This is a genomic window from Streptomyces marokkonensis, from assembly GCF_008312835.1.
Lineage (GTDB): Bacteria > Actinomycetota > Actinomycetes > Streptomycetales > Streptomycetaceae > Streptomyces > Streptomyces marokkonensis_A.
Window position 1 is genome coordinate 228,460 of the sequence record NZ_VSKS01000003.1, and the last position, 111,708, is coordinate 340,167.

The window sequence follows — 111,708 nt, forward strand, 5'->3', positions numbered from 1 at the left end:
CGCGCCGGTACGCAGAAGCTCAAGGGTGAGGCGATCACGGTCACCCTGAACGACGCCCCGCCGGACGCCACCGCCAAGCTCCCCGGCTATCCCGAGCCGCAGCCCGACTACCTGGTCATCCACCAGCAGGACCTGCAGGCCGTGGTGAACGCGATGTGGCAGGGCGGCGCCGAGGGCATCAAGGTCATGGACCAGCGGCTCATCTCCACCAGCGCGGTGCGTTGCGTCGGCAACACCCTGATCCTCCAGGGCCGCGTCTACTCACCGCCGTACAGGATCACGGCGGTCGGGGACCCGGAGAAGCTGAAGAAGGCGCTCGCGGCCTCGCCGGCCATCCAGAACTACATGGTGTACGTCAACGTCTACGGGCTCGGCTGGAAGGTCGAGGACGAGGGGACCGTGACACTGCCCGGCTACTCCGGCACGGTGGACCTGCACTACGCGAAGCCCGTCGAGTAGAGGCGGTACGCCCCACGGCGCCGTTGTTTCACGTGGAACATGCGCCGGCATCGAGGCGATCGGCCCCGCGCCCCGTACATGTGGGTACACGCGGCCGGGCTCGTACGGACGTCGCACACCCTGTGGAGGCCGGGAAACCGGAGGGTCGCGCCGTTAGTCTGTTGGCGTACGGCGTGGGTCTGGTGCCGTGGTACGACGGAAGGGACGGCATGTACAGCTGGATCTGGCGGCATCTGCCGGGCAATGGATGGGTGCGGACACTCATCTCACTGGTACTGATCGTCGCCGTGGTCTACGTCCTCTTCCAGTACGTCTTTCCGTGGGCCGAGCCGCTGCTGCCCTTCAACGATGTGACGGTGGACAACCAGTGAGCGCGCGCATTCTCGTCGTCGACAACTACGACAGCTTCGTCTTCAACCTGGTCCAGTACCTGTACCAGCTGGGCGCCGAGTGCGAGGTCCTGCGCAACGACGAGGTGTCGACGGAGCACGCGCAGGACGGATTCGACGGGGTTCTGCTCTCCCCGGGGCCCGGCACCCCTGAGGAGGCCGGCGTCTGCGTGGACATGGTGCGGCACTGCGCGTCGACCGGGGTGCCGGTCTTCGGCGTCTGTCTCGGCATGCAGTCGATGCAGGTGGCGTACGGCGGCGTGGTGGACCGCGCGCCCGAACTGCTGCACGGCAAGACCTCGCCGGTGACGCACGGGGGCAAGGGCGTCTTCGCCGGCCTGCCCTCCCCGTTCACGGCGACCCGCTACCACTCACTGGCCGCCGAGCCGGCCACGGTGCCGGCGGAGCTGGAGGTCACCGCCCGGACGCCCGACGGCACGGTGATGGGGTTGAGGCACCGTGAACTGCCCGTCGAGGGGGTGCAGTTCCACCCCGAGTCGGTGCTGACCGAACACGGGCACCGGATGCTGGCCAACTGGCTGGTGGAGTGCGGGGACCAGGGCGCGGTGGCGAGGTCGGCGGGGCTCGCCCCGGTGGTGGGCAGGTCCACGGCGTGACCGCGCTGCGCCCCGAGCGCGAGTCCGGCGCCTACGGGGCCGGCGACCAGGGGACCCCGTACGGCGGGCAGCCGTACGGGGCGCCGGGCGCGTACGGGGACGGCTGGTACGACAGCGCGCCGCCCGACTCCTACGGCGGTGCGTCCGCCAGCACCGCGTATCTGCCGCCGGTCGACGAGGAGACCGTGGCGCTGCGCGTCCCGGAGCCGCCGGAGCCGCCGGAGCCGCCGGAGCGGACGGTGCGGGAGGAATCCGCGTCGGCACGGGCTGAGGGCGGCCGGGCGGCCCGCAGGAAGGCCGCCAGGAAGCGCCATGGACGCCGTGGAGGCTCCCGCAGGGCGGTGGAGGCCTCCGGGGCCGTTGAGGGCCGGGAGGGGGCGTCACGGGCCTCTGAGGGGGCCTCCCGGGCACCGCTTTCCCGTGTGGAGGCGCGTCGGCAGGCGCGGGCGCGCAAGGCGAGTCCGGCGGTCGTCGCCAGCCGGGCCATCGGCGAGGTGTTCATCACCTGCGGCGTGCTGATGCTGCTGTTCGTCACCTACCAGTTGTGGTGGACGAACGTGCGGGCGCAGGCGCAGGCCGGCAAGGAGGTCAGCGACCTCCAGAACGACTGGGCGAACGGCGAGCGGAAGCCGGGGGCGTTCGAGCCGGGGCAGGGCTTCGCACTGCTGCACATCCCCACGCTGGACGTGGTGGTGCCGATCGCGGAGGGCATCAACAGCAAGAAGGTGCTCGACCGGGGCATGGTGGGCCACTACGCGGAGGGCGCGCTGAAGACGGCGATGCCGGACGCGAGGACCGGCAACTTCGGGCTCGCGGGCCACCGCAACACGCACGGGGAGCCGTTCCGGTACATCAACCGGCTGGAGCCGGGCGACCCGATCGTCGTGGAGACGCAGAACGAGTACTTCGTCTACAAGATGGCGTCCATGCTGCCGGTGACCTCCCCGAGCAACGTGAGCGTCCTCGACCCGGTGCCGAAGGGGTCGGGCTTCACCGGGCCGGGCCGCTACATCACGCTGACCACGTGCACCCCGGAGTTCACCAGCAAGTACCGCTTGATCGTCTGGGGCAAGATGGTCGAGGAACGGCCGCGCAGCAAGGGCAAGCCGGATGCGCTCGTCAGTTAAGGGCAGAGGAAACGTGGCAGCGACCGCCGACGACACCGAACAGCACACCGACCCGCCCGCGTCCTCGCCGCCGCGGGCGCGCCGCCGTATGGGGCCGGTGGCCGTGGTGGTCAGCTTCTTCGGGGAACTCCTCATCACCGCGGGCCTGGTGCTCGGCCTGTTCGTCGTCTACTCGCTGTGGTGGACGAACGTCGTGGCGGACCGCGCGGCGGACAAGCAGGCGGACAAGGTGCGGGACTCCTGGGCCCGGGAGTCCGGCGACGGCGGCGGCAGCGGCGCGCCCGCGTCCTACGACAGCAGGAACGGCATCGGTTTCCTGTACGTGCCCGCGATGACCGGCGACCAGATCCTCGTCGAGAAGGGCACGTCGATGAAGGTCCTCAACGACGGCGTCGCCGGCTATTACACCGACCCCGTGAAGGCGACCCTGCCGACCTCCGGCAAGGAGGGCAACTTCTCCCTGGCGGCCCACCGGGACGGCCACGGCGCGAAGTTCCACGGCATCCACAGGATCGAGAAGGGCGACCCGATCGTCTTCGAGACGAAGGACACGTGGTACGTCTACAAGACCTACGCGATCCTCCCCGAGACCTCGAAGTACAACGTGGACGTCCTCTCGAAGATCCCGAAGGAGTCCGGCAGGAAGAAGGCCGGCCACTACATCACGCTGACCACCTGCACGCCCGTGTACACCAGCAAGTACCGCTACGTCGTCTGGGGCGAACTGGTCCGCACGGAGAAGGTCGACGAGAACCGGACACCGCCGAGGGAACTGCGCTGACGCCCCGCGGGGCGATCCGCGACGCACGGGAGCCCCGGCCCTCCGAGAAGAGGGCCGGGGCTCCCGTGCGTGCGGGGTGGTGCGGGTCAGTCGTCCTCGTTGCCGCCGGTCAGGCCGCCGAAGATGCCGCCGTTGTTGCCCCCGTTGTCACCGCCCTGGTCCGCGGTGAACAGGGTGACCGCCGAGCCCTTCTCCACCTGCGTGCCCTGGGGCGGGTTGGAGCCGAAGACGCGGGAGTTGGGGTCCTGGGAGCCGGCGACGTTGCCGACCGCCAGTCCGGCCTGCTGGAGCATCTTCTGGGCGTCCTTGAGGGTCTGGCCGTTCACGTTCGGCACGGCGACCTGCTGGTTCTGCTTGGCCTTGCCGACCACGATCTGGACCTGGGAGTTCTTGTCGACCTGGGTGTTCGCGGCCGGGGTGGTGCGGAGGACCTTGCCGACCTGGTTCGGGTCGTCGGTCTCCTCCTCGGTGCAGTTGCCGGTGAGGCTGTTGGCCGTCATCTGCGCCTTGGCCTCGTCACAGGTCTTGCCGATGACGTCCGGGACCGTGGACTTGGCCTCTTCCTTGGCGACGGTGAGGGTGACGGTGGTGCCCTTCTCCACCTCCTCGCCGAGACCCGGGTCCTGCTTGAGGACGGTGCCCGGCTCCTCGGCGTTCACCTCCTCCTTGACCTCGACGACGAACTCGTACTTCTCGCCCTCGAGTTCGGCCTTGGCCTCTTCGAGGCTGTCGCCGACGACGCTCGGCACCGCCACCTTCGGCGCGCCGGTGGAGACCACCAGGCTGACCGTGGACTCCTTCTGGACCTTCGTGCCGGCCGCCGGGTTCTGCGAGCAGATCTTGCCCTTGCTCTGGTTCTCGCAGGGCTTCTCCTCGAAGCTGAGCTTCACGTCCCCGTTGACGGCCAGTTTCTCGGCGTTGGCCTTGGTCTCACCGACGAAGTTCGGGGCCGCGACGGTGTCGTTGCCCACGCCTCCGCTGCCGCTGATGGCCCAGCGGCCGATCAGGATCGCACCGATGAGGACCAGGACACCCGCCACGACCAGCAATATCGTCGAGGTGTTGTTCTTCTTCGGCGGGCGCCGCCGGCTCTGGCGGTCGTCGTAGCCGAAGCCGCCGTCGTCCGGGTTCATGGGCGGCAGCATCGAGGTCGCGGCACCGGCGCCCGCGTCCGAGCGCAGCGCCGTCGTCGGCTGGTCGTCGCCGTAGCCGCCGTAGCCGACCGCACCCAGCGCGGCGGTCGCCGCGACGGGCTGGCCGTCGAGGCAGGCCTCGATGTCGGCGCGCATCTCGTCGGCCGACTGGTACCGGTAGTCGGGGTCCTTGACCAGCGCCTTCAGCACGATCGCGTCCATCTCGGGCGTGATCTCGGGGTCGAAGACGCTCGGCGGCTGCGGCTCCTCCCGTACGTGCTGGTAGGCGACCGCGACCGGGGAGTCGCCCACGAAGGGCGGGCGGACGGTCAGCAGCTCGTACAGCAGGCAGCCGGTGGAGTAGAGGTCGGAACGCGCGTCGACCTGCTCGCCCTTGGCCTGCTCCGGCGAGAGGTACTGCGCGGTTCCGATGACGGCGGCGGTCTGGGTCATCGTCATGCCGGAGTCGCCCATCGCGCGGGCGATGCCGAAGTCCATGACCTTGACCTGGCCGTTGCGCGTCAGCATGACGTTGGCCGGCTTGATGTCACGGTGGACGATGCCGGCCCGGTGGGAGTACTCCAGCGCCTGGAGGATGCCGATGGTCATCTCCAGCGTCCGCTCCGGCAGCAGCTTGCGGCCGCTGTGCAGGAGCTCACGGAGCGTGGAGCCGTCGACGTACTCCATGACGATGTACGGGATGGAGACCCCGTCGATGTAGTCCTCGCCCGTGTCGTAGACCGCGACGATCGCGGGATGGTTGAGCGAGGCGGCCGACTGGGCCTCCCGGCGGAACCGGGCCTGGAAGGACGGGTCGCGCGCGAGATCGGCGCGCAGCGTCTTCACTGCCACGGTGCGGCCGAGGCGGGTGTCGTGCGCGAGGTAGACCTCCGCCATGCCACCGCGACCGAGCACCTGGCCCAGTTCGTACCGGCCGCCGAGGCGACGCGGCTCTTCCATAGCTACCTACCAGCCCTCTCCGTCGGTCCCGGGCGGCACGCTCGTGCCGCCGGAGGCTGCCGTCCGGGCCTACCGTACCCGGCTCGCTTTGTGTGACCTGGCCAAGTACGTCAGCCGATACAGGACCGGTACCGCAACGTGCACCGATGTGAAGCAGACGTGATCGGGGTCACTGCTTGCCCTTGACGACCGCCTCCATGACGCTCTTGGCGATCGGTGCCGCGAGGCCACCGCCGGAGATGTCGCCGCGCACGGCGTTCTCGTCCTCGATGACGACCGCCACGGCCACGGGCGAGCTGCCGTCGTCGCCCTTGGCGTAGGAGATGAACCACGCGTAGGGGTTCTTGCTGTTGTTCTCGCCGTGCTGGGCCGTACCCGTCTTGCCGCCCACCGTGACGCCGGGGATCTGCGCGTTGCGGCCGGTGCCGTCGTTGACGACCGTCTCCATCATCGACTGGAGGATCTGGGCGTTCTTCGCCGACATCGGCTCGCTCAGCGTCTCCGGGTCCGTCTTCTCGATGGTGTCGAGGTTCGGGGCCTGGAGTTCGTCGACCATGTACGGCTTCATCAGGGTGCCGTTGTTGGCGACGGCGGAGGCGACCATGGCCATCTGCAGCGGGGTCGCCGCGGTGTTGAACTGGCCGATGGAGGAGAGCGCGACCTGCGAGGGCTCCATGTTGTCGGAGAACACGGAGGCGCTGGCGCGGACCGGGGTGAACTGCTCCTCGGTGAAGCCGAACTTCTTGGCCGTCTCCAGCATCTTGTCGTTGCCGAGGTCGGCGCCGACCTTGCCGAACACGGTGTTGCAGGACACCCGCAGCGCCTCGCGCAGGGTGGCGTCCTTGCAGGGCAGGTCGCCGTCGTTCTCCAGCTCGGTCCTGGTGCCCGTCATGATCCACGGCAGCGGGGTGTCGGTCTTCTGGTCCGCGTCGTCGACCAGTCCGTGCTCCAGGGCGGCGGCCGCGGTGAGGACCTTGAAGGTGGAGCCGGGCGGGTAGACCTCGCGCAGCGCCCGGTTGAGCATCGGGTCGTCCGGGTTGTTCTTCTTCTGCAGCTTCTTCCACGCCTCGGCGTCCGTGTCGAGGCTGTCGCCGGCGATCGTGGACGGGTCGTACGACGGGAAGGAGGCCAGCGCGAGGATCTTGCCGGTGGATGGCTCGAGCGCGACGACGGAACCCTTGCCGCCCTGCTTCTTCAGCCCCTCGTAGGCGGCCTTCTGCGCGGCGGCGTTGAGGGTCGTGACGACGTTGCCGCCCTCCTTCTTCTTGCCCGTCAGCATGTCGAGCGTGTTGCGGAAGAAGAGGCGGTCGTCGTTGCCGGTGAGGATGCCGTCCTCGATGGACTCCAGCTGGTTGGCGCCGAAGGCCTGGGAGACGAAGCCGGTGACCGGCGCCCACATGGCGCCGTCCTTGTAGGTCCGCTTGTACTTGAAGTCGCCCTTGGTGGTGGTGTGCCCGGTGATGGGCTCGCCGCCGACGATGATGTCGCCGCGCGGCGAGGCGTACCGCTCGATGGCCACGCGGCGGTTGTTCTCGTCGGTCCTCAGCTCGTCGGCCTGGACGTACTGCAGCCAGTTGTCCCGGATGAGCAGGGTGAGGATGAGCAGGCCACAGAAGATCGCGATCCGGCGCAGGGGCTTGTTCACGGGCGGACCACCTGGGTCATCTCGGCGTCGGGGTTGGCGGCGGGTGCGGGGGCCGGTCGGCGCGCGGTGTCGCTGATTCTGAGCAGGATGCCGATCAGCGCCCAGTTGGCGATGACGGAGGAACCGCCGTACGCCAGGAAGGGCATCGTCATACCGGTCAGCGGGATCAGGCCCATGACGCCGCCGGCGACGACGAAGACCTGGAGCGCGAAGGCGCCGGACAGGCCGATGGCGAGGAGCTTGCCGAACGGGTCGCGGGCGGCGAGGGCGGTGCGCACGCCGCGCTCGACGATCAGTGCGTACAGCAGCAGCAGCGCCATCAGGCCGGCCAGGCCCAGTTCCTCGCCGAAGGTGGCGAGGATGAAGTCGGAGTTGGCGGCGAACCGGATGAGCTCGGAGTGGCCCTGGCCCCAGCCGGTGCCGAGGGTGCCGCCGGAGCCGAAGGCCCACAGGGCCTGCATGGCCTGCTCGGAGTGGCCGGCGACGCCCGCGCGGGAGAGCGTGTACTCCTTCATCGGGTCGAGCCAGGCGTCGACGCGCTGCTGGATGTGCGGCTCGAAGCTGGCGACGCCGACGGCGCCGACGGCGGACATCAGCAGACCGAAGACGATCCAGCTGGTCCGCTCGGTGGCGACGTACAGCATGATCACGAACATGCCGAAGAACAGCAGCGAGGTACCGAGGTCGGTCTCGAAGACCAGGATGAGGATCGAGACCATCCAGACGACCAGGATGGGGCCGAGGTCGCGGCCGCGCGGCAGGTACAGCCCCATGAAGCGGCGGCTGGCGAGCGCGAGCGCGTCCCGCTTCACCATCAGGTAGCCGGCGAAGAAGATCGCCAGGACGATCTTGGCGAACTCACCGGGCTGGATGGAGAAGCTGCCGACCTGGATCCAGATCTTGGCGCCGTAGATGTTCCGGCCGAGGCCCGGCACCAGCGGCAGCAGCAGCAGGAACAGCGCCCCGACCATGGAGATGTAGGTGTAGCGCTGCAGGACGCGGTGGTCCTTGAGGAAGATCAGTACGCCGACGAACAGGGCGATGCCCATCGCGGTGTACATCAGCTGCCGGGGCGCGGCCGTGCCGGCCTGGCCGATCTTCTGCAGCAGCTCGGACTGGTCGAGACGCCAGATGGCGACGAGTCCGAGCCCGTTGAGCAGGGTGGCCAGCGGCAGCATCAGCGGGTCCGCGTACGGGGCGAACTTCCGTACGGCGAGATGGCCGACGCCCGCCAGCAGGCCGAGGCCGAGACCGTAGCTCAGCAGTCCGGCGGGCACCTCGTCGTTGAGGGCCAGTCCCACGTTGGCGTAGGCGAAGACCGGGATGACGACGGCGAACACCAGGAGCGCGAGCTCGGTGTTGCGGCGGCTGGGTGCGCCGATCGCACCGATCGTGGACGTGTGCTGCGTCGACGGGTTCGTAGTACTGCTCATCGTGTGACAGGGCCTCTCACGGCTTGCCTACTGCTTACCGCACAGCGAGACGACCTTCTGCTCTTCCTCCGAGAGGCTGGGGCCGGGGCTGGGAGTGGGTGCGGTCGTGGACGGGGGCGTGGACTGCTCCGGGGCCTTCGTCGAGCCCGAGGGGGTCGGCGTCGGCGAGGCCTTGGACGTGAAGGAGACGGGTGTGGTTCCCGTGGTGCCTCCGGCCTCGCCCTCACCGGTCGTCGCGTTCTTCTCGCTCTCGGCGGCGCGCCGCTCGGCCTGCTTCCTGCACGCCGAGGCCTGCACCGACAGTTCCTCGATCTTCTCCCGCGCGCCGTAGAGGTCGCCCTCGACGATCGTCGCCTCGACCAGCTTCCGCTGGTACGGCGGCAGGTACTTGAGTTCGATCTCGGGGTGGTCCTTCTCGACCTCCGAGAGCGAGACCCAGGCGAGGTCCTGGTTGATGCCCCGGTACAGCGCGACGTGCTCGTCCTTGGTGCCGACGTAGTACTGCGTCTGGGTCCAGCGCCAGCCGCCGTACAGGCCGCCGCCGAGGACGGCGAGCGCGAGCAGGCCGTACACGGACCGCTTGAGCCACCTGCGGTTCCTGGCGGGCTTGACGAAGTCGTCGTCGCCGTAGTCGAAGCCGTCGGTGGGGATGAAGCCGGTGACGTCGCCGCTGCCGGGCGGGCCGAACTCGCCGCCGCCCTGGGAGCGCCGGCGGCCGAGTCCGGAGGCGCGGCCGGCCGGGGTCTGCATGATGCCGTTGTCGTGGAGCTGGTTCTGGTTCTCGGCGACCGCGCCCACCACCACCGGGGTGTCGGACAGCTGCCCGGCGAGGGTGTCACCGGTGTCGAGGTCCAGGACGTCGGCGACGATCACGGTGATGTTGTCGGGGCCGCCGCCGCGCAGCGCCAGTTCGATCAGGTTCTGGACGGTCTCCTCGGGGCCCTGGTAGCTGGCCAGGGCGTCCTCGAGGGTCTGGTGGGAGACCACGCCGGACAGACCGTCGGAGCAGATCAGGTACCGGTCACCGGCCCGCACCTCGCGGATCGACAGGTCGGGCTCGACGTGCTCGCCGCTGCCGAGGGCCCGCATCAGCAGGGAGCGCTGCGGGTGGGTGGTCGCCTCCTCCTCGGTGATCCGGCCCTCGTCGACCAGACGCTGCACCCAGGTGTGGTCCTGGGTGATCTGGGTGAGGACACCGTCGCGCAGGAGGTAGGCGCGGGAGTCGCCGACGTGCACCATGCCGAGGCGCTGACCGGTCCACAGCAGGGCGGTGAGGGTGGTGCCCATGCCCTCGAGCTGGGGGTCCTCCTCGACCATCATGCGCAGCTGGTCGTTGGCCCGCTGGACGGCGGTGCCGAGGGAGGTGAGCAGGTCGGAGCCGGGGACGTCGTCGTCGAGCGCGACGATGGTGGAGATCGCCTCGGAGGAGGCGACCTCGCCGGCCGCGGCACCGCCCATGCCGTCGGCGATGGCGAGCAGGCGGGGACCGGCGTAACCGGAGTCCTCGTTGCCCTCCCGGATCATGCCCTTGTGCGATCCGGCGGCGAAGCGCAGGGACAGACTCATGCGCACCTCGCCCGTCGGCTCCGGGTACAGCCGGTCGTGTCGAGCCACACTGCCCACCCTCCGGTCGGGAGCGCGCCGGGGCCCTGGATGGGGGCCCCTACCGCGTGCTCGCTCCGCTCGCGCTCATTCATTGGTGTAGCACTACTTCCGCAGCTCGATGACGGTCTTGCCGATGCGGATCGGTGCGCCCAGCGAGATCGGTGTGGGGGTCGTCAGCCGGGTCCGGTCCAGGTAGGTGCCGTTGGTGGAGCCCAGGTCCTCGACGATCCACTGGCCGTCGCGGTCCGGGTAGATCCTGGCATGGCGGCTGGAGGCGTAGTCGTCGTCCAGCACGATCGTGCTGTCGTGCGCCCGGCCCAGGGTGATGGTCTGGCCCTGGAGGGCGACGGTGGTGCCGGTGAGGGTGCCCTCGGTCACGACCAGCTTGGTGGGGGTGTTGCGGCCGCGGCGCCCGCCGCCGGACTGCTGGCGCTGCTGCGGCGGTGCCTGGCGCGCGGCCTGCTGCGCCCGGCCGGAGTCCCGCCGGGATCCGCGCTGGGTGACGCGGGTGCCGAACAGGTCACTACGGATGACCTGCACGGCCACGATCACGAACAGCCACAGTACGGCCAGGAACCCCAGCCGCATGACCGTGAGGGTCAGCTCTGACATTGCCCCCGCTTCACCCTTCGGCTTGCCTATAGATAACGGTGGTGCTGCCCACGACGATCCGCGAGCCGTCGCGGAGCGTAGCGCGGGTGGTGTGCTGTCCGTCCACCACGATGCCGTTGGTGGATCCGAGATCCTGGATCGTCGAGGGCGTTCCGGTCCGGATCTCGCAGTGCCGGCGGGAGACGCCGGGGTCGTCGATCCGCACGTCGGCGTCGGTGCTGCGGCCCATCACCAGGGTGGCCCGGGAGATCTGGTGGCGGGTGCCGTTGATCTCGATCCAGTAGCGGGTGCGTCCGCCGGGCGCGGGTGCGGCGGGGGGCCGCTGACCGCCCGCGGGCTGCGGGTAGCCGTAACCACCGGGCCTGCCGCCGGGGGGCGGCGCCGCGGGCATCGGCGGGGCGCCCGCGGGGCCGGCGGGCGGGTAGCCGTAGCCACCGGGACGGCCGGCCGGCGGGGCGCCGGCGGGACCCGCGGCTCCGGGCGCCTGGCTGGCGGAGGAGGCGAGCGTACGGCTGCGCACCCGGTACAGGCCGGTGTCGAGGTCCTCGGCCTTCTCCAGGTGCACCTTGATGGGGCCCATGAAGGTGTAGCGCTGCTGCTTGGCGTAGTCGCGCACCATGCCGGCGAGCTCGTCGCCGAGCTGTCCGGAGTACGGGCTGAGCCGCTCGAAGTCCGGGGTGCTCAGTTCGACGATGAAGTCGTTGGGTACGACGGTGCGGTCGCGGTTCCAGATGGTGGCGTTGTTGTCGCACTCCCGCTGGAGCGCTCCCGCGATCTCCACGGGCTGCACCTCGGACTTGAACACCTTGGCGAAGGTGCCGTTGACCAGACCTTCGAGACGCTGCTCGAACTTCTTCAGGACTCCCATGGGGCACCTCCTCCGTCGCCGCTGTCCTGTGTACTGCCCCGTGCACCGTTTTGTGCACCGCTTACCTGGTACTGCTTACTGATCGTATCCACGCGCCGCTCGATCGGCTGGTTCCCCCTGTCCGCCCGGTCGACGGGTGTCGACGCCCTGACGAAGTTCCCTCCGGGACTCCCCTTCGAACTCCTTGGGCCGTGCTCGTGCGCGTCGTGCTGCCATGGATCGTAGAGGGGGCCGAAGACCAGTGTCCCGCACCCGGCTGTGGACGCCGTCCGGCTCCTGGGGAGACGGGGGCTACCGGTACGAGGTTGATACGTGAAGCGGGCGCCGTCGTTGCACGGCGCGCCCCGGACGGGGCCGGCGGGCGGCGGCCTCCGGCCGGTCGCGGGAGGTCGCGGGAGGCCGGCCGGTGGTGGAGGAAAGGGATGTGAATCCACCCCGACCAGCGTGCTAATGTTCTGGGTGTCGGAAGGCGCAAGGCCCCACGGGGCAAGGGCTCGAAGACACACCCAATGCGCGGGTGGCGGAATAGGCAGACGCGCTGGATTCAGGTTCCAGTGCCCGCAAGGGCGTGGGGGTTCAACTCCCCCCTCGCGCACCACGAGAACCGATGAAACGGGTCTCGGCCGGAGACGAAAGTACCGGCCGGGGCCCGTTTCTGGTTGTCGGACGTTGTGACGTATCGGACAGCTCCCGGACGCACACCGCCGGAAGCCCCGCCGTGATCTTTTTCACGGCGGGGCTTCTGGGGTCAGCGGTGCTTCTCCGCGGCGTCGTCCGTGCGTGCGTGTGGTGGCGGCGGGTGCTGTTCCTCCTTCCTCACGGGCCCGGTCCGCAGCAGGACGGCGAGGGCGGCGGCGGCCGCGGCCACCGCCAGGCCGAGCAGCAGGAAGCGGTCGGGGATCGCGCCCGCCCACCGGGAAAGCCGCTCCTCCCAGGCGAATTCGGCGTCCACCCCCATCAGGGACGGCAGTGCGGAGGTGCCGTCGAAGGCCAGGAACAGGACGCCGAGCAGGACGAACATCATGCCGCCGGCCAGGGAGGTGGTGTGCAGCGGCACGGTCCCGACGTGGATCACCCGGCCGCGCAGCCACTGCCGCCGCCCGAGGTCGTACCGGTCCCACAGAGCGGCCAGGACGAACATCGGCACCGCCATGCCCAGGGCGTAGACGGCCAGCAGCACACCGCCCCGCCAGGGGTCGCCGCCCATGGCGGCGACGGTCAGGACGGCGCCGAGGATCGGCCCCGCGCAGAAGCCCGCCAGGCCGTAGACCGAGCCCAGCGCCAGCACGGAGACCGCGGATCCCGAGCGGCGCCTGCCGGCCGCCCGCTGCAGGCGGCGCGAGCCGAATCCCCGGCTGAGCACCTGGGCCACGCCCAGCGCGATGACCAGCCAGCCGCCGGCTGTGACCAGGGTGTCCCGGTGTCCGTGGAAGAGCCGCCCGGCGAAGGAGCCGGCCACTCCCAGCGGTACCAGGGTGAGGCAGAGCCCGGCGTAGAAGAGTGCCGTGCGGCCCAGGAGCCGGGTGCGGCCGGTGAAGGAGTACGCGAAGAAGGCCGGCAGCAGCAGGGCCGAGCAGGGGCTGAGGAGGGCCAGCAGGCCGCCGAGGAAGGCGACCAGCACACCGGGGTCACTCATCGCCGTCTTCCCGCTGCCGTGCCTGCTCGGCGGCCTCGTCGACGATGTCGGTGAAGACGTCCGTGGGCTGGGCGCCGAGCACCGGCCGGCCGTTGACCAGGAACGCGGGGGTGCTGGTGACCCCGATGGCGTAGCCCTCCTCGCTGTCCCGGGTGACCGCCTGGTGGGCGGCGTCGGAGGCCATGTCCTTCTCGAACCGCGCGAGGTCCCCGACGCCGGCCTTCCGGGCCATGGCGATCAGGTTGTCCTCGCTGAAGTCGCCCGCGTTGCGGCGGCGCGGTTCGGCGTAGGCCTCGTCGTGGAACTGCCAGAAGCGGCTCTGCTGTCCGGCCGCCCAGCCGGCTCGTGCGGCACGGTCCGACTCGGCACCGAAGACGGGGAAGTTGCGCCACTCGATGCGCAGGATGCCCTTGTCGACGTAATCGCGGACCAGGTCCGGCTTGGTCTCGCGGGCGAACCGGCCGCAGAAGGGGCACTGGAAGTCGGAGTACTCGATCAGCACGACGGGGGCGTCCGGACTGCCGAGGGCGAGCGGGTCGGCGGCGTCCCGGCGGGCCAGGGCGAGCAGTTCGGGGTTGGCCGGCTCCTGTTGCCCGGGGGTCGACACGGTGGCGGGGGCCGCCGTGCCGCCTCCGGTGGTGTCGTGGCGGAGGGTGAGGGCGAGGACGGCGGTCACGACGGCGGCGGCCAGCACGATCACGGCGACGACGCGCCGGGTGCGGCCGGGGCGTGACCGCCCGGCTCCCGAGGACGCGGAGTGTGCGGATGTTCCGGGCATGGTGGTGCTCCGAGAGGTGAGAAAGGGCGAAGGGACGTGTGCGCGGAGCGGTGGGAGGCTCAGCGGCGGGCCGGTACGGGGCACGCGTCGGCTGTGGAGAGCCTGCGCAGGGCCGCCTCGGCCAGCAGGACGAGGGAGACGACGGCCACCAGCGGTTGCAGCGGGGCCCAGTAGGTGAGCGCCCCGGAGGTGCCCAGCAGGACCAGGACGAGCTTGTTGCAGACGGGGCAGCCCACCGCCAGCAGCGACAGCAGTCCGCCGGCCGACCCGAGCCGTCCGGCGGTCCTGGTGGACGGATCGCCGCGGTCCTCCGGGGCAACGGAGCCGCGCCGCGGTTCGACGAAGGTGGCGAGCACGAGGCCGGCGAGCACCGCGGTGGCGGCGAGCACGGGGTAGTTCCACCACTGGACGGGGACGGAACGGGAGAACAGGGGCGAGGGGACCACCGCGGTGGGCACGCCCACCAGCACTGTGGTCAGTGCGGCACCGGCCGTGGCGGCGACCCACTGCGGGGACTGCCACGCGGCCAGCGTCGCTCCCGCCCGGCGCGGTGACCGGGAGGAGGGCATGAGAGGGACTCCGTTTCGCTGAGGATGTGAAGGGACACGGCGCGCGGGCCGGTCTAGATCCTCAGGACGGAGAGCCGTACCGGGTCGGGGGCGGGCGGCGCGGACTCCGGCCCCCCGCACGCGGGGTCCGGGCCGGCCGGCGCGGCCGGTGTCCGGTGCTCCTCGCGTTCCGGCGTAGGCAGCGACGCGGACGGGCGGGAGCCGTCGCGGGCGGCGGCGTTGTCGGGGGCGGCCTGTCCGCCGCAGTGCCCGGTGTCCGACGGTGCGGAGTCCGCCGCCTCGTGGCGGGGAAGGGCCCGGCGGGCACCGGTGCCGTCCTGTTCCGCGGCGACCCCGCTCACGAGGGGACCCGCCGCGGGCACCGCGGGTCGTGCGGCGACCGTGGCGGAGGCCGGCTCGGCGGGGGCGGACTGCGTCACGGCCTGCCCGGTCATGCACAGGGACGAGACGACGACGGCGACCAGCAGCAGAACGCGGCGCAGCACGGAACCCGCTCCGTCGTGCGAGGAAGACGCTGTCATCGTGAGGGCTCCGTGGGGCGATGCCGCATGCGGGAGTCACGATAGGTCATACCGGCGGGGGTATGCACGTCCCGTTCGCCGTCATGACGTCATCCCCGTGCGGGTCCCGGATGGGCGCGGTGATTCCGGCCCGGCGGACCGCGCGTTCCATGGCCGCGGCCGAGAGCTGTGTATGTGACGCTCATCACTTCCATATACCCCCCGGGGCATAAACCGGATCCTGTTACGGTTGGGCTCAGTCATACCCCCCAGGGTATTTCTGAAGGCAAGTGAGCAGGAGTTCCCCGCATGGTTCCCGAGATCGACCAGCAGCGGTTCGCCGAGGCGCAGGCGGCAGGCGCCCTCGTCATCGACGTCCGCAACGGTGGCGAGTACCGGGCCGGTCACGTCCCCGGCGCCCGGTCGGCACCGCTTCCCAACCTCCCCCTGATCCTCAGCGAGCTGCCCAAGGACCGCCCGGTCCACGTGATCTGCCAGAGCGGTGGCCGCAGCGCGCAGGCCACCTCCCTGCTCCGCGATCTGGGCTTCGACGCCCTCAGCGTCAGCGGCGGCACCGCCGCCTGGATCGACGCCGGCCGCCCCGCCGCCACGGGCGGCGAGCCCGGCGCCCCCACCGCCCCCGCCACCCCCGAGGAGACGCGATGATCACCGTTCTGCCCGTCGAGACCCCCGGCCTGGGGGACCGCACCTACCTCGCCCACGACGGTTCCGTGGCCCTGGTGGTCGACCCTCAGCGCGACTACGACCGCGTCACCGCGCTGGCCGCCGCCGCCGGAGTGCGGATCACCCACGTGTTCGAGACGCACATCCACAACGACTACGTCACCGGCGGCCTGGCCCTGGCCCGCGAGGTGGGCGCGCAGTACCTGGTGAACGCCGACGACGAGGTCTCCTACGAGCGGACCCCGGTCCGCGACGACCAGGTGATCGAGGTCGGCGACACCATGCGGGTACGGGCGATCCACACCCCCGGCCACACCCACACCCACCTGTCCTACGCGCTGGAGGCCGGCGGGGAGCAGGTCGCGGTGTTCACCGGCGGCTCCCTGCTGTACGGCACCACGGGACGGCCGGACCTGCTGGGCCCGGACCACACCGACACCCTGGTGCGGGCCCAGTGGCGCTCGGCGCACCGGCTGGCCGAGGAACTGCCGGACGAGACCGCCGTCTACCCCACCCACGGGTTCGGTTCGTTCTGCTCCGCGACCCAGGCCGCCGGACTGTCCAGCACCATCGGCGAGGAGAAGCGGACCAACACCGCGCTCACCGCGGGCGAGGAAGCCTACGTCGAGCAGCTCCTCGCGGGCCTCGACGCCTTCCCGGCCTACTACGCCCACATGGGCCCGGCCAACTCCGGGGGGCCCGGCGAGCCGGACCTGTCCGCGCCGTCCGTGGCGGACCCGGCCGAGCTGCGGCGCCGGATCGAGGCCGGCGAGTGGGTGGTGGACCTGCGCGACCGCACCGCCTTCGCCGCCGGGCACCTGGCGGGCAGCCTCAACTTCGGCCTGGACGGCCAGTTCGTCACCTACCTGGGCTGGCTGATCCCGTGGGGCACCCCGGTCACCCTGCTCGGCGAGACCGCCGAGGACGTGGCCGAGGCCCAGCGCGAGCTGGTCCGCATCGGCATCGACCGCCCGGCCGCCATGGCCACCGGCGGCCCCGAGGACTGGACCGGAGGCGAGCCGCCGGTCTCCTACGAGCGCGCCACCTTCGGCGACCTGAAGGCCGCTCTCGGCGGCGACGACCTCGTCGTCCTGGACGTGCGCCGCAACCAGGAGCGCGCCGAGGCGCACATCCCGGGCTCGGTGCACATCCCCATCCACGAGGTGCCGGGCCGCCTCGAGGAGATCCCCGCGGGCCGTGTCTGGGTGCACTGCGCCGGCGGCTACCGCGCCGGAGTCGTCGCCGCACTGCTCCACGCCCGCGGCCGTGACGTCGTCGCCGTCGACGACAGCTTCGACAACGCCCTCGACCTGGGGCTGTGCCCCCTCACCTCCGGCATCCCCGGAACCCGCGACAACCGACAGGAGATCAACGCGTGACCACCCCCACCACCCCCCGCAGCCTGACCATCGACGAACTGCGCGCCCGGCTCGACTCCGCCAACCCGCCGCGCCTGCTCGACGTCCGTTCCCCCGTCGAGTTCGAGGGCGCTCACATCCCCGGCTCCTACAACGTCCCGCTGGACACCCTGCGCGAGCACCGCGAGGAGCTGACGAGGCACCTGGACACCGACGTGGTGCTGGTGTGCCGCTCCGGCCAGCGCGCCGGCCAGGCCGAACGCGCCCTCGCCGAGGCCGGGCTGCCCGGCCTGGCGGTCCTGTCGGGCGGCATGACGGCCTGGGAGAAGTCCGGTGCGCCGACCAACTACGGTCAGGAGCGCTGGGACATGGAGCGCCAGGTCCGCCTGGTCGCCGGTTCCCTGGTGCTGGCCGGCGCCCTCGGCAGCTTCGTCGTCCCCGGTCTGCAGGCGCTGTCCGCGTTCGTCGGCGGCGGACTGGCCTTCGCCGCCATCAGCAACACCTGTGCCATGGGCGTGATGCTGTCGAAGATGCCGTGGAACCGCACGCCGTCCTTCGACCCGCGCAAGGCCGTCGCCCAGCTCGCCGACGGCAGGTGATCACGATGACGCTGACGCTGGTCCTGGTCCTCGCGCTGCTGGTCGGCGTCTCCCTCGGGCTGCTCGGGGGAGGCGGGTCGATCCTGACCGTGCCGCTGCTGGTCTACGTCGCGGGCATGGACGCCAAGGAGGCCATCGCCACCTCCCTGTTCGTCGTCGGCGTCACCTCCGCCGTGGGCGTGATCAACCACGCCCGCGGCGGACGGGTCCGCTGGCGCACCGGCGTTCTGTTCGGAGCGGCCGGCATGGCCGGCGCCTACACCGGCGGACTCGTCGGCGGCCACATTCCCGACGTCGTCCTGCTGATCGCCTTCGCGGTCATGATGATCGTCACCGCCGCCGCCATGCTCCGGGGCCGCCGGGGCGTCGACCCCGACCGGGCCCACAAGCAGCTTCCGGTGGGGAGGGTCCTGCTCGACGGCGCGGCCGTCGGCCTGGCCACCGGCCTGGTCGGCGCGGGCGGCGGCTTCCTCGTCGTCCCCGCCCTGGCCCTGCTGGGCGGCCTGCCCATGCCGGTGGCCATCGGCACCTCACTGCTGGTCATCGCGATGAAGTCCGCCGCGGGCTTCGCCGGCTACCTGTCGAGCGTCCAGATCGACTGGAGCCTGACCCTGGCCGTCACCGGGTTCGCGGTCGTCGGCAGTCTGGTCGGAGCCCGGCTGGCGGGGCGCGTCCCCGCACACGTCCTCTCCCGGCTCTTCGCCTGGTTCGTGCTGGCCATGGGCACCTTCGTCCTGGTCCAGCAGGCCCCCGCCGACGTGGCGGTACCGATCCTCGCGGCCATCGCCTCGCTGGGCGCCGGTGCGGGCGTCTGCTACGGCTTCGTCGCCCGCTGTCCGCTGCGACGCGCCGTCCACCGGACCTAGGGACTCTCGCAACAGGCCCCAAGCGGTCACCGGACCCCTGCTGCCCCGGCGCACGCCCTTCGGCGCGCCGGGGCAGTGGCATGCCGTGCCGTCCGGGGAATGCCCCTCCCCGTTCCGGTGTTCATTACCCCAGGGGGTATCAAAAACCACTACTCTGGTGAAACGGAAGGAACCGTCCCATGAGCACCGTCGCACTCACCGCCGCGGACTTCGAGAACACCGTCACCGGCAACGACATCGTCCTCGTCGACTTCTGGGCCTCCTGGTGCGGACCGTGCCGGATGTTCGCCCCGGTCTACGAGAAGGCCTCCGAGGCCCACTCCGACATCGTCTTCGGCAAGGTCGACACCGAGGCCGAGCAGGCCCTGGCCGCCGCGGCGGACATCACCTCGATTCCCACCCTGATGGCCTTCCGCGAAGGCATCCTGGTCTTCTCCCAGCCCGGCGCGCTGCCGCCCCAGGCACTGGACCAGCTGATCACCGCCGTCCGCGGGCTCGACATGGACGAGGTCCGCGCCTCCCTCGCCACCCAGAGCCCCGGCCAGTGACCGCGGCCGGTCCCGGACCGGCCCTGTGAAAGGAAGAACCCATGGTCCAGCTCCCCGCCGACCAGGTGCGGTCGGCCGCCAACCGGCTCAAGCGCGCACAGGGCCAGCTCGCCGGCGTCGTGCGCATGCTGGAAGAAGGACGTGACTGCGAGGAGGTCGTCACCCAGCTCGCCGCGGTCAACCGCGCGCTGGACCGGGCCGGCTTCGCCATCGTCGCCAGCGGCCTCAAGGAGTGCCTGAGCCAGGAGGGCGGAGCCGACAGCCTAGACACGCAGAAGATGGAGAAGCTCTTCCTCTCCCTCTCCTGACGCTCCGGCCCGGGGCGGGTCAGGTGGCGGACAGGGAGTTCAGGGCGGCGTCCAGGCGGGTGGTGGCCTCCTCGGCGACGGGCCCGAGGGCGTCGAGGCCGGTGAGGGTGACCATGGTGCCCGGGTCGAGGGCCTGGACGAGCGTGTGGTCGCCGTCGCGGCGGACGACCACGTTGCACGGCAGGAGGAGGCCGATCGAGCGGTCGGCCTCCAGGGCCCGGTGGGCGAGGGGCGGGTTGCAGGCGCCCAGGATCAGGTAGTCCTCCATGTCGTGATCGAGCTTGGCCTTCAAAGTGGCCGTCACGTCGATCTCAGTGAGGACGCCGAATCCCTGGTCGGCCAGGGCCTGGCGGACGGCGGTGACGGCGGCGTCGAAGTCGGTGGTGGCCAGGCGGACGGTGCGGTCGTAGGACACGGTGCGCTGCTCCTTCGGTGCGGAATACCTGATTCCTTGATACCCCACCGGGTACCCGAGCAAGTGGACGCGATGCCGGGAGGGTTCCCGGTGGCCGGAAATACCCCCCTAGGTATTCCTGTTAGGGTGGGTGATCCGGATACCCCCCGAGGTACACAGTCTCTTGTGGAGGAGCCGTAGCCGTGTTCTTCGTCGACACCCTGGAATTCGAGGGTCTGGGCAACCGCAGCCATCTGGCGGGCGGCGGCCGCCGTGCGGTCGTCGTCGACCCGCCGCGCGACTTCGACCAGGTGATCGCCGCCGCGGTGAAACGCGGGGTGTGCATCGCGTACGTCGCCGAGACCCACGTGCACAACGACTACGTCACCGGCGGTCTGGAGCTCGCCCGTGTCACCGGCGCCTCCTACCTGGTGCCGGCCACGGCCCACGTGTCCTTCGCCCGCACCCCGGTCGCCGACGGCGACACCGTCGAGGTGGACGAGCGCCTGGTCCTGCGCGCGGTCGCGACCCCCGGCCACACCCCGCACCACACCTCCTACGTCCTGGAGGAGGACGGGCGTGCGGTGGCTGCGTTCACCGGCGGGTCGCTGCTGATCGGAGCGGTGGGCCGCCCGGATCTGGTGGAGCCCCGGCTGACCGAGGAACTCACCCGCGCCCAGCACGCCTCCGCGCACCGCCTGGCCGACGAGCTGGACGACGAGGTGCCGGTGCTGCCCACCCACGGCTTCGGCAGCTTCTGTTCCTCCTCCCAGGCCGAGGGGGACGCGACCACGATCGGCAAGGAACGCGCCACCAACGACGCGCTCACCCTGGACGTGGACACCTTCGTGGAGCGGGTGCTGGCCGGACTGGACGACGTGCCCGCGTACTACGCGCACATGGGCCCGGCCAACGCCGCGGGTCCCGCGCCCGTCGACCTCACCCCGCCGGAGCCGGCCGACGCCGGGCAGATCGCGCGGCGGCTGGCGGCGGGCGAGTGGGTGGTGGACCTGCGCAGCCGGGTGGCCTTCGCCGAGGGGCACGTGGCCGGGTCGTTCAACTTCGAGGGGGACGGCAAGCTCGCCACCTACCTGGCCTGGCTGATCCCGTGGGGCAAGCCCGTCACCCTGCTCGCCGACACCCCCGGGCAGATCGCCGACGCGCAGCGGGAGCTGGCCCGGGTCGGCATCGACCGCCCGGCCGCCGCCGCCACCGGCGGCCCGGCCGCCTGGGTCCGTGAGGGTGAACGGACCGCCTCCTTCCCGCGCGCCCGCTTCGCCGACCTCGCCGGTGTGCGGGAGCGCGGCGAAAAGGTCGTGGTGCTGGACGTGCGGCGGAACTCCGAACGGGCCGCGGGCCACGTCGAGGGGTCGGTGCACATCCCGATCCACGAGGTGCACGGCCGGATCGGCGAGGTGCCGGCCGGGACCGTGTGGGTGCACTGCGCGAGCGGCATGCGCGCGGCGATCGCGGCCTCCCTGCTGGACGCCGCCGGACGGGACGTGGTCGCCGTCGACGACGGCTTCGACGCCGCCGGCGAGGCGGGCCTGACCGTGACCCGCCACTGATCACCCCATCCGCTCACCCGACCCAAGGGCACGACCATGTTCCTCTTCCGACGCGGCACGGACCGCCTCACCCCCGAGCAGGCCCGCTCCCGCACCGGCGACGGCACCGCCGTACTGCTCGACGTTCGCGAGGTGCCGGAGTGGAGGGCCGGGCACGCGCCCGGCGCCGTCCACCTGCCCCTGACCCGGCTGCTGGCCGGAGCCGCCCTGCCGCCGGACGCTCAGGACCGGCCGGTGGTGGCGATCTGCCGCTCCGGGCACCGTTCACGGCAGGCAGCCAAGCTCCTGGCCTCCCGCGGCGTCGACGCCGTCGACGTCACCGGCGGCATGAACGCCTGGGCGAAGGCCGGGCTGCCGGTCGTCGACGAGCGCGGGCAGGGCGGCCGGATCGCGTGAGCGCCCTGGTCCTGGCCCTGATCGCGGGGGCCGTGGTCGGCCTGGCGCTCGGCGCGCTCGGCGGCGGCGGCAGCGTCCTGGCCGTTCCCGCCCTGATCTACCTGCTCGGCTTCACCCCCGCCGCCGCCACCACCGGCAGCCTCGTCATCGTCACAGTTACCTCCCTGACCGCCCTCTACGCCCACGCCCGCGCGGGGAACGTGCGGTGGAGAGCCGGCGCGGCGTTCGCCGCCGCGGGCCTGCTGCCGGCCGCCCTGGCGGGAGCCGCCGCCGCCCGTCTGCCGCAGGCCCTCCTCACCTTCGCCTTCGCGGTGGTCGCGGCCCTCGCCGCACTGAGGATGCTCCGGCCCGCCGACCCGGCCGGCGGCGGGACCGGCACGGTACGGCCGGGCAGTGCCGCCGCGGCGGGGGCGGGACTGGGCGCACTGACCGGGCTGCTGGGCGTGGGCGGCGGCTTCCTCGCCGTCCCGGCCCTGGTCACCGTCCTCGGTTTCGAGATGCAGGCCGCCGTCGGCACCAGCCTGCTGGTCATCACGGCCAACTCCCTGGCCTCGCTCGCCACCCGCTCGGGCGCCGCGGTCTCCCTCGACTGGGCGGTGATCGGCCCCTTCATCGCGGCCGCCGTCCTGGGCGCCTGGGACGGCAAACGCCTCGCCGCGAAGGTCTCCGGACCCCGGCTGCAGCGCGTCTTCGCGGTGGTCCTGCTGGCCGTGGCCGCCCTCATGCTCGCCGACGCGGTGACGTGAGACGGTGCTCGGCAGGAGACGGTGCTCAGGCCAGCGACAGGAACAGCTTCTCCAGACGGGCGCGCATCACATCCCGGTCACCGTTCACCTGTCCACCCTCCGCCATGCAGTGCTGCAGCCCCGTCGCGATGATCGCGAAGCCGGCCCGGTCCAGCGCCCGGGAGACCGCCGCGAGCTGCGTGATCACGTCCTCGCAGTCCCGCCCCTCCTCGATCATCCTGATGATCCCCGCGATCTGCCCCTGTGCCCGTCGCAGCCGGTTGAGCACGCTCTTCAGCTCGTCGGCCGCCATGTCCAGCTCCACGCATCCTCCTACATTGATACCCCATAGGGTATTCTAGTCCGTTCGGTACCCGCCCGGACGAACAGACGAAAGGCAGCTCCATCCCCATGAGTACCCCCGCCACCATCGACCCCGCCCAGGCCGCCGAGAGCCTGAGCACCTACACGGTCATCGACGTGCGCACCCCCGGTGAGTACGCCGCAGGCCACCTGCCCGGCGCCCACAACATCCCCCTCGACCACCTGCACACCGCGCTGCCCGCCCTCAAGACGGTAGCCGCCCGCGGCGACCTGCTGATGGTGTGCGCCTCCGGCAACCGCTCCGCCACCGCCTGCGCGCAGCTCGCCGCCGCCGACATCGCCGCCACCACCCTCACCGGCGGCACCAGCGCCTGGGCCGCCCAGGGCCACCGCGTCGACCGCGACGACACCGCCAGGTCCGTCTGGCCCATGGAACGCCAGGTCCGTCTCGCCGCCGGCTCCCTCGTCGTGGCCGGCCTCGCGCTCGGCACCCGCTACCGGCCCGCCCGCTGGCTGTCCGCCGCGATCGGGAGCGGCCTGGTCTTCTCCGCCGTCACCGACACCTGCGGCATGGCCGCCGTCCTGTCGAAGCTCCCGCACAACCAGCCCCGTACCACCGACCTGGACGCCACCCTGCAGGCCCTCGTCCGGTGACCCCGGCCCTCCGCACGGCGGCCGGGGCGGTGGGCCCGGCCGCCTACGCGCGGAGGGTGGCCGGTCGCAGGGCGGGGCGGCGCAGGGCGACCGCGGCCCGGACGACCGCGGCGGTCGTGGCGAGGGCGGCGCAGGCCGCCGTGACCGCGGCGAGTGCCGCCCAGGGCAGGGCGAGCGGGACGGGGGCCGACCGCAGCGCCAGGGCCGCCCACATCCCGGCCAGGTCGAGCACGGCGACGGTCACGCCGAGGACGGCGCCGACGGCGACCCCCGCCAGCGATTCGGCGCCCGCCAGACGCAGCACCTGCCACCGCGTGGCCCCGGTCAGCCGGAGCACCGCGAGATCGCGGACCTGGTCGGAGGCCGCCATGACCGTGGTGTTGACCACGGAGATGCCGGCGTAGAGCAGCGCGATGCCGAGGACGAGCAGGAGGCCGTACCGGGTGGTGCGTTCGGTCCCGGGGGCCGTGGCGGCGAGCCACTGCTCCGCGGTGAGCACCCGGCCGCCGCCGGGCCCGACCGCCCGCTCCAGGCCGGCGGCCACCACGTCCGCTTCGGCACCGTCCGCGAGGGCGACGTCCACCCGGTCCACGCGCGCGCCCGGCGCGTTGGCGGGCGTGACGAGGACGCCGTTGTCGCCGGTGCCGGTGGCCGTCACCGCGGCGATCCGCAGCGTCCGCTCCGTGCCGTCCCCGAGCCACACCCGTACGCGCTGCCCGACCGTGTGCCGCTCCCACTCCTCGTTGACGACGACCGAGCCGTCGTCCAGGTCGGTGACCTTCCCCGCGGTCAGCGGCAGGCGCGCGGTGGCCGCCAGCGCCCGGGGGTCGGCGGCACGGGCCTCCGACCTGATCAGCGCCACACCCTCCTCGAGGACGTACACCGCGCTCGGCGCGCTCGCCGACACCCGCGCGCCGGGCACCGCGCGCAGCCGGTCCAGCGTCCGCGCGTCGAAGGAGCCGTGACCGGTGGCCGTGACGACGAACGCCGCGGTGGTGCGCTCCCGCGTCTCGGCGGCCCGGGCCCGGTCCAGCGTCGCGGTGGCGCCGAGCAGTGAACCCGTGAGGGCGACCGTGACCAGGACGGGCGCCGCGACCGCGGCCGTACGGCGCACCCCGGCGGCCGCGTTCTCGCGCACGAGCATGCCGACCGCTCCGGGCAGCCGGGCCGGCAGCCAGGCCGCCAGCCGGGTCAGCGGGCGCACCACCAGCGGCGCGAGCAGTGCGGCTGCGGCGATCAGCAGCATGGGGCGGCTGACGTAGGTCTTGCGGTGCAGCAGGTCGCCGGGATCGCTCAGCAGCGCGACGACGAGCGTCACCGCGGCCGTCAGCAGCAGACCCGCACCGCCGAGCCACCGCCCCGGGGTCATGGGCGGCCCGGCGTCGGCGGACGCCTCGCGCAGCGCCTGGGCGGGACCCGTGCGCCCCGCCCGCCAGGAGGCGGCGACGACACCGCACAGGGCGACGAGAAGCCCCGTCCAGAACGCCACGTGGAAGGGCCAGGCCGCGTCGCCGATCGCGAACCAGCCCGGCGCCAGGCCCACGTCGACCACCCACGCGGCCAGCCGGGGAGCCGCGTGCGCGCCGAGCACACAGCCGGCGGCCGAGGCGAGCACCCCGATCAGCAGGGCCTCGAGGAGCACCATGCGCCGGATCTGTCCCGCAGTGGCCCCCGCGGTGCGCAGCAGTCCGAACTCCCGGCGCCGCTGGGCGACCGCGAAGGCGAAGGTGGACGCCACCACGAACACCGAGACGAAGGCGGAGACGCCGCCGGCCGTGCCGAACAGCGCGTTCATCGCGGTCAGCGCCTCGCTGTCGCGCTCGGGAGAGGCGTCGGCGAAGCGACGGTCGTCACCCGTGAGGACCCGGACGCCCCCGCCGCCGCCCACCGCCTTCCGTACGGCCGCCGGGTCGGCGTCCACCACCAGCTGGTCCACGGGCGGGGACAGCCCGGCGGCGCGCGCGTCGGTGTGGAAGACGGCGTGCTCGAAGCCCTGACCTGCCACGGTGCCCACCACCCGCACCGTGCCGCGGTCGGTGCGCACCCGCTGTCCGGGCCGCGCCCAGTCGCCGCTGACGACGACCTCGTCGTCCGCGCGGGGCGCGCGTCCCGAGACCAGCTCGTACGGGACGAAGGCGGCGGTGGACCAGGGGTGACCGGTCAGCCCGGCCGGACCGCCCTCCGCGCGCACGGGGTAGGAGCGGTCCGCGACGACGGTGCCGAGCCGGCGCAGCGCCGCCACGGTCGTGCCGGGCACCGCGCGGGGGTGCGCCAGCCTCGCGGTCCGCTCGCCGTTCGGCGTCGGCACGCGCAGGGTGTCCGCCCCCTTGACCACGACCGGGGCGGCGGCGAACCGTTCCGGCCTCCGCGCGGGAGCCTCCAGGGAGGAGGCGAGGGCGAGCCCCATGACGGTCAGCAGGGCCACGCCCAGCGACAGGGCGGCGAAGGTGCCGGCGAAGGCGGTCCAGCGGAAGCGCAGGGTGCGCAGGGCGAGACTCAGCACGGCACGGTCTCCAGTCCGGTCATCCGCGCGGCGACGGCGTCGGCGCCCGCCCCGGCCAGCTCGCCGTGGACGCGCCCGTCGACCAGGAACACGACGCGGTCCGCGCGGGCGGCGGCCACCGGGTCGTGGGTCACCATGACGATCGTCTGCCCCTCGCGGTCGGCCGTCCCGCGCAGCAGCGCGAGCACCTCGTGCCCGGTCCGGGAGTCGAGGGCCCCGGTCGGTTCGTCGGCGAACAGCACCTCGGGGCGGGTGATCAGGGCGCGGGCCAGGGCCACTCGTTGCTGCTGGCCGCCGGACAGCTCGGCGGGCCGGTGCCGGGCACGGTCCCCGAGCCCCACCTGGTCGAGCGCCTCACGGATCCGGGCCCGCGGCACGCGCCGGCCGGCCAGCCGCAGCGGCAGGGCGACGTTCTGCTCGGCGGTCAGCGCGGGGAGCAGGTTGAACGCCTGGAAGACGAAGCCGATCCGCTCGCGGCGCAGCAGCGTCAGCCGCCGCTCACCGAGCCCGGCCAGCTCGGTGCCGCCGACGGTGACGGAGCCCGAGGTGGGCCGGTCGAGCCCCGCGGCGCACTGCAGCAGCGTGGACTTGCCGGAGCCGGAGGGCCCCATCACGGCGGTGAAGCTCCCGCGCGGGAAGGCGAGCGAGACCTCGTCCAGCGCGCTCACCGCGCCGTCGCCCGACCCGTACCGCCGGCTCACGCGACGCAGGGCGACCGCGTCGCCGTTCCTCTGGCCCATGTGTCCCCACTCCCCTTGTGTCCCGGCCGCTCCAGGGCCGGCCGGCCAGGGGACACGAAACCGTCCGGGGCCCGGCCGGCGCAGTGCGGCAGGGGTGAGAAGAGGGGTGGGGCCAGGCATACCCCGGGACCTCCGTCAGGGCCCATGGCCGCAGGCGGCGCCGGCTTCTACGGTGATCCGCATGCAGCCCCGGAACCCCTGGCAGGCCATGTGCCGCCCCCGCTATCCGCTGTCGGCGTGGCCGTGGCGCTCCGCGGCGTATCTGCTCACCGGCGCGGTGGCCGGCGCGGCCGTGCTCGTGGGCACCGTGGTGTCGGTGGTGGCCGGTGGTGTGCTCGCGCTCGTCCTGGTGGGGCTGCCGCTGCTGCTCGGCACCGTCCTGGCGGGCATCCCGGTGGCACGGCTGGAACGGCGGAGGCTGCGGCTGGTCGACGGCGATCCGGCGCACGACCCGCATCTGCCGCCCGCCGCCCCCGGGCTGCGGGCCTGGCTGACCACCCGGCTGCGGGAGCGGGCCACCTGGCGGGAGCTCGGTCACGCCCTGCTCTTCGCGGGCCTGCTGTGGCCGGTCGACGCCCTCGCGCTCACGGCCGGGCTGCTCGTCCCGGCGGCCGTGACCGCGACCCCGCTGCTGATGGCGACGGCCGGGGACGGCCGGGAGGCGAAGGTCCTCAAGCTGTGGACGGTCACCGGCTGGCCCGCGGCGGCCGGTGCCGCCCTGCTCGGCGTCGTCCTGCTCGCCCTCGGCGGCTATGTGCTGGGCGCCGCGGCGGGCGCCCGCGCGGGGCTGACCCGGCTGCTGATCGCCCCGCGCGAGGCCGAACTGCACGCTCGGGTCACCGAACTGACGCGGTCCCGGGTACGGCTGGTGGACGCCTTCGAGGCGGAGCGGCGGCGGATCGAACGCGATCTGCACGACGGCGCCCAACAGCGCCTCGTCGCCCTGACGATGACGCTCGGCCTGGCCCGCCTCGACGCGCCGCCCGGGCCGCTGGCCGATCAACTCGCCAAGGCGCACGAGGAGTCGGGCCGGGCGCTGCGGGAGCTGCGGGAACTCGTCCACGGCATCCACCCCCAGGTGCTCGCCGACTACGGTCTCGAGGCCGCCGTCGCCGACGCGGCCGACCGGTCCGCCGTACCCGTGGACGTGGACCTGAGCCTGTCCGGGCGGCTGCCTGCGTCCGTGGAGGCCGCCGCGTACTTCGTGGTGTGCGAGGCGCTCGCCAATGTGGCCCGGCACAGCGGGGCGAACCGCGCGAGGGTGGACGGCGGGCACCGCGACGGACGGCTGCTGCTGGAGATACGCGACGACGGGTGGGGCGGCGCGCGGGCCGGGGCGGGCAGCGGACTGACCGGACTGGCCGACCGGGTGTCGGTGCTCGATGGCAGACTCACTCTGTCCAGCCCGGTGGGCGGACCGACCCTGCTGCGTGTGGAGATCCCTTGCGCCCCCTGCTCCCCCTGACCGACGGCCGGGCGCTGCGCGTCGTGCTGGCCGAGGACAGCGTGCTGCTGCGGGAGGGCCTGACCGGTCTGCTCCGGCGCTGCGGGCACGAGGTCGTCGCGGCGGTCGGTGACGCCGGGGCGCTGGTCGCCGGGGTCGGGGAGCACGACCCGGACATCGTGGTGACGGACGTCCGGATGCCCCCGGACTTCCAGGACGAGGGCCTGCACGCGGCCGTGCGGCTGCGCACCGAGCGGCCCGCCCTGCCCGTCCTGGTCCTCAGCCAGTACGTCCAGCGCCGGTACGCCTCCGACCTGCTGGACTCGGGCGACGGCACGGGCGTCGGCTACCTGCTGAAGGACCGGGTCGGTCACGTCGAGGAGTTCGTGGCCGCCCTGGGCGAGGTCGCGGCCGGCGGCACGGTGGTGGACCCCGAGGTCGTACGGCAGTTGCTGCGCCGGCGGCGCGATCCGCTGGAGCGGCTGTCGCCGCGGGAGCGCGAGGTGCTGGCGCTGATCGCCGAGGGCAGGTCCAACGGTGCGATCGCGCGGGAACTGGTGGTGTCCGAGGCGGCCGTCGGCAAGCACATCGGCAGCATCTTCACCAAGCTGGACCTGCCGCCGGCGGACGGGACGCACCGGCGGGTCCTGGCGGTGCTGGCCTATCTGCGGGCGTGAGAGGGCGTACCGGGGCTGCGGGCGTGAGAGGGCGTACCGGCGCGGGAAGGGCGCCGCGAACCGGACGGACGGTTCATGCGGCGCCGGCCAGGTGCGCCCGGTACCAGGGTGCCGACCGCGCGAAGGCAGGGGCGAAGCCCTCACCCGGTGAGCAGTCCAGGTCCTTCCAGAAGCCGTCGTCCGCGAACCAGTGGTCGACGGTGAGCAGGTCGAGGTGGTGCAGCGCGCGCGGGGAGGCGGCGGCCCGTACGCGGGCCGTGGCCACGTCCACCGTGGCACCGCCGCCGGGCCGCTCCACCTGCTCGCACACGGCCGCGAGCAGGTCCGCGGCGGGGACGGGATCCGGGTGGCCGACGTAGTGGGCGCCGGGCCCGTGGTGCGGGGACAGCGCCGCGGCGACGACCGCCCGGCCCAGGGTGCCGACGTCGATCATCGAGTGGAGGGCCGCGCAGCCGGTGAGGGCGGCGGACAGCTCCCGGAGCAGCCCCACCAGTCCGGGGACCACCCAGCGGTCGCCCTCGCCGTGGACCAGATGCGGGCGCAGCACCAGTCCGCCGGCGTCGAGCACGTGCCGCTCGGCCGCCGCGCGGGTGCGGCTGGTGGCGGAGACGGGAGCGATCGGGGCCTCGCCGGGCCGTACGCCGCGGAAGGGGCCCCGGCCGTGGACGGCGGCGGTGCTCACGTACACGATCCGGCGCACCCCGCTCCGGACGGCCTCCTCCACCAGGGCCTTCGTGCCGAGTTCGTTGACCGCCGCGACGGACTCCGGGTCGCCGCCCACGCGGGAGGCGCAGTGGACGAGGACGTCGACGCCGGCGCAACTGCCGCGCAGCGTACGGGGGTCGGCCAGGTCACCGGGCACCGTCCCGGGGTCCGGGCGCCCGCCCGGCGTCCGGCGGGACAGCGACCGGACGCGGACCCCCGGGCGTTCGCGGGCCGCCGCGGCGACCCGGCTGCCGACGAAGCCCGTCGCGCCGGTGAGCAGGAGGCCGACGGTCACGGCAGGGGCCGTACGGGGACGCCGGGGGAGCAGGTGAGGGTGGCGGCGAAGACGGGCTCGTCGTCCTGCCGTCCCGACACCCGTACCGTCACCTCGTCCTCGCCCTTGTCGAGCACTTCGGCGTCGATCCAGCAGGGGCTGTCCAGTTCGGCGTAGCGGCTGAAGGAGACGGACAGTTCGGACGGCAGGAAGGGCAGCCGGCCCGACGCCGCGGTCGCCGCCTGGCGGGCGGCCTCGAACAGGACCATGCCGGGGACGTGGTCGTTGGGGCGGGGGAAGAGCACCGGGTGCCCGGTGTCGACGCGCAGGAGCCAGGTCTCGGGCCGGTCGGACGGGGCGAGGACGACGTCCTCCGCGCGGGTGCGGCCCACCTGTGCGGGCGGAACCGGTCCCGGCAGCGGTATTCGGGCGCCCTGGGCGGCCAACTGGCGTGCCCGCAGGCGGCGGTACGCGGCCGGTGAGGTGCAGCCCGTGCTGCCGGTGCCGCGGGCGACGAGCCGGCCCGCGCGGCGGAACTCCATGGTCGTGCGCATGCCGTTCAGGCCGCGGCCCCGGCGGCGCACCTCGGAACAGACGACGTCGACGGTGACCGGCTCGGCCGCCTCGGTGAGCAGCAACGCGCCCGGATCCGTGGAGATCTCCAGGTCGCGCATGACGAAATGGGTGTCGGCGGGGGCGCCGAACTCGGCGTGGGCGAGGGCCATCGAGGTCTGGCGCAACGTTTCACCGACGATCATCGGATCCTGGTGGCGGTCGTCGACGGGGCCGAAGAAGCTGTGGTCGGCGGGCCAGCGCGCGGTGACGCGGAAGCGGTCGTCCGAGATCCGGGCCCATTCCACCGGGAAGACGTCCGCCGCGCGGGGGCGGTGGGCGAGTTCCGGTGTGACGCGGGTGCGTAACGGGGCGGCCCCGGCGGCGATTGCGGGCGGGACCCGTCGTCCGGTCTGATCCTCCATGGGCGTGCTCAAGGAATGCGGCTGCGGCATGAGGAACCCCCGGGATCGGCAATCTGGCTCCGGTCGGTTCGCACTAAGATACGGACGAGACGGTTTTTTTCCAAGGGTGATCCACATCGCCGGATTCGAGCCCGAGCGCCCCGCACAGCGCGACAGACCGCACGGCGGCTTCACGCCTGCTTCACGGCGAGCGCACGGTGCGACCCACCAGATCCACGAGCGTCCACGCAGATCAGGAGGCACCCGATGGCGCGACAGGAGCGCGCGATCCGCACCCGGCGGACGATTCTGGAGGCGGCGGCGGCCGTCTTCGACGAACGCGGCTACACCTCGGCGACCATCGGGGAGATCCTGGAGCGGGCCGGGGTCACCAAGGGCGCGCTCTACTTCCACTTCGGCTCCAAGGAGGAGCTGGCCCTCGGCGTGTTCGAGGAGCAGCTGGCGATCTCCCTGCCGCCCCAGTCGAGCAAACTCCAGGAACTGGTCGACTCCGGCCTGGTACTGGCGCTGCGGCTGAGGACCGAGCCGCTGGTGCGGGCGAGCGTCGGACTGGCCCTGGACCAGGGGGCGCTGGGACTGGACCGCACCCCGGCGTTCGGCATGTGGATCGACCAGACCACCCGGACGCTGGCCGAGGCCAAGGCGGGGGGCGAGCTGCTGCCGCACGTCGACGCGACGGAGACGGCGGAACTGCTGGTCGCGAGCTTCTCGGGGGTGCAGCTGCTGTCACAGCTGCGCTGCCAGCGGCAGGACCTGGAGCACCGGGTCGTCGTGCTGTTCCACCACATCCTGCCGGGCGTCGCCGTTCCCGCGGTGCTGGCCCGCCTGGACATCTCGCCGGACCGCGCCGGACGGCTGCTCGCCGAGGGGCGGACGGTGGCGGTGGCGGAGGCGGGGTAGGCGCCGGCGCGGCACACGGCGGCTCCCCGCCCGGCGACCCGGTTGTCCACAGGCCGGGCGTTGTCCACAGGGGTCTGACGCGTTTCGGCCACCGGCGGTACGGTCGGCACGATCGATGTCGACGCGTGTGTACGGCGCGCAGTGTCCGTGTACGGCACGCAGGGGTACGGGGGAGGCGGTTGCCGTGACCGAGTTCAGTGCCGGGAGGACCGGGACCCGAGAGGGTGCCGGGGCGGCGGAGGGCGGCGACGCGGGCCCGGTGCGGCGGCTGCCGCGGGTGCCCGGCTTCGCCGAGTGGCCGGCCGCGGGCACGCCCAGGGCGGAGGGCAAGGCCCTGCGCGAGAAGGTCCCGCGCGACGCGCACGCCGCCCTCGACCCGCACGCCTCCCGCCCCGACGCCGTGAGCGCCGTCGAGGAGTCCGGCCGTGGCCGGCTGCCCGAGCTGACACCGCTGCGGGTCGGCAGGATGGCGGCCACCCCGTTCGCCTTCCTGCGCGGCTCGGCGGGCCTCATGGCCCACGACCTGGCCCGCACCCCCATGACCGGGATCGGCGCCCAGATCTGCGGTGACGCCCACGCGGCGAACTTCGGTCTCTACGGGGACGCGCGCGGCGGCCTCGTCATCGACCTGAACGACTTCGACGAGACCGTGCACGGCCCCTGGGAGTGGGACCTCAAGCGGCTCGCCGCCTCGCTGGTGCTCGCCGGGCGGGAAGCGGGAGCGGACGAGGACACCTGCCGCGCGGCCGCCCACGACACCGTGGGCGCCTACCGGCGCACGATGCGGCTGTTGTCCAAGCTGCCGGCGCTGGACGCCTGGAACGCCATCGCGGACGAGGAACTGGTCTCCCACACCGACGCCCACGACCTCCTCGGCACCCTGGAGCGGGTCTCGGAGAAGGCCCGTGCGAACACCAGCGGCCGGTTCGCGGCCAAGTCCACCGAGGAGACCGGGGACGGCGGACGCCGCTTCGTCGACGCGCCGCCGGTACTGCGCCGGATACCGGACGCCGAGGCCGCGCTGGTGGCCGCCTCCCTGGAGCAGTACGTCGGCACGCTCCCGCCGGACCGCCATCCGCTGCTCGCCCGGTACGCGGTGCACGACGTGGCGTTCCGCGTCGTCGGAACCGGCAGCGTCGGCACCCGCTCATACGTCGTGCTGCTCCTGGACCACCGGGGCGAGCCCCTGGTGCTCCAGGTGAAGGAGGCCCGTCCCTCGGCGCTGGTGCCGCATCTGCCGACGGCCGGCTTCGGCACTCCCGAGGCCGGGCACGAGGGCATGCGGGTGGTGCACGGCCAGAAGCGGATGCAGGTGGTGAGCGACGGGCTGCTCGGCTGGACGACGGTCGACGGCCGGCCCTTCCAGGTGCGCCAGTTCCGCAACCGCAAGGGCAGCGTGGACCCGGCGGCGCTCGCCCCCGACCAGGTCGACGACTACGCCCGGATGACCGGCGCCCTGCTGGCCCGCGCCCACTCCCACAGCGCCGACCCCCGGCTGATCGCCGGCTACTGCGGCAAGAACGACGAGCTGGACGAGGCGGTGGCCGCCTTCGCCGTCGCCTACGCCGACCGCACGGAGGCGGACCACGCCGATCTGGTGACGGCGGTGCGCTCCGGGCGGATCGCGGCGGAGACGGGGGTGTTAGCGGGGCGTCCGGGCAGTGGGCCGCCGGAGCGGGGCGGGGCCCCGGCGGGTGGCCTACGCTGTCCGGGTGACGACCTCGGAAGGTGAGCAGGGTGGCGGCGGCGCCGGCGCGGAGCGGACGCCCGGCGGTGGTGCGGCGCGGCCCGAGGACCGGCTGGAGCAGGCCGTACGCGCGGCCGAGCAGGCGCTGATCGAGTTCGAGATCGCCGTGGAGTCGTTCCGCGTCGAGGTCGAGAACTTCTCCCGGCTGCACGAACAGAAGCTCGGCCCGATGTACGCCCGCCTCGAGGAACTGGACGCCCGGATCCTTCAGGCCCGGGCCGCCCGCAGCGGCGATCCCGAGGACCGGCGCCTGGCCGACGAGGCGCGCGCCCGGCTCATGCCGATCCCCGGGGTCGAGGAGCTGATGAACGGCTGGATGGACGGTGACGGCCTCTTCCCCGAGGCCACGGCCATGCTCACGGGTCAGGCGGTCCGCCCCCCGCAGCGGGTGCGGCCCGGCGAGGAGGCCCGCAGGCTCTACCGGGAGCTCGCCCGCAAGGCGCACCCGGACCTGGCGCAGGAGGACAAGGAGCGCGCCCGCCGCGAGGAGTTCATCACCCGGGTCAACGCCGCCTACGCCCGCGGCAGCGAGGCCGAGCTGCGGGAACTCGCCGAGGAGTGGGCCGCCGGACCTGAGCTGAAGCGCGTCCCGAGCGCCGGCGAGGAGCTCTACGCCCGCCTCGAATGGCTCTCCCGGCGCAAGGAACTGCTCACGCTCGTCGCCAGGGACCTCGAGGAGAGCGCCATCGGCTCGATGCTCCGCCTCGCCCCGGACGATCCCGACGCGCTGCTGGAGGAGATCGCCGACGGGCTGCGGGCCCAGGTGACCGACCGCGAGGCCGAGCTGGCGGCCCTGCTGGCCTGAGGCGGCGCACGCCCGGTCGGGTAGCGTCGGGGGCATGAGTTTTGGAGCTGGTGTGCCCACGGTCCAGGTCGCGGACCTCAAGGACGGCGACTTCCTGCTGGACGTCCGCGAGGACGACGAGTGGAAGGCCGGCCACGCCGAAGGGGCGCTGCACATCCCCGTCAGCGAGTTCGTGGCCCGCTACGGCGAGCTGACCGACGCCGCCCCGCAGGACGGCCGGGTCCATGTGATCTGCCGTTCGGGCGGACGGTCGGCGCAGGTCACGATGTACCTGGCCCAGCAGGGCATCGACGCCGTCAACGTGCACGGCGGCATGCAGGTGTGGGAGGCCGCCGGCCGCCCCGTCGTCACCGACGACGGGCAGCCGGGGCACGTCCTGTAGGGCGGCCGCCGCTACCGGTCGAAGTCCAGCTCCACCGTCTCCGTCACCGGATGCGACTGGCAGGCCAGGACATAGCCCGCCTCGGTCTCCTCCGACTCCAGCGCGAAGTTGCGGTCCATCCGCACCTCGCCCGAGACGAGGAAGGCGCGGCAGGTCCCGCACACCCCGCCCTTGCAGGCGTACGGCGCGTCGGACCGGTTGCGCAGCACCGTGTCCAGCAGGGACTCCCCGGCCTGGACGGGCCAGGTGCCGCCGCGGCCGTCGAGCCGGGCGGTGACCGTGCTGTGGGCGGGGGCGGGCGTGGTGGGTACGGGTGCCGTGCCGGCGTCCACGTGGAAGATCTCCTCGTGGATGCGGGAGCGGGCGACCCCCAGCCCGCGCAGGGCCCGCTCGGCGCCCTCGACCAGTCCGTACGGCCCGCACAGGAACCAGCCGTCCACCCGCTCCACGGGCAGCAGCGCGGGAAGCAGCCCCGCCAGCCGCTCCTGGTCGAGCCGCCCGGACGGCAGCCCCGCCTGCTGCTCCTCGCGGGAGAGCACCGTCACCAGCTGGAGCCGCTCGGGGTAGCGGTCCTTCAGGTCGGCGACCTCCTCCAGGAACATCGTCGAGGCGGTCGTCCGGTCGCTGCGGATGAGGCAGAACCGGGCCTTTGGCTCGCGGGCGAGGAGCGTCGAGACGATCGACAGCACCGGGGTGATGCCGCTGCCGCCGACGATCGCCGCGTACCGGCCGGGCGCGGGAGGGAGCGTGAAGCGGCCGGCCGGGGTCATCACCTCCAGCTCGTCGTCGAGGTCGATCTCCTTGAGCGCGTACGTGGAGAAGGCGCCGCCGTCGACCAGCCGGACGCCGACCCGCAGGGTGCTCGGCGCCTCGCCGTCGGGCGCGGGGGAGCAGATGGAGTAGGTGCGCCGTATCTCCTGGCCGTCGGCGGTGCGCCGGAGGGCCAGGTGCTGGCCGGGGACGTACCGGTACTCCTCGCGCAGGTGCGGGGGGACGGCGAGGGTGAGGGCGACGGAGTCGTCGGTGAGCCGGTCGACCGCGGCCACCCGGAGCCGGTGGAAGCGGGCCATCACAACTCCTTGAAGTGGTCGAACGGTTCACGGCAGGCCAGGCAGCGGCGCAGCGCCTTGCACGCGGTGGACGAGAAGCGGCTGAGCAGCTCGGTCTCGGCGGACCCGCAGTGCGGGCAGCGGACGGGGTCGGCCTCGTCGACCGGCCCGCTCTCGCGGGTCCGGGTCGGTCCCAGCCCCACCCGGACCGGCCCGGGGGCCGACCGTACGCGGGGCGGGGCGATGCCGAACTCCCGCAGTTTGCGGCGTCCCTCGTCCGTGATGTCGTCGGTCGACCAGGCGGGCGCGAGCACCGTGCGCACGGTGACCTCGCGCACCCCGTGGTCGCGCAGCACCTTCTGTATGTCGAGGCTCATCGCCTCGATGGCAGGGCAGCCGGTGTAGGTCGGGGTCAGCTCGACCTCGACAGTGTCCGCCCCGCGCGCGTGCACCGCGCGCACGACGCCCAGCTCGCGCAGGGTCAGCACCGGGAGTTCGGGGTCGGGCACCGAACCGGCGAGCTCCAGGAGTTCCGCCTCCAGCGGGGTGGTGGTCACCATGTCGCCCCCGGGTGGCTGCGGTGCAGGTGCTGCATCTCGGCGAGCATCCGGCCGAAGGGCTCGGTGTGCAGGCCCTGACGGCCCGCGCCGGCCGCCCACGCTCCCGTGCGCGGGCCCTCGGGCACCGTGAGCGTGGCGCGGCGCAGGACCTCTCCGGTCCACTCCAGCCACGCCGTCTCCAGGCCGGTCCAGTCGACGTCGACGCCCTCGACCGGCTGGAACATCTCGCCGGTGTAGCGCCACAGCGCGTCCACGGCCCGCTGCATCCGCGTGTGGCTCTCGTCCGTGCCGTCGCCCAGCCGCAGCGTCCACTGCTCGGCGTGGTCGCGGTGGTAGGCGGTCTCCTTCACGGCCTTGCCGGCCAGCGGGGCGAACGGGCCGTCCCCGGAGGCGAGTTCCCCGTACAGGAGGTACTGGTGGGCGGAGAAGAACAGCTGGCGGGCGATGGTGTGGGCGAAGTCGCCGTTCGGCTGCTCCACCAGCTGGAGGTTGCGGAAGGCGCGCTCCTCGCGCAGAAAGGCCAGTTCGTCCTCGTCTCCGGCCATCGACAGCAGCACCCGGGCCTGGCCGAGCAGGTCCAGCGCGATGTTGGCGAGGGCGACCTCCTCCTCCAGGACCGGGGCGTGGCCGGCCCACTCGCCCAGGCGGTGGGAGAGCACCAGCGCGTCGTCACCGAGGGCGAGCGCGGCCGCGGTGAGGGCGGTGTCCTTGGCGGATGTCGTCGTCACAGGTGCTGCACCCCCTCGGGGATCTCGTAGAACGTGGGGTGCCGGTAGGGCTTGTCGGCGGACGGATCGAAGAACGGGTCCTTCTCGTCGGGCGAGGAGGCGGTGACCGCGGCCGACGGCACGACCCAGATCGAGACGCCCTCGCCGCGCCGGGTGTACAGATCGCGGGCGTTGCGCAGGGCGAGCTCCGCGTCGGGCGCGTGCAGGCTGCCGGCGTGGGTGTGGGACAGCCCGCGGCGCGAGCGCACGAAGACCTCCCACAGGGGCCAGTCGGTGTGGGTCATGCTCGCGTCGCTCCTGTCTCGCCGTTCATGTGCTTGGCCGCGTGGGCCGCTGCCGCCTCCCTGACCCAGGCGCCCTCCTCGTGGGCCCGCCTGCGCCGGGTCAGCCGCTGTTCGTTGCACGGGCCGTTGCCCTTGAGGACGTCCCAGAACTCCGCCCAGTCGATCGGGCCGAAGTCGTGGTGCCCGCGCTCCTCGTTCCACTTCAGGTCGGGGTCGGGGAGGGTGAGGCCGAGGGATTCGGCCTGGGGGACGCAGATGTCGACGAAGCGCTGGCGCAGCTCGTCGTTGGAGTGCCGCTTGATCTTCCAGGCCATCGACTGCGCGGAGTGCTGGGACTCGTCGTCGGGCGGGCCGAACATCATCAGGGACGGCCACCACCAGCGGTCCACCGCGTCCTGTGCCATCGCGTGCTGCTCAGGGGTGCCCTTGCTGAGGGCCAGCAGCAGTTCGTAGCCCTGGCGCTGGTGGAAGGACTCCTCCTTGCAGATGCGGACCATGGCGCGTGCGTAGGGGCCGTAGGAGCAGCGGCACAGAGGCACCTGGTTGGTGATCGCCGCGCCGTCCACGAGCCAGCCGATGGCGCCGACGTCCGCCCAGGTCAGCGTGGGGTAGTTGAAGATCGAGGAGTACTTCTGGCGGCCGGAGTGCAGCTTGTCGAGCAGCTCCTCGCGGCTGGTGCCGAGTGTCTCGGCGGCGCTGTAGAGGTAGAGGCCGTGGCCGGCCTCGTCCTGCACCTTGGCCATCAGGATCGCCTTGCGGCGCAGCGAGGGCGCGCGGGTGATCCAGTTGGCCTCCGGCTGCATGCCGATGATCTCGGAGTGCGCGTGCTGCGCGATCTGCCGGACGAGCGTGGCCCGGTAGGCGTCCGGCATCCAGTCGCGCGGCTCGATCCGCTCGTCGGCGGCGACCGCCGCGTCGAATACCCGCTCGTGGCCCGCGGTGTCGTCCGCGTCGGCCCGCGCGTCGAACGCCCGGCCGCCGGCCGTGTCGCGGGCGGCTGCTGTCGCCATGAGGTCCCCCTCGACCTGAATGCTTCCCGGAGCACGCTCCCGACCGATCGTTCGGTTCGTGCGATTCCATGGTGAGACGGGCGCCGCGAGGTGTCAACCGCTGTGGATAACCTGCGGGTGCCGTCTGCGGACGACGGTGCCCGGACCGCGATGTGGTGACGGCCACGGAACCGGGGTCCCGAGGGGACTGTGCCCGGGCGGCCGGCGCTGAGTACCGTTCCGTGCGACGCGGCGGAGCGGACGCGCGGGCGCCTACGGAGCCCTCGCGGCGGGGGCGGAAGCAGTGACGGACCGGGATCGGTGGATCGGGGCGGGATGAACGCGTACGACAAGGGCTCGGACGCCCGGCACGGGCCTGCCGGGCGGGGCGTGCCGGACCCGCGCCCCGCCCCGCCCGGCCCTCTTCCCCCGGCCCGTCCACCGGCCCCCGGAACCCCGCCGTCCGGCTCCGCGTGCCCGGCGGACGGCCCACCCGGACCGCACACCCCCGGCACCGGTCCCGAGACCGACACCGGTCCCGAGCCCGACGCCGGCCCCGAGCCCGACACCGGTCCCGAAGCCCACCCCGGCACCGGAACCGGCTCCGGGACCGGCCCGTCCGCCGGACCCCCTACCGGCGTCGCCGCCCTCTCCACGCGCTACCGGATCGGCGCCGCGGTGGCGCTCGCGGTCGTCGCCGTCGGGGTCTGCGCGCACCTGGGGCTGACGTTCCTGCACGTCGCGCCCCTGAACACGGTCAGCAAGCAGCACCGCGAGACGATCGAGAGCTGGATCTACCCGGAGTTCGAGCAGAACTGGAAGCTGTTCGCGCCGAACCCCCTGCAGCAGAACATCGCCGTGCAGGTGCGCGCCGAGATCCGTACCGCGGACGGGTCGTCACGGACCACCGGCTGGTACGACCTGTCGGCGCAGGACGGGCGGGCCATCGACGGCAACCCGGCGCCCAGCCACACCCAGCAGAACGAACTGCGCCGCGCCTGGGACTTCTTCGTCTCCACGCACGACGACGACGGCCGCCCGGTGGGCCTGCGCGGAGCGCTGTCCGAGGCGTACCTGCGCCGGATCACGGTGATGCGCCTCGACCGCGCGGACGCCGCCGGCCCGGACGGCGTCGTCGCGCGGGTCCAGGTCCGTTCGCGCACCACCAACGTGCCGCCCCCGGACTGGAGCGGGGAGAAGATCTCCACCGCCCCCGCGTACCGGGTCCTGCCCTGGTGGTCCGTGCCCGAGGACGAGAACCGGGGAGGCATCGGGTGAACCGGCTCCCGTCGGCGCTCTCGCGGGTGATCGCCCGCGTCGCCGACTCCGCGCTCGGCCCCTGCCAGACCGCCGTGATCCGGATCGGCTTCAGCCTGACCTGGCTGCTGTTCCTGCTGCGCGAGTTCCCCCACCGCCAGGAGCTGTACGGCCCCGACGGGCCCTGGGAATGGGACCTCGCCGACCAGCTGGTCACGACGAACGACGCCTTCACCGTGCTGCTCTGGTCGGACAGCCGGCTCTGGTTCGAGGCCGTCTACGCGCTGGCCGTGCTGTGGAGCTTCCTGCTGCTGCTGGGCTGGCGCACCCGCACCATGTCGGTGCTGTTCATGGTGGGCGTGCTGGCACTGCAGAACCGCAGCGTGTTCATGGGGGACGGCGGCGACAACGTCCTCCACCTGATGTCGATCTACCTGGTGTTCACCCGCTGCGGCCAGGTCTGGTCGCTCGACGCGCGGCGGGCGCGCCGCTCGGCGCAGGCACGCGCGCGGGGCGAGCGGCCGCGCGACCGGGTCGGGCCGGCCCTGTGGAGCGTGCTCGGTTTCCTGCTGCTCCTGGCCACGCTGGCGGGCCGGATGGACGGTGACTGGTTCATACCGGCGCTGCTGTGGGCCGTATGGCTCGCGCAGGCGCTGTGGTGGCTGGTCGGCCGTCGCGCGAGGACCGGGCAGCCGCGGATCCTGCTGGACGTCGTCGCGAACACCGTGCACAACGGCGCGCTGCTCGTGATCATGGCGGAGGCGTGCCTGATCTACGCCACGGCCGGGTGGTACAAGGTCCAGGGCTCCCGCTGGCAGGACGGTACCGCGGTCTACTACCCGCTCCACCTGGAGTACTTCTCCCCCTGGCCGGCTCTCGCGGACCTGCTGTCGGCCAGCGGCACCCTCGTGATGCTGGTGACCTACGCGACCGTCGCCGTGCAGGTCGCCTTCCCGTTCACGCTGTTCAACCGGCGGGTCAAGAACGTCCTGCTGACCTTCATGATTCTCGAGCACGCGGTGATCGCCGTCGTGCTCGGGCTGCCCTTCTTCTCCCTGGCGATGATCGCGGCCGACGCGGTCTTCCTGCCGACGTCCTTCCTGCGCCGCCTGGGCGACCTGACGGCACGCGCGCGTGGACGACTGCGCCCGCGCCGGGGCGGGCCACCGGTGCCGGGACCGCGCTCCCCGGCCGACCCCCCTGACGGGGAGGCCCCGCCGAAGGCGGCCCCGGCACCCGGCGCGGTGCCGAGCCCGCGCACGTAGGCTGCACGCCATGAACGACCCCGCCCGCACCGCCCGGCCCGAGGATCCGGCCGACCCGGTGTCCGCGTGGCGCCGTCTGGCCGGTGGCGCCGTCCTGCTCGACGGATTCCATGCCCTCAAGCACGCGGTGCGCTTCGGGGCCGAGGTGCCGGTGGCGATCGCCGCGGACCGGGACGCCGCGCTCGCGCTCGCCGACGAGCTGGCCCCGGACGTACGGGACGCGCTGGCGGCGCTGCTCACCGAGGTGCCCCGGGGGACGTACGCCGCGCTCGTGCCGCGCCCGCACCCCACCGCCGTGGCCGCCCTGGCCGTACGCCCCTCCCGCGCGGGCAACCTCGAGAAGCTGGCGCACATCCCGCGCACGGCGCCCGTGGTGGTCCTGGACAACCCGCGCAACCTCGGCAACGCGGGGGCGGTGATCCGGCTGGCCGCCGGTCTCGGGGCGACCGGGGTCGTCACCACCGGCACCCTCGACCCCTGGCACCCCACGGTGGTGCGCGGCGGGGCCGGGCTGCACTTCGCCACCGCCGTGGAGCGGCTGACCGTCGGGGAGCTGCCGCCGGGACCGGTCTTCGCGCTCGATCCGGAGGGCGAGGACATCCGCTCGCTGAAGCTGCCGGACGAGGCGCTGCTCGCCTTCGGCTCCGAGCGCAGCGGACTCTCGCCCGGGCTGCGGGCGAGGGCCGACCACCTGGTGGCGCTGCCGATGCGCCCCCAGGTCTCCAGCTACAACCTCGCGACCAGTGTGGCCATGACGCTGTACCACTGGAGCACGACCGGGGGCGCCCCGGCGTAGCGGCGGGCGGGCCTACGCCTCCCGGCGCACCTCGACCACCCGGAACCGGTTGGCCACGAACGCCCCGTCGCACAGGGCCGCGTTGGCCGCCGGGTTGCCGCCGGAGCCGTGGAAGTCGGAGAAGGCGGCCGTCTGGTTGACGTACACCCCGCCGGTGAGGTTCAGGGAGAGCTGGGCGGCCTCCTCCAGGCAGACCTCCTGGACGGCCTCCTCGACCTCCGGTGAGGTCGTGTAGGCGCCGACCGTCATCGCGCCCTTCTCGCGGATCGTGCGCCGCAGCAGCTCCGCCGCGTCGCCGGCCGAGTCGACGGCGACGGCGAAGGAGACCGGGCCGAAGCACTCGCTCATGTAGGCGGCCTCGGCGTCCGGCTTCGAACCGTCCAGCTTCACGATCACCGGCGTGCGCACCACCGCGCCCGGGAACTCCGGGTTGGCGATCTCACGGGAGGCGAGGGCGACCTCGCCGAGCCCGGCGGCGGCCTCCAGGCGGGCCTTGACGTCCGGGTTGACGATCGCGCCCAGCAGCGCGTTCGCCCGGGCGTCGTCGCCGAGCAGGCCGTCGACCGCCTTGGCGAGGTCCGCGGTGACCTCGTCGAAGGACTTGGGTCCCTGGTCGGTGGTGATGCCGTCGCGCGGGATGAGCAGGTTCTGCGGGGTGGTGCACATCTGGCCGCTGTACAGCGACAGGGAGAACGCCAGGTTGGCCAGCATCCCCTTGTAGTCGCCGGTCGACTCCACGATCACCGAGTTGACGCCGGCCTTCTCGGTGTACACCTGCGCCTGGCGCGCGTTGCTCTCCAGCCAGTCGCCGAACTCCGTGGAGCCGGTGTAGTCGATGATCCGGATCTCCGGGCGCGTGGCCAGCGTCCTGGCGATGCCCTCGCCGGGCCGCTCGGCGGCCAGCGCCACCAGGTTCGGGTCGAAGCCGGCCTCGGTGAGCACCTGGCGGGCCATCTGGACGGTGAGCGCGAGCGGCAGCACCGCGCGGGGGTGCGGCTTGACCAGCACCGCGTTGCCGGTGGCGAGGGAGGCGAACAGGCCCGGGTAGCCGTTCCACGTCGGGAAGGTGTTGCAGCCGATGACCAGGCCGATGCCGCGCGGGACCGGGACGAACCGCTTGGTGAGCGCGAGCGGGTCGCGCTTGCCCTGCGGCTTGGTCCACTCCGCGGTGTCGGGCGTGCGGATCTGCTCCACGTACGCGTAGGCCACCGCCTCCATGCCGCGGTCCTGCGCGTGCGGGCCGCCCGCCTGGAACGCCATCATGAACGCCTGGCCGGAGGTGTGCATGACCGCCTGGGCGAACTCCATCGTCCGGTCGCTGATCCGCTTGAGGATCTCCAGACAGACCACCGCGCGGGTCTCCGCGCCCGCGTCGCGCCAGTCCCGCATCCCCGACTTCATGGCCGGCAGCAGCTCGTCCAGGTCCGCGTGCGGGTAGCTCACGCCCAGCTCGATGCCGTACGGGGAGGTCTCGCCGTCCACCCAGCCGTCCGTGCCCGGCTGGCCGAGGTCGAGGCGGGTGCCGAGCAGGGCGTCGAAGGCGGCCTTGCCCGCCGCCATGTCCAGGCTGCCGTTCTCCCCGTACGCCTTGGGGTGCTCGGGGTGCGGGGACCAGTACGCGCGCGTGCGGATCGCTTCCAGCGCATGGTCCAGGGTGGGACGGTGCCGGGAGATCAGCTCGTGCGCGGTGAGTTCGGCGGCCATGGGGGACCAACTCCTCGTCTCAGGAGCTCCTCGTCGAGCTCTTGGACCGGTGCGGAAACATAGTCAGGAACGGGCGGTCAGAGTTAGAGTAACCGAACGATCGGTCGGGACAAGGGGGTCCGCCGCATCTGTGGACAACCCCGTGCGGGAGGATCGCGCACATGACAGCACTCGACCTCAGCAGTCCCGTGGCCGTCGTCGGCACCGGCACCATGGGCCAGGGAATCGCCCAGGTCGCGCTGGTCGCGGGCCATCCCGTGCGACTGTACGACGCCGCTCCAGGACGGGCCCGTCAGGCCGCCGACGCGATCGGCGCCCGGCTCGACCGGCTGGTGGAGAAGGAGCGCCTCACCGCCGACGAGCGGGACGCGGCCCGTGCCCGTCTGCGGCCCGTCGACGAGCTCACCGGGCTCGCCGACTGCGCGCTGGTCGTCGAGGCCGTCCTGGAGCGTCTCGACGTCAAGCAGGAGCTGTTCCGCGCGCTGGAGGACGTCGTCCCCGACGACTGCCTGCTCGCCACCAACACCTCCTCCCTGTCGGTCACCGCGATCGGCGGCGCCCTGCGGGCGCCGGGCCGCTTCGTGGGCCTGCACTTCTTCAACCCCGCGCCGCTGCTGCCGCTCGTCGAGGTCGTCTCCGGCTTCGCCACCGACGTCACCTGCGCCACGCGCGCGTACGAGACGGCGCGCGCCTGGGGCAAGACGCCGGTCGCCTGCGCCGACACCCCGGGCTTCATCGTCAACCGCGTCGCCCGGCCCTTCTACGCCGAGGCCTTCGCGGTGTACGAGTCCCAGGGCGCCGACCCGGCGACCATCGACGCGGTCCTGCGCGAGTCCGGCGGCTTCCGGATGGGCCCCTTCGAACTGACCGACCTGATCGGTCAGGACGTCAACGAGTCCGTCACCCACTCGGTGTGGCAGTCCTTCTTCCAGGACGTGCGCTTCACCCCGTCGCTCGCCCAGCGCCGCCTGGTCGAGTCCGGCCGCCTCGGCCGCAAGACCGGACACGGCTGGTACGACCACGGCGACGGCGCCGAGCGCCCCGAACCGCACACCGCCGAGCCCGCGGGACCGCCCGCGTACGTCGTCGCCGAGGGCGATCTGGGGCCCGCGTCGGAGCTGCTCGCCCTGATCCGCGAGGCGGGCATCGAGGTGCGCGAGGAGGACGAGGACAACGGCACCCGCCTGGTGCTGCCCGGCGGCGGCCAGCTGGTGCTCGCCGACGGCCAGACCTCCGTGGAGTTCCGCGACGTCGTCTACTTCGACCTCGCGCTCGACTACCGCCGGGCCACGCGGATCGCCCTGTCCCACGCCCGGAACACCTCCCCGGCGACCGTCGCCGAGGCGACCGGGCTGTTCCAGGCGCTCGGCAAGAAGGTCAGCGTCATCGGGGACGTCCCCGGCATGATCGTCGCGCGGACGGTGGCCCGGATCATCGACCTCGCCCTCGACGCCGTCGCCAAGGGCGTCGCCACCGAGGAGGACGTCGACACCGCGATGCGGCTGGGTGTGAACTACCCGCTGGGCCCGCTGGAGTGGAGCCGCCGGCTCGGGAGCGGCTGGGCCTGCTCCGTGCTGGACAACCTGCACCAGTGCGACCGGTCCGGCCGCTACGCGCCCTCCCTCGCCCTGTACCGCCACGCCTACGCCCCGGACAAGCGGGAGGGCACCTCATGACCACCGCCAGGCGCGACACGTACACCCCGGAGACGCTGCTGTCCGTGGCCGTCCAGGTGTTCAACGAACGCGGCTACGACGGCACCTCCATGGAGCACCTCTCCAGGGCCGCCGGCATCTCCAAGTCGTCGATCTACCACCACGTGGCCGGCAAGGAGGAACTGCTGCGCCGCGCGGTGAGCCGGGCGCTGGACGGGCTCTTCGGCATCCTCGACGAGGAGCAGGCGTGCGCGGGGCGCGCCGCCGAGCGCCTGGAGTACGTCGTACGGCGCATGGTCGAGGTGCTGATCGCCGAGCTGCCGTACGTGACGCTGCTGCTGCGGGTGCGCGGCAACACGGACACCGAGCGGTGGGCGCTGGAGCGGCGGCGCGAGTTCGACCACCGGGTGGCGGCGCTGCTGAAGGCCGCGGCGGCCGACGGGGACGTGCGCGAGGACATAGAGGTGCGCCTGGTGACCCGGCTGGTCTTCGGGATGATCAACTCGATCGTGGAGTGGTACCGGCCGGACGGGCGCGGCATGAACGAGCGCGAGGTGGCCGACGCGGTGGCCCAGCTGGCCTTCGGAGGGCTGCGCAAGGCCGTCTGAGGCGTCCCGGGGCCGGCCCGCGGCGCTCCGGCGCCGCTCAGCCCTGCGGCTCCAGGTCCTCCTCCTCGAACACCAGCAGGGTGCGCGTGCTGAGCACCTCGGGGATCGCCTGGAGCCGGGTCAGCACCAGTTCGCGCAGCGCCCGGTTGTCGGGCGTGTGCACCAGCAGCAGGACGTCGAAGTCCCCGCCCACCAGTGCGATGTGCGAGGCTCCCGGGAGCTGCCTGAGCTGCTCGCGGACCGTGCGCCAGGTGTTCTGGACGATCTTCAGGGTGACGTACGCGGACGTCCCGTGACCGGCCCGCTCGTGGTCGACGCGGGCCCCGAAGCCGCGGATGACGCCGTCCTCGACGAGGCGGTTGATCCGCGCGTAGGCGTTCGCGCGCGAGACGTGGACCCGCTCGGCGACCGAGCGTATGGACGCGCGGCCGTCCGCCTGGAGCATCCGCAGGATGTCCTGGTCGATGGCGTCCAGGGGCCGCGCGGGAGGAAGCGGACCAGTCCCCTCCTGGCCCTCGGCCATTTGTTCAGATGCCACCCGCCCCCACCTCTCCGCCGTGGACGTCCTGCATCCATCTCAGGTTGTGGAGAACCGTTTGTCCACAGCCTGGTGCCAGCCGTAGCCAAAATGTGCCGGCGACCGAACAATCGGTTGGTGAGGCGTGTCACAGACGCCGCGCCTCCGACATCCCACGAGGAGGTGCCGTCATGACGGTCATGGAGCAGCGGGGGGCCTACCGGCCGACCCCGCCGCCCGCCTGGCAGCCCCGTACCGACCCCGCGCCGCTGCTGCCGGACGCGGAGCCGTACCGCGTCCTCGGCACCGAGGCCGCCGCCGGGGCCGACCCGGAGCTGCTGCGCCGGCTGTACGCGGAACTGGTGAAGGGCCGCCGGTACAACGCGCAGGCCACCGCCCTCACCAAGCAGGGCCGTCTCGCGGTCTACCCCTCCAGCACCGGCCAGGAGGCCTGCGAGGTCGCCGCCGCGCTCGTCCTCGAGGAGCGCGACTGGCTCTTCCCCAGCTACCGCGACACCCTCGCCGTCGTCGCGCGCGGTGTGGACCCCGTCGAGGCCCTCACCCTGCTGCGCGGCGACTGGCACACCGGCTACGACCCCCACGAGCACCGCGTGGCGCCGCTGAGCACCCCCCTCGCCACCCAGTTGCCGCACGCCGTCGGTCTCGCCCACGCCGCCCGCCTCAAGGGCGACGACGTGGTCGCGCTCGCCATGGTCGGCGACGGCGGCACCAGCGAGGGCGACTTCCACGAGGCGCCGAACTTCGCCGCCGTCTGGCAGGCCCCGGTGGTCTTCCTCGTCCAGAACAACGGCTTCGCGATCTCCGTACCGCTGGCCAAGCAGACCGCGGCCCCGTCGCTGGCCCACAAGGCCGTCGGCTACGGCATGCCCGGCCGCCTGGTCGACGGCAACGACGCCGCCGCCGTGCACGAGGTCCTGGCCGACGCCGTGCGCCGCGCCCGCGCGGGCGGCGGTCCGACCCTGGTCGAGGCGATCACCTACCGCGTGGAGGCCCACACCAACGCCGACGACGCCACCCGCTACCGCGGCGACGCCGAGGTCGAGACCTGGAAGCAGCACGACCCGATCGCGCTCCTGGAGCGGGAGCTGACCGCGCGCGGGCTGCTCGACGAGACCGGCATCGAGAGTGCGCGCCAGGACGCCGAGACCATGGCCGCCGCCCTGCGCGCGCAGATGAACCAGGACCCCGCGCTCGACCCCATGGACCTCTTCGCCCACGTCTACGCCGAGCCCACCCCCCAGCTGATCGAGCAGCGGGAGCAGCTGCGGGCCGAGCTGGCGGCCGAGGCCGAGCCGGAAGGGGCGCAGTGATGACCACCGTCGCCGTCAAGCCGGCCACCATGGCGCAGGCCCTCACGCGCGCCATGCGCGACGCCATGGCCGCCGACCCGTCCGTGCACGTCATGGGCGAGGACGTCGGCACCCTCGGCGGTGTCTTCCGGGTCACCGACGGACTCGCCAAGGAGTTCGGCGAGGACCGCTGCACGGACACGCCGCTGGCCGAGGCGGGCATCCTCGGCACGGCCGTGGGCATGGCCATGTACGGGCTGCGGCCGGTCGTGGAGATGCAGTTCGACGCGTTCGCCTACCCGGCGTTCGAGCAGCTCGTCTCGCACGTCGCGAAGATGCGCAACCGCACGCGCGGGAAGATGCCCCTCCCGCTCACCATCCGCGTCCCCTACGGCGGCGGCATCGGCGGGGTCGAGCACCACAGCGACTCCTCCGAGGCGTACTACATGGCGACTCCGGGGCTCCATGTCGTCACGCCGGCGACCGTCGCGGACGCCTACGGGCTGCTGCGCGCCGCCATCGCCTCCGACGACCCGGTCGTCTTCCTGGAGCCCAAGCGGCTGTACTGGTCGAAGGACTCCTGGAACCCGGAGGAGCCGACGACCGTTGAACCCATAGGCCGTGCGGTGGTGCGGCGCTCCGGCCGGAGCGCCACGCTCATCACCTACGGGCCGTCCGTACCCGTCTGCATGGAGGCGGCCGAGGCGGCCCGGGCCGAGGGCTGGGACCTGGAAGTCGTCGATCTGCGCTCGCTGGTGCCGTTCGACGACGAGACGGTGTGCGCCTCGGTACGGCGGACGGGACGCGCGGTCGTGGTCCACGAGTCGGGTGGCTTCGGCGGCCCGGGCGGGGAGATCGCGGCCAGGGTCACGGAGCGCTGCTTCCACCACCTGGAGGCGCCGGTGCTGCGTGTGGCCGGGTTCGACCTGCCGTATCCGCCGCCGATGCTGGAGCGCCACCACCTGCCCGGTGTGGACCGGATCCTGGACGCCGTGGGGCGCCTGCAGTGGGAGGCCGAGAGCTGATGGCACAGGTGCTGGAGTTCAAGCTGCCCGACCTCGGTGAGGGGCTCACCGAGGCGGAGATCGTGCGCTGGCTGGTCGAGGTCGGCGATGTCGTCGCCGTGGACCAGCCGGTCGTCGAGGTCGAGACGGCCAAGGCGATGGTGGAGGTGCCCTGCCCCTACGGCGGCGTGGTCACGGCCCGCTTCGGCGCCGAGGGCACCGAACTGCCCGTCGGCGCCCCGCTGCTGACGGTGGCGGTGGGGGAGGCGGCCGAGGACCGCCCGGCCACCGGTTCCGAGGGAGCGCCGGCACCGGCCGCCGAGGGCTCCGGCAACGTCCTGGTCGGTTACGGCACCTCCCGGGCGCCGGCCCGTCGCCGCCGGATCCGTCCGGCGGAGTCCGCGCCTGCCGCGTCCGCCGCACCCGCGGCGAACGGGCGGTTGAGGCCCACCGGGACGACGAAGCCGGCGGAGCCGGCCGACACGCGGGCCGGCGCCCCCGGCGGCGCGGACGGCCCCGTCCCGGTGATCTCCCCGCTGGTGCGCAGGCTGGCCCGGCAGAACGGCCTGGACCTGCGGGAGATGACCGGTTCCGGGCCCGACGGGCTGATCCTGCGGGCGGACGTGGAGTACGCCCTGCGCGCCGCCGCCACGCGGGGCCGCACGGGCGCAAGGACCGACGAGCCGCTCACGCAGGCCGCCCCGGCGCCCGCGCCGGCCGCCCCGGCCACGCAGGCCGCCCCGGGCACGCCGGCCGTCACCCGGGTCCCGCTCAAGGGCATCCGCGGTGCCGTCGCCGACAAGCTGTCCCGCAGCCGCACCGAGATACCGGACGCGACCTGCTGGGTGGACGCCGACGCGACCGAACTGATGCGGACGCGGGCCGCCATGAACGCGGCCGGCGGGCCGAAGATCTCCGTCCTCGCCCTGCTGGCCCGGATCTGCACCGCCGCGCTCGCCCGCTTCCCCGAGCTCAACTCCTCGGTGGACACCGGGGCCAGGGAGATCGTCCGCTACGACGAGGTGCACCTCGGCTTCGCCGCGCAGACCGACCGGGGGCTCGTCGTCCCCGTCGTCCGTGACGCGCACGCCCGGGACGCGGAGTCGCTCACGGCGGAGTTCGCGCGGCTGACCGAGGCGGCCCGGGCCGGGACGCTGACACCGGCGGAACTCACGGGCGGCACCTTCACGCTGAACAACTACGGCGTGTTCGGCGTCGACGGCTCCACACCGATCATCAACCACCCCGAGGCCGCCATGCTCGGCGTCGGCCGCATCGTCCCCAAACCGTGGGTGCACGAGGGCGAGCTTGCGGTGCGGCAGGTCGTGCAGCTCTCGTTCACCTTCGACCACCGGGTCTGCGACGGCGGTACGGCGGGAGGCTTCCTGCGGTACGTGGCGGACTGCGTGGAGCAACCGGCGGTGCTGCTGCGGACGCTGTGAGTCCGCTTGCGCTCCCCGGTCTCCCCGACCGCGTCCGCGTGCCCCCGCGTTCTTTGTGATCGCGGGGGCACGCATACTCGGGGGGTGACCGAGTACCAGCCACCCGGTGTTTCCTCCGGCGGTCCTTCCGGCGATCGTCGCGGGGGGTCCGACGCCGCGTACGACGCCGTCGTGCTCGCCGGTGGTGCCGCCCGCCGGCTCGGGGGCGCGGACAAGCCCGGTGTGCGCGTCGGCGGACGGGCGCTGCTGGACCGGGTGCTCGCGGCCTGCGCCGACGCCCGGACAACGGTGGTCGTCGCCGGCCCCCGCCCCACCGCCCGGCCCGTGGTCTGGGCCCGCGAGGAGCCCCCGGGCGGCGGACCCCTGGCCGCGCTCGACGCCGGACTCCGGCACACCACCGCCGGCCATGTCGTCCTCCTCTCCGCCGATCTGCCGTTCCTCGGCCGGGGCACCGTCGAGGCACTGCTGGCGGTCCTCAGCGGCGGCACGGCCGACGGCGTGCTGCTGACCGACTCCGACGGCCGGGACCAGCCGCTCGTGGCCGCGTACCGGACCTCGTCCCTGCGCCGCGAACTGACCGCGCTCACCGGCCGGCACGGCGATCTGACCGGACTCCCCCTGCGCCGGCTGACCGGCGCTCTCGACCTCACCCGTATCTCCGACCCGGTGGCGTCCTTCGACTGCGACACCTGGGACGACATCGCCACAGCCAGGGCACGCATCAGGGAGCATGGACACGTGTTGGACGAATGGATCTCCGCAGTCAAGGACGAGCTGGGCATCGACCTGGACGTCGACACCGGCGTGCTGCTCGACCTCGCCCGCGACGCCGCCCACGGCGTGGCCAGGCCCGCCGCTCCGCTGACCACCTTCCTCGTCGGGTATGCGGCCGCCCGGGCCGGCGGCGACCGCGAGGCCGTCGCCGAGGCGGCCCGCAAGGCCGCGGCGCTCGCGCTGCGCTGGGCGGACGAGGACGCCCCGGCCGCCGGCACCGCGTCCGGCGACGCCGCGCCCGACGCGACCCCCGACACCCGCCCGGAAGCAGAATGACCGCGCATGCAACCCGGGCCGAAGAGGACGCCGATGACCTCGACGTCGAGGAGGCGCTCGCCCTCGTGAAGCAACGACCCGACCGCACCGCCGGCGACCACGCCCCCGGCGGCACCACGCGCCACCACGCCACCGACTGGACCGAGGCCCGGACCATCGCCGGACGCGCCCCGCGCCGCGGCAGCCGCACGGGGTACCTGACCCCCGTGGCCGTCCCCCTCGCCTCCGCCCTCGGCCTCACCCTGGCCGCCCCCCTCACCGCTCTCACCGACCTGCCCTCCTTCGACACCTCCGCGATGGACGGCTGGGCGGTGTCCGGCCCCGGCCCCTGGGACGTACGGGAGGAAGGCGTCCTCGCCGGGCACGCCGAGCACGTGCCGCTCACCGACGGCGAGGCCGTCCGTATCGCCACCGGCGCCCGCATCCCCCCGGACACCACCGCCGTGCTCCGCAGCGAACACGGCCGCACCGACGACAAGGGCCGGCTGCACGCCGCCGCCGACCGGGCACCGCACACCGTCACCCACGGCCAGGACATCCGCCCCCGAGGCCAGGAGTGCCGCAGCGGCGACCAGCTGCTGCCCGTGGGCACCCTGGTGACCCCGCCGGTCCTGGGCATGGCCGCCGCCGCCGGATACGACACGCTCATGGCCGTCCCCCGGCCCCGCGCCGCCGTGTTCGTCCTCGGTGACGAATTGCTCGGCGAGGGCCTGCCGCACGACGGGCTGATCCGGGACGCGCTCGGTCCGCTGCTGCCGCCCTGGCTGCGCGCCCTCGGCGCGGAGGTCACCGACGTACGCCGGGTCGGCGACGACGAGCAGGCGCTGTACGAGGCGATCACCGCCTGCGACGCCGATGTCGTCGTCACCACCGGCGGCACCGCCGCCGGCCCCGTGGACCATGTGCACCCCACGCTGCGCCGCATCGGCGCCGAACTCCTCGTGAACGGCGTCAGGGTGCGCCCGGGTCACCCGATGCTGCTGGCCCGCACCAAGGAGAACCAGCATCTCGTCGGCCTGCCGGGCAACCCCCTGGCCGCCGTCTCGGGGCTGCTCACCCTCGCCGAGCCCCTCCTGCGGACCCTCGCGGCCCGCCCCGCACCGGAGCCGTACACGCTGGCGCTGCGGGACGGGGTGCAGGGACACCCGTACGACACCCGGCTGGTCCCCGTCACCCTGCGCGGCGACCGGGCGCTGCCGTTGCTCTACAACGGTCCGGCCATGCTGCGGGGCGTCGCGGCGGCCGACGCGCTCGCCGTCGTACCCCCCGGAGGGTCGGGGCCCGGCGAGGAGGCGGAACTGCTGGACCTGCCCTGGGCGTCCGGGGGAATCGGGGTGTGTTTCACGTGAAACTTCCGGGCCAGGACGCCATCGCTCGCCAGGCGGACGAACATCTGGTGACGCATCGGGTGAAACTCCCGAGGAAGATGGTGGAGCATCCGATCCGCCAGGTCGCCAAGCGGCTGTCGATGGCCCTGGTGGTGCTCGTGGTGACGGCGTTCATCGTGTACGCCGACCACGACGGCTACAACGACAACTCCGACGGATCAATCGACCTGCTCGACGCGTTCTACTATGCGACCGTCACCCTCTCCACCACCGGGTACGGCGACATCACGCCGGTCAGCGACGCCGCCCGGCTCACCAATATCTTCGTCATCACGCCGTTGCGTGTGCTGTTCCTGATCATCCTGGTCGGCACCACCCTCGAGGCCCTCACCGAACGCACCCGGGAGGAGTGGCGACTGAACCGCTGGAGGTCCACGTTGCGCGATCACACCGTTGTCGTCGGGTTCGGGACCAAGGGCAGGTCCGCCATCAAGACGGTCTGTGCGACCGGGCTCCGCAAGGAGCAGGTCGTGGTGGTCGATCCGAGCGCGAAGGCGATCGAGGCGGCCGCGGCGGACGGTTACGCGGGCGTGATAGGGGATGCCACGCGCAGCGAGGTGCTGAAGCGGGCCGAGGTGTACCGGGCACGGCAGATCATCATCGCCACGCAGCGCGACGACACGGCCGTCCTGGTGACGCTCACGGCGCGCCAGCTCAACCGGGGTGCGAAGATCGTGGCCGCGGTGCGCGAGGAGGAGAACGCCCCGCTGCTGAAGCAGTCGGGCGCCGACGCGGTCATCACCAGCGCCAGCGCGGCCGGGCGGCTGCTCGGGCTCTCGGTGCTCAGCCCCTCGGCCGGCATGGTCATGGAGGACCTCATCCAGCAGGGGACCGGGCTGGACATCGTGGAGCGGCCGGTCATAAAGGCCGAGGTGGGCAAGACCCCGCGCGAGACGAACGACCTGGTGGTGAGCGTCGTACGCGGGCACCGGGTGCTGGGCTACGACGATCCGGACGTCGGGACGCTGGAGCTGACGGACCGGCTGATCACGATCGTGCGGGCGACGCCCGGCACACAGGTCGCCCCCGACATCCGCCCGCTCCCCCGGGGGTGAGGCCCCCGGGGGCGCTCCCCCGACCGGACTCCGCCGGGGCTACTTGCGGTTGTACAGCCGCATCGTGACCGGCCCGAAGACCAGCACCAACAGACCGGCCCAGCCCAGCGTCCAGGCGATCTCGTCGGCCGGCCAGTCGCCCGCCATCAGCCCGCGCACCGCGGACGCCAGGTGGGTGATGGGACTGTTGTTGACGAACGCCTGGAGCCAGCCCGGCATGGTGCGCGGGTCGACGAAGACGTTGGACAGGAAGGTGAGCGGGAAGATCACCATCATGCTGACGCCCATCACCGATTTCTCGGTGCGCAGCAGCAGCCCGAACATCGTCCAGATCCACGAGAAGGCGAACGAGAACAGCACCAGCAGCGCGATCCCGGCGAGCACCCCGACGACCCCGCCGTCGGCGCGGTAGCCGAGGATCATGCCGACGGCCAGCATCACGACGGACGCGATGGTGTAGCGCAGGGCGTCGCCGAGCAGATAGCCGACCATCGTCGACGGCCGCCAGATCGGCAGGCTGCGGAACCGGTCGAAGACACCCTTCTCGATGTCCGTGTTGACCGAGACGCCGGTGTACATCGTGATCATCACGACCGACATCACCAGGATGCCCGGCAGCAGGAACTGGATGTACTCCTTCGGCGATCCGGCCAGCGCCCCGCCGAACAGGTACGTGTACATCAGCACCATCATGATCGGGAACGCCGTGACGTCGAAGAGCTGCTCCGGCACGTGCTTGATCTTGAGGATGGCGCGCCAGCCGAAGGTCAGCGAGGCCGACCAGGCGCTCGGCCGCGGCGGGCGCTCCTTGGCGACGAGCAGGCCGGCGAGGGAGTCGGTGCGCACCGGGGCGAGTTCGCCGCTCTCGGTGGTGGTCGTGGTGCTCATGCCGCCACCTCGTCCTTCGGGTCGTGGGCGTGGCCGGAGCCGGGCCGGGGCTGCTGGGTGTCGTGTCCGGTGAGGGCCAGGAACACCTCGTCCAGACTGGGCTGGCCGAGTGAGAAGTTGTCGACGGTGACGCCGGCGCGGGCCAGTTCGTTCAGCGCGCGGGCGGCCTGCCCGGCGGCCGAGTCGTTGCCCGCGGCCGCGGTGAGCCGGGCGGTCAGCGCCACCGGGTCGTGCTCGGTCTGCACCTGCGCGTCGAGCGCGCGGCGCAGCAGGTCCGCGGCGAGCGGCCGCTGGTCCGCGTCCCGCAGCCGCAGGTGGACCGATCCGGCGCCGACGGACGCCTTGAGTTCGCCCTTGGTGCCCTCGGCGATCACCTTGCCGCGGTCGATGACGGCGATCCGGGACGCCAGCTGGTCGGCCTCGTCCAGGTACTGCGTGGTCAGCAGGACCGTCGTGCCCTGGGCGACGACCGCGCGCACGATGTCCCACACCTGGTTGCGGCTGCGCGGGTCCAGGCCGGTGGTCGGCTCGTCGAGGAACAGCAGGTCGGGGGTGTTGAGGATGGACGCGGCGATGTCGATGCGGCGCCGCATGCCGCCCGAGTAGTGCTTGACCTGCTTCCCGGCCGCCTCGGTGAGACCGAACGCCTCCAGGAGCTGGGCGGCACGGGTGCGGGCGGCGGGCTTGCGGTGGCCGAGGAGCCGGGCCAGCAGCACCAGGTTCTCGGTGCCGGTGAGGTCCTCGTCCACGGACGCGTACTGGCCGGTGAGGCTCACCCGGCCGCGCACCTCGTCGGCCTCGCGGACGACGTCGTGACCGAAGACGTGGGCTTCGCCGCCGTCGGGCCGCAGGAGGGTGGCGAGCATCTTCACGGTGGTGGTCTTGCCGGCGCCGTTCGGTCCGAGGACGCCGTACACCGTGCCGGCCGGCACGGTCAGATCGACCCCGTCGACGGCCCGTGTCTCACCGAAGGTTTTGACCAGGCCCACGGTCTCGATGGCCGGGCCGGACGATTGCGTGCTCATGCTTCGGGTCCTTCCGGTGCTTGGGCTACGCAGGGGAGACCTTCACGGTCGCGCAAACTCATCGGTCCCGCACATGGATTTCCGCCGGCCGCGCCCGTGGCCCCCGGGTCCGGCGGGAGTACCGTCCCCTCATGCATGCGATCACGATTCCCGAACCCGGTGGCCCCGAGGCACTGGTGTGGACCGAGGTCCCCGATCCCGTGGCCGGCGAGGGCGAGGTCCTGGTCGAGGTGGTGGCCGGGGCCGTGAACCGGGCCGACATCCTCCAGCGGCAGGGCTTCTACAACCCCCCGCCCGGCGCGTCCCCCTACCCCGGCCTGGAGTGTTCCGGCCGGATCGCCGCGCTCGGACCCGGGGTGAGCGGATGGACCGTCGGCGACGAGGTCTGCGCGCTGCTCGCCGGCGGCGGCTACGCCGAGAAGGTCGCCGTCCCGGCCGGACAGCTGCTGCCCGTCCCCGAGGGGCTCGCCGTCGATCAGGCGGCGGCGCTCCCGGAGGTCGTCTGCACGGTCTGGTCGAACGTCTTCATGGTCGCCCACCTGCGCCCCGGCGAGACCCTGCTCGTGCACGGCGGCTCCAGCGGCATCGGCACCATGGCGATCCAGCTCGCCAAGGCCGTCGGCGCGCGGGTCGCCGTGACCGCGGGCACCGAGGAGAAGCTGGAGCGCTGCGCCGAGCTCGGCGCCGACATCCTGATCAACTACCGCGAGCAGGACTTCGTCGCCGAGCTGGAGCGGGCCACCGACGGCGCCGGCGCGGACGTCATCCTCGACAACATGGGGGCCAAGTACCTGGACCGCAACGTCCGGGCCCTCGCCGTGAACGGGCGGCTGGCGATCATCGGCATGCAGGGCGGCGTCAAGGGCGAGCTGAACATCGGCGCCCTCCTCGGCAAGCGGGGCGCCATCAGCGCGACCTCGCTGCGGGCCCGGCCCCTGGAGGAGAAGGCGGCGATCGTGGCGGCCGTACGGGAACACGTCTGGCCGCTCGTCGCCGGCGGCCATGTCCGCCCCGTGATCGACCGCGAGATCCCGATGCCGGACGCGGCCGCCGCCCACCGCGTGGTGGAGGACAGCGGCCACGTCGGCAAGGTCCTGCTGGTCACCCCGGACTGAACGGCCCGCCCGCCGCGGCGCCCCTCAGCCCGAGGCCTGGCGCATGCGCAGGGCGACGAAGGCGAGGCCGAAGCCGAGGCCGATGAGCACCAGGCCGCTGCCGAGAGGAAGGATGCGCAGGACGGGTCCGGTGCTCGCGACCGCGTTCGGCTCCGCCGCCCGCGAGGTCGTGGAGGGCACCGGGACCGCCTCCTGGGACGCCGGGCCGTCCCGGTCGGGCACCCGGGACACGGCCCCCTCGCCCTTTTCACGCGGCACGTCCGGACGCTCGGTCCCGCCCCGGGTTCCCGCGTCCCTGTCGTCCGCTTCGCCCCGCTGGTGCCGCCCGTGCGGGGCGGTGTCCCGCGGCTCGTGCCGTCCGGGCCGCTCCCGGCCCTCACCCGGCCGGCTACCGGCCCGCGACGGCCTCTCGGAGGGCGATGACGAAGGTGACACCGACGACGAGGGGGAGGGCGAGGGGGAACGGGACGCGGGCTCGGCGCCGACCTCCGCCGCCCCGTACGCCACCGCCGTACCCGGTGGCCCTACGACAGGGCCGTACGGCAGCACCACCGCCCCCGCCCCCAGAACAACCGCCGCCCCCACTACACGCAGCCATGGAGTCACGACCGTGACCTCCCGCGCCGTCCGGTGCTCGGTCACACCGTCGGCAAGATGGGCCGGATGGACGCCCAACAGCCTCGCATCCCCCCACCAGCCGGGCATTCCGGATGCCGCCGTCCGGTGGACCCCGGGCGAGCGCCGACTTCCGGGGGCACCCCGGAAGGGGACGACGGGCGTGCGAGACAATGAGGGTATGGAGATGCCGAGGAACGAACGGTCGCCGGAAAATCCCCAGATCCTGGTCGTCGGCCAGGACGGCATGGCGCTCAGCGGCGGCAGCGGGGACGAGGACTCCCGCGAGACCCCGGTGACGGAGCAGGTCGAACAGCCGGCGAAGGTCATGCGGATCGGCAGCATGATCAAGCAGCTGCTGGAGGAGGTGCGGGCGGCTCCTCTGGACGAGGCCAGCCGGGTCCGGCTCAAGGAGATCCACGCCAGTTCGGTGAAGGAGCTGGAGGACGGTCTGGCCCCGCAGCTGGTCGAGGAGCTGGAGCGGCTCTCCCTGCCCTTCACGGACGAGGCCACCCCGAGCGACGCCGAACTGCGGATCGCGCAGGCCCAGTTGGTGGGCTGGCTGGAGGGTCTCTTCCACGGCATCCAGACCACGCTCTTCGCCCAGCAGATGGCGGCGCGCGCCCAGCTCGAGCAGATGCGCCGCGCTCTCCCCCCGGGCGTCGGCGACGGCCAGGAGGACCCCCACGTGGGCGGCCGCACGGGCGGCCCGTACCTGTAATCGCCCCCCGCCCGAACGGCACGAAGGGGCCCGGCAACCGAATGCCGGGCCCCTTCGCCGTGCCGTGTACGGCGTGGGTCAGGACGGGGGGTTGCCCGTCGACACCTTGAGCGTGATCTCCGGCATGTCCTCCGGGTCGACGTCCGTGCCGGCCGGCGGGAACTGCTCCCGGACGGAGCCCTCGCCGTAGGTGTTCTCGTCCACATCGACGATCTTGAAGTCGCCCCAGCCCGCGGCCTGGAAGCACTCCTTCACCGATCCGATGTACTTGAACTTGAAGTTGGGCAGCCGGATCTTCTCGGGGTCGTTGTACGACTCCTGCGGCTCCTCGCACTCTTCCTTGTCGATCGTCTTCGCCGTGTCCGGTCCGCGGTAACCCGCCGCCTTGCTCGGCGACGCCGACGCCGAGGCGCTGCTGCCCCCGCCGCCCTGCGGGTCCTTCTCGCCGTTGTTCATCAGCAGGGCCGCGACCAGGCCGCCGACGGCCAGGAAGGAGACGGCGATCGATCCGATGATCACGGGCTTGTTCCGGCCGCCACCCGACCCGGAGCTCCGGGGCGTGATGTTGTAGGGCGGCGGAGTCGACGCACCCTGCTGCTGCGCGTACGCCGGGGGCGCGGGCGTCCCGTAGCCGCCGTGCTGCGGATAGCCGTAGGCCGGGGACGGCGCGGACGGGGCCGAGGTGCCGTACGGATTGGGCGGCGGGGTCGGCTGGTAGGGCGTCTGCACGTTGCCCGTGGGCGCCGGGGTCGCCTGGTCGACCGGCGGGAACACCGCGGAACCGACGCCCGCCCCGCTCGGCGCCTGCGTGCCCGGGACGATGCTCGGCGGGGCCGCGTGGAAGGACTGGGCGACCCGCAGGCACTCCCCGCGCATGGCCTCCGCGCTGGGGAAACGCTCGTTCGGATTCTTCTTCAGCGCACGGGCGATCAGCGCGTCCACGGCGGGCGGCAGCGAACGGTTGATCGAGGAGGCGGTCGGCGGCTCCTCCTGGACGTGCGCGTAGGCGATGGCCAGCGGCGAGTCCGCCTCGAACGGCAGCCGCCCGGTGACCAGCTGGAACAGCATGATGCCGACCGAGTACAGGTCGGAACGCGCGTCGACGCCCCGGCCGAGCGCCTGCTCCGGCGAGAGGTACTGCGGGGTGCCGACGACCATGCCGGTCTGTGTCATCGACGTCACACCGGACTGCATGGCGCGGGCGATGCCGAAGTCCATGACCTTGACCACGCCGCGCTTGGTCATCATCACGTTGCCCGGCTTGATGTCCCGGTGGACCAGCCCCATCTCGTGGCTGATCTCCAGCGCCGCCAGCACGTCCGCGGTGATCTTCAGCGCCTTGTCGGCGGGCATCGCGCCCTGCTGCCGGACGTCCTCGTCGAGCACGGAGCCCAGCGGGCGGCCCTCGACGTACTCCATGACGATGTACGGCGTCGTCATGCCGTCCACATCGTCCTCGCCGGTGTCGAAGACCGACACGATGTTGGTGTGCGTGAGCTTCGCCACGGACTGGGCCTCGCGACGGAAGCGCTCACGGAACGCCTGCTCGCGTCCGAGTTCCGTGTGCAACGTCTTGATGGCGACCTGGCGGTCGAGCACGCTGTCGTAGGCGAGGTGCACCGACGCCATGCCGCCCTGGCCGAGCAGGTCCCGCAGTTGGTAACGTCCGCCGGCGAGCGCCCGCCCCGCGTACTGGCCCTGTGCGCCGTCCTGGCTCATGTTCCGCGTCCCCCGTAGCCTCTCCGGCGCCGCCGTCGGTGACTGTGTCGTCGTAGATCCAATGTGCTATTCCCGGCCAAGTCTGCCCCAGGCCACTGACACGTCAAGCGCGGTGCCCGTTCCGTGACCGTACGCGAAAGAAGCGTCGCGGAAGCGTTACAGCGGTCGTACTGCCGGTACACGGGATTTGCACGACAGTACGGAGTGCGGGTTTCATGACCGGTCCGTCTCGTGCCGGCCTGGGCAGCCCGTCTCGGACCGGAGCCTCGTGCAAAGGCTGTAGCGTGGCCGACGGAGACCGTGACAACACCGCGCGCACCGCGGGCAGAAACGACGGCGAGGACTGATGGCACAGCAGCAGCGCGCTCAGGGCCCGTCCGACCCCGAGGCGACTGGCGGCGGCATCTCGGACGCGCCGGACAACTGGGGCAACGGCGGGCTCGTCGGCGACGGCCGGTACCGGTTGACCCGCAGACTCGGCCGGGGCGGCATGGCCGAGGTGTTCGCGGCCGAGGACGTGCGCCTCGGGCGCACGGTAGCCGTGAAGCTGCTGCGCTCCGACCTCGCCGAGGACCCCGTGTCCAAGGCGCGCTTCACGCGTGAGGCGCAGTCGGTGGCGGGTCTCAACCATCACGCCATCGTCGCCGTGTACGACTCCGGCGAGGACGTCATGGGCGGCCAGTCGGTGCCGTACATCGTGATGGAGATCGTCGAGGGCCGCACCATCCGCGACCTCCTGATGAACGCCGAGGCGCCCGGCCCCGAGCAGGCGCTGATCATCGTCTCCGGTGTCCTCGAGGCGCTCGCCTACTCGCACCAGCACGGCATCGTGCACCGCGACATCAAGCCGGCCAACGTCATCATCACCAACAACGGCGCCGTCAAGGTGATGGACTTCGGCATCGCCCGCGCGCTGCACGGCGCGTCCACGACGATGACGCAGACCGGCATGGTCATGGGCACCCCGCAGTACCTCTCCCCGGAGCAGGCCCTCGGCAAGGCCGTCGACCACCGCTCCGACCTGTACGCCACCGGCTGCCTGATGTACGAACTGCTGGCGCTGCGTCCCCCGTTCACCGGTGAGACGCCGCTGTCGGTGGTCTACCAGCACGTCCAGGACATCCCCACGCCCCCGTCGGAGGCCTCGGACGCCTGCCCGCCGGAGCTGGACGGGCTGGTCATGCGCTCCCTCGCCAAGGATCCCGACGACCGCTTCCAGACGGCCGAGGAGATGCGCGGGCTGGTCCAGTACGGGCTGCAGATGCTCTACGACCAGGGCGGCCACACCGGCACCTGGAACACCGGCCCCGTCGACATGCACGAGGGCCCGCGCACCCCGGCGGCCGGTTTCGCCGGGGCGGCCGTGATGCCCCACCCGGACGCCGCCGGTACGACGGCGATCCCGCAGCCGATCCTGCCCACCGGATACGGCGGTGGTTACGGCGGCGGGGACGACGGCGGTTTCGAGGGCAACGGCAACAAGGGCAGCGGGCGCGGCAAGCTGTGGGTCCTCGCGGTGCTCGCGGTGATCGCCGTCGCGGCGGGTGTCGCGCTGGCGCTCAACAACGGCGGTGGGGGCGGAGGCGGCGGCAAGCCCGAGACCTCGCCGTCCACCTCGCAGACCACCGAGGACAAGAAGCCGAGCGAGACCCCGAGCGACGACGCGACCGAGGAGACGACCGACCCCGGCACGGACCCGGGCACCTCCACGGGCGGCAACGGCGACTGGACGCCGTCGTACGAGCCGTCGTACACGCCGTCGCAGCCGGAGACGGAGGAGCCGAGCGACCCGCCGACGTCCGCGCCGCCGTCCGAGACGGGCGCCACCGACACCGGCGGCACGGACACCGGCGGCACGGACGCGGGTGGCACCGACGCGGGCGGGACGGACGCGGGTGGCACCGACGCGGGTGGCACCGACGCGGGCGGGACGGACGCGGGTGGCACCGACGTGGGCGGCACCGACGCGGGCGGAGTGCCCGGCGGGGCGGGCTGACCGGCCCGTTCGCCCCGGGCTCCCCACCCCCCGGCCCCCTCCGCCCTGAACGGTCCGTGCATCTCTCCGCACACCCCGTGACCGGCTCGCGCGGCACGCCGTGCCGTCACCCATCTCAGCCCTTCCCGTGCCCGCCCCGGCCGGGATAACGTGCCGTTGCTCCGGCCTCCTGCAAGGCTGTGACCAGCGCGCCTTCAGGACCGTTCCCGATTTACTTGGAAATCCAAGCAAAATCGCAGGTCAGATGGGGTTTCACAGAAATGTGGAGCACTGGGTAACGTGCTTTGTGCAGGGCGCTCGCCGGGGCACCTGTCACGCCTGTTCCCGGTCGAGTGGCACCCACCCCGTGCCCGGTGGTCGAGAAACAGGTGAGCCGCACTGGCCTGCCGGCAACCCCGGGGGCCGGACCGACGGAGGAGCACACGTGACCGTGGAGAGCACTGCCGCGCGCACACCGCGACGCAGCGCCGGAAACAAGGCCGGCACCACCGGCACCAAGCGCACCACCAGCACGACCAAGAAGGCCACCGGCGCCGGGAAGAGCGCCGAGCCCGCCCTCGTCCAGCTGCTGACGCCCGAGGGCAAGCGCGTCAAGAACGCCGAGTTCGACAAGTACGTCGCGGACATCACCGCCGAGGACCTGCGCGGTCTGTACCGCGACATGGTGCTCACCCGCCGCTTCGACGCCGAGGCCACCTCCCTGCAGCGCCAGGGCGAGCTGGGCCTGTGGGCCTCGCTGCTCGGGCAGGAGGCGGCGCAGATCGGCTCCGGCCGGGCGCTGCGCGACGACGACTACGTCTTCCCCACCTACCGCGAGCACGGTGTCGCGTGGTGCCGCGGGGTGGACCCGACCAACCTGCTCGGCATGTTCCGCGGTGTGAACAACGGCGGCTGGGACCCCAACGGGAACAACTTCCACCTGTACACGATCGTCATCGGTTCCCAGACGCTGCACGCCACCGGGTACGCGATGGGCATCACCAAGGACGGCGCGGACAGCGCCGTCATCGCCTACTTCGGCGACGGTGCCTCCAGCCAGGGCGACGTGGCCGAGGCCTTCACCTTCTCCGCGGTCTACAACGCCCCCGTGGTGTTCTTCTGCCAGAACAACCAGTGGGCGATCTCCGAGCCGACCGAGAAGCAGTCCCGCGTGCCGCTGTACCAGCGCGCGCAGGGCTTCGGCTTCCCGGGCGTCCGCGTGGACGGCAACGACGTGCTGGCGAACCTGGCCGTCACCAGGTGGGCCCTGGAGCGGGCCCGTGCCGGTGAGGGTCCGACGCTGGTCGAGGCGTTCACGTACCGCATGGGCGCGCACACCACCTCCGACGACCCCACCCGCTACCGCCACGACGAGGAGCGGGCCGCCTGGGAGGCCAAGGACCCGATCCTGCGCCTCCGCCGCTATCTCGAGGCCGCAAACCACGCGGACGAGGGATTCTTCGCGGAACTGGAGACCGAGAGCGAGGCGTTGGGCAAACGAGTGCGCGAAGCGGTCCGCGCCATGCCGGACCCGGACCACTTCGCCATCTTCGAGAACGTGTACGCGGACGGCCACGCGCTCGTGGACGAGGAGCGGGCGCAGTTCGCCGCCTACCAGGCGTCGTTCGCGGACGAAGACGGGGGTAAGTGACATGGCAGAGAAGATGGCCCTGGCCAAGGCGGTCAACGAGTCGCTGCGGCGCGCCCTGGAGACGGACCCGAAGGTCCTCGTCATGGGTGAGGACGTCGGCAAGCTCGGCGGCGTGTTCCGGGTGACGGACGGACTGCAGAAGGACTTCGGCGAGAGCCGCGTCATCGACACCCCGCTCGCCGAGTCGGGCATCGTCGGCACCGCGATCGGCCTGGCCCTGCGCGGCTACCGCCCCGTGGTGGAGATCCAGTTCGACGGCTTCGTCTTCCCGGCGTACGACCAGATCGTCACGCAGCTCGCGAAGATGCACGCCCGCTCGCTGGGCAAGGTCAAGCTGCCGGTCGTCGTGCGCATCCCGTACGGCGGCGGCATCGGCGCGGTGGAGCACCACTCCGAGTCGCCGGAGTCGCTGTTCGCGCACGTGGCCGGTCTGAAGATCGTGTCGCCGTCGAACGCGTCCGACGCGTACTGGATGATGCAGCAGGCCATCCAGAGCGACGACCCGGTGATCTTCTTCGAGCCCAAGCGGCGCTACTGGGACAAGTCCGAGGTGGACACCGAGGCGATCCCCGGCCCGCTGCACACCGCACGGGTGGTGCGCGAGGGCTCGGACCTCACCCTCGCGGCGTACGGCCCGATGGTGAAGCTCTGCCAGGAGGTCGCCGACGCGGCCGCCGAGGAGGGCCGCTCCCTCGAGGTGCTCGACCTGCGCTCGGTCTCCCCGATCGACTTCGACTCGGTCCAGGCGTCGGTGGAGAAGACGCGCCGGCTCGTCGTGGTCCACGAGGCGCCGGTGTTCTTCGGTTCCGGCGCGGAGATCGCCGCGCGGATCACGGAGCGCTGCTTCTACCACCTGGAGGCCCCGGTGCTGCGGGTGGGCGGCTACCACGCCCCGTACCCGCCGGCCCGTCTGGAGGAGTCCTACCTCCCGGACCTGGACCGGGTGCTCGATGCCGTCGACCGCTCGCTGGCGTACTGAGGAGAGGGTCGTGACGACGATGACGAACGCGTCCGTACGCGAGTTCAAGATGCCGGACGTGGGCGAGGGCCTCACCGAGGCCGAGATCCTCAAGTGGTACGTCCAGCCGGGTGACACGGTCACCGACGGCCAGGTGGTCTGCGAGGTCGAGACGGCGAAGGCGGCCGTCGAACTGCCCATCCCCTACGACGGTGTGGTCCGCGCGCTGCACTTCCCCGAGGGCACCACGGTCGACGTGGGCACGTCCATCATCGCGGTGGACGTCTCGGGCGGCGCGGCTCCGGCGGAGGAGGCGCCCGCCCCGGCCGCCGTGCCGGAACCGGCTCCCGAGGAGCCGAAGGCCGAGCCGGCGGCCCGCAAGCCCGTCCTGGTCGGCTACGGCGTGGCGACGTCCTCGACGCGCCGCCGCCCGCGCAGGACGGCGGCACCGGACGCCTCCGCCCAGCAGGCGACGGCGGCCGTCCAGACGGAGCTGAACGGCCATGCTCCCGTCACCGGTGCGTCCCGCCCGCTGGCCAAGCCGCCTGTGCGCAAGCTGGCGAAGGACCTGGGCGTCGACCTGACGACGGTCACCCCGACCGGCCCGGACGGAATCATCACCCGTGAGGACGTCCACGCGGCGGTGGCCGCGGTGCGGGCTCCGGAGGAGCCGGCGGCCGCGCCGGCCCCCTCTGCTCCCGCTCCGGCCGCCCCGGTGTCGTACGACACCGCGCGCGAGACCCGTGTCCCGATCAAGGGGGTCCGCAAGGCGACGGCGGCGGCGATGGTGGGCTCGAAGTTCACGGCGCCGCACGTCACGGAGTTCGTGACGGTGGACGTGACCCGCACGATGAAGCTGGTCGAGGAGCTCAAGCAGGACAAGGAGTTCGCGGGTCTGCGCGTGAACCCCCTCCTGCTGATCGCCAAGGCCCTGCTGGTCGCGATCAAGCGCAACCCCGAGGTCAACGCGTCCTGGGACGAGGCGGCCCAGGAGATCGTGGTCAAGCACTACGTCAACCTGGGCATCGCGGCGGCCACCCCGCGCGGTCTGATCGTGCCGAACATCAAGGACGCGCACGCCAAGACGCTGCCGCAACTGGCCGAGTCCCTGGGTGAACTGGTGTCCACGGCCCGCGAGGGCAAGACCTCCCCGTCCGCCATGCAGGCGGGCACGGTGACGATCACGAACGTCGGCGTCTTCGGCGTCGACACGGGCACGCCGATCCTCAACCCCGGCGAGTCCGCGATCCTCGCGGTCGGCGCGATCAAGCTCCAGCCGTGGGTCCACAAGGGCAAGGTCAAGCCCCGTCAGGTCACCACGCTGGCCCTCTCCTTCGACCACCGCCTGGTCGACGGCGAACTGGGTTCGAAGGTCCTGGCCGACGTGGCCGCCGTCCTGGAACAGCCGAAGCGCCTGATCACCTGGGCCTGACGCCGACGAGAGGGGCCCACGGGTGACTGTGGGCCCCTTTCCCGTCCCGGGGTCCTGTGCGTCAGATCTTGCCGAAGCCGTAGCCCAGGAGTTTCTTGGCGTCCTTCTCGCGCTGGGTGGCGGAGGACGACGCCAGGACCGTGCCGATGACCGTCTTGCCGCCCCGGGTCGCGGCGAAGACCAGGCAGTACTTGGCCTCCGGCCCTGAGCCGGTCTTCACGCCGATCGTCCCGCTGTAGCTGCCGAGCAGGGTGTTGGTGTTGGTCCACGGCGCCATCGTGCGGGTGCCGCCCGACTTCGTCTTCGTCTTCGCCGTGTACTTCTTCGTCTTCACGACCGAGCGGAACGTCGAGTTCTTCATCGCGCTGCTCGCGATCTTCGTCAGATCGCGCGGCGTGGAGTAGTTCTTGCCGTTCCCGATGCCGTCGAACGAGTCGAAGTGGGTGTTCTTCAGGCCCAGCTTCTTCGCGTCCGCGTTCATCTTGCCGATGAACGACTTCACCCGCGCCGACCGCGTCTTGCCGGTGCCGAACTTGTCGGCCAGCGCGTACGCCGCGTCGCAGCCGGACGGCAGCATCAGCCCGTACAGCAGCTGGCGCACGGTGACCTTGTCGCCGACGATCAGCCGGGCCGATGAGGCGTTGTTCTTCACGATGTAGTCGCTGTACGCCATCTGGATCGTGACCTTGGCGTCCAGGTTCAGGTTCTTCTGCGCGAGCACGACCTTGGCGGTCATGATCTTCGTGGTCGACCCCGTCGAACGACGCGTGTCCGCCGCCTTCGTGTACAGCGACTTCCCGTTCGCGTTGTTCATCACGAAGCCGCCCTTGGCGACGATCGTGGGCGCGGCCGCGGCCTGCACGGGAGCGGCCTGCGCGGGCGCTGCGTAGAGGGCTCCGGTCGAGAGCACGGCGCCGGTGGTCACGGCGACGCCGACGGCTCTGCGGAGGCGGATGCCCCGAATGCCGATCTTCAAGTCAGGTACCCCGATTGAGTTGACTGCCCCAGTGGAGCGGCAGAGTTGAGGTGCGGCCGGCAACGGGGCCGCACATGTCCGACTCCTGCCGGTGGCGGATGGTTGCGCTCTTCCGCGGGACGACTTCCCGGGGGTGGGCCGAGTCCGCATCGTGGACGTGAACTTCCACGCATGCGTGTTGTATCTATCCTGTCCGCATGAGTCTGGCCGCCGTGAAGCAACCCCCTGCCGCCGACCGCGTCTACACCCACGTCAAGCAGGGCGTCCTGGACCGCCGTTACGAGGGCGGCACGCTGCTCACGGAGGGCGAGCTGGCCGAGGCCGTGGGCGTCTCGCGGACCCCCGTGCGCGAGGCGCTGCTGCGCCTGGAGGCCGAGGGGCTGATCAAGCTCTACCCGAAGAAGGGCGCCCTGGTCCTGCCCGTCTCCGCGCAGGAGATCGCCGACGTGGTGGAGACCCGGCTGCTCGTCGAGGAGAACGCCGCGCGGAAGGCCGTACCCGCGCCGCCCGGCCTGATCGAGCGTCTGGAGCGACTGCTCGCCCGGCAGAAGGAGCAGGCCGCCGCCGGCGACTTCGCCGCCGCGTCCGTCACCGACCGGTGCTTCCACGCCGAGATCGTCCGCAGCGGCGGCAACGAGATCCTCTCCCGCCTCTACGACCAGCTCCGCGACCGGCAGTTGCGCATGGGCGTCGCCGTGATGCACTCCCACCCCGACCGCATCGCCAAGACGCTCGCCGAGCACGAGGAGATCCTCCGGGCGCTGCGCTCGGGGGACGCGGAGGCGGCCGTCGGCGTGGTCCACCGGCACGTCGGCTGGTTCTCCCACCTGGCCAGGGGTGAGGTGCGGTGAGCGCCTCCCGTCAGGGTTCCGGCGCCCCGTGCGCGGAGCCGCCCGGCGGACGGCGTGCCCTCGCCGTCTGGGGGATCGGCGTCTCCGTCTACTTCGTCGCCGTCATCTTCCGCACGTCCCTGGGTGTGGCCGGCCTCGACGCCGCCGACCGCTTCGGGGTCAACGCCTCCGCCCTGTCCACGTTCTCCATCCTCCAGCTGCTGGTCTACGCGGGCATGCAGATACCCGTCGGGCTGCTGGTCGACCGGCTCGGCACCAAGCGGGTGCTGGGCATCGGCGTCGTGCTGTTCACGGCCGGACAGCTCGGCTTCGCCTTCTCACCGTCGTACGGCATGGCCCTCGCCTCGCGGGCGCTGCTCGGCTGCGGGGACGCGATGACGTTCATCAGCGTGCTGCGGCTGGGCACCCGGTGGTTCCCGGCGCGGCGCGGGCCGATGGTCGCGCAGATGGCCGGGCTGGTCGGCATGGCGGGCAACCTCGTCTCCACGCTGGTCCTCTCCCGGCTGCTGCACGGCATCGGCTGGACGGCCGCGTTCGCGGGCAGCGCGCTCGCCGGGGCCGTGGTGTTCGCGCTGCTGGTGCTGTTCCTCGAGGACCACCCCGAGGGCCACGGACCTGAGCCGGTTTCGCACCGGGGCGCCGCCTACGTACGCCGTCAGATCGCCGCGTCCTGGCGGGAGCCGGGGACGCGGCTCGGGCTGTGGGTGCACTTCACGACGCAGTTCCCGGCGATGGTCTTCCTGCTGCTGTGGGGCATGCCGTTCCTCGTCGAGGCACAGGGGCTGTCCCGGGCGGCCGCCGGTGAGCTGCTGACGCTCGTCGTGCTCTCCAACATGGCCGTCGGGCTCGTCTACGGCCAGGTCGTCGCCCGGCACCACGGCGCGCGGCTGCCGCTGGCGCTGGGGACGGTCGCCGCGACGGCGTCGCTGTGGGCCGTGACGCTGGCCTGGCCGGCGGACACGGCGCCGATGTGGCTGCTCGTGGTGCTGTGCGCGGTGCTGGGGGCGTGCGGGCCCGCCTCGATGCTCGGGTTCGACTTCGCGCGGCCGGCGAATCCGCCGGAGCGGCAGGGAACGGCGTCGGGCATCACGAACATGGGCGGGTTCGTCGCCTCCATGACGACGCTGTTCGCGATCGGGGTGCTGCTGGACGCGACCGGTGACGACTACGGCGTCGCGTTCTCGTCCGTGTTCGTGGTGCAGGCGCTGGGTGTCACGCAGATCCTGCGGTTGCGCGGGCGGGCGGCGCGGGCCGAGCGGGAGCGGTCGGTGGCGAGCCGGGTGACGTCCGTGCACGTGCCCGTGTAGGGGCCCGGTGCGGGGCCGGGCGGGGGTGGGACGCGCGGCCCGGCGCCCGTGGGGTGCCTCCGCGCCCACCCTTCCCGCCCCTGCGGGTACGCGGCTTACGGCGTCACGGCGAAGTGGCGCAGGATCGCCGCCGCCAAATCCAGGTCGCCCTCGGTCTTGACCCGGTCCGCCACCCCTTCCGGGGTCACGCGGCCGCAGGCCAGGCGGACGTAGGTCTCCCAGTCGAGGGTGAGGGTGGCGGCGGGGCCCAGGGCCGGGGCGGTCTCCAGGGTGCCGCGGCCCTGGATGTCGACGCGGATCGTGCGCAGGAACTCCACCGGGCCGTGGACGTCGATGACGACGGCCGAGCTGCGCGGCGCCTGCGCCCGCTCGGCCACCACGCGCGGCAGCTCGGCGAGCAGCACGTCCCGGGCGACGTGCGCGCCGGGGGAGTCGAGGTTGCCGGGCCGGCCGAGGGCCGCGCGCAGATCCTGCTCGTGCGCCCACACGTCGAACGCGTGCCGGCGCATGGACTCCTCCAGCGTGAGCTCCGTGCCCAGCGGGCCGCGCACCTTGGTGCCGGGCTCGCGCGACTCGTTCCGCAGCTGGCGGTTGCGGCGGATGATCATGAGCTCCAGCTCGGAGGTCATCTCGGGCGCCGTGTGGTGGCGGCGCACGTCGACCTGCATCTCCATGTACCGCTGGTGGTCGTTGGTGACGTGGAACAGGTCGCGCGGCAGGGTGTGGATGGGGCGCGGGTCGCCGTACATCTCGGAGTCCAGGCCGATGACGTGCGAGACGATGTCACGGACCGACCAGCCCGGGCACGGCGTCCGCCGGTTCCAGTCGGCCTCCGGGAGCGGCTGCACCAGCTCGGATATCGCCTCGATGGAGTGGGTCCAGGCGTCGGCGTAGGGCTGGAGGGTGGGATGCAGGCTCACGGAACGGGACCCCTCGGCGGTCGGTACACGGGCAGGTTGTGGCGGCTGTGCCAGTGGGCGGTGGCTGCACTTCACGGGTGTCTCGGGTCGCTAAGTTACGCTGCTCCGAGGCACCCCGGCAGTGCTTTCGTGTGACGATCGTAGGCCCGTGTGCGCGGGTCGAATGCCAGGACGGTGGTAGTGTGCGCGCTTCCTTGCTCCAAGTCGCCGTGAACGAGGGCGAACCGGTCGAATCGCGCCGGCGCCGCGTCGCCGGGATGGTACGGGATCAGGCCGGTGCCGATCTCGTCGTGCTGCCGGAGCTGTGGACCACGGGCGCGTTCGCGTACGAGGAGTTCGCCGGCGAGGCGGAACCGCTCGAAGGGCCGACCTTCGAGGCGATGGCCGAGGCCGCGAGCGACGCGGGCGTGTGGCTGCACGCGGGCTCGATTCCCGAACGCGACCCCGGGGGACCGCTCTACAACACCTCTCTCGTCTTCTCCCCCTCCGGCGACCTGGCCGCCGCCTACCGCAAGATCCACCGCTTCGGCTTCGACAAGGGCGAGGCCGTGCTGATGGGAGCGGGCGACCAGCTGGTGACGGTCCGTCTGCCGCACACGGTGGTCGGCGTGGCCACCTGTTACGACCTCCGTTTCCCCGAACTCTTCCGCGGTCTCGTCGACGCCGGTGCCGAGACCTTCGTCGTCCCGGCGGGCTGGCCGGAGCGCCGCCGGGACCACTGGACGCTGCTGGCCCGGGCACGGGCGGTGGAGAACCAGGCCTTCGTCCTCGCGTGTGGAACGGCCGGGACGCACGCGGGGGTTCCGCAGGCGGGTCACTCGATCGTGGTGGATCCCTGGGGCGAGGTCCTGGCCGAGGCGGGCCCCGGCGAGGAGGCCCTCACGGTCGACTTCGACCCGGCGGCGGTGGCGGGCACCCGCGAACGCTTCCCCGCCCTCAAGGACCGCGTCCTGGGCCTGGACCGCCCCCGCCGCTGACGCGTCGCCCGCGGGAACCCTCAGTCCTCCCGCTCCTTCTCCGCCAGATTGATCACGCACACGGCCACCGCGATCAGCAGGGCCGGGTCCGCGTCCTCGCGCACGACGTCGACGCCGTACGTCTCCCGGACGTGCAGCCACCGCCGTGAGATCACGGCGAGCAGTTCGCCGTCGTACTCGACGGCGAACTCCCGTTCAAGGACGCGGCCGCTGACGTCGAGTTCGGTGCTGCCGTCCGCCAGGGCCACCCGGTAGTGGTTGCGCAGCAGCGACAGCCGCTTGCGCCGGACGGTGGCCAGCGGCTCGCCGCCCCGTTCGATCACCATGGTGTCCCGCAGGGCGAACATCTTCCGGCGGATGTCGACGAGCACCCGCCCCTCGGTGTCCTTCAGCTCGAAGGTGTCCCGCAGCCGCAGGGCCTTGCCGTCGACGAGGAAGACCTTGTTGCCCCGGTCGTCCTCGATCCAGTAGTCGTCCCCGATACCGAGAATCCGGTCCCGCACGAGAAATCTCATGCCCCAGGACTTCCCCGCGTCCCGGACCGAAACGTCGCCGCTGGGCCGAGGGGCTGACCCCCGTTCGGCTCGACGACGCCCCACGGTGACGAAAGAAGGGCGCGGGGGAGTGGATCTCCCCCGCGCCCTCGTGGCGTCGGACGCCGGGTCAGACCCCGTACCCGTCGCTGTAGCCGTCGCGGGTGCGGGGCCGGGTGTCGTCGACGACCGGGGTGGCCGGGGGCACCACGACCCGCCTGCGCCGGGCGATGCTGCTGAAGGTCGCCACCCCTATCAGTCCGACGATCATGAAGATGACGCCGACCAGATCCAGGTTGACTCCCTGCATGTCCCAGTCGGTCGCGAACGTGAGAATTGCTCCCACGGCGATGAGGAGTATGCATCCGCCGAGGCCCATGAGTGTCGCCTTCCTGTCCGGTCCTTCCGGTCACCTCCGGGTACCCGGAGGGGCGGCACCCATGCGCCGTCGCGCAGGGGGCGCAGGGCGGCCGGCTAGTCCTCGAGGAACGCGACGAGCGCGTTCGCCAGCAGGAACGGGTCGTTGGCGCCGCACAGTTCGCGTGCGCTGTGCATCGACAGGATGGCCACGCCGATGTCCACGGTCCGGATGCCGTGGCGGGCCGCGGTGATCGGGCCGATGGTGGTGCCGCACGGCATCGCGTTGTTGGAGACGAAGGACTGGAAGGGGACGCCCGCCTTCTCGCAGGCCGCCGCGAACACCGAGCGGCCCGAACCGTCCGTGGCGTAGCGGTTGTTGACGTTGACCTTGAGGATGGGGCCGCCGTCGACGCGCGGGTGGTGCGTCGGGTCGTGCCGCTCCGCGTAGTTGGGGTGGACGGCGTGACCGGTGTCGGAGGACAGGCAGACGGAGCCGGCGAAGGCGCGCGCCCGGTCCTCGTACGAGCCGCCGCGCGCGAACACCGAACGCTCCAGCACGCCGCCGAGCAGCGGGCCGTCGGCACCGGTGTCGGACTGGGAGCCGTTCTCCTCGTGGTCGAAGGCGGCGAGGACGGGGATGCGGGAGAGGCCGGAGCCCCGGCCCGCCGCGGCGGCGAGTGCCGCCGTACCGGCGTGCACGGACAGCAGGTTGTCCATGCGCGGGCCCGCCACCAGTTCGCGGTCGCGGCCCAGGTAGGCGGGCGGTTCGACGGAGTGGACCATCAGGTCCCAGCCGGTGACCTCGCCGGACGGGAGGCCGGCGGTCTCCTCCAGGAAGGCGATGAGGTCGCCGTCGCGGACGTCGTCGCCCATGCCCCAGACCGGCTGCGTGTGCCGCTGCTTGTCGAGCTTGAGGCCGTCGGCGTTCACCGAGCGGTCCAGGTGGATGGCGAGCTGGGGGACTCGCAGCAGGGGACGGTCGACGTTGACCAGGCGGGTGGAGCCGTCGCGCAGGGACAGCCGGCCGGCCAGGCCCAGGTCGCGGTCGAGCCAGGAGTTGAGCAGCGGACCGCCGTAGATCTCCACGGCCACCTGGCGCCAGCCGTGCGCCCCGCTGTCGGGCCGGGGCTTCACGCGCAGGTTGGGGGAGTCGGTGTGGGCGCCGACGATCCGGAACGGGGCGTGTGCGGGGGCGCCCTCGGGGACGTACCAGGCGATGATCGCACCGCCGCGCAGGACGTACTTGCCACCGGCCGTCGCGTCCCAGGCGTCCGACTCCGCGACCTGCCGGAAGCCCGCCTTCTCCAGCCGCTCGGCGGCGTTCGCCACGGCGTGGTACGGCGTGGGACTGGCCGCCAGGAAGGACATGAGGTCGTCGGTGTGACCGCGATCGAAGCGGGGGGGTTCGCTCATGGGGTTCACCTTAACGAGGGCGAGGGCCCGCTTCCCGGTGCGGGAGCGGGCCCTCGTGAGGGTCTGTACGGGGTCGTCCTAGAACGCCGCCTCGTCCAGTTCCATCAGGTCCAGTCCGACGCCCTCGGCGACCTTGCGGGCCAGGGTGACGCCGGGCAGGACGGTGGCCGCGAAGAACTTCGCCGCGGCGATCTTGCCGGTGTAGAAGGCCTGGTCCTTGGCGGTGGCCGTCGCCAGCTTGTCCGCGGCGACCGCGGCGCCCTTGAGGAGCAGGTAGCCGACGATCACGTCGCCGGAGGCCATCAGCAGGCGGGTGGTGTTGAGACCCACCTTGTAGATGTTCTTGACGTCCTGCTCGGTGGCCGCGAGGTCGGTGAGCATCAGGCCGACGATGGCCTCCAGCTCGACGGCCGCCTTGGCCAGGTGCTCACGGGCGCCCGCCAGCTCCTCGCCGCCCTCGCCGAGCGCCAGGAACTTCTTGATGTCCTCGGCGAGCGTGTTCAGCGCCGCGCCCTGGTTGCGGACGATCTTCCGGAAGAAGAAGTCCTGGCCCTGGATCGCGGTGGTGCCCTCGTACAGGGTGTCGATCTTGGAGTCCCGGATGTACTGCTCGATCGGGTACTCCTGCAGGAAGCCGGAGCCGCCGAAGGTCTGCAGCGACTGGGCGAGCTGCTCGTAGCCCTTCTCGGAGCCGTAGCCCTTGACGATGGGCAGGAGCAGGTCGTTGAGCGCGTGCTCGGCCGACACGTCCTCGCCCGCCGCCTCCTTGACCGCGATCGTGTCCTGGACGGACGCGGTGTACAGGACGAGGGCGCGCATGCCCTCCGCGTACGCCTTCTGCGTCATCAGCGAGCGGCGCACGTCGGGGTGGTGGGTGATGGTGACCTTGGGCGCGGTCTTGTCCATGAAGTTCGCCAGGTCGGGGCCCTGGACGCGCTCCTTGGCGTACTCCAGCGCGTTCAGGTAGCCCGTCGACAGCGTGGAGATCGCCTTCGTGCCGACCATCATGCGGGCGAACTCGATGATGCGGAACATCTGGCGGATGCCGTCGTGCTTGTCGCCGATCAGCCAGCCCTTGGCGGGGTGCCGGTCGCCGAAGGTCATCTCGCAGGTGTTGGAGGCCTTCAGGCCCATCTTGTGCTCGACGTTCGTGGCGTAGACGCCGTTGCGCTCGCCCAGCTCGCCGGTCTCGAAGTCGAAGAGGTACTTCGGGACGAGGAAGAGGGACAGGCCCTTGGTGCCGGGTCCCGCGCCCTCGGGGCGGGCCAGCACGTAGTGGAGGATGTTCTCCGACATGTCGTGCTCACCGGACGTGATGAACCGCTTCACGCCCTCGATGTGCCAGGAACCGTCCTCCTGCTGTATGGCCTTGGTGCGGCCGGCGCCCACGTCCGAGCCGGCGTCCGGCTCGGTGAGGACCATCGTGGAGCCCCACTGCCGGTCGACGGCGATCTGCGCGATCTTCTTCTGGACCTCGTTGCCCTCGTCGTGGAGGATCCCGGCGAAGGCCGGACCGGAGGAGTACATCCACACGGCCGGGTTGGCGCCCAGGATCAGCTCGGCGTACGCCCAGATCAGCGAGGGGGGCGCGGTGGTGCCGCCGATGGGCTCGGGCAGTCCCAGACGCCAGTACTCGGAGTCCATGAAGGCCTGGTAGCTCTTCTTGAAGGACGCCGGCACCGGTGCGGTGCTGGTCTCCGGGTCGAAGACCGGCGGGTTGCGGTCGGCGTCCGTGAAGGACTCGGCCAGCTCGTTCTCCGCGAGCCGGGTGAGCTCGTCGAGGACGCTTTTCGCGGTCTCGGTGTCCATCTCCTCGAACGGGCCCGTGCCGTACAGCTTGTCGCGCCCGAGTACCTCGAAGAGGTTGAACTCGATGTCGCGGAGATTCGACTTGTAGTGCCCCATGGCGACGGCTCCGTTAGAGAGGGATCGGCGAGGCACTGACTCCTCGCAGCTGATTCACGTACCGACAAGTAGCTCCGATGATGCTACCCGTCGGTAATAAGAAGCAACCCCGATCCGGACATCTGTGACCCAGCCCTCCCGCGGGGTCAGTAGTCTGTGCGGCATGTACGGCTACGACCAGAGCGCGGGGACACAACAGGGTTACGTCCCGCCGCAGCAGCAGATGCCGGGCGGGTACGGGCAGCAGACGCCGCTGTATCCGGAGCCGTCCGCGCCCTCGCTCGCCGACGCCGTGCGCGCGTTCACCACGGGGCAGATGGCGGCCGAGGACTTCCAGCAGGTCTTCGCCACGTCCAAGGTCTACTGCCCGCGCGGTGACAACCCCGGATTCCTCGCCCTGCACAACACCCAGCAGCCGGTGATCCCGATGTTCACCTCGCTGAAGGAGCTGCGGCGGTACGCCGGCAAGGAGTCCAAGTACTTCGTGATCACCGGCGCCGAGGTGATCGACCTGCTGCCGACCGGCTACGGCTTCGTGCTCGACATGGAGGGCGAGCACCGGATGGTGTTCGACGCGAAGGCCGTGGAGCAGATGGTCGAGTTCGCCATGCGCCGGATGTACGGCTGAGGACGGCCCGTTCGGCGCCCGCGCCAAAGCCCGGAGGGAATTCCCTCCGGGCTTTCTCTGTTGCGGTGGCAGGAAGTTCAACGCTCAACTAAACTGGGCGTACCCGAGGAGGTACCGACATGCCTGCAGTGACCGTCGAGAACCCGTTGACGCTGCCCCGAGTGACCGCTCCCGCCGATGCCGTGGCACGTCCCGTGCTCACCGTCACGACCGCGCCGAGCGGTTTCGAGGGCGAGGGCTTCCCGGTGCGCCGGGCGTTCGCGGGGATCAACTACCGCCATCTCGACCCGTTCATCATGATGGACCAGATGGGTGAGGTGGAGTACGCGCCCGGGGAGCCCAAGGGCACCCCCTGGCACCCCCACCGCGGCTTCGAGACCGTCACCTACATCATCGACGGGATCTTCGACCACCAGGACTCCAACGGCGGTGGCGGCACCATCACCAACGGCGACACCCAGTGGATGACGGCCGGCGCCGGACTGCTGCACATCGAGGCGCCGCCGGAGCAGCTCGTCATGTCCGGCGGGCTCTTCCACGGGCTCCAGCTGTGGGTGAATCTCCCCGCCAAGGACAAGATGATGGCGCCGCGCTACCAGGACATCCGCAGCGGCAGCGTCCAGCTCCTCACCTCCCCCGACGGCGGCGCGCTGCTGCGCGTCATCGCCGGTGAGCTGGACGGCCACGAGGGGCCGGGCATCACGCACACGCCGATCACGATGATCCACGCGACGCTGGCGCCCGGCGCCGAGGTCACCCTGCCCTGGCGGGAGGACTTCAACGGCCTGGCCTACGTCATGGCCGGGCGCGGGTCGGTCGGTGCCGAGCGGCGTCCGGTCCGGCTGGGCCAGACCGCGGTGTTCGGCGCCGGCTCCTCGCTGACCGTCCGCGCGGACGGGAAGCAGGACTCCCACACCCCGGACCTGGAGGTCGTCCTCCTCGGCGGCAGGCCGATCCGTGAACCGATGGCCCACTACGGCCCGTTCGTGATGAACACCAAGGACGAGCTCATGCAGGCCTTCGAGGACTTCCAGAAGGGCCGCCTGGGCACGATCCCCGCGGTGCACGGCATGACGGAGAAGGGCCCGCAGGACGCCTGACCGGTGGCTGACGCGGGCGGTCCCGCGGTCGGCAACGACGGTGCTCGAAGACTTCCCGGATCCGGCAGTGATCCGGCCGCGGGCGGACGCGATGATGTCCGTCCGCGGCCGGGGTGTCGGGAGGGGCAGGGGTGAGCGAGCGCCGGGTGGTCCGGAAGATGCTGCGCCAGATGGCGAGCGGGGAGCCCGTCGCGGTCGCCCCCGTTATGGCGACGGTGAAGACCTTCGCCCGTCTCGCCTTCATCGCCGAGCAGTTCGGGTACGCGTACGAGGACACACGGCGGGGCGGGCCGCAGGGCGACAGGTACGTGATGTCGCTCGTGCCCGATCATGGCGCGCAGTCGCGCGAGCGGGCCGCGCGGAACCGGGAGCGGTATCCGCGCGCCGCCGACAGCGGCGGGCTGCCGCCCCTCGTGCCCGCCGGGGTCGAGTTGCTCAAGGCCCGCATCGGGTACGACATCGTCGCCGTGAACACCTCGAAGCTGATGGCAGCGGTCTCGAGTGCCGGCTTCACCGTGCTCGCCCTGTGTCTGGGCGTCCAGCTCGGTGTGGGCACCACCGGCGCTGCCGTCATCGGCGCCGTCTGGGCTTTGCTGATGGCGTTCATCGCCGTCGGGTTCGTCCGCAACCGGCGCTGTCTGGTCCGGCAGGCGGCCCTGCTGCGGGCCGCCGGGTTCACTCCGGTGACCGAGCCGGGCGGACGGCTGCGCTACCTGCCGCCGGGCGGGCAGCTCCCCGGACACGGGAACGCCCTTCGCCGGACGAGCGGCCCGGACACCGGCACATCGGCGTGACCGGCGGGCATCCGGCCGTTCAGCCGCGCCCGTCGCGGTGGGGCCCGGCCCCGTCCCCGTGTTCGTACAGCTCGAACCAGATGCTCTTGCCCGCGCCGCGCGGGTCGACGCCCCAGGTGTGGGCGAGGAGTTCGACCAGGACCAGGCCCCGCCCGGAGGACGCCAGCTCGCCCGGTCTGCGCAGGTGCGGCAGGTCGTCGCCGGCGTCGGTGACCTCGACCCGTATCCGGCGGCCGTCTCCCCCGTCGGTGACCTCGGCGAGCAGCAGGGCGTCGGCGTCGGTGTGCACGAGGACATTGGTGAGCACCTCCGACAGCAGCAGCACCGCCGAGTCCACCTGGTCCGGCGAGGACCAGTCGTGCAGCAGTTCGCGCAGCTGGTGCCGGGCCACGGCGATCCGCTCGGGCTCGGCCTGCGCCACGGTCAGCATCGTGCGGCGCACCGGCGGCCGTACCGTGTCCGGCTCCGCGCCGCAGCCGCAGCCCTCGCCCTGCCGGGACAGCAGCAGGACGGCGATGTCGTCCTCGCGCCGGTCGGCCAGCGGGCCGGTGGTGTGGTGCGAGGAGGGGCCGTGCACCGCCTGGACCAGGGCGTCGGCCAGTTCCTCCTGGTTGCCCCGGTGCTCCTCGAGGATGCCGCGCAGGCGCTGCCAGCCGGTGTCCAGGTCGTGGCCGCCGGTCTCGATCAGCCCGTCCGTGCAGATCATCATGGTCTCGCCGGACTCCAGGACGATCCGTGTGGTGGGGTAGTCGGCGTCCGGGTCGACGCCCAGCGGCAGCCCGCCCGCCGTCGCCCGGGTCAGCACCGTCGCGTCGGCCATGCGGATCACCGGCTCCGGGTGGCCCGCGCGGGCGACCTCCAGCACGCCGCTCACGGGGTCGACCTCGGCGTACAGACAGGTCGCGAAGCGCATTTCGGCGGGGTCCGCCTCGCCGACGCCGTGCAGGAAGCGGGAGGCGCGGGAGAGCACGGCGTCGGGCCGGTGGCCCTCGGCGGCGTAGGCCCGCAGGGCTATGCGCAACTGCCCCATCAGACCGGCGGCCCGTACGTCATGGCCCTGGACGTCGCCGATGACCAGGGCGAACCGCTTGCCCGGCAGCGGGATCACGTCGTACCAGTCGCCGCCGACCTGGAGCCCGCCGCCGGTGGGGACGTAGCGGGCGGCGACGCTCATGCCCGGGATGCCCGGGCCGAGCTTCGGCATCATCGAGCGTTGCAGACCGTCGGTCAGCGCCCGCTCGCTCTCGGCGGTGCCCGCGCGGGTCAGCGCCTGGGCCAGCATCCGGGCCACCGTGGTCAGCACGGAGCGCTCGTCGGGGGTGAACGCGACCGGGTAGGCGAAGGCCGCCAGCCAGGCGCCCATCGTGCGGCCGGACGCGGTCAGCGGCAGGAACGCCCAGGACTGACGCCCGAAGCGCTGGGCGAGCGGCCAGGTGAGCGGGTAGCGGGCCCTGTACTGCTCCGGGGAGGAGAGATAGACCGCCCGGCCCGTGCGCACCACCTCGGCGGCCGGGTAGTCCGTGTCCAGGGGCATGTAGAAGGGGTTGTCGGCACCGGGCTCGTGTCCGTGGTGGCCGATGATCGTGAGCCGGTCGCCCTCCACGCCGAACACGGCCAGCCCGTCCGGCGAGAAACCCGGCATCGACAGGTTGGCCGTGACCCGCAGCACCTCCTGCGTCGACCGCGCCTCCGCCAGCGCACGGCCCGCGTCCAGCAGGAACGCCTCGCGGGAGCGCCGCCAGTCGCCGGTGACCGCCCTGCGCCCGGCGGGTGTTCCCGGCGTCGGCTCGGTGACCTCCTGGAGGGAGCCGGTCAGGACGTAGGCCTTGCGCGCGGGGTCGAAGGAGGGCTTGGACCGGCTGCGCACCACCCGGACGACCTGGTTCTGGCCGTTCATGATCCGGATCCGCACCTCGGCGAGAGTCCCCTCGGCGACGGCGAGCTGGACCACTCCCGTGATCTCGTTCCAGTCGACGGGGTGCAGCCGCGCCCGGACCTGGGCCTCCGTGAGGGTGGCCTGCTCGGGGGCCAGTCCGAGCAGCCGGGCCGCCACGGCGTCGACCGTGACCAGCCCGGATGCGGTGTCCCAGTGCCACACGCCGGTGTCGAGGGCGGCGAGGACGTCCCCCAGGGCGGGCAGGGGCTCACGCGTGCGCATTGCACCACTTTATGAAGATGGTGCCGAAAACTTCCACCGAAGACGGATGCCCGCCCTACGCACAAGGGCGGAGAAGCGATCATGGGGCGGCCGGTAGGCTTGGGGCAGTTTCACGTGAAACAACGACCCCGATCCGCGAAGGCTGGATGAACGACGATGCATCGGTACAGGTCCCACACCTGCGGCGAGCTCCGCGCCTCTGACGTCGGCACCGACGTCCGGCTGAGTGGCTGGCTGCACAATCGGCGCGACCTGGGCGGCATCCTCTTCATCGATCTGCGCGATCACTACGGCATCACGCAGCTCGTGGCCCGGCCGGGCACCGAGGCGTACGAGGCGCTGGACAAGCTGTCCAAGGAGACCGTGGTCCGCGTCGACGGCAAGGTCGTCTCCCGCGGCACGGAGAACGTCAACCCCGAGCTGCCGACCGGTGAGGTCGAGGTCGAGGTCTCCGTGGTCGAGGTGCTCGGCGCGGCGGCCCCGCTCCCCTTCACCATCAACGCCGAGGACGGCGTCAACGAGGAGCGGCGCCTGGAGTACCGCTTCCTGGACCTGCGCCGCGAGCGCATGCACCGCAACATCCTGCTGCGTACGTCGGTCATCTCGGCGATCCGCCGGAAGATGACGGCGCTGGGCTTCAACGAGATGGCGACGCCGATCCTGAGCGCCACCTCCCCCGAGGGCGCCCGTGACTTCGTGGTCCCCTCCCGTCTGAACCCCGGCAAGTTCTACGCGCTGCCGCAGGCGCCGCAGCAGTTCAAGCAGCTGCTGATGATCTCCGGCTTCGACCGCTACTTCCAGATCGCGCCGTGCTTCCGTGACGAGGACGCCCGCGCGGACCGCTCGCCGGGCGAGTTCTACCAGCTCGACGTCGAGATGAGTTTCGTCGAGCAGGAGGACGTCTTCCAGCCCATCGAGAAGCTGATGACCGAGCTGTTCGAGGAGTTCGGCAACGGCCGTCATGTGACGTCGCCGTTCCCGCGCATCCCCTTCCGCGAGGCGATGCTGAAGTACGGCTCCGACAAGCCGGACCTGCGCGCCCAGCTGGAGCTCGTCGACATCACCGACATCTTCGAGGGCTCGGAGTTCAAGGCGTTCGCCGGCAAGCACGTGCGCGCGCTGCCGGTGCCGGACGTCTCCGGCCAGCCGCGCAAGTTCTTCGACCAGCTCGGTGACTACGCGGTCTCCCAGGGCGCGAAGGGCCTGGCGTGGGTGCGCGTCGGCGAGGACGGTGCGCTGTCCGGCCCGATCGCGAAGTTCCTCACCGAGGAGAACGTCGCGGAGCTGACCAAGCGGCTCTCGCTGGCCCCCGGCCACGCGGTGTTCTTCGGCGCGGGCGAGTTCGACGAGGTCTCGAAGATCATGGGCGCGGTGCGGGTCGAGGCCGCGAAGCGCGCCGGTCACTTCGAGGAGGACGTCTTCCGCTTCTGCTGGATCGTCGACTTCCCGATGTACGAGAAGGACGAGGACACCGGCGCGATCGACTTCTCGCACAACCCCTTCTCGATGCCGCAGGGCGGTCTGGAGGCCCTGGAGAACCAGGACCCGCTGGACATCCTGGGCTGGCAGTACGACATCGTCTGCAACGGTGTCGAGCTGTCCTCCGGCGCGATCCGGAACCACGAGCCGGAGATCATGCTGAAGGCGTTCGAGATCGCGGGTTACGACCGTGAGACGGTCGAGGAGAAGTTCGCCGGCATGCTCCGCGCGTTCCGCTTCGGCGCCCCGCCGCACGGTGGCATCGCGCCCGGCGTGGACCGCATCGTCATGCTGCTCGCCGACGAGCCCAACATCCGCGAGACCATCGCCTTCCCGCTCAACGGCAACGCGCAGGACCTGATGATGGGCGCCCCGACCGAACTGGACGAGGCCCGTCTGAAGGAACTCCACCTCTCGGTGCGCAAGCCGCAGCCGAAGTAACCCCGCCGGCGGCGAAGGGGCCCGGACGCGCACAGCGCCTCCGGGCCCCTTCGGCGTGCGTGCGCCTAGACCGCCGGACCGTCCTCGGTGAACAGGTCCTCCGCGCGCTCCACCGTGCCGGAGCGGTCGAGCCAGTCGTTGAGGCGGCCGAGGTCGGTGCAGGTGGTGATCCGCTGACGGACGTCTTCCGACAGGGGGAGGCCTCGTACCTCCAGGACGCGCAGGATTCCCTTGGCCTCGCCCTTGGCCTCGCCTTCGGCCTTCCCCTCGAGGTATTTCTCCTCGAAGAGCGTTCCGTGTCCCGGGAAGTGGGTGACGACGTTCTGCATCAGCTTCCTCCAGTTCTCCCTGGTCGGAGTGGACTCCAGACCGACCTCCACCACCTCGAACCAGTACTTCGTGATGTCCGGCTCGAAGGACACGAGTCCGCGGGCGACCGTTTCCAGTATGGCGGCAGCCCTCCGGCTTTGGCTGTGAACAATGGCCGAGAGGGCCGCCAGAGCCGGCTGCTGGACCACCACCGATTCGTCAGTGATCTCCGGGACGGTCTGTGGGCCCAGCACGAACGGGCGGGTGACCTGGGTGGTCCAGGGGCCCACGGCGCACTCGAAGGGGCCCATCGCCCAGGCCGCCGTCGAGCGGTCGCGGCAGACCGCGACCAGCAGGACGGGCAGGTCGTACTTCGCGCGCAGATAAGAGACGTAGTACGCCCAGTTCCTCGCCTTGTCCGGGTCCTTCTTCGTCTGGGCCTCCACGGCCAGGACGAAGTGATCACCCATGTCGGGCTCGAACTTGAGGACGGTGTCAGCACGGCGCTCCACCGGACGGATCTCGGTGACGTCGGGGGAGAGCTCGTGGAAGTCCGTCTTCGTGGGCGGTGGCAGGCCAAGTGCGTCGAAGACGGGTGCGAGGGCCTCCGGATGCTCCTGGAAGAGCTTGTGGGAGACCTCGTGTGTTGCGGTGACCATGAGCGCAAGCCTGCTGCGCCCATGGTCTATGCGCGGGGCAGATGCGAGGCGTTCACCTGATCGGGTCAGCGGGCCACGAACTGGGTGAGGATGGCCTGGACCTCGTAGATGTCGACGCCCTTGGTGAAGGTCTTCTGGATGGGGGCCTGGGAGCCCGAGAGCCAGATCTTCAGTTCGGCGTCGAGGTCGAAGGTGCCCGCCGTCTCCACCGCGAAGTGGGTGATGCTGCGGTACGGGATGGAGTGGTACTCCACCTTCTTGCCGGTGATGCCCTGCTTGTCGACCATGATCAGGCGGCGGTCGGTGAACAGGATGGTGTCGCGGATCAGCAGGAACGCGGCGTGCACCTGCTCGCCCTGCCCCAGCAGACGGGCGTAGTCCTGCTGCGCCTGGGCCGGGTCGACGGTGTGCGCGTTGCCGAAGAGTGCCATGGAACGAATCCCCCCACGTGAGTGGTGGCGGCCGGACGTCGGCCGCCTTCACACGATCTTCGCAAGGCGAGGGGCCCGGGAGAAGATCCGCTCGTCTCCCGGGCCCCTGCTGTAGCGATCACGTTACGCGGTCGGCTTCTCCTCGAGACGCGGGAAGAGGACCGCGCCCTTGGTGACCGTCGAACCGGCGGGCAGGACGCCCCACGCCGCGGCCTCCTGCACCTTCTGGTCCGCGAGGGCGCCGAGGGAGGACTCCGCGCCGAGGGAGTCCCAGAGCTTCTGGGAGGTCTCCGGCATGACCGGGTTGAGGAGGACGGCCACGGCGCGGAGGGACTCCGCGGCGGTGTAGAGGATCGTCGCCAGGCGGGCCCTGCCCTCCGGCGACTCGTCCTTCGCGACCTTCCAGGGCTCCTGCTCCGTGATGTAGCCGTTGACCTGCTTCACGAAGTCGAACACCGCCAGGATGCCGCCCTGGAAGTCCAGCTCCTCGCCGACGCGGCGGTCCGCCTCCGTGACGGCCTTCGCCAGACCGTCGTGGATCGCCTGCTCCGCCTCGCCGTCGGCCGTCGACGCCGGCAGTTCGCCGCCGAAGTACTTGCCGACCATCGCGGCCACGCGGGACGCCAGGTTGCCGTAGTCGTTCGCCAGCTCGCTGGTGTAGCGGGCCGAGAAGTCCTCCCAGGAGAAGCTGCCGTCCTGGCCGAACGCGATCGCCCGCAGGAAGTACCAGCGGTACGCGTCCACACCGAAGTGCGAGGTGAGGTCCTGCGGCTTGATGCCGGTCAGGTTGGACTTGCTCATCTTCTCGCCGCCGACCATCAGCCAGCCGTTCGCGGCGATCTTCCCGGGCAGCGGCAGGCCCTGCGCCATCAGCATGGCCGGCCAGATGATCGCGTGGAAGCGGAGGATGTCCTTGCCGACCAGGTGGACGTCGGCCGGGAAGGTGGCCTCGAACTTCTCCGGGTTCTCGTTGTAGCCGACCGCCGTGGCGTAGTTCAGCAGCGCGTCGACCCACACGTAGATGACGTGCTTGTCGTCCCAGGGGACCGGCACGCCCCAGTCGAACGTCGAGCGGGAGATGGAGAGGTCCTGCAGGCCCTGGCGGACGAAGTTCACGACCTCGTTGCGTGCGGACTCCGGCTGGATGAAACCGGGGTTGGCCTCGTAGTGGGCGAGCAGCTTCTCGCTGTACTCGCTCAGCTTGAAGAAGTAGTTCTCCTCGCTGAGGATCTCCACCGGCTTCTTGTGGATCGGGCACAGCTTCTGGCCCGAGTAGTCGCCCTCGCCGTCGAGCAGCTCGCCGGGGAGCTTGTACTCCTCGCAGCCCACGCAGTACGGGCCCTCGTAGCCGCCCTTGTAGATCTCGCCCTTGTCGTACAGGTCCTGCACGAACTCCTGGACGCGGTCGGTGTGCCGCTTCTGCGTGGTGCGGATGAAGTCGTCGTTCGCGATCTCGAGGTGCTCCCACAGGGGCTTCCAGGCCTCCGTGACGAGCTTGTCGGCCCAGGCCTGGGGAGTGACCCCGTTCGCCTCGGCCGTGCGCATGATCTTCTGACCGTGCTCGTCCGTGCCGGTGAGGTACCACACCTTCTCGCCGCGCTGGCGGTGCCAGCGGGTGAGCACGTCGCCTGCGACGGTCGTGTAGGCGTGGCCCAGGTGAGGAGCGTCGTTGACGTAGTAGATGGGGGTCGAGACGTAGTACGCCTTCGCCCCCTGCTTCTCTGATCCAGTGGCCGCCATGGGCGAAATCCTACTGGGCGGGTGGAGGTCGGCTCACACGCCTTTCGGGGGGCGGACGGGAGTTCCGTCCGCCCCCCGGGGGCGAGGGGTGAGGGGGCGGCTACGGGCGCCAGGCCGCCAGGACGCCCTCGTAGAGCTCCTTGTCCGTGAGCTCGCGGGGGGTGGGGCCCGCGTGGAAGAAGGAGGTGTTCTCCGTCTTCAGCTTGCGGAGGTAGTCGAAGGCCTTGTTGTCGTGCTCGCCGAAGGCGACGAAGGAGAAGAACACGGAGGGGTGGTTCTTCGCGGCGTCGGTGAGGGCCTGGGTGGCGGGGGTCTTGGCGTCGGGTGCGCCGTCCGTCTGGAAGACCACCAGGGCGGGGGTGCCGGCCGGCTCCTCGGCGTGCCGCGCGAGGACCGCCTCGACGGCGGCGTGGTAGCTGGTGCGGCCCATCCGGCCCAGGCCGGCGTGCAGCTCGTCGATCTTGTTCTCGTGGTCGGTGAGGGTCAGCTCGCCGGTGCCGTCGAGTTCGGTGGAGAAGAAGACGACGTGGACGGTGGCCTCGGTGTCGAGGTGGGCGGCGAGGGCGAGGGTCTGCTCGCCGAGGGCCTGGGCGGAGCCGTCCTTGTAGTACGGGCGCATGGACGCGGAGCGGTCGAGCACGAGGTAGACCTTGGCGCGGGCGCCGGTGAGGTCGTGCTTCTTGAGGGTGGTGCCGGCGGCCTTGTAGGCGGTGGTGAGGGTGGTGTCGCGGAGCTTGGTGGCGGGGGTGGCGGGGGTGGCGGGTTTCGCGGGGGCGGTCGCCTCCGGCTCGGGCTGTGCCTCGGCCTCGGCCTCGGCTTCGCCTTCGGCCGGGGTGTCGTTCCCACCCGCACCGCCCGTGCGGGCTTCGTCGTCGGGTGCGGGTGGCCCCTGCGGGGCGTCCTCGCCGTCGGCGGCCGCGGGTGAGTCCTCGGCGGTTGCCGTGGGGGCAGGGGGTCCGGCCTCGGCTTCGCCTTCGGCCGGGGTGTCGTTCCCACCCGCACCGCCCGTGCGGGTCTCGTCGTCGGGTGCGGGTGGCCCCTGCGGGGCGTCCTCACCGTCGGCGGCCGCGGGTGAGTCCTCGGCGGGGGCGGTGGTCGCCTGCGGCTCGGGCTCGGGCTTCGTCTCCAGCTCGGACTCGGTGGTGGCCTGCGGCTCTGCCTCGGGCTCGGTGGTGGCCTGCGGCTCTGCCTCGGGCTCGGTGGTGGCCTGCGGCTCGGGCTCCCGGTCAGGCGTCGCCTGGGGCTCGGGCTTCGTCTCCGGGGCGGTGGTTGCGTCCGCCTCGGGCTTCGTTTCCGGCTCGGGCGCAGGACCGGGCTTCGTCTCCGGCTCGGTGGTTGGCTCGGGCTCGGGCTCGGGCTTCGGCTCCGGGGCGGGCTGGGGGGTCGGCTCCGGCTTTGCCTGCGGCTCCGGGGGCTGTGCTTCTTGCGTTGCCGGGGACGGCGGCGGGGTGTCGTCCGAGGGGGTGGGGCGGGGGACCGTGACGCTGTCGAAGGCGGCGGCGACGAGGTCGTGCTCGTCGCGCTGTTCCGGAACCGAGGGGGCGGCGGGTGCCGGCGTCGGCTCCGGGGACGGGGACGGAATCATCGGCGCCGTTGTGCTCGCGGCGGGTTCCGGAGCCGGTTCGGGCGTTGTCGGAGCGGCCGTTCCCGTCGGCTCGGCGGCCGGTGCCGCACCCTCCGCTTCGGCGGCCCTCGCTTTGCGTGACCGTCCGAACGCGTTCCGCAGGAGAGTGAGAATGCCCATGTGCGCAACCCTTCGCGTGAGTTGATGCCCGTCAATCCCTGGCCAGGACGGACACGTAAGGTTAGCGGCCCGAAAGGGCGATCTTGGGCAGGGTTGGGTTTGCGGAATCGTATATGTCAAGAGGGCGATCCGGCCCGCGGGTGCCCGCCCGAGACGGTCCGGCGCAACTTCTCTAATGCTGCCGCAGGTTCACTCGCCGTTCATCCGGCCGCCCGGCTACCGCACATATGTGCTCCTACGGTCACGCTGACACCACGGGCACCCAAGGAGAGAACACGTGCGAAAGCTGCTGCCGTTGATCGGATCGCCGTCCGGTTCCCACCCCGGCGGCCGGTCCGCCCTGACCTGTCGTTTCCGGTGTGGTGACGCCTGTTTCCACGAGGTGCCCAACACCAGCTCCAACGAGTACGTCGGTGACGTCATCGCCGGCGCCCTCAGCCGCCGGTCCATGATGCGCGCCGCCGCCGTCGTGACGGTCGCCGCCGCCGGCGCCGGTGCGGTCGGCGTCGCGGCCGCCCCCGAGGCGCAGGCGGCGCCCGCCGCCCACCGCCACGGCCGGGGGTCCCAGGGCGCCCGCGGTCTGCGGTTCACTCCCGTCGCGCCGAACACGAACGACGCCGTCACTGTGCCGGAGGGCTACCGGCAGAACGTCGTCATCCGCTGGGGCGAGCCCATCCTGCGCGGTGCGCCCGCCTTCGACCCGGAGCGGCAGAGCGCCAAGGCGCAGGCCGGACAGTTCGGGTACAACTGCGACTTCCTCGCGCTGCTCCCGCTGCGCGGCGAGCGCGGCCGGCAGCTGCTCGTCGCCAACCACGAGTACACCGACGAGATCCTCATGTTCCGCGACTACGACCCGGCGAACCCCACCCGGGAGCAGGTGGAGATCGCCTGGGCCGCGCACGGCCTCGCCGTGGTCGCCGTCGAGGAGGAGCACCGCAGCGGCAGGATCACGCCCGTCTCCCGCCACCACCTCAACCGGCGCCTCACCGCCACCTCCGAGTTCCGGCTCACCGGTCCCGCCGCCGGGTCCGACCTGGTGAAGACCTCCGCCGACCCGAGCGGCACGAAGGTGCTCGGCACCCTCAACAACTGCGCCGGCGGCACCACCCCTTGGGGCACGACCCTGCACGGCGAGGAGAACTTCAACCAGTACTTCGCCAACGGCAGCAGCGCGACCGACAAGCGGTACGGGATCGGCACCGGAGCCACCGAGCGCAAGTGGGAGAGGTTCGACAAGCGGTTCGACCTGGCCCAGGAGCCGAACGAGGCGCACCGCTTCGGCTACGTCGTCGAGCTGGACCCCTACGACCCCGACTCCACCCCGCGCAAGCACACCGCGCTCGGCCGGTTCAAGCACGAGGGCGCGACCGTGCGGCTGACGCACGACGGGCGTCCGGTCGTCTACAGCGGGGACGACGAGCGGTTCGACTACTTCTACAAGTTCGTCGGCAGCAAGCGGATGCGGCACGGCAACAGCCGCTGGGCGCGTGAGCACAACCTCTCGCTGCTCGACGAGGGGACGCTGTACGTCGCCAAGCTGACCGGCGACTCGCCCGCCATCGAGATCGACGGGACGGGCAAGCTGCCCGAGGACGGCGAGTTCGACGGCAGCGGCCGGTGGATCCCGCTGGCGACGGCCACCGCCGACGGCGCCGTCTCGCACGTCGAGGGCATGACCGCCGAGGAGGTCTTCGTCTTCACGCGCCTCGCCGGTGACAAGGTGGGCGCCACGAAGATGGACCGGCCCGAGGACATCGAGCCCAACCCGGTCACCGGCAAGGTGTACGTCGCCCTCACCAACAACTCCCGGCGCGGAGTCGACGCCAACCCCAAGGCGGACGAGGCCAACCCGCGCAATGCCAACAAGCACGGCCACGTCCTGGAGCTGACCGAGCGCTGGAACCGGCCGGACAGCACCCGCTTCGCCTGGTCGCTCTTCCTGGTCGCGGGCGACCCCGAGGACCCGGCGACGTACTTCGCCGGGTTCCCGAAGGACTCCGTCAGCCCGATCTCCTGCCCGGACAACGTCGCCTTCGACGACCACGGCAACCTGTGGATCTCCACCGACGGCAGCGCCCTCGGCTCCCACGACGGGCTCTTCGGTGTCGCCACGCGCGGGCAGCGGCGCGGTGAGCTGAAGCAGTTCCTCACCGTGCCGTCGGGTGCGGAGACCTGCGGCCCCGTCATCCAGGACCGGCGGGTGCTGGTCGCCGTGCAGCACCCGGGCGAGGTGGACGGGGCGACGGTCGACAAGCCGGCCAGCACCTGGCCCGACGGGCCCGGCACGTACGTCCGGCCCGCCGTGGTCGCGGTGTGGCGCGCGGACGGGCGGGACATCGGCGTCTGACGGCGGCGCTCGGGGAGGGGCTGGGTCAGGGACCGGGCACCAGCTCCTCCAGCCACTCCCGGTACGCCGGTGCCTGGCGTGCCACCTCCCGGTACGCGTCGGCCAGGTCGGGGTAGACGCCCTCCAGCTCCGTGTCCGTGCGGGCCGCCAGCAGCAGCCGGACGCCGAGCGGATCGCCGTACAGGCGGCGGACCGCCGTCTCGGGGCGGGAGGGCGAGGTCGGCTGGCACACGGTGACGACCTCGCCGGTGGCGACCAGGGAGGCGGCGGTGTGGTAGTCGCCGTGCAGCACGCGCGGGCTGATCCCGGCGGCGCGCAGCACGCGGCGCACGGCGTCCCACTCGCCGTCGACCGTCGGGTCGATCATCCACCGGTCGCCGGCCAGGTCGGACAGGCGGACGACCGGGTGCGCGGCGGCCGGATGGTCGGCCGGCAGGGACACGAACTGCGGCTCGCGCTCGATGAGGACCCGGGTGCGCAGGCCCTCGGGGACGCGCAGCGGGCAGCCCTCCACCTCGTGCACGAAGGCGACGTCGAGCTGGCCGTCGGCGACCATGCGCAGCAGGGCGTTGGCGGAGACGTCCATGTGCAGGGTGGGCTCCTGGCAGTGCAGGCGCAGTCGGCGCAGCCAGCCGGCCAGCGCCCGGCTGGCGGTGGAGCCGATGCGCAGCTGCCGGCCGCCGACGGCCGCGGCGCGGGCCTCGGTGACCAGGGAACGCAGCTCGGTGACGAGCGGGCGGGCGCGGCTGAGGACCAGCCGGCCCAGGGGGGTGGGACGGCAGCCGGTGCGCGCGCGCACGAACAGGGCACCGCCCAGCTCCTGTTCGATGCGCCGCAACTGCGTGCTCAACGAGGGCTGGGCCACGCCGAGTTGGCGTGCGGCGCGGTGCAGACTGCCGGTGTCGGCGATCGCGCACAACGCCCTGAGGTGCCTGACCTCAAGCTCCATGCCCTGGGAGGGTAAGGCGGAAGTTCACGTTTCACCAGACTCACAAATCCCGCCCGTTCAGGCGGAGTCGGGCGATGCCGAGCGCTTGGCCGGAGTCCGGCGATAGTGCGGTCCTATCACCGGTTGCCATCATCACAGCCGCCGGACGGGCGCGGACACTCACCGATGACACGTGACTCACCCCCACCTCAAGGAGTCATCGATGCGCATGCGCATGCCCCTGTCCGCGCTCACCGCCGCGGGTCTCAGCCTCACCGCCCTCGGTCTCGGCACGGCCCCCGCCACGGCGGCCCCCGCCCCGCTCGACACCGCCTCGATCGCCGCGTACGACGGTTCCTCCGAGGAGGCGGCGGCGAACCGCGCGTTCTTCGAGGCCGTCCTGAAGTCGGCGGCCGAGAAGCGGGCCGCGAACCCGACGGGCACGGCCGCCGTCACCGTCGTCTACAACGCGTCCCGGGCGCCCTCGTTCGCCACGCAGATAGCCCGCAGCACGCAGATCTGGAACAGCTCGGTCTCCAACGTGAGACTCCAGGCCGGCACGTCGGGCGCCGACTTCTCGTACTACGAGGGCAACGACTCGCGCGGCTCGTACGCCTCCACCGACGGTCACGGCCGGGGCTACATCTTCCTCGACTACCGGCAGAACCAGGTCTACGACTCCACGCGCGTGACCGCGCACGAGACCGGCCACGTGCTCGGCCTGCCGGACCACTACTCGGGTCCGTGCAGCGAGCTGATGTCCGGCGGCGGTCCCGGCCCGTCCTGCACCAACGCCTACCCCAACTCGGCGGAGCGGTCGCGGGTGAACCAGCTGTGGGCGAACGGCTTCGCCGCCGCGCTCGACAAGGCGGAGAAGGCGCTGCAGAAGTCCTCGCGGTAGTCGCAGCGCCGTGAGCCGGGCCCCCTCACCGGCCGCCGTGCAGCGTCAGGTCGACGACCAGTGCGCGGTGGTCGGTGTCGGGGAGGTCGAGGAAGCGGGCCCGGCTCGCGGCGAACTCCTCGGACACCAGGACGTGGTCGATCTGCGTGCCGAACGCCTCAGCGGTGCGCGCCGGCCAGGTCGGCGTCCGGTCCGAGCCGTCCAGCCGGGCCGCGTCGCGCAGACCGGTGTCGAGGATGCGGCGGAACGCCGCGTGGTCCTGCGAGGCGTTGAAGTCCCCGGCGAGCACGGTCGGGGTGTCCGGGGCGGCGGCGGCCGCGTCCCGCAGCCGCCCGAGCTCGCGCTGCCACAGGCGCACCTGGCCGGGGAGCGGCGGCATCGGGTGGGCGAGCTGGAGCCGCACGGTGTGCCCGCCGACGTCGGCGACGGCCCCGGGCATGCCCATCGTGCCGGGGACGCCCTCGGTGGCCTCGAGCGGGAAGCGGCTGAGGATGACGGACCCCTCGGAACCGCCGCCCGCCACGGCCCGCCGGTGCGGATAGGCGTCCGCCAGCTCCCGCCTCAGGGCCGCGTCGCAGGTGTACTCGCACTCCTGGACGAACACGACGTCCGGTTCCTCGCGGCGCACGGCGTCGATCAGCGCGCCGGTGGCCTGCCCGAACTCCACGTTGGACGTCAGCACCCGCAGCCCGGCGACGGGCGGCCCCGCGGGATCGCCGCTCTTCCCGTACGGCTCGATGAACCAGGCCAGCAGGCCGAGGAGGACCACGCCCCACACGGCGCCGGTCCACCAGCGGGCGAGCAGGGTGAGCAGCAGGCCGGCGGCGGTGGGGACGAGCAGCCAGGGCAGGAAGGCGAGCAGCTGGGGCACGGGGGTGATGCCGTCGGTGTCGGCGGTGCGGCACCCGGCGACCACACTCACCCCGGCGAACAGCAGCGCCGCACACCAGGCACCGAACCGTCGCCCGCCCCCGGGCCGGCGTTCCCTCCCGCCCCCGGTGACCGTCGGGTCGGCAGTCGCAGTGTCCAACGTTCCGGCCTTCCGCTCACGGGTGCGATGCCCGAATCCTCCCTCAAGGACGAGGGAACGTGACGGATGGTTGCCGGGAACGGCCGCCCGGGGCGGCCGCGGGGGACGGGGGACGCCGGCGGTGTCCGCGACGGCCGGTCAGCCAGGAGGCCAGGGCCACCGTCAGGCCCAGCGCGAGCAGCAGCCAGGACGCGGTGCGCAGGGTGGCGGTGAGGGCGTCGTAGACCGCGGCCGCCGCCGGGCGGTGGACGCGGTCGGGCAGGTCGGCCAGGGTGAGCCGGCGCCCGACGGCGACCGCGAGCGCGAGCAGGGCGCCGCCCAGTGCCGTGCCCAGGCCGGTGGCGGTGAGGGCGCGGCGGCGGCAGGCGGCGACGGCGATTCCGCCGACGGCGAGGAGGACGGTCGCGAGGGGCAGCCAGAGGGCGGCGGTGTCCAGCACGTGGTACCCCTTCCGGAGCCCGGCCACCTCCTCGGCCGGGACCACCGCGACCTCGGTGTGCTCGACGGGGATGCGGTGGGCGTAGGGCATGCGGTCGGCGGCGAGCCGCTGTCGCACCTGGGCGGTGACGGGCGCGAGGTCCACGGTGACCGGGCCGTGGGTGGCGGTGTCGTCGCGCAGGGCGTGCAGGACCGCGTCGTGGACGGCTCGGTTCCCCGCCTCCCAGGCGGTGCGGAACGCCTCCGTGCGGGTGAAGGAGTGCACGGCGTCGCGGACGAACGGGGTGAGGCCGGCGTCCGGCGTCCCGGGGGCCAGTTCGCGTACGACCTCGTCGCCCACGGTGTCGGCCACGGCGGCGCGTACGGCAGGGTCGGCGGCGAGGGGGGCCATGGTGTCGACGTACCGGCCGGTGTTCGCCAGGCCGAAGGCCGCCCAGGCGGCGAGGGTGGCGCAGGGGGTGAGGAGGCAGGCGAGGGCGACGAGGGTCGCGGACAGGGCGTTGCGGAGGGGCACGCCTCCAGGCAACGGGGGGTTGGCGGGGGGCGCGAGTGGGGGCGGCCCGAATGGGCGGCTCCAGGCGTTGCCCGGTGTGGGGCGGGGGGTGTTGCGCGGCCCGGCGATTGCGGGGTGCCTCCCCCCCCAGAGGGGGTACCCCCCGGCGCACACCCGTGCCGCCCCAGCGGCGCGGCTGCCCGCGGCTGCCCGCGGCCACGGGCTACGTGACGGCGTGGCCGGAGGCGTCCTCGTGGGTGTAGAAGCGGTAGAACATCACGGCGAAGACACCTGCCGTGACGCCCAGGGCCAGTGCCGTGGAGCGCAGGACGCTGCCGCCGGACTGGCTGAACAGGAAGCCGACCGCGATGCCGCAGAAGGCGGCCCAGACGACCGCGTGCACCTCCCGCCGGAGTTTCGGGGCCAGGGCGAGGAGCGCCATGAGGACCACCGCGAACACGAGCGCGGTGACGAAGCCGAACAGCAGGTTCCAGCCGGTGACGGGCCCGCCGTGACGCCGGTTGGCCGCCGCCCAGAAGCCGTACACCAGCCCGAGGAGGACGGGCACCGCGACCAGCGCCGCCCTGTGGGCCCGCTCGCTGAAGAGGTCCGTCGTGCTGCCCCGCTCGATCGCTTTCGGGGCCCGGGGTGCCGCATGCGCCATGAGAGCACTCCTCTCTCCTCGTCCGTGCCTACCAGGGCACACCCGCCGCGGTCCCGCGGCAAGTCGGCCGCCGGGGACCCGGCCTCCGGGGACCGGATGCGGGCCGTGCGGCCCCGTGCTTCGCTGGGGCGGTGAGTCCGGGCAGCGGGGGACAGGTCCTGCACGACCGGTACCCGCGGGCCGGCCGCCGGGACGTCGTGCACCGGCACGAGATGCTGCGGGTGCGCGGCCGCAGTATCGCCTGGGTGCCGCCGCTGCTGCTGCTCGTCGCCATCGCGGTGGCCGACTACAACACCACCGGCGAGTTCCGGACCATCTCCTGGATCGTGCTGGTGCCCGGCATCGCCGCCGCGCTCTGCGGGGTGTGGGGCACGGCCGTGTTCGCCGCGCTGGCGATCGTCACGTACAGCCTCGTGGACAGTGCCTGGCCGCACCAGTTCCAGGCGGGGCTGCCGGACTTCATCCTCGTCGCCACCGGTGGCGTCCTCGCCACGCTGGCCTGCGCGGTGCGGGTGCGCGGGGAGCGCCGCGCGCTGCACATGCGGGACGTCACCGACACCGTCCGCCGTACCGTGCTGCGCCCCCTGCCGCGGGGCTGGGGCGGTCTGGAGCACGCGGGGATCTACCTCACCGCGGACGCCCAGGCCCGGGTCGGCGGCGACTTCTACGACATCCAGCCGGGCCCGTACGGCACCCGCGTCCTCGTCGGCGACGTGCAGGGCAAGGGGCTGGGCGCGGTGGAGACGGCGGCGGTGCTGCTCGGCACGTTCCGGGAGGCCGGCTACCACGAGGCCGACCTGACGGCCGTCGCCGACCGGCTGGAGGCCAGGTTGCTGCGCCACCGCGAGTACACCACGGCGCTCGGCCGGGACGACGGCGACCGCTTCGCCACCGCCGTCCTGCTCGGCTTCCCCGCGGACCGCTCGGATGTCGTGGACGCCGTCGTCTTCGGGCACGAACACCCGCTGGCCGTCGGCCCCGGCGGCGTGCGGACCCTGCCGGCCGAGGGGGGTCTCCCGCTGGGCTGCCGCGACCTCGCCCCCGGCCCGCCTCCGGTGCGCCGGATGCCGCTGGCCGTCGACGAGACACTGCTGCTGGTCACCGACGGGGTGACCGAGGCGCGGGACGGCGACGGACGCTTCTACCCGCTCGCCGAGGACCTGGGGCGGGCCGTGGCGGCGGACCCGCGGGTGGTGGCGCCGGCCCGGCTGGTCGCCGTCGTACGCGACGGGACGCTGCGGCACAGCCGGGGACACCTGGTCGACGACACCACGGCCTTCGCGGTGCGGCGGACCCGCGCGCCGGGGGGCGAAGGCCACGAAGGGGGACGTTCACCGTACTGACCGCACCCTTCGCAGCCGCAGCGGTTACCGTGCTGCCGTAGGTGATCGACAGGGGAGGGGACCATGCCCGGAACCGTGCTGCTGCTGGCGGCCTCGCCGCTCGGCCGCGGGCGGCTGGTGGACGCGGCGTCCGTGCTCCCGGTCCTCGCGGCGGTACCGCCCTCCGTGCTGTCCGGCACGGACACCGCGAACGTGGTCGAACTGGCCGACCCGCTGGAGCCGCAGGCCGTGCTGACCCGGCTGCGGGCGGCCGCCGCCGCCCCGGGACCGCTGACCGTGTACGTCGTCGGCCAGCTCCAGTTCGACCGCCGCCAGCGGCTGCCGCACCTGGCGCTGGCCCGGACGACCGCGTCCACCGTGCGGTACACGGCGCTGCCCTGGCACTGGTTCCGGGAGGAGCTGCGGCTGCGTCCGGCGGGCGCGACGACCCTGTTCCTCGACCTGCACGCCGACCCGGAGACCTGGCAGTCGCTGTGCGCGCCGCTGCCGCCGGGCCCGTCGCCGCTGGACTGCGGACGCGACAACGCCGTGTACGGTCGCGTCGCACCGCCGCCGTCCCGTCGGGCGGTCGCGGCACCGGCGTACATGAAGGCGGTCGCGACGATCCTGCGCAGCGGGCGGCGTCCGCCCGAGGAGGAGCTGCACCAGCAGGCGCTGACCCGGATCGCGCCGGAGAGCGCGGGCACGGAGCTGCTGCTGGCCCGGCGCGGGCCGCTGCCGGGCGATCCGCACGCGGCCGTCACCGCCGCCGTGCGCTCCGGCCGGCACGCGGACGCCGACGCGCTCGCCGCACGGCTGGAGCAGGCGGCCGGGCTCGCGCACGGGCCGGTCTCCGAGGAGGCGATGCACTGGACCGAGGTCCGGGCGGACCTGGCGATGCTGGCCGGGGACGCGGCGCGCAGCTGCCGTACCTGGCTGGCGGTGGCCACCGCGCGGCTCGCGGCGGGCCAGCCGGCGGACGCGCCCGCCGTCGAGGCGGCCGTGGACCGGGCGCACCACCAGTGGGGCCGGATCGGCGACCCGGTCCGGGCCCGCGAACTCGGCTCCGTCCTCGCGGAGGTGCGCGGCCGGGTGCCCGGGCGGCGCGAGGGAGCGCTGGACCATGTGCGGCGGCAGCTGCGGCAGTTGCAGACCCAGGACTGAGCGGCGTACGAACCCTCCCCAGCGGACAACCGCGGTGCCATGATGGTGAGTTATGGCTGAGGGGGATGGTGTGGCCAACCAGGGCATTCGGATACGCCTGGTCGGGAGGGCGGCCGACAGCGACATCGGTGCGCTGCGCAAGTGGCTGGAGCGGGAGAAACCGCTCGAGGAGCGGGTGCGCGCGGGTCAGTTGAAGATCCACGAGCGGCCACGGACGGACGAGACCGGCACTCCCATGGGCGTCGGCTCGGACATCGTGCTCATCGTGACCGGGGCGGCCGCGACCGTGGTCTTCCAGGAGCTCCTGGACCAGGTCAGGCGGGCGGTGTCGGCCTGGCGGGACAACCGGCGCGACGTCGAGGACGGCGAACCGCCGGAGGGCAGAGTCGAACCGGTGAACCTCGACGACAGGTAGGCCGGTGACCCCCTTCGACCCGCGCGGACTGGTGAACCGGGCGCTGCTGGTCGGTGTGTCCGGGTACGACTTCACCGGGCCGCCGCACGGCGTGCCGGGCGGGCTCCCGGCGGTCGGGCACAACCTCGACCGGATGCGCGAGGCGCTGGTGCGCGGGCGGGTCTTCGGCGAGCGGGAGATCAGGGCACTGCCCTCGCCGCTCCTGACCGAGTTCAGCCAGGAGCTGCAGAGGTCCGCCAAGGAGGCCGAGGGACTGCTGCTGGTCTACTTCGCGGGGCACGGTGCCGTCCCCAGCGGCGACGACGAACTGTATCTGCAGATGCGCGACGCCAGGGTGATCCCCGGCAAGCACACGGTGTTCGACGGCGCGGAGAAGTTCAGCGACCTGCTGGCGAGGGTGCTGGCCACCAGTCCGGCGCAGCGGATCGTGGTGATGCTCGACTGCTGCTTCGCGGGCAACGCGGCGCGGGTCTGGGAGCGCTTCGAGGACAAGCAGCACGTCCTGCTGCTGATGAGCGTGCAGGCCAACCACCGTATCGACGCGGGCGATCCGCGGACGCCGACGCCGTTCACCACCGAACTCGCCGCCCTTCTCGCCGAGGAGGGCGACACCCGTCTGTCGGCCCTCGCCGACCGGCTGCTGGAACGGATGGCCGCGCTCGGCCACCGCACCGTGCGCGACGAGGCCTGGGAGCCGCAGCTTCGCGCGGAACTGGGCATGGACGTGCTGCTGAGAGCGGGCGGCGGGCAGGTCCCGCCGCCTCCCCTCCCGGAGTCCCGGGCCACGGAGCCGCCCGCATCCCCGGAGTCCGGGGCCACGGAGCCGCCCGCATCCCCGGAGTCACGGGCCACGGAGCCGCCTGCCTCGCCCGGGTCCCGGGCCACGGAGCCGCCCGCATCCCCGGCGTCCCGGGCCACGGAGCCGCCCGCATCCCCGGAGTCACGGGAACTCCCGGAGCCCGCCCCGCCCCGCCGGCCCGTCCGTGCCCTGCTGTCCGCGCTGCTCGGCCCGCTTCGCCGTGCGGGCGCCGCCCTGGTGGGCCTCTTCCGCCCGACCGCTCCGCCGCGACCGCTGCGGTGGACCGTGTTCCGGATCGGCCTCCCGGCCGTTCTCGTCACCGGGCTCCTCGGCCTCGGCCTCTACGGCCCGCTGAGATTCATCGGGGGCGACGACACCCCCTGCGCCCCGCCGCTGGAACTGCGGGTGCTGACCGACCCGGATCTGGAGCCGACCGTCCGCGCCGCCGCCGACGCCTATCTCACCTCCGGCGAGAACACCACCGGCGACGGCTGCCGGCGCACCGGCGTCACCGTCTACAGCGCGGGCTCCTCGGACGTGGTCGGCGCTCTGCGCAGCCGGACGGGCGCCTGGCACGAACCCCACGACGAGGACGTCAACCCGCAGCGGGACATCGGCCCGCAGCCGGACATCTGGATCCCCGCCTCCCGCGCCGACGTCGACCGGGCCGAGGACGGGCGGGACACGGACGCCGTCGCCGCCCTGGCCCCCGAGGAGGAACCCCTCGCCTACTCCCCCGTCGTGCTCGCCGTCCCGCACGCCATCGCCTCCGAGGCCCTGGACGACCGCACCGGTCACACCCTCACCGAGCTGATCGACGGCCTCAAGGCGAGGGACGAGGACGCCGCCGTACGCCGCCCCGACCCGGAGTTCACGGACGTGGGGCTGCTCGCCACCCTCGGCCTGTACGGCGCGGACGCGCGCGCCGTCTCCCGCGGGGAACGCCTGGTCGCCCAGCCGGGACCGCCCTCCCCCACCGCCGCCGAGCTGCTGTGCACGCTGCCCGACGACGACGCCGTGGACCACCGCACCGCGGCCCTTGTCCCGGAGTTCCTGCTGCGCAGCGGCGTGGGCTGCGACCGCACCACGCGCAGTCCGCGTTCCGCCCAGTACCCGCGGGACGTCCCCGGCGTGGAGCCGGTGTTCGTGCGGGTCCGCTGGCGGGGCGCCGACCGCGACGAGGCGGACCGGGACGCGTCGGTCGCCGGGTTCCGCGACTGGCTGACCGGTGAGGGGGGCCGGGAGGTGTTCGCCCGGGACGGCTTCCGGTCCGCTTACGGCCGGGAGCTGCTGGACCAGGAGCGGGTCGCCGAGGGCGTGCTGCGCGCGCCCAGTCCGCTCGACGAGTCGGCCGGCCGGGACGCGACGGCGCGGACGCTGCGCGCCTACCAGGACGCCGGCGGCCCCGGACGGGTGCTGTTCCTGCTGGACAGCTCCGGTTCGATGGCCGCCCTGTGGGAGGGGCCGAGCGGCGGACCCGGTCTGCTGCGGCAGTCGCTGGGCGGACTGGGCGGGGAGGACGAGTACGGCGTGTGGACGGTGGCGGGCACCGGCGACCGGCGGTACGAGACGCTCCTGGACCTCGCCCCGCACAGCCGGGCCGGCGCCGAGCGCGCCGTCGGCACCGGCGCCCGGGTCCGGGACGCCGAGGCCGATCCGCACGCGGCCCTGCTCGCCGCGCTCGAGGAGATGGAGGACCGCGGGGACGGCGACCGGCGGCCCCAGCTGATCGTGCACATCACCGACGGCGAGGACAACGACCGGCTGACCGGCGCCCGTCTGACCGAGGTGCTCACCGCGGCCCGGACGTCCGGGGTCCCGGTGACCGTGGTGTCGCTGCAGAGCGGCGGCTGCGACCGGGACCGGCCGGACCACCGGATCGCCGACGTGAGCGGCGGGCGCTGCCTGGACGCCGGGGACGACCTGGGCGCGGCCCTGCACGACGAGGTCGCCCGCACGGGAACGGGGGAGGGCTGATGGCGGGGACGCGGGGAGGGCCGGTGGTCCGGCGGCCGGCCGTGCTGCTGTCGCTGCTGCTGCTGGTGCTGGCCGCCTGCACCGGCGGCGGGGACGGGGACGGTGCGCCTGCACCGTCCGCCGCGCAGGACGTGCCCGGCACGATCGTCGTCGCCAGCGGCCGTGACGTCACCGGCAAGAACGGCGTGCGCCGGCAGCTCATCGACGCCTGGAACCAGCGCGAGCAGCGGGAGGGCTCGCAGTTCCGCGCCCGGCTGGTGGAGCTGCCGGGCAGCGCCGACGAGCAGCGCAGCCAGTTGCTGGGCGCCCTGCAGTCCCGCAGCGCCGAGTACGACGTGGTCAACCTGGACGTCACCTGGGTGCCGGAGTTCGCCGCGGCCGGGCTGATCCGGGTGCTGCCGGACGACCTGCTGGACGGTGACGTCATCGAGTCCGTGGCCGGGACGGCCCGGTGGGACGGCGAGGTGTACGCGGTGCCGTTCAACAGCGACGTCGGCCTGCTGTACTACCGGCGCGACCACCTGGAACGGGCCGGCATCGAGCGGTCCGACCTGCGCGACGGCCTGACCTGGGAGAAGCTGCGGGACCTCGTCGAGGCCCTCGACGCCCGTCCCGACCGCGGCGCCTACAGCAAGGGCTGGACCACCCAGCTCGCCGCGTACGAGGGGCGTACGGTCAACGCGGTGGAGGCGTTCGCCTCCGCGGTGGAGGACTTCGCGCTGGTCGACGGGGACGGCCGCTACACGGGGACCGTCGAGGACCTGACCGACGGGATCGCGGAGCTGCGCCGGCGCACCGAGCCGGCGTACACCCTCCAGGACGCCGTCCACTCCGACGAGGCGGCCTCGCTGAGCGACTTCGCCGAGGGGCGCACGGCCTTCCTGCGGCACTGGCCGTACGTCTATCCCGCGCTGCACCGGACGTTCACCCAGGAGCAGCTCGGGGTGGCCCCGCTGCCCGGCAGGGCGGTGCTCGGCGGGCAGAACCTCGCCGTGACCAAGGCGTCGCCGCGGGGGGAGAAGGCGGCCGACCTGATCCGGTTCCTCACCGGGCGGGAGAGCGAACGGTGCCTGCTGGAAGCGGGGTTCGCGGCGACCCGGGAGTCGGCCTACGGGGACGGAGCGCGCTGCCCGGCGGGCGCCGCCGCGCCGTCCGCGTCCCCCACGGGGGAGGGCGCCGACCGGGTCCCGCGCGACGAGGGCGGCCGTCCCGCCTACGCCCGCACCATCCTGCTGCCCGCCCTGCGGAACGCGGTGCACCGGCCGAGGACCCCGCTGTACGGGGCGTTCACCCAGACGTTCACCGCACAGCTCGGTCCGCTGCTCGGAGACGATCCGCCGGGGGACGAGGCCCTGGCTGCGCGGCTGGACGAGGCGCTGCGCAGGGCACTGCCCGGCTGACGGCGGGCGGCCGCTACCGCACCGCCGCTTCCACCGGTGCCGTGGCCGGCCGGTCCGGGCCGGGGCCGGTGGCCTTGGCCGGTCCCGCGTTCGCCGCCAGGACCAGTGCCGCGACCGCGGCGACGGCCGCGGTGAAGCCTCGGGCGTAACGCTCGGTGGAGCGTGTGCGTTCCAGCACGGCGACCTCGCAACAGCGACGGGTTAAGCACGTTTAATCCGCGGTTTAACCTAGGGGCTGTCGGACGCGAACGGCAAGGGGAGCTGGGGGAGTTGGCATGGGGGAGCGGGACGAGCCGGGGACCATAGGGCGCCGGGTGCAGCAGTTGCGCGTGGAGCGCGGGCTGACCCAGAAGCAGCTGGCCGAGCCGGTCTACACGCCCGCCTACATCTCCACGCTGGAAGCCGGACGGGTGCGCCCCTCCGACGACGCGCTGCGGCACCTCGCCGACCGTCTGGGAGTCGCGTTCGACGAGCTGGCGACCGGGCGTCCGGCGCGGCTCGTGACCGAGCTGCGCCTGCGGCTGACCGAGGCGCAGCGCACGCTCGCCGCCGGCGAGGCGGAGGCGGCCGTGGAGCAGTACACCGGGCTGCTCGCCGAGGCGGAGACGCACGGCCTGGCCGGGGAGCGGGCCGCCGCGCTGCTCGGGCTCGGGGAGTGCGCGCTGGAGACTGGTGAGCTGGTCGGGGGCCGCCAGTACTTCGAGCGGGCCGAGGCCGGGCTCGCCGACGCGCCGCTGACCGCGCGGGTGCCGGCGCTGCGCGGGCGGGCCGTCGCCCACTACCTCGCGGGGGAGCTGCGGTACGCGGTCTATCTGCTGGAGTCCACGCTCGACGAGCTGAACCGGGGCGGGCTGCACGACCCGGACGCGCTGCTGCTGCTCTACGCCAGCGTGATCGGCCCGTACATGGACATGGGCGCGCACGCGCGTGCCGCGCAGGCGGCGGAGTTCGCTCTGGCGCTCGCGCCGCGGTCCGGCGACCCGGCGCTGGTGGCGCGCATGCACCGGTCGGTGGCGCGCACGCTGCTCGCCGAGGGCCGCCTCGCGGAGGCGGACGCCTCGCTGGCCAGGGCCGCGGAGCTGTACCGGGGGCTGCGACTGCGCACCGAGCTGGCCAACTGCCACTGGATGCGCGGGTACGTGTACGCGCAGAACGGCGAACTGGAGCGCGCGGAGGAGGAGATGCGCGAGGCGCTGCACATGCTGTCCGCCACCCGCGCGTCCCTCTACAGCAGCCAGCTGACGGTCGAGCTGGCCGACGTGCTGCACCGGCGCGGCAGCTCGCGGGAGGCGGCGGAGCTGCTGCGGGACGTGCTCGGCGGGCTCTCCCCCGAACGGGGCGCGGTGCACGCTGCGGCGGCGCACCGGCTGCTCGGGATCATCGCCGAGGACGCCCGCCGGGCCGAGGAGGCCGAGGAACACTACGTCCGTGCGATGAGCCTCCTGGAACGCGCGGGCGCGGCCGGTGACCTGGCCGACCTGTGCCGTCTCCTCGGCGACCTCCTGCGCCGCACCGGCCGCGTCGAGGCGGCCCTCGACGCCTACCGCACCGGCCTGGGCCACCGCACCGCCCCGGGCACCACGACCCTGGGCCCGGCCCCCGCACACCCGCCGGTGTGACTCGTGCGAGCCCGGTCCCGGGCTCGCCCACCCGTGGGTCCGGGTCCCGCACACGGCGGTCCGGGACCCTCCCGCCGCGCACCCGCCCGGACGGGGCCGTGCCGGACCGGGGCGCCTCCGGCCCGGCGTGCCGGACCCGGTCACCTCCCTGTCGCCCCGCCTCTCCGGGGCACGCCGGGTCGTCCCCGCGTCCCCCGCCCCGTCCCGGGCGCGGCGACCGGGCCGGGCGGTGTTTCGGGGGTGGGGCGGAGGGTAGCCGGGGAGCGATTTCGGAGGGTGACGGGAGGCGGTGGGCGTGCGGCCCGGGGACGACCCTGGGGGTGACCCCGACGACCCGGACCGGGGTACCGGTCACGGGGAGTACGAGCGGGTCGGCGAGGCGGTCTCGGCGGGGCTGCGCGGGGCCGGGCCCGCCGCCGTGCCCGGGCGCCTGTGCGCCGTGGCCGTCTCGCTGCTGCCGGTGGACGGCGCGAGCGTGTCACTGCGCGGCGACAGCATGCCCGTGCACCTCGGCGCCTCCGGTCCTCGCGCCGCGCGTCTCGCCCAGTTGCAGGCCACCCTGGGCGACGGCCCCTGCCGCCACGTCCTGGCGACCGGCGCGCCCGTGCTGGCCCGCGACCTCACCGCCGACGACTCCGTCCACCGCTGGCCCGTCTTCGCGCAGCAGGCGCTCGGCGCGGGCGTACGGGCCGTGTACGCGCTCCCCCTGGGCAGCGGCGGCGTCTGCGTGGGCACCCTCGACCTCTACCGCGACACCCCCGGCGCGCTCACCGACCGCCAGCTGCACGTGGCCCGGCTGGTCGCCGGCGTCATGACGGTGGCGCTGATGGACCTGCCGTACGACTCCCGGGACGGCGACGAACCCTGGCTCAGCGGCCTGGCCACCGACCACGACCGCGTCCACCAGGCCGTCGGCATGATCATGGCCCAGCTCGGTGTCGGCGCCGACGAGGCACTGGCCCGCCTGCGCGGCGACGCCTTCGCCCACGGCCGCACCGCCCTCGAGGTGGCCCTCGACGTCGTCTCCCACCGCCGGCGCTTCGAATCCTGACCCGCCCCGTCCGTGTCACCGGTGCGTCGGTCAGACCCGTACCCGGCCCTGGCGGGCGACCTCCGTCAGGCGGTCCGCGCCGAGCCGGGTCATCGCCCGGGTGACCTCCGGGAGGACCTCGCCGAAGCCGCCGTTGGTGAGCGTGATGACGTCCTCGCCGACCCGGACCGCCGCGACGTCCACGGTCAGGGGCGTCGCCTCGCCGCCGGTCTCCCCGGTCACCCGCACGCGCAGTGCCGCCCGTGCGTCGCCCGCCTCCGGCAGGGAGAGTTCGGACACCTCGACGAGGTGGGTGCCGGCGCCGGTGGTCGCCTCGAAGCGTTCGCACCTCTCCGGCAGGGTGCCCAGCCAGGCCAGGACGCGGTCCACGTCGGCCGGACGGTGGGCGGCGACCTGGTAGCGGAGCTGGGTGTCGTTGTAGGTGTCGTCGAGGGTGACGGTGGCGCGCGGGCCGGACGGGGTGCCGAACAGCTCCTCCGTGTAGAGGGCGTCGAGGAGCCGGCGGCAGTCGGGGTTCTCCGTGGTCGCCTTGAGCACGCCGTCCCGCCAGGTCGCCGCGCCCCGGCTCGTCATCCACGGCTCCCCCAGGTCCGTCTCCGTGATCAGCGCCGCCCGCAGCTGCGCCTCGCTCAGCGCGGGCGGCGACGGTGCGGGCCGCTCACCGGCGGACGAGGCGGAGGACGAGGACGCGGATGCGGACGGGGCCGGCGGCGGGGGCTCGGACACGCCCGCGGGCAGGGCGCGGGGCACCTCCCGGTCGGCGGCCACGCACGCCGCCGTGGTCAGCAGGGCCGTCACCGACAGCGCGGAGCCGAGGAGGGCGCGAGCGGCGGCCGGGGCATGGGTCATCGGGGTGCCTCCTGGGGGACCGGGCCGTCCACGAGCGGACGTCCCCTTACGGCACCACCGAGCCGGGCCCCCCACCAGCGCGGCGAGCCGTCCGGGTGAGCCCCGCCCGCTCGAGCACGGCGGTGTCTCCCCGGGGTGGCCGGCGGTGCCGCCGGTGGGCGGGGCCACGGGGGAAGCGGGCGTACGGCGTCGTGCGGCGGGCCGGTGAGCCGGGGCCGCGGGCGGAGGCGGCCGGGTCCGGTGCCCGGCGGCCCGGACGCCCGGATCCGCCGGGCCGCCCGGCCGGCGCCGTGCCGGAGGCCGGGGGGCGGGCCGTTCGGCGTACGCCCGCGGGACGGGAGGGGCCGGCGGGCGGCTCCGCGGAGTCACGGCCGCGGCGGACCGCCGGGCGGGCGGACCGGCGCGGGTCCGTCCCCGGGGACCCCGCGTAAGGTCGTCGGCCACGGTACGTCCCGGCAGCAGGAAGGTGGCCCCTCGTGACGAACGGCCTGCCCGTCCCGGTGATCGTCGACTGCGACACGGGCGTCGACGACGCCCTGGCCCTGCTCTTCGCCGTACGCCACCCGGGGATCGACCTGCGCGCCGTCACGTGCGTGGCCGGGAACACGGACGTGGACGGCGTCGTGCGCAACACGCTGACCGTGCTGGAGCAGGCGGGCGCGCCGGACGTCCCGGTCGCGCGGGGCGCCGAGCGCCCCCTGATCGAGGCACCGCGCTCCGCCCGCCACGTCCACGGCCACGACGGCATGGGCGACCTCGGTCTGCCCGCCCCGCGCCGCGCCCCGGCCGGCGTGGACGCGGTGACCCTGCTGCGCCGGGAGATCCTCGCCTCCCCGCGCCCGGTCACCCTCGTGCCCACCGCCCCGCTCACCAACGTCGCCCTGCTGCTGCGGACGCACCCCGAGGTCACCCGCAACATCGAGCGGATCGTGTTCATGGGCGGCGCGGCGGGCGCCGGGAACGCCACGCCGGTCGCCGAGTTCAACGTGTGGCACGACCCGGAGGCCGCCGCGATCCTGCTCACCGCGGGCGTGCCGGTGACGATGTACGGCCTGGACGTGTTCACCCGGGTGGTCGTCCCGGGGGCCGAGGTGCGGCGGCTGCGCGCGAGCGCCGAACCGGGCACCCGGCTCGCCGGCGACCTGCTCGCGCACCGGCCGGCCCACCCGGGCAGCCGCCCCGGCGACCCCGCCGAGGACGACGGCGGGCTCGGCGACGCGGGCGCGCTGTGCGCGGTCGCCGACCCGGAGGGCCTGACGACCCACCGCCTCCCGGTGGAGGTCTCCCTGGCTCCCGGCCCGGCCCGCGGCCAGACCGTGGTCGACCGCCGCCCCCGCGCCGGCGAGTCCGAGCTCCACGAGGGCGTCCGTGAGCAGTCGCTCGTGGACGTCGCCCTGGACGTGGACGTGGCGCGCTACGTGTCGCTGTACCTGGCGACGGTCGAGCGCCGCCCCCCGGCCTAGTCGCTCACCGGCCGCGCCCCGGCCGCTTCCGGGCGTCCGTGCCGGGACGGCGTCCGCCGCCGCGGTGCGGGGTGTGCCCGCCGGGTGGGCCCGGGGCCGCTCCCCCTCGCCGGGTGCCGCCCCCCGGCGTAGTCCGCGCCCCGGGCCGCTTCCGAGGGGCCGCGCTCTGCTCGTGGCCGGGCGTCCGTGCCGGGACGGCGTCCGCCGCCGCGGTGCGGGGTGTGCCCGCCGGGAGGGCCCGGGGCCACTCCCCCCGCCGCCGGGCGCCGCCCCCCGGCGCAGTCGCTCACCAGGCGCGGAAGCGCGCCCCCCGCGACACCCGGGGAATCGATCCCCGCTGCCGGAGTGTTCGCTTTTACGGTGGTGTGGACAGATTCTCCGCCGGTACCCGCACGCACCCAGAGGAGACCGCGTGACCGATCGCATCCCGACGCCCGACTCCCGGCCCCCGCATCCGGCGCCCGGCGCCACGCCCGACCTCTCCTCCCGGAACCCCGACTGGTGGCGGCAGGCCGTCGTCTACCAGGTCTACCCCCGCAGCTTCGCCGACGCCGACGGCGACGGGCTCGGTGACCTGCGCGGCGTCACCCGGCGCCTCACCCATCTCGCCGCCCTGGGCGTCGACGCCCTGTGGCTGAGCCCCTTCTACCCCTCCGAGCTCGCCGACGGCGGCTACGACGTCGCCGACCCGCGCGACGTCGACCCGCGCCTCGGCACCCTCGACGACTTCGCCACCATGGTCGCCGAGGCCCACCGGCTCGGCCTGAAGGTGATCGTCGACATCGTCCCCAACCACACCTCCCACCAGCACGTCTGGTTCCAGGAGGCGCTGCGGGCCGGCCCCGGCTCGCCCGCCCGCGACCGCTACGTCTTCCGGGACGGCCGGGGCGGGCGGGGCGAACTGCCGCCGACCGACTGGCAGTCCGTCTTCGGCGGCAGCGCCTGGCAGCGGGTGCCGGACGGGCAGTGGTACCTGCATCTCTTCGCCGCCGAGCAGCCCGACCTCAACTGGGAGCACCCGGACGTCCGCGCGGACGTCCGGACCACCCTGCGGTTCTGGGCCGACCGCGGCGTGGACGGCTTCCGCGTGGACGTCGCGCACGCTCTGGCCAAGGACCTCGACGAACCGCTGCGCGACCTCGGAGCCCCCGAACTGAGCCACGAGGGCGCCCTCGCCGACTTCCCGCCCGGCACCCACCCGTTCTACGACCGGGACGAGGTGCACGAGATCTACCGCGACTGGCGCAAGATCCTCGACGCCTACTCCCCGCCCCGCATGGCCGTCGCCGAGGCGTGGGTCCCGGGCGAGCGGCGCGCCCTGTACGCCCGCCCGGACGAACTGGGCCAGGCCTTCAACTTCGAGTACCTGCAGGCCCCGTGGGACGCGGAGGAGCTCCGCCAGGTCATCACCGACTCGCTGGCGACCGCGCGCGCGGCCGGTGCCTCGGCGACCTGGGTGCTGTCCAACCACGACGTGGTCCGGCACGCCTCCCGGCTGATGCTGCCGCCGGACACGGACGAGAACGCCTGGCTGCTGTCCGGCGGCCGCGCCCCCGCCGTCGATCCGGACGCCGGGCTGCGCCGGGCCCGCGCCGCCACCCTGCTGATGCTGGCGCTGCCCGGCTCGGCGTACGTCTACCAGGGTGAGGAACTCGGCCTGCCGGAGGTCGCGGACCTGCCGACCGAGGTCCTGCAGGACCCGATCTGGGAGCAGACGGGGCACGTCCGCAAGGGCCGCGACGGGTGCCGGGTGCCGCTGCCGTGGACCACGACCGGACCGTCGTACGGCTTCGGGGCGGGCGGCGCCTGGCTGCCGCAGCCGCCCTCCTTCGCCGCGTACGCCGTCGAGGCGCAGGACGGGGTGGAGGGCTCGACCCTGGAGCTGTACCGCACGTCGCTGCGGCTGCGCCGCAAGCTGCTGGACGGCGAGACGCTGACCTGGGCGGAGGACACCCCGGCCGGGGTCCTGCAGTTCGACCGCGGCGACGGCTGGCGCTGCGTGGCCAACCTGTCGTCCGTCCCGGTCTCCCTCCCGGCGGGCGAGGTCCTGCTGACCAGCTCCCCCCTGGAGGACGGCCGCCTCGGCCCCGACACGACGGCCTGGCTCGGCCGCTGATCCGGCCACCGCGCCCCCGGCCGGGCCCGGCGACGGCCGGGGGCGGCGCGTGGCCCCGCCCCGTACACTCGTCGGCACGGCCCACCCGGGCGCCCAGATCACGGTCTCCGGCCAGGACGGCGGCGAGGTGTGCACCGACACCGCCGGGTCCGACGGCCACTGGACCTGCACCCCCGCCCGGGCGCTCCCGGACGGCCCGGGCCGTCTCCAGGCCACCGCCACCCTGAACGGGGTGAGCGCGGCCGGCGAGCAGATCCAGATCACCGTGGGCGCGCCACCGCCCCGGTGCCTCAGTAGCGCACCGCCCGCGCCACCTCCGGGCGGGCGTCGAAGGACAGGTCGTGCGTACCGCGCGCGGTGGCCTGCGCGGACCCGCCCGCCGCCACGTCGTCCACGGTCACGAGGGCCACGTCCACCAGGTCGCCGTCCGCGTCCCTGAAGTCGACCTGCACGAGGAAGGAACGCGCGGAGTCGTCGGTGTTGCGCACGGTGACCTCGACCGACGCCCGGCCGTCCGCGGGCACGGTCGGGGCGCCGAGGCTGACGTCGTCCCTGACGTCGAGGCCCCGCGTGAACTCCTCCAGCCCGCGCCCGGCCTCGGCCGTCGCCGACTCCCACACCTCCGTGGCCCGGGAGGCCGCGGACGACGCGGGCGGCCCGGCCCCGTTCCCTTCGTCGGTGCAGCCGGCCACACCGCCGACGAGCAGCGCCGTCAGCGCGGCCGCTCCGGCGGCCCCGCGCCTGCGTGCCCGGGTCATGTCAGACGTGCCCCGGGCCCCCGCTTCCGAAGGCCCCGCTGGATCCGGGCAGCCAGCGCTTGCGGTTCTGGTCCTTGCCCGTCCTGGTGGCGGAGTGATGGAGCTCGTAGGGCATGAGCCGGGAGCCGCCCCTCTCCACCTTCGGCATCTCGTCCGGCTCCCGCATCTCCCGCATCTCGTGGACCGCGCCGCCGTCCGGCAGCCTCGGCTGCTCCTCGGGCTTGGGGCGGGGCTCCTCCTGGTCCATGTAACGCATCCCGACACGTACGGCCCAGATCAGCGCGCCGACCACGATCAGCCCGCCGACGAAGGCCGCGAGGACGGCCCACTGCTGCTCACTCGCAGCGAGTTGTACATACGTTGCCGTGTCCATGTTTCCGAGTATGGACGAAGAAATGAGATAAAGCGCCCGGAATGCCCGAATCATGCGATCCGGGACCGGCCCCTCGTTCGGCCCGTCCCGGCGGGCGGCCGGCCCCGCCGCGTGGCAGATTGCGGCCAGAGGGAAGGCCGGGACGGGCCGTCGCGTCCCCACGTGTGCAGCTCGGGGCCCGGCCCGGCCTTCCCGCGTCTCTACGACGTCGTCCGGGCGGCCGTCTCCACCGCCTCGGGGGTGCCGGCGGACCGGGCGTCCCCGGTCCCGCCGCGCGGCGGCTCCCGGAAGAGCCGCCCCGGCCACCAGAACCAGCGGCCGAGGTCCAGGGCGAGGGCCGGCACCAGGACCGTGCGCACGAGGAACGTGTCCAGCAGGACGCCGATCCCGACCAGCACGCCCAGCTGCGCCATGGTCACCAGCGGCAGCCCGGCGAACACGGCGAAGGTGGCGGCCAGGACCACGCCCGCGGAGGTGATGACGCCTCCCGTGCTGGTCAGCCCCTCCAGGACGCCGCGCGCCCAGCCGAGGCGCGCGGTCTCCTCCCGCACCCGGTGCATGAGGAAGATGTTGTAGTCGATGCCGAGGGCCACCAGGAACACGAAGCCCATCAGCGGGATCGACCAGTCCATGCCCGCATGGCCCAGTACGTGCTCGAAGAGCAGGTTGGAGCCGCCGAGCGCCGCGAGGTACGACAGCACCACCGTGGCCAGCAGCAGCACCGGGGCGACCAGGGCCCGCAGCAGCCCGATCAGGACCGCCAGGACGACCAGCAGCACGACCGGGACGACCGTCGTCAGATCGCGGTCGGCGGCACGCGCGGTGTCGAGGCTCTCCGCCGTCGTCCCGCCGACCAGGGCGTCCGCCCCGTCGACCGTGTGCACGGCGTCGCGCAGACCGTCGATCGTGTCCCGCGCCGCGTCGCTGTCCGGCGCGTCCTCCAGCACCACCGAGAGCGTGGTGAGGGAGCCGTCGGGAGTGCGGTCGCCGCCCGGCTCGACGCGGGCCACCCCGCCGACCCCCGCCGCCGCCGACCTGACCCCGTCCGCGGCGGCGGTCCGGGTGACGATCTGCGCCGGGTCCGAGGCGCCCGAGGGGTAGTGCTCCGAGATCCGCTCCTGTGCGACGACCGACTCGGGCTTGTCCTGGAACATCTCCGACTGGGTGAGCCCGAGGGAGATCCCGGCGGCGCTCAGCGCGAGCACCCCGGTGACCGCCACCGACATCAGCCACGACCGGCGCGGGCGGCGCGCCACCGCGCTCCCGATGCGGGACCACACGGTGCGCTCCTTGCGGGCGGGCGTGCCGTACCGGGGGACGAAGGGCCAGAACACCCAGCGGCCCGCCAGGACGAGCAGCGCCGGAAGGACCGTGACCATGGCGAGGAAGGCGCAGACCACGCCGACCGCGCCGACCAGGCCGAGCGAGCGGGAGGAGTTGATGTCGGCGAGGGCCAGACAGGCCAGGCCCACGGCGATGGTGCCGGCCGAGGCGAGCACCGCGGGACCGGAGCGGAGCAGGGCGATCCGCATCGCCGTGTGCCGGTCCTCGTGGCGGTGCAGCTCCTCGCGGTAGCGGGCGATGAGCAGCAGCGCGTAGTCGGTGCCGACACCGAAGACCAGCACCATCAGCACCCCCGCGCTCTGCGGGTCGACGGGCAGCGAGGCGTACCGCGCGAGCAGGTAGGTGGAGGCCTGGGTGAGCACGGCCGCGAAGCCGACCGAGAGCAGCGGGAACAGCCACAGCACGGGGCTGCGGTAGGTGATCAGCAGCAGGACGGCCACGACCAGCCCGGTGGCGATCATCAGGGTCGCGTCCAGGCTGTCGAAGACCGCGACGCCGTCGGTGAGGGAGGCGGCGGGGCCGCCGACCTCGACGTCGGTGCCGGGCGGGGCGTTCGCCCCGGCGATCTCGCGCAGCTCGTCGACCTTGTCGGTGATCTCGTCCTCGCCGTCCAGCGGGACCACCGTCATCAGCGCCTCGCCGTCCGCGGACGGGACGGGGCCGCCCAGTTCCTCGCCCGCGGCCACGAACCGGGCGAGTCGGGCGCGGTCGGCGTCCGCCGCCCGCCTCGCGCCCTCGCCGGTGTACACGACGACCGCGGGCATGATCGTGTCCGTACGGAACTTCTCCAGCTCCGTGTTGACGCGCGCGGACTCGGCACCGTGCGGGAGGAAGGCGTTGGGGCCGGTCTCCTCGACGTCGCCGAGCTTCCCGGCGAGCGGGCCGAGCGCCACGGCCACGATCAGCCAGGCCGCGAGCACGAGCCATTTCCCGCGACGCCCGCCGGGCGCACGCGCGATGCGCTGCAACAGGGCACGCATGAGTAGTCTCCTTCGTGTGGAGCGCACCGCCGGCCGGTGACGGCCGGCGCGGGGCGCACGGAACCCGCACCACGGCGCACAGGGTGTGACGACCTGCCGTGGCTACGGGACGGGGTGTGTCCGGGGCGTGTGCTTCCTCCGTACGGCCGGGAGTTGCAGCTCCCGGCCGTACACCTGCCGCGCACGCGTGTGCCGTTATTCGATCTCGCGCATCATCTTCTCCATCGAGCCGACCGAGAGCCGGGTCTGCGTCAGCTCGTCCAGCAGCTGACGCTGCTCGTCCGTGGTGCGGCGCTGCAACTCCACCGTGTCCTCCAGGAGTTGCGCGTACCGGGCGGCGAGTTCCTTGTACTGCTCCTCGCGCGCGGCCAGCATCCGGGCCCGCCAGGTGGCCGCCACCTGCCAGACGATCACGATCATCAGGCTGAAGAACCCGGCCGCGCCGACGGCACCGACCAGGACGCCCAGTTCCTCGGCCCCGGCGGCCTGCGTCACCAGTTCGTCGTTCACTTGGCTCCCTCTTTCGCGCTTCGGTCCGACCGGCCCGTGCCGCGGTCGGCGGTGTCCGCACCGGCGTCGGTGAGCGTCGCGGCCGCGCGGGCGATGGTGTGCGGGGTGAGTTCGCAGACGAACGGCGTCACGTCGTAGTACTTCATGATCTTGCCGTCCTCCGCGGCTTCGAGCGTGCCGGTGACGAGGCCCGCGGCCTCCAGCCGCTGCAGGTGCATGTGCAGCAGCGGGCGGCCCATGCCGATCTCGCGTGCCAGTGCGCTGACGTAGGTGCGGTTCTTCAGGAGCGCCGCGACGATCCGCATGCGGTGCGGGTTGCCGAGCGCGGAGAGCACCTTCAGCAACTCGTCGCCCGTGGGCGCCGACGGCGGGACCTCGGGCATCGCGGCCCCTTTCCCTCGTACCTGTCAGAAAAGGCTGACAGCCCCCGGAAGGACCTGTCAAAGATTTCTGACACATCTCAGGGTCGGATGGGGGACACCTCAGGGTCGGCTCGGGGAGGCCCCGGCCGGACGGCCGGCCGGCACGGGGGACCGGCCGTCACCGGATCAGGATCGCCACCAGGACCGCGAGGTCGGCGGCCCCGTCCGGG

The 111,708-nt window shown here is 72.9% G+C and carries 106 protein-coding genes and 1 tRNA gene (2 of these 107 cut by a window edge); 57 read left to right on the forward strand and 50 right to left on the reverse strand.

The annotated features are described in order from the left end of the window. The 5 genes from F1615_RS06680 to F1615_RS06700 all read left to right on the forward strand — a co-directional run. Positions 1-459 carry the 3' portion of a DUF881 domain-containing protein gene (locus F1615_RS06680; RefSeq protein WP_149547940.1) on the forward strand. It extends 321 nt beyond the left edge of the window, so 459 of the gene's 780 nt are visible here — the last part of the coding sequence; the start codon falls outside the window, past its left edge; the stop codon is at positions 457-459. Between the two features lie 209 nt (positions 460-668). Then, on the forward strand, positions 669-830 hold the full coding sequence (locus tag F1615_RS06685; RefSeq protein ID WP_208818263.1) for a hypothetical protein: 162 nt from the start codon (positions 669-671) through the stop codon (positions 828-830). After that, positions 827-1,465, forward strand: a complete 639-nt coding sequence (locus tag F1615_RS06690; protein ID WP_149547942.1) for an aminodeoxychorismate/anthranilate synthase component II — start codon at positions 827-829, stop codon at positions 1,463-1,465. Before F1615_RS06685 ends, F1615_RS06690 begins: the two co-directional genes overlap by 4 nt. Beyond that, positions 1,462-2,592 (forward strand): class E sortase, encoded by a 1,131-nt coding sequence (locus F1615_RS06695; protein ID WP_149547943.1) that lies wholly within the window; start codon positions 1,462-1,464, stop codon positions 2,590-2,592. Before F1615_RS06690 ends, F1615_RS06695 begins: the two co-directional genes overlap by 4 nt. A 13-nt stretch (positions 2,593-2,605) precedes the next feature. Further along, the gene (locus F1615_RS06700; protein ID WP_167533679.1) at positions 2,606-3,373 is read left to right on the forward strand and encodes a class E sortase; all 768 of its coding nucleotides are present in this window, start codon (positions 2,606-2,608) and stop codon (positions 3,371-3,373) included. Positions 3,374-3,459: 86 nt separating this feature from the next. Here F1615_RS06700 and pknB read toward each other — a convergent pair whose 3' ends face one another. From pknB to F1615_RS06735, 6 genes are all read right to left on the reverse strand, one after another. Then, positions 3,460-5,466 (reverse strand): Stk1 family PASTA domain-containing Ser/Thr kinase, encoded by a 2,007-nt coding sequence (pknB, locus tag F1615_RS06705; protein WP_149547945.1) that lies wholly within the window; start codon positions 5,464-5,466, stop codon positions 3,460-3,462. 169 nt (positions 5,467-5,635) lie between these two features. Beyond that, positions 5,636-7,111, reverse strand: a complete 1,476-nt coding sequence (locus F1615_RS06715) for a peptidoglycan D,D-transpeptidase FtsI family protein (RefSeq protein ID WP_149547946.1) — start codon at positions 7,109-7,111, stop codon at positions 5,636-5,638. Beyond that, positions 7,108-8,544: an FtsW/RodA/SpoVE family cell cycle protein gene (locus tag F1615_RS06720; protein ID WP_149547947.1), complete on the reverse strand. Its 1,437-nt coding sequence runs from the start codon at positions 8,542-8,544 to the stop codon at positions 7,108-7,110. Before F1615_RS06720 ends, F1615_RS06715 begins: the two co-directional genes overlap by 4 nt. A gap of 27 nt (positions 8,545-8,571) precedes the next feature. Beyond that, the gene (locus F1615_RS06725; RefSeq protein WP_149548226.1) at positions 8,572-10,110 is read right to left on the reverse strand and encodes a Stp1/IreP family PP2C-type Ser/Thr phosphatase; all 1,539 of its coding nucleotides are present in this window, start codon (positions 10,108-10,110) and stop codon (positions 8,572-8,574) included. A 141-nt stretch (positions 10,111-10,251) separates the two neighbouring features. Then, complete coding sequence (locus F1615_RS06730) at positions 10,252-10,761, reverse strand: FHA domain-containing protein FhaB/FipA (RefSeq protein WP_037938256.1); 510 nt, start codon at positions 10,759-10,761, stop codon at positions 10,252-10,254. A 10-nt stretch (positions 10,762-10,771) separates the two neighbouring features. Beyond that, positions 10,772-11,629, reverse strand: a complete 858-nt coding sequence (locus tag F1615_RS06735) for an FhaA domain-containing protein (protein WP_149547948.1) — start codon at positions 11,627-11,629, stop codon at positions 10,772-10,774. Between the two features lie 511 nt (positions 11,630-12,140). Between F1615_RS06735 and F1615_RS06740 the strand changes: the two genes are divergently transcribed. Next, positions 12,141-12,227, forward strand: a tRNA-Leu gene (locus F1615_RS06740). Between the two features lie 150 nt (positions 12,228-12,377). Here F1615_RS06740 and F1615_RS06745 read toward each other — a convergent pair. Genes F1615_RS06745 through F1615_RS06760 form a run of 4 tightly spaced genes read right to left on the reverse strand, consistent with a single transcriptional unit; the run spans position 12,378 to position 15,133 of the window. After that, positions 12,378-13,265 carry a cytochrome c biogenesis CcdA family protein gene (locus F1615_RS06745; protein WP_149547949.1) on the reverse strand — a complete coding sequence of 296 codons (888 nt, stop codon included), beginning with the start codon at positions 13,263-13,265 and terminating at the stop codon, positions 12,378-12,380. Next, positions 13,258-14,043, reverse strand: a complete 786-nt coding sequence (locus F1615_RS06750; protein WP_149547950.1) for a DsbA family protein — start codon at positions 14,041-14,043, stop codon at positions 13,258-13,260. Before F1615_RS06750 ends, F1615_RS06745 begins: the two co-directional genes overlap by 8 nt. 59 nt (positions 14,044-14,102) lie before the next feature. Next, entirely contained in the window at positions 14,103-14,612 is a 510-nt protein-coding gene (locus F1615_RS06755) for a hypothetical protein (RefSeq protein WP_149547951.1), read from the reverse strand. A gap of 53 nt (positions 14,613-14,665) precedes the next feature. Continuing rightward, positions 14,666-15,133 (reverse strand): hypothetical protein, encoded by a 468-nt coding sequence (locus F1615_RS06760; protein WP_149547952.1) that lies wholly within the window; start codon positions 15,131-15,133, stop codon positions 14,666-14,668. A gap of 288 nt (positions 15,134-15,421) precedes the next feature. Between F1615_RS06760 and F1615_RS06765 the strand changes: the two genes are divergently transcribed. The 6 genes from F1615_RS06765 (at position 15,422) to F1615_RS06790 (ending at position 19,475) form a co-directional block, all read left to right on the forward strand. After that, positions 15,422-15,778, forward strand: coding sequence for a rhodanese-like domain-containing protein (locus F1615_RS06765; protein ID WP_149547953.1), 357 nt, complete (start codon positions 15,422-15,424; stop codon positions 15,776-15,778). Further along, positions 15,775-17,175, forward strand: coding sequence for an MBL fold metallo-hydrolase (locus F1615_RS06770; protein ID WP_149547954.1), 1,401 nt, complete (start codon positions 15,775-15,777; stop codon positions 17,173-17,175). Before F1615_RS06765 ends, F1615_RS06770 begins: the two co-directional genes overlap by 4 nt. Beyond that, positions 17,172-17,753, forward strand: coding sequence for a rhodanese-like domain-containing protein (locus F1615_RS06775; RefSeq protein ID WP_149547955.1), 582 nt, complete (start codon positions 17,172-17,174; stop codon positions 17,751-17,753). Before F1615_RS06770 ends, F1615_RS06775 begins: the two co-directional genes overlap by 4 nt. A gap of 5 nt (positions 17,754-17,758) precedes the next feature. After that, the gene (locus F1615_RS06780; RefSeq protein WP_244328653.1) at positions 17,759-18,619 is read left to right on the forward strand and encodes a sulfite exporter TauE/SafE family protein; all 861 of its coding nucleotides are present in this window, start codon (positions 17,759-17,761) and stop codon (positions 18,617-18,619) included. 179 nt (positions 18,620-18,798) lie between these two features. Next, a complete protein-coding gene (trxA, locus tag F1615_RS06785; protein ID WP_149547956.1) occupies positions 18,799-19,167 on the forward strand; it encodes a thioredoxin in 369 nt (122 codons plus the stop codon). Positions 19,168-19,208: 41 nt separating this feature from the next. Beyond that, positions 19,209-19,475, forward strand: a complete 267-nt coding sequence (locus F1615_RS06790; RefSeq protein WP_037938242.1) for a metal-sensitive transcriptional regulator — start codon at positions 19,209-19,211, stop codon at positions 19,473-19,475. Between the two features lie 19 nt (positions 19,476-19,494). Here the strand turns inward: F1615_RS06790 and F1615_RS06795 are convergent, their stop codons facing one another. After that, positions 19,495-19,890 (reverse strand): DUF302 domain-containing protein, encoded by a 396-nt coding sequence (locus tag F1615_RS06795; RefSeq protein ID WP_149547957.1) that lies wholly within the window; start codon positions 19,888-19,890, stop codon positions 19,495-19,497. Between the two features lie 182 nt (positions 19,891-20,072). Here F1615_RS06795 and F1615_RS06800 point away from each other — a divergent pair, with 182 nt between their 5' ends. From F1615_RS06800 to F1615_RS06810, 3 genes are read left to right on the forward strand one after another with little or no spacing between them, the layout of a single operon-like run. Further along, positions 20,073-21,437: an MBL fold metallo-hydrolase gene (locus F1615_RS06800; protein WP_149547958.1), complete on the forward strand. Its 1,365-nt coding sequence runs from the start codon at positions 20,073-20,075 to the stop codon at positions 21,435-21,437. Between the two features lie 36 nt (positions 21,438-21,473). After that, the gene (locus F1615_RS06805) at positions 21,474-21,833 is read left to right on the forward strand and encodes a rhodanese-like domain-containing protein (RefSeq protein WP_149547959.1); all 360 of its coding nucleotides are present in this window, start codon (positions 21,474-21,476) and stop codon (positions 21,831-21,833) included. Continuing rightward, on the forward strand, positions 21,830-22,579 hold the full coding sequence (locus F1615_RS06810; protein ID WP_149547960.1) for a sulfite exporter TauE/SafE family protein: 750 nt from the start codon (positions 21,830-21,832) through the stop codon (positions 22,577-22,579). The genes F1615_RS06805 and F1615_RS06810 overlap by 4 nt, the downstream gene beginning before the upstream one ends. Positions 22,580-22,604: 25 nt before the next feature. On the opposite strand, the gene F1615_RS06815 is transcribed toward F1615_RS06810, so the two are convergent. Next, a complete protein-coding gene (locus F1615_RS06815; protein ID WP_037938233.1) occupies positions 22,605-22,883 on the reverse strand; it encodes a metal-sensitive transcriptional regulator in 279 nt (92 codons plus the stop codon). Between the two features lie 86 nt (positions 22,884-22,969). Here F1615_RS06815 and F1615_RS06820 point away from each other — a divergent pair, with 86 nt between their 5' ends. Continuing rightward, positions 22,970-23,536, forward strand: coding sequence for a rhodanese-like domain-containing protein (locus tag F1615_RS06820; protein WP_149547961.1), 567 nt, complete (start codon positions 22,970-22,972; stop codon positions 23,534-23,536). A gap of 43 nt (positions 23,537-23,579) precedes the next feature. Here the strand turns inward: F1615_RS06820 and F1615_RS06825 are convergent, their stop codons facing one another. Both F1615_RS06825 and F1615_RS06830 read right to left on the reverse strand, forming a co-directional pair. Beyond that, positions 23,580-26,039, reverse strand: coding sequence for an ABC transporter permease (locus F1615_RS06825; protein ID WP_149547962.1), 2,460 nt, complete (start codon positions 26,037-26,039; stop codon positions 23,580-23,582). After that, complete coding sequence (locus F1615_RS06830) at positions 26,033-26,779, reverse strand: ABC transporter ATP-binding protein (protein WP_149547963.1); 747 nt, start codon at positions 26,777-26,779, stop codon at positions 26,033-26,035. The genes F1615_RS06825 and F1615_RS06830 overlap by 7 nt, the downstream gene beginning before the upstream one ends. A 181-nt stretch (positions 26,780-26,960) precedes the next feature. Here F1615_RS06830 and F1615_RS06835 point away from each other — a divergent pair, with 181 nt between their 5' ends. Next, on the forward strand, positions 26,961-28,244 hold the full coding sequence (locus F1615_RS06835) for a sensor histidine kinase (RefSeq protein WP_149547964.1): 1,284 nt from the start codon (positions 26,961-26,963) through the stop codon (positions 28,242-28,244). A gap of 23 nt (positions 28,245-28,267) precedes the next feature. Then, positions 28,268-28,900 (forward strand): response regulator transcription factor, encoded by a 633-nt coding sequence (locus tag F1615_RS06840; RefSeq protein ID WP_149548228.1) that lies wholly within the window; start codon positions 28,268-28,270, stop codon positions 28,898-28,900. Between the two features lie 73 nt (positions 28,901-28,973). On the opposite strand, the gene F1615_RS06845 is transcribed toward F1615_RS06840, so the two are convergent. Both F1615_RS06845 and F1615_RS06850 read right to left on the reverse strand, forming a co-directional pair. Continuing rightward, positions 28,974-29,900 (reverse strand): NAD-dependent epimerase/dehydratase family protein, encoded by a 927-nt coding sequence (locus F1615_RS06845; protein ID WP_149547965.1) that lies wholly within the window; start codon positions 29,898-29,900, stop codon positions 28,974-28,976. Then, positions 29,897-30,856, reverse strand: a complete 960-nt coding sequence (locus tag F1615_RS06850; RefSeq protein WP_149547966.1) for a ScbA/BarX family gamma-butyrolactone biosynthesis protein — start codon at positions 30,854-30,856, stop codon at positions 29,897-29,899. Before F1615_RS06850 ends, F1615_RS06845 begins: the two co-directional genes overlap by 4 nt. Positions 30,857-31,102: 246 nt before the next feature. Here F1615_RS06850 and F1615_RS06855 point away from each other — a divergent pair, with 246 nt between their 5' ends. The 4 genes from F1615_RS06855 (at position 31,103) to F1615_RS06870 (ending at position 34,690) form a co-directional block, all read left to right on the forward strand. Next, positions 31,103-31,756 carry a ScbR family autoregulator-binding transcription factor gene (locus F1615_RS06855; protein WP_149547967.1) on the forward strand — a complete coding sequence of 218 codons (654 nt, stop codon included), beginning with the start codon at positions 31,103-31,105 and terminating at the stop codon, positions 31,754-31,756. 115 nt (positions 31,757-31,871) lie between these two features. Beyond that, entirely contained in the window at positions 31,872-33,488 is a 1,617-nt protein-coding gene (locus F1615_RS06860) for a DUF2252 domain-containing protein (protein WP_244328654.1), read from the forward strand. Next, positions 33,469-34,308, forward strand: coding sequence for a J domain-containing protein (locus F1615_RS06865; RefSeq protein WP_149547968.1), 840 nt, complete (start codon positions 33,469-33,471; stop codon positions 34,306-34,308). Before F1615_RS06860 ends, F1615_RS06865 begins: the two co-directional genes overlap by 20 nt. A gap of 52 nt (positions 34,309-34,360) precedes the next feature. Further along, complete coding sequence (locus F1615_RS06870) at positions 34,361-34,690, forward strand: rhodanese-like domain-containing protein (protein WP_149548229.1); 330 nt, start codon at positions 34,361-34,363, stop codon at positions 34,688-34,690. A gap of 11 nt (positions 34,691-34,701) precedes the next feature. Here the strand turns inward: F1615_RS06870 and F1615_RS06875 are convergent, their stop codons facing one another. From F1615_RS06875 to paaA, 5 genes are read right to left on the reverse strand one after another with little or no spacing between them, the layout of a single operon-like run. Further along, complete coding sequence (locus F1615_RS06875; RefSeq protein ID WP_149547969.1) at positions 34,702-35,760, reverse strand: 2Fe-2S iron-sulfur cluster-binding protein; 1,059 nt, start codon at positions 35,758-35,760, stop codon at positions 34,702-34,704. Continuing rightward, on the reverse strand, positions 35,760-36,299 hold the full coding sequence (paaD, locus tag F1615_RS06880) for a 1,2-phenylacetyl-CoA epoxidase subunit PaaD (protein ID WP_149547970.1): 540 nt from the start codon (positions 36,297-36,299) through the stop codon (positions 35,760-35,762). The genes F1615_RS06875 and paaD overlap by 1 nt, the downstream gene beginning before the upstream one ends. Beyond that, positions 36,293-37,027 carry a 1,2-phenylacetyl-CoA epoxidase subunit PaaC gene (paaC, locus tag F1615_RS06885; protein ID WP_149547971.1) on the reverse strand — a complete coding sequence of 245 codons (735 nt, stop codon included), beginning with the start codon at positions 37,025-37,027 and terminating at the stop codon, positions 36,293-36,295. Before paaC ends, paaD begins: the two co-directional genes overlap by 7 nt. Continuing rightward, positions 37,024-37,311, reverse strand: coding sequence for a 1,2-phenylacetyl-CoA epoxidase subunit PaaB (gene paaB, locus F1615_RS06890; protein WP_149547972.1), 288 nt, complete (start codon positions 37,309-37,311; stop codon positions 37,024-37,026). The genes paaC and paaB overlap by 4 nt, the downstream gene beginning before the upstream one ends. Next, positions 37,308-38,321 (reverse strand): 1,2-phenylacetyl-CoA epoxidase subunit PaaA, encoded by a 1,014-nt coding sequence (paaA, locus tag F1615_RS06895; RefSeq protein ID WP_149547973.1) that lies wholly within the window; start codon positions 38,319-38,321, stop codon positions 37,308-37,310. Before paaA ends, paaB begins: the two co-directional genes overlap by 4 nt. A 315-nt stretch (positions 38,322-38,636) precedes the next feature. Between paaA and F1615_RS06900 the strand changes: the two genes are divergently transcribed. Genes F1615_RS06900 through F1615_RS06910 form a run of 3 tightly spaced genes read left to right on the forward strand, consistent with a single transcriptional unit; the run spans position 38,637 to position 41,618 of the window. Further along, a complete protein-coding gene (locus tag F1615_RS06900; protein ID WP_149547974.1) occupies positions 38,637-39,578 on the forward strand; it encodes a DUF5819 family protein in 942 nt (313 codons plus the stop codon). Further along, positions 39,575-40,822: an HTTM domain-containing protein gene (locus F1615_RS06905; protein WP_149547975.1), complete on the forward strand. Its 1,248-nt coding sequence runs from the start codon at positions 39,575-39,577 to the stop codon at positions 40,820-40,822. Before F1615_RS06900 ends, F1615_RS06905 begins: the two co-directional genes overlap by 4 nt. Positions 40,823-40,832: 10 nt before the next feature. Continuing rightward, positions 40,833-41,618, forward strand: a complete 786-nt coding sequence (locus F1615_RS06910) for a TrmH family RNA methyltransferase (protein WP_149547976.1) — start codon at positions 40,833-40,835, stop codon at positions 41,616-41,618. Positions 41,619-41,630: 12 nt separating this feature from the next. Here the strand turns inward: F1615_RS06910 and paaN are convergent, their stop codons facing one another. Further along, positions 41,631-43,322 (reverse strand): phenylacetic acid degradation protein PaaN, encoded by a 1,692-nt coding sequence (paaN, locus tag F1615_RS06915; protein WP_149547977.1) that lies wholly within the window; start codon positions 43,320-43,322, stop codon positions 41,631-41,633. Positions 43,323-43,483: 161 nt separating this feature from the next. Between paaN and F1615_RS06920 the strand changes: the two genes are divergently transcribed. Together F1615_RS06920 and F1615_RS06925 are read left to right on the forward strand one after the other, a co-directional pair. Then, positions 43,484-44,998 (forward strand): 3-hydroxyacyl-CoA dehydrogenase, encoded by a 1,515-nt coding sequence (locus tag F1615_RS06920; protein WP_149547978.1) that lies wholly within the window; start codon positions 43,484-43,486, stop codon positions 44,996-44,998. After that, positions 44,995-45,585 carry a TetR/AcrR family transcriptional regulator gene (locus F1615_RS06925; protein ID WP_149547979.1) on the forward strand — a complete coding sequence of 197 codons (591 nt, stop codon included), beginning with the start codon at positions 44,995-44,997 and terminating at the stop codon, positions 45,583-45,585. Before F1615_RS06920 ends, F1615_RS06925 begins: the two co-directional genes overlap by 4 nt. A gap of 37 nt (positions 45,586-45,622) precedes the next feature. Here F1615_RS06925 and F1615_RS06930 read toward each other — a convergent pair whose 3' ends face one another. Next, complete coding sequence (locus tag F1615_RS06930; protein WP_149548230.1) at positions 45,623-46,108, reverse strand: Lrp/AsnC family transcriptional regulator; 486 nt, start codon at positions 46,106-46,108, stop codon at positions 45,623-45,625. 185 nt (positions 46,109-46,293) lie between these two features. Here F1615_RS06930 and pdhA (F1615_RS06935) point away from each other — a divergent pair, with 185 nt between their 5' ends. From pdhA (F1615_RS06935) to F1615_RS06960, 6 genes are all read left to right on the forward strand, one after another. Beyond that, positions 46,294-47,433 (forward strand): pyruvate dehydrogenase (acetyl-transferring) E1 component subunit alpha, encoded by a 1,140-nt coding sequence (gene pdhA / locus F1615_RS06935; RefSeq protein WP_149547980.1) that lies wholly within the window; start codon positions 46,294-46,296, stop codon positions 47,431-47,433. Further along, a complete protein-coding gene (locus F1615_RS06940; RefSeq protein WP_149547981.1) occupies positions 47,433-48,437 on the forward strand; it encodes an alpha-ketoacid dehydrogenase subunit beta in 1,005 nt (334 codons plus the stop codon). The genes pdhA (F1615_RS06935) and F1615_RS06940 overlap by 1 nt, the downstream gene beginning before the upstream one ends. Continuing rightward, on the forward strand, positions 48,437-49,858 hold the full coding sequence (locus F1615_RS06945) for a dihydrolipoamide acetyltransferase family protein (protein WP_149547982.1): 1,422 nt from the start codon (positions 48,437-48,439) through the stop codon (positions 49,856-49,858). The genes F1615_RS06940 and F1615_RS06945 overlap by 1 nt, the downstream gene beginning before the upstream one ends. An 84-nt stretch (positions 49,859-49,942) precedes the next feature. Continuing rightward, on the forward strand, positions 49,943-50,908 hold the full coding sequence (locus tag F1615_RS06950) for an NTP transferase domain-containing protein (RefSeq protein WP_149547983.1): 966 nt from the start codon (positions 49,943-49,945) through the stop codon (positions 50,906-50,908). Continuing rightward, entirely contained in the window at positions 50,905-52,257 is a 1,353-nt protein-coding gene (locus F1615_RS06955) for a molybdopterin molybdotransferase MoeA (RefSeq protein WP_149547984.1), read from the forward strand. The genes F1615_RS06950 and F1615_RS06955 overlap by 4 nt, the downstream gene beginning before the upstream one ends. Then, the gene (locus F1615_RS06960; protein WP_149547985.1) at positions 52,254-53,351 is read left to right on the forward strand and encodes a potassium channel family protein; all 1,098 of its coding nucleotides are present in this window, start codon (positions 52,254-52,256) and stop codon (positions 53,349-53,351) included. The genes F1615_RS06955 and F1615_RS06960 overlap by 4 nt, the downstream gene beginning before the upstream one ends. Positions 53,352-53,390: 39 nt before the next feature. On the opposite strand, the gene F1615_RS06965 is transcribed toward F1615_RS06960, so the two are convergent. After that, positions 53,391-54,239, reverse strand: coding sequence for an ABC transporter permease (locus F1615_RS06965; protein WP_149547986.1), 849 nt, complete (start codon positions 54,237-54,239; stop codon positions 53,391-53,393). Beyond that, entirely contained in the window at positions 54,236-55,264 is a 1,029-nt protein-coding gene (locus F1615_RS06970) for an ATP-binding cassette domain-containing protein (RefSeq protein WP_149547987.1), read from the reverse strand. The genes F1615_RS06965 and F1615_RS06970 overlap by 4 nt, the downstream gene beginning before the upstream one ends. A 131-nt stretch (positions 55,265-55,395) precedes the next feature. Between F1615_RS06970 and F1615_RS06975 the strand changes: the two genes are divergently transcribed. Continuing rightward, the gene (locus F1615_RS06975) at positions 55,396-56,379 is read left to right on the forward strand and encodes an NAD(P)H-quinone oxidoreductase (protein ID WP_149547988.1); all 984 of its coding nucleotides are present in this window, start codon (positions 55,396-55,398) and stop codon (positions 56,377-56,379) included. A gap of 24 nt (positions 56,380-56,403) precedes the next feature. Here the strand turns inward: F1615_RS06975 and F1615_RS36130 are convergent, their stop codons facing one another. Beyond that, complete coding sequence (locus F1615_RS36130) at positions 56,404-56,637, reverse strand: hypothetical protein (protein WP_244328655.1); 234 nt, start codon at positions 56,635-56,637, stop codon at positions 56,404-56,406. Between the two features lie 538 nt (positions 56,638-57,175). Here F1615_RS36130 and F1615_RS06985 point away from each other — a divergent pair. Beyond that, the gene (locus F1615_RS06985; RefSeq protein ID WP_149547990.1) at positions 57,176-57,715 is read left to right on the forward strand and encodes a bacterial proteasome activator family protein; all 540 of its coding nucleotides are present in this window, start codon (positions 57,176-57,178) and stop codon (positions 57,713-57,715) included. A gap of 78 nt (positions 57,716-57,793) precedes the next feature. Here the strand turns inward: F1615_RS06985 and F1615_RS06990 are convergent, their stop codons facing one another. Further along, entirely contained in the window at positions 57,794-59,434 is a 1,641-nt protein-coding gene (locus tag F1615_RS06990; RefSeq protein WP_149547991.1) for a protein kinase domain-containing protein, read from the reverse strand. A gap of 346 nt (positions 59,435-59,780) precedes the next feature. Between F1615_RS06990 and F1615_RS06995 the strand changes: the two genes are divergently transcribed. The 4 genes from F1615_RS06995 to F1615_RS07010 all read left to right on the forward strand — a co-directional run bounded on the left by F1615_RS06995 (position 59,781) and on the right by F1615_RS07010 (position 65,450). Further along, on the forward strand, positions 59,781-61,430 hold the full coding sequence (locus F1615_RS06995; protein WP_167533680.1) for a protein kinase domain-containing protein: 1,650 nt from the start codon (positions 59,781-59,783) through the stop codon (positions 61,428-61,430). A 424-nt stretch (positions 61,431-61,854) separates the two neighbouring features. Beyond that, positions 61,855-63,060, forward strand: coding sequence for a pyruvate dehydrogenase (acetyl-transferring) E1 component subunit alpha (pdhA, locus tag F1615_RS07000; protein WP_149547992.1), 1,206 nt, complete (start codon positions 61,855-61,857; stop codon positions 63,058-63,060). A gap of 1 nt (position 63,061) precedes the next feature. Continuing rightward, positions 63,062-64,039, forward strand: coding sequence for an alpha-ketoacid dehydrogenase subunit beta (locus F1615_RS07005; protein WP_149547993.1), 978 nt, complete (start codon positions 63,062-63,064; stop codon positions 64,037-64,039). Between the two features lie 10 nt (positions 64,040-64,049). After that, on the forward strand, positions 64,050-65,450 hold the full coding sequence (locus F1615_RS07010) for a dihydrolipoamide acetyltransferase family protein (RefSeq protein ID WP_149547994.1): 1,401 nt from the start codon (positions 64,050-64,052) through the stop codon (positions 65,448-65,450). 61 nt (positions 65,451-65,511) lie between these two features. On the opposite strand, the gene F1615_RS07015 is transcribed toward F1615_RS07010, so the two are convergent. Continuing rightward, entirely contained in the window at positions 65,512-66,426 is a 915-nt protein-coding gene (locus tag F1615_RS07015; RefSeq protein ID WP_149547995.1) for a D-alanyl-D-alanine carboxypeptidase family protein, read from the reverse strand. Positions 66,427-66,623: 197 nt separating this feature from the next. Here F1615_RS07015 and F1615_RS07020 point away from each other — a divergent pair, with 197 nt between their 5' ends. After that, entirely contained in the window at positions 66,624-67,277 is a 654-nt protein-coding gene (locus F1615_RS07020; protein WP_149547996.1) for a GntR family transcriptional regulator, read from the forward strand. Further along, positions 67,274-68,584 carry an MFS transporter gene (locus tag F1615_RS07025; protein WP_149547997.1) on the forward strand — a complete coding sequence of 437 codons (1,311 nt, stop codon included), beginning with the start codon at positions 67,274-67,276 and terminating at the stop codon, positions 68,582-68,584. The genes F1615_RS07020 and F1615_RS07025 overlap by 4 nt, the downstream gene beginning before the upstream one ends. Before the next feature lie 95 nt (positions 68,585-68,679). On the opposite strand, the gene F1615_RS07030 is transcribed toward F1615_RS07025, so the two are convergent. Beyond that, positions 68,680-69,504 (reverse strand): maleylpyruvate isomerase family mycothiol-dependent enzyme, encoded by an 825-nt coding sequence (locus tag F1615_RS07030; RefSeq protein ID WP_149547998.1) that lies wholly within the window; start codon positions 69,502-69,504, stop codon positions 68,680-68,682. Positions 69,505-69,686: 182 nt separating this feature from the next. Between F1615_RS07030 and F1615_RS07035 the strand changes: the two genes are divergently transcribed. Beyond that, positions 69,687-70,481 carry a carbon-nitrogen family hydrolase gene (locus tag F1615_RS07035; protein ID WP_149547999.1) on the forward strand — a complete coding sequence of 265 codons (795 nt, stop codon included), beginning with the start codon at positions 69,687-69,689 and terminating at the stop codon, positions 70,479-70,481. A gap of 20 nt (positions 70,482-70,501) precedes the next feature. Here the strand turns inward: F1615_RS07035 and F1615_RS07040 are convergent, their stop codons facing one another. The 4 genes from F1615_RS07040 to F1615_RS07055 all read right to left on the reverse strand — a co-directional run bounded on the left by F1615_RS07040 (position 70,502) and on the right by F1615_RS07055 (position 74,692). Further along, entirely contained in the window at positions 70,502-70,996 is a 495-nt protein-coding gene (locus F1615_RS07040) for an LURP-one-related/scramblase family protein (protein ID WP_149548000.1), read from the reverse strand. Between the two features lie 148 nt (positions 70,997-71,144). Further along, on the reverse strand, positions 71,145-71,393 hold the full coding sequence (locus tag F1615_RS07045; protein WP_149548001.1) for a DUF6458 family protein: 249 nt from the start codon (positions 71,391-71,393) through the stop codon (positions 71,145-71,147). Between the two features lie 95 nt (positions 71,394-71,488). Then, entirely contained in the window at positions 71,489-72,787 is a 1,299-nt protein-coding gene (locus tag F1615_RS07050) for a M18 family aminopeptidase (RefSeq protein WP_149548002.1), read from the reverse strand. A gap of 78 nt (positions 72,788-72,865) precedes the next feature. Continuing rightward, a complete protein-coding gene (locus F1615_RS07055; RefSeq protein WP_149548003.1) occupies positions 72,866-74,692 on the reverse strand; it encodes an acyl-CoA dehydrogenase in 1,827 nt (608 codons plus the stop codon). Between the two features lie 163 nt (positions 74,693-74,855). On the opposite strand from F1615_RS07055, the gene F1615_RS07060 reads away from it, so the two are divergent. The 3 genes from F1615_RS07060 (at position 74,856) to F1615_RS07070 (ending at position 77,214) form a co-directional block, all read left to right on the forward strand. Continuing rightward, entirely contained in the window at positions 74,856-75,320 is a 465-nt protein-coding gene (locus tag F1615_RS07060) for an SseB family protein (protein ID WP_149548004.1), read from the forward strand. Between the two features lie 119 nt (positions 75,321-75,439). Further along, complete coding sequence (locus F1615_RS07065; protein WP_149548005.1) at positions 75,440-76,420, forward strand: pirin family protein; 981 nt, start codon at positions 75,440-75,442, stop codon at positions 76,418-76,420. A 131-nt stretch (positions 76,421-76,551) separates the two neighbouring features. Further along, on the forward strand, positions 76,552-77,214 hold the full coding sequence (locus F1615_RS07070) for a hypothetical protein (protein ID WP_149548006.1): 663 nt from the start codon (positions 76,552-76,554) through the stop codon (positions 77,212-77,214). A gap of 19 nt (positions 77,215-77,233) precedes the next feature. Here F1615_RS07070 and F1615_RS07075 read toward each other — a convergent pair whose 3' ends face one another. Further along, entirely contained in the window at positions 77,234-79,372 is a 2,139-nt protein-coding gene (locus F1615_RS07075; protein ID WP_149548007.1) for a SpoIIE family protein phosphatase, read from the reverse strand. Positions 79,373-79,528: 156 nt separating this feature from the next. Between F1615_RS07075 and aspS the strand changes: the two genes are divergently transcribed. Then, positions 79,529-81,292 carry an aspartate--tRNA ligase gene (aspS, locus tag F1615_RS07080; protein WP_149548008.1) on the forward strand — a complete coding sequence of 588 codons (1,764 nt, stop codon included), beginning with the start codon at positions 79,529-79,531 and terminating at the stop codon, positions 81,290-81,292. A gap of 65 nt (positions 81,293-81,357) precedes the next feature. Here the strand turns inward: aspS and F1615_RS07085 are convergent, their stop codons facing one another. The 4 genes from F1615_RS07085 to F1615_RS07100 form a co-directional block, all read right to left on the reverse strand. Then, positions 81,358-82,260 (reverse strand): hypothetical protein, encoded by a 903-nt coding sequence (locus tag F1615_RS07085; RefSeq protein ID WP_149548009.1) that lies wholly within the window; start codon positions 82,258-82,260, stop codon positions 81,358-81,360. A gap of 65 nt (positions 82,261-82,325) precedes the next feature. Further along, positions 82,326-82,691: a PH domain-containing protein gene (locus tag F1615_RS07090; RefSeq protein WP_037938153.1), complete on the reverse strand. Its 366-nt coding sequence runs from the start codon at positions 82,689-82,691 to the stop codon at positions 82,326-82,328. Positions 82,692-82,814: 123 nt separating this feature from the next. After that, the gene (gene metG, locus F1615_RS07095) at positions 82,815-84,431 is read right to left on the reverse strand and encodes a methionine--tRNA ligase (protein ID WP_149548010.1); all 1,617 of its coding nucleotides are present in this window, start codon (positions 84,429-84,431) and stop codon (positions 82,815-82,817) included. 100 nt (positions 84,432-84,531) lie between these two features. Then, positions 84,532-86,175, reverse strand: coding sequence for a VWA domain-containing protein (locus tag F1615_RS07100; RefSeq protein ID WP_149548011.1), 1,644 nt, complete (start codon positions 86,173-86,175; stop codon positions 84,532-84,534). 277 nt (positions 86,176-86,452) lie between these two features. Here F1615_RS07100 and F1615_RS07105 point away from each other — a divergent pair, with 277 nt between their 5' ends. Beyond that, on the forward strand, positions 86,453-88,522 hold the full coding sequence (locus tag F1615_RS07105; protein ID WP_149548012.1) for a PhoX family protein: 2,070 nt from the start codon (positions 86,453-86,455) through the stop codon (positions 88,520-88,522). A 25-nt stretch (positions 88,523-88,547) separates the two neighbouring features. Here F1615_RS07105 and F1615_RS07110 read toward each other — a convergent pair whose 3' ends face one another. Further along, on the reverse strand, positions 88,548-89,471 hold the full coding sequence (locus F1615_RS07110) for a LysR family transcriptional regulator (RefSeq protein ID WP_149548013.1): 924 nt from the start codon (positions 89,469-89,471) through the stop codon (positions 88,548-88,550). A gap of 202 nt (positions 89,472-89,673) precedes the next feature. Here F1615_RS07110 and snpA point away from each other — a divergent pair, with 202 nt between their 5' ends. Continuing rightward, positions 89,674-90,351 (forward strand): snapalysin, encoded by a 678-nt coding sequence (gene snpA / locus F1615_RS07115; RefSeq protein WP_149548014.1) that lies wholly within the window; start codon positions 89,674-89,676, stop codon positions 90,349-90,351. A 25-nt stretch (positions 90,352-90,376) separates the two neighbouring features. Here the strand turns inward: snpA and F1615_RS07120 are convergent, their stop codons facing one another. The 3 genes from F1615_RS07120 to F1615_RS07130 all read right to left on the reverse strand — a co-directional run bounded on the left by F1615_RS07120 (position 90,377) and on the right by F1615_RS07130 (position 92,976). After that, complete coding sequence (locus F1615_RS07120; RefSeq protein WP_149548015.1) at positions 90,377-91,381, reverse strand: endonuclease/exonuclease/phosphatase family protein; 1,005 nt, start codon at positions 91,379-91,381, stop codon at positions 90,377-90,379. Positions 91,382-91,424: 43 nt separating this feature from the next. After that, on the reverse strand, positions 91,425-92,333 hold the full coding sequence (locus tag F1615_RS07125; protein WP_149548016.1) for a hypothetical protein: 909 nt from the start codon (positions 92,331-92,333) through the stop codon (positions 91,425-91,427). Positions 92,334-92,535: 202 nt separating this feature from the next. Further along, the gene (locus F1615_RS07130; protein ID WP_149548017.1) at positions 92,536-92,976 is read right to left on the reverse strand and encodes a hypothetical protein; all 441 of its coding nucleotides are present in this window, start codon (positions 92,974-92,976) and stop codon (positions 92,536-92,538) included. A 212-nt stretch (positions 92,977-93,188) separates the two neighbouring features. Between F1615_RS07130 and F1615_RS07135 the strand changes: the two genes are divergently transcribed. The 5 genes from F1615_RS07135 (at position 93,189) to F1615_RS07155 (ending at position 100,053) form a co-directional block, all read left to right on the forward strand. Further along, positions 93,189-94,319 (forward strand): PP2C family protein-serine/threonine phosphatase, encoded by a 1,131-nt coding sequence (locus F1615_RS07135; RefSeq protein ID WP_149548232.1) that lies wholly within the window; start codon positions 93,189-93,191, stop codon positions 94,317-94,319. A 63-nt stretch (positions 94,320-94,382) separates the two neighbouring features. Then, positions 94,383-95,462, forward strand: a complete 1,080-nt coding sequence (locus F1615_RS07140) for a hypothetical protein (RefSeq protein WP_149548018.1) — start codon at positions 94,383-94,385, stop codon at positions 95,460-95,462. A gap of 52 nt (positions 95,463-95,514) precedes the next feature. Continuing rightward, positions 95,515-95,877: a hypothetical protein gene (locus F1615_RS07145; protein WP_149548019.1), complete on the forward strand. Its 363-nt coding sequence runs from the start codon at positions 95,515-95,517 to the stop codon at positions 95,875-95,877. Positions 95,878-95,881: 4 nt separating this feature from the next. Then, entirely contained in the window at positions 95,882-98,653 is a 2,772-nt protein-coding gene (locus F1615_RS07150) for a substrate-binding domain-containing protein (protein WP_167533681.1), read from the forward strand. After that, complete coding sequence (locus tag F1615_RS07155; protein ID WP_149548020.1) at positions 98,653-100,053, forward strand: extracellular solute-binding protein; 1,401 nt, start codon at positions 98,653-98,655, stop codon at positions 100,051-100,053. The genes F1615_RS07150 and F1615_RS07155 overlap by 1 nt, the downstream gene beginning before the upstream one ends. Before the next feature lie 13 nt (positions 100,054-100,066). On the opposite strand, the gene F1615_RS35555 is transcribed toward F1615_RS07155, so the two are convergent. After that, positions 100,067-100,231 (reverse strand): hypothetical protein, encoded by a 165-nt coding sequence (locus tag F1615_RS35555; protein ID WP_167533682.1) that lies wholly within the window; start codon positions 100,229-100,231, stop codon positions 100,067-100,069. Positions 100,232-100,328: 97 nt separating this feature from the next. Between F1615_RS35555 and F1615_RS07160 the strand changes: the two genes are divergently transcribed. Together F1615_RS07160 and F1615_RS07165 are read left to right on the forward strand one after the other, a co-directional pair. Then, a complete protein-coding gene (locus F1615_RS07160; RefSeq protein ID WP_149548021.1) occupies positions 100,329-101,672 on the forward strand; it encodes a helix-turn-helix transcriptional regulator in 1,344 nt (447 codons plus the stop codon). A gap of 289 nt (positions 101,673-101,961) precedes the next feature. Next, the gene (locus tag F1615_RS07165) at positions 101,962-102,723 is read left to right on the forward strand and encodes a GAF and ANTAR domain-containing protein (protein ID WP_149548022.1); all 762 of its coding nucleotides are present in this window, start codon (positions 101,962-101,964) and stop codon (positions 102,721-102,723) included. A 30-nt stretch (positions 102,724-102,753) separates the two neighbouring features. Here F1615_RS07165 and F1615_RS07170 read toward each other — a convergent pair whose 3' ends face one another. After that, on the reverse strand, positions 102,754-103,572 hold the full coding sequence (locus F1615_RS07170) for a hypothetical protein (RefSeq protein ID WP_149548023.1): 819 nt from the start codon (positions 103,570-103,572) through the stop codon (positions 102,754-102,756). A 476-nt stretch (positions 103,573-104,048) separates the two neighbouring features. On the opposite strand from F1615_RS07170, the gene F1615_RS07175 reads away from it, so the two are divergent. Beyond that, positions 104,049-105,035 carry a nucleoside hydrolase gene (locus tag F1615_RS07175; protein ID WP_149548024.1) on the forward strand — a complete coding sequence of 329 codons (987 nt, stop codon included), beginning with the start codon at positions 104,049-104,051 and terminating at the stop codon, positions 105,033-105,035. Positions 105,036-105,447: 412 nt separating this feature from the next. Then, on the forward strand, positions 105,448-107,151 hold the full coding sequence (locus F1615_RS07180) for a glycoside hydrolase family 13 protein (RefSeq protein WP_149548025.1): 1,704 nt from the start codon (positions 105,448-105,450) through the stop codon (positions 107,149-107,151). A gap of 290 nt (positions 107,152-107,441) precedes the next feature. Here the strand turns inward: F1615_RS07180 and F1615_RS07190 are convergent, their stop codons facing one another. The 6 genes from F1615_RS07190 to F1615_RS07215 all read right to left on the reverse strand — a co-directional run. Next, the gene (locus F1615_RS07190) at positions 107,442-107,909 is read right to left on the reverse strand and encodes an FxLYD domain-containing protein (RefSeq protein ID WP_149548026.1); all 468 of its coding nucleotides are present in this window, start codon (positions 107,907-107,909) and stop codon (positions 107,442-107,444) included. A gap of 1 nt (position 107,910) precedes the next feature. Next, positions 107,911-108,282 carry a DUF6479 family protein gene (locus F1615_RS07195; RefSeq protein WP_149548027.1) on the reverse strand — a complete coding sequence of 124 codons (372 nt, stop codon included), beginning with the start codon at positions 108,280-108,282 and terminating at the stop codon, positions 107,911-107,913. A gap of 200 nt (positions 108,283-108,482) precedes the next feature. Continuing rightward, a complete protein-coding gene (locus tag F1615_RS07200) occupies positions 108,483-110,606 on the reverse strand; it encodes an MMPL family transporter (protein ID WP_149548028.1) in 2,124 nt (707 codons plus the stop codon). 195 nt (positions 110,607-110,801) lie between these two features. Then, positions 110,802-111,116 (reverse strand): hypothetical protein, encoded by a 315-nt coding sequence (locus F1615_RS07205; RefSeq protein WP_167533683.1) that lies wholly within the window; start codon positions 111,114-111,116, stop codon positions 110,802-110,804. Then, positions 111,113-111,499, reverse strand: a complete 387-nt coding sequence (locus F1615_RS07210) for an ArsR/SmtB family transcription factor (RefSeq protein WP_149548029.1) — start codon at positions 111,497-111,499, stop codon at positions 111,113-111,115. Before F1615_RS07210 ends, F1615_RS07205 begins: the two co-directional genes overlap by 4 nt. Positions 111,500-111,656: 157 nt before the next feature. Then, positions 111,657-111,708 carry the 3' portion of a Fic family protein gene (locus F1615_RS07215; protein ID WP_149548030.1) on the reverse strand. It continues 572 nt past the right edge of the window, so the window shows 52 of its 624 coding nt (coding positions 573-624); its start codon lies off the right edge, out of view; it ends in the stop codon at positions 111,657-111,659.

What these genes read in the sequence shown, in the direction of transcription:
- F1615_RS06685 (WP_208818263.1), top strand. Translation starts at nt 669, where the DNA reads ATGTACAGCTGGATCTGGCGGCATCTGCCGGGCAATGGATGGGTGCGG.
- pknB (WP_149547945.1), bottom strand. Translation starts at nt 5,466, where the DNA reads ATGGAAGAGCCGCGTCGCCTCGGCGGCCGGTACGAACTGGGCCAGGTG.
- F1615_RS06720 (WP_149547947.1), bottom strand. Translation starts at nt 8,544, where the DNA reads ATGAGCAGTACTACGAACCCGTCGACGCAGCACACGTCCACGATCGGT.
- F1615_RS06725 (WP_149548226.1), bottom strand. Translation starts at nt 10,110, where the DNA reads ATGAGTCTGTCCCTGCGCTTCGCCGCCGGATCGCACAAGGGCATGATC.
- F1615_RS06730 (WP_037938256.1), bottom strand. Translation starts at nt 10,761, where the DNA reads ATGTCAGAGCTGACCCTCACGGTCATGCGGCTGGGGTTCCTGGCCGTA.
- F1615_RS06735 (WP_149547948.1), bottom strand. Translation starts at nt 11,629, where the DNA reads ATGGGAGTCCTGAAGAAGTTCGAGCAGCGTCTCGAAGGTCTGGTCAAC.
- F1615_RS06745 (WP_149547949.1), bottom strand. Translation starts at nt 13,265, where the DNA reads ATGAGTGACCCCGGTGTGCTGGTCGCCTTCCTCGGCGGCCTGCTGGCC.
- F1615_RS06750 (WP_149547950.1), bottom strand. Translation starts at nt 14,043, where the DNA reads ATGCCCGGAACATCCGCACACTCCGCGTCCTCGGGAGCCGGGCGGTCA.
- F1615_RS06755 (WP_149547951.1), bottom strand. Translation starts at nt 14,612, where the DNA reads ATGCCCTCCTCCCGGTCACCGCGCCGGGCGGGAGCGACGCTGGCCGCG.
- F1615_RS06760 (WP_149547952.1), bottom strand. Translation starts at nt 15,133, where the DNA reads ATGACAGCGTCTTCCTCGCACGACGGAGCGGGTTCCGTGCTGCGCCGC.
- F1615_RS06765 (WP_149547953.1), top strand. Translation starts at nt 15,422, where the DNA reads ATGGTTCCCGAGATCGACCAGCAGCGGTTCGCCGAGGCGCAGGCGGCA.
- F1615_RS06770 (WP_149547954.1), top strand. Translation starts at nt 15,775, where the DNA reads ATGATCACCGTTCTGCCCGTCGAGACCCCCGGCCTGGGGGACCGCACC.
- F1615_RS06780 (WP_244328653.1), top strand. Translation starts at nt 17,759, where the DNA reads ATGACGCTGACGCTGGTCCTGGTCCTCGCGCTGCTGGTCGGCGTCTCC.
- trxA (WP_149547956.1), top strand. Translation starts at nt 18,799, where the DNA reads ATGAGCACCGTCGCACTCACCGCCGCGGACTTCGAGAACACCGTCACC.
- F1615_RS06790 (WP_037938242.1), top strand. Translation starts at nt 19,209, where the DNA reads ATGGTCCAGCTCCCCGCCGACCAGGTGCGGTCGGCCGCCAACCGGCTC.
- F1615_RS06805 (WP_149547959.1), top strand. Translation starts at nt 21,474, where the DNA reads ATGTTCCTCTTCCGACGCGGCACGGACCGCCTCACCCCCGAGCAGGCC.
- F1615_RS06820 (WP_149547961.1), top strand. Translation starts at nt 22,970, where the DNA reads ATGAGTACCCCCGCCACCATCGACCCCGCCCAGGCCGCCGAGAGCCTG.
- F1615_RS06830 (WP_149547963.1), bottom strand. Translation starts at nt 26,779, where the DNA reads ATGGGCCAGAGGAACGGCGACGCGGTCGCCCTGCGTCGCGTGAGCCGG.
- F1615_RS06835 (WP_149547964.1), top strand. Translation starts at nt 26,961, where the DNA reads ATGCAGCCCCGGAACCCCTGGCAGGCCATGTGCCGCCCCCGCTATCCG.
- F1615_RS06850 (WP_149547966.1), bottom strand. Translation starts at nt 30,856, where the DNA reads ATGGAGGATCAGACCGGACGACGGGTCCCGCCCGCAATCGCCGCCGGG.
- F1615_RS06855 (WP_149547967.1), top strand. Translation starts at nt 31,103, where the DNA reads ATGGCGCGACAGGAGCGCGCGATCCGCACCCGGCGGACGATTCTGGAG.
- F1615_RS06860 (WP_244328654.1), top strand. Translation starts at nt 31,872, where the DNA reads ATGTCGACGCGTGTGTACGGCGCGCAGTGTCCGTGTACGGCACGCAGG.
- F1615_RS06875 (WP_149547969.1), bottom strand. Translation starts at nt 35,760, where the DNA reads ATGGCCCGCTTCCACCGGCTCCGGGTGGCCGCGGTCGACCGGCTCACC.
- paaD (WP_149547970.1), bottom strand. Translation starts at nt 36,299, where the DNA reads ATGGTGACCACCACCCCGCTGGAGGCGGAACTCCTGGAGCTCGCCGGT.
- paaB (WP_149547972.1), bottom strand. Translation starts at nt 37,311, where the DNA reads ATGACCCACACCGACTGGCCCCTGTGGGAGGTCTTCGTGCGCTCGCGC.
- paaA (WP_149547973.1), bottom strand. Translation starts at nt 38,321, where the DNA reads ATGGCGACAGCAGCCGCCCGCGACACGGCCGGCGGCCGGGCGTTCGAC.
- F1615_RS06900 (WP_149547974.1), top strand. Translation starts at nt 38,637, where the DNA reads ATGAACGCGTACGACAAGGGCTCGGACGCCCGGCACGGGCCTGCCGGG.
- F1615_RS06910 (WP_149547976.1), top strand. Translation starts at nt 40,833, where the DNA reads ATGAACGACCCCGCCCGCACCGCCCGGCCCGAGGATCCGGCCGACCCG.
- paaN (WP_149547977.1), bottom strand. Translation starts at nt 43,322, where the DNA reads ATGGCCGCCGAACTCACCGCGCACGAGCTGATCTCCCGGCACCGTCCC.
- F1615_RS06920 (WP_149547978.1), top strand. Translation starts at nt 43,484, where the DNA reads ATGACAGCACTCGACCTCAGCAGTCCCGTGGCCGTCGTCGGCACCGGC.
- F1615_RS06925 (WP_149547979.1), top strand. Translation starts at nt 44,995, where the DNA reads ATGACCACCGCCAGGCGCGACACGTACACCCCGGAGACGCTGCTGTCC.
- F1615_RS06930 (WP_149548230.1), bottom strand. Translation starts at nt 46,108, where the DNA reads ATGGCCGAGGGCCAGGAGGGGACTGGTCCGCTTCCTCCCGCGCGGCCC.
- pdhA (WP_149547980.1), top strand. Translation starts at nt 46,294, where the DNA reads ATGACGGTCATGGAGCAGCGGGGGGCCTACCGGCCGACCCCGCCGCCC.
- F1615_RS06940 (WP_149547981.1), top strand. Translation starts at nt 47,433, where the DNA reads ATGACCACCGTCGCCGTCAAGCCGGCCACCATGGCGCAGGCCCTCACG.
- F1615_RS06945 (WP_149547982.1), top strand. Translation starts at nt 48,437, where the DNA reads ATGGCACAGGTGCTGGAGTTCAAGCTGCCCGACCTCGGTGAGGGGCTC.
- F1615_RS06955 (WP_149547984.1), top strand. Translation starts at nt 50,905, where the DNA reads ATGACCGCGCATGCAACCCGGGCCGAAGAGGACGCCGATGACCTCGAC.
- F1615_RS06965 (WP_149547986.1), bottom strand. Translation starts at nt 54,239, where the DNA reads ATGAGCACCACGACCACCACCGAGAGCGGCGAACTCGCCCCGGTGCGC.
- F1615_RS06970 (WP_149547987.1), bottom strand. Translation starts at nt 55,264, where the DNA reads ATGAGCACGCAATCGTCCGGCCCGGCCATCGAGACCGTGGGCCTGGTC.
- F1615_RS06975 (WP_149547988.1), top strand. Translation starts at nt 55,396, where the DNA reads ATGCATGCGATCACGATTCCCGAACCCGGTGGCCCCGAGGCACTGGTG.
- F1615_RS06985 (WP_149547990.1), top strand. Translation starts at nt 57,176, where the DNA reads ATGGAGATGCCGAGGAACGAACGGTCGCCGGAAAATCCCCAGATCCTG.
- F1615_RS06990 (WP_149547991.1), bottom strand. Translation starts at nt 59,434, where the DNA reads ATGAGCCAGGACGGCGCACAGGGCCAGTACGCGGGGCGGGCGCTCGCC.
- F1615_RS06995 (WP_167533680.1), top strand. Translation starts at nt 59,781, where the DNA reads ATGGCACAGCAGCAGCGCGCTCAGGGCCCGTCCGACCCCGAGGCGACT.
- F1615_RS07005 (WP_149547993.1), top strand. Translation starts at nt 63,062, where the DNA reads ATGGCAGAGAAGATGGCCCTGGCCAAGGCGGTCAACGAGTCGCTGCGG.
- F1615_RS07020 (WP_149547996.1), top strand. Translation starts at nt 66,624, where the DNA reads ATGAGTCTGGCCGCCGTGAAGCAACCCCCTGCCGCCGACCGCGTCTAC.
- F1615_RS07040 (WP_149548000.1), bottom strand. Translation starts at nt 70,996, where the DNA reads ATGAGATTTCTCGTGCGGGACCGGATTCTCGGTATCGGGGACGACTAC.
- F1615_RS07045 (WP_149548001.1), bottom strand. Translation starts at nt 71,393, where the DNA reads ATGGGCCTCGGCGGATGCATACTCCTCATCGCCGTGGGAGCAATTCTC.
- F1615_RS07050 (WP_149548002.1), bottom strand. Translation starts at nt 72,787, where the DNA reads ATGAGCGAACCCCCCCGCTTCGATCGCGGTCACACCGACGACCTCATG.
- F1615_RS07055 (WP_149548003.1), bottom strand. Translation starts at nt 74,692, where the DNA reads ATGGGGCACTACAAGTCGAATCTCCGCGACATCGAGTTCAACCTCTTC.
- F1615_RS07060 (WP_149548004.1), top strand. Translation starts at nt 74,856, where the DNA reads ATGTACGGCTACGACCAGAGCGCGGGGACACAACAGGGTTACGTCCCG.
- F1615_RS07065 (WP_149548005.1), top strand. Translation starts at nt 75,440, where the DNA reads ATGCCTGCAGTGACCGTCGAGAACCCGTTGACGCTGCCCCGAGTGACC.
- F1615_RS07075 (WP_149548007.1), bottom strand. Translation starts at nt 79,372, where the DNA reads ATGCGCACGCGTGAGCCCCTGCCCGCCCTGGGGGACGTCCTCGCCGCC.
- aspS (WP_149548008.1), top strand. Translation starts at nt 79,529, where the DNA reads ATGCATCGGTACAGGTCCCACACCTGCGGCGAGCTCCGCGCCTCTGAC.
- F1615_RS07085 (WP_149548009.1), bottom strand. Translation starts at nt 82,260, where the DNA reads ATGGTCACCGCAACACACGAGGTCTCCCACAAGCTCTTCCAGGAGCAT.
- F1615_RS07090 (WP_037938153.1), bottom strand. Translation starts at nt 82,691, where the DNA reads ATGGCACTCTTCGGCAACGCGCACACCGTCGACCCGGCCCAGGCGCAG.
- metG (WP_149548010.1), bottom strand. Translation starts at nt 84,431, where the DNA reads ATGGCGGCCACTGGATCAGAGAAGCAGGGGGCGAAGGCGTACTACGTC.
- F1615_RS07100 (WP_149548011.1), bottom strand. Translation starts at nt 86,175, where the DNA reads ATGGGCATTCTCACTCTCCTGCGGAACGCGTTCGGACGGTCACGCAAA.
- F1615_RS07110 (WP_149548013.1), bottom strand. Translation starts at nt 89,471, where the DNA reads ATGGAGCTTGAGGTCAGGCACCTCAGGGCGTTGTGCGCGATCGCCGAC.
- snpA (WP_149548014.1), top strand. Translation starts at nt 89,674, where the DNA reads ATGCGCATGCGCATGCCCCTGTCCGCGCTCACCGCCGCGGGTCTCAGC.
- F1615_RS07130 (WP_149548017.1), bottom strand. Translation starts at nt 92,976, where the DNA reads ATGGCGCATGCGGCACCCCGGGCCCCGAAAGCGATCGAGCGGGGCAGC.
- F1615_RS07135 (WP_149548232.1), top strand. Translation starts at nt 93,189, where the DNA reads ATGCTGCGGGTGCGCGGCCGCAGTATCGCCTGGGTGCCGCCGCTGCTG.
- F1615_RS07140 (WP_149548018.1), top strand. Translation starts at nt 94,383, where the DNA reads ATGCCCGGAACCGTGCTGCTGCTGGCGGCCTCGCCGCTCGGCCGCGGG.
- F1615_RS07145 (WP_149548019.1), top strand. Translation starts at nt 95,515, where the DNA reads ATGGCTGAGGGGGATGGTGTGGCCAACCAGGGCATTCGGATACGCCTG.
- F1615_RS07155 (WP_149548020.1), top strand. Translation starts at nt 98,653, where the DNA reads ATGGCGGGGACGCGGGGAGGGCCGGTGGTCCGGCGGCCGGCCGTGCTG.
- F1615_RS07160 (WP_149548021.1), top strand. Translation starts at nt 100,329, where the DNA reads ATGGGGGAGCGGGACGAGCCGGGGACCATAGGGCGCCGGGTGCAGCAG.
- F1615_RS07170 (WP_149548023.1), bottom strand. Translation starts at nt 103,572, where the DNA reads ATGACCCATGCCCCGGCCGCCGCTCGCGCCCTCCTCGGCTCCGCGCTG.
- F1615_RS07190 (WP_149548026.1), bottom strand. Translation starts at nt 107,909, where the DNA reads ATGACCCGGGCACGCAGGCGCGGGGCCGCCGGAGCGGCCGCGCTGACG.
- F1615_RS07195 (WP_149548027.1), bottom strand. Translation starts at nt 108,282, where the DNA reads ATGGACACGGCAACGTATGTACAACTCGCTGCGAGTGAGCAGCAGTGG.
- F1615_RS07200 (WP_149548028.1), bottom strand. Translation starts at nt 110,606, where the DNA reads ATGCGTGCCCTGTTGCAGCGCATCGCGCGTGCGCCCGGCGGGCGTCGC.
- F1615_RS07210 (WP_149548029.1), bottom strand. Translation starts at nt 111,499, where the DNA reads ATGCCCGAGGTCCCGCCGTCGGCGCCCACGGGCGACGAGTTGCTGAAG.